Source organism: Rossellomorea aquimaris (genome assembly GCF_020172085.1).
GTDB lineage: Bacteria > Bacillota > Bacilli > Bacillales > Bacillaceae_B > Rossellomorea > Rossellomorea aquimaris_E.
In genome coordinates, this window is sequence record NZ_JAIVAT010000007.1 from 115344 (window position 1) to 230686 (window position 115343).

Below are 115343 nucleotides of genomic sequence, written 5' to 3' on the forward strand. Positions count from 1 at the left end.
GTTTAGTCCTGGCCGGCTTGATTATCGGGATGTTTTTTAGTGCCCTTGAACAAACGGTGGTCGGGACAGCGATGCCGACAATCATCGCCGAACTGAACGGCTTTTCCATTTTTGCATGGGTGACCACGGCTTATTTAATCACTTCCACAACGGTTACACCGATCGTGGGAAAACTATCGGATTTATATGGCAGACGATTATTGTATTTGATCGGCGTCATCATCTTTATCATCGGATCAGGCTTATGCGCCACGGCCACTTCCATGGAGCAGCTCGTTCTTTACCGCGGCCTTCAGGGAATTGGCGGAGGAATGATCATGCCATTATCCCAAACCATCATCGGGGATATCTTCACGGCTGAACAGCGCGCGAAGTGGCAGGGAGTATTCGGAGCATTATTCGGATTGAGCTCTGTCATCGGACCGTTCATCGGCGGTTTCATCGTCGATACGATCAGCTGGCACTGGATTTTCCTGATCAACGTACCATTTGGTATATTATCGGCCCTATTATTATTCATCGGTTTGAAATATGAAAATGTCGGACGCCCGACGGATAAAGTAAGCATTGATTATCTTGGAATCATTACCCTGATTCCGGCGTTGGTCCTTTTATTAATTGGATTGAACTTCGGAGGGGACAAATTTGAGTGGACTTCAGCAACAAGCTTCATGCTCTTTGGCGGATCCATCGTATTACTTCTAGTCTTTGGAGTTATTGAAAATAAAGCGAAGGAACCGATCCTTGATTTAAGCCTGTTTAAAAATCGGGTATTTGCCACAACGAATGCACTAGGATTCCTTCTTGGATTAGGGATGTTCGGAGCGATCATGTTCGTGCCGATGTTCATGCAGGGAATACTCGGGGTGACACCGACTCAGGCAGGATCTACCATGACGCCAATGATGATTTCGCTTATTGTGGCCAGTATCATCGGAGGTAGATTATTATTAAGACTAAGATACCGTACCGTTTTGACGGCAGGTATGCTGATCACCGTAGTAGGATTCTTCTTGATGAGTACGATGGGGCCATCGTCTAAAGAATACACGGCCTACATGTTCATGATCGTGATGGGATTCGGTATGGGTCTTGTCATGCCGACACTCATGATCGCGGTTCAGAATGAATTTCCTAAATCAAGACTCGGAGCCGTCACATCATCGGCCACCTTCTTCCGTTCCATCGGAGGGACGATCGGGATCACCGTTCTAAACGCTGTGATGAATCAATCCCTACAGGAAAATATGAAGGACGTCGCCGCACAGGCGAAAAATCCTGCTGCCGGTCAGATTCTTACAGGATTAAGTGAAAAGACCGATGCCCTTTTCGGTTTACTTGTCACACCTGGCCTATTGGAAGTGCCAAAAGAAATCGGCAGCATCGTGATCACTGCAATTGAAACCGCGTGGTCCGATGCATTTACAACTGTCTTCCTGACCGGTCTAATCTTCATCGCCATCGGTGTAGGAGTGGCCTTATCGGTTGGAAACGGCAAGATTAAACGTGATAAAGAGTTACAGGAAGAGGCGGAAAAACCAGTGCTTAAACCTGCTACTGAATAATACGGAAAAAAGCCTGCTTTGGATGAGTTCAAAGCAGGCTTTTTGTTATGTGTTTTTACGTGAGGGCGCTGTAGATTTGATAGGGGTTATAGTGGATCTCTGTTTTATGAGCGGAAATTTTATTTTAACGGCGGAATTTGGGATATATCGGCGAAATCGTTATTTTAACGGCGAAACAAAAAATATAACGGCGAAATCTTCATTTTATCGGCGATACACAAAATATATCGGCGAAATTTTCATTTTAACGGCGAAACAAAAAATATAACGGCGAAATCTTCATTTTAACGGCGAAACACAAAATATATCAGCGAAATCTTCATTTTATCAGCGAACACAAAATATATCAGCGAACTCCCCAAATGGCCCCCACCCCCCAAACATTTAACCCAACCCATCTCCCTCCGCAGTAAATATTAAATTTTCTGAAAATATATTGACAATTTTCAGCAGACACGTTATCTTTTGAGTAGTTAAATATAACACATATTTTTGTATACGAATAAATAACGTTATATAAATATATTTTTATATGAAGACAGGGAGGCCGATACATTGATTTTGCATGAGATTGAAACGGCAGGTCGATCGCAAATGGAACGCCTTCAACTAGAGAGACTTCAACAGGTTGCCCGGAATGTGTATGAACGTGTTCCTTTTTACAGGGAGCAGTTTGACAGGAGAGGTTTGAAGCCTGAGGATATAAAGTCTTTATCAGACTTAAAATTGTTACCGCTTACAATAAAGAAGGATCTTCGAGATCATTACCCGTTTGGACTGTTTGCAGTAAAGCGTGAGGAAATGGTGAGGGTGCATGCATCTTCAGGCACGAGCGGGAAGCCGACGGTTGTAGGCTATACGCAAAATGATGTCGATATGTGGGGCGGGATCGTCGCCAGGGCGATTGCCATGGCTGGCGGTAAACCTGGGGATGTCCTGCATAATGCATACGGATATGGACTTTTTACAGGTGGTCTCGGTCTTCATTATGGAAGTGAGAAGCTCGGGATGATCACGGTTCCAGTGTCGGGCGGGAATATGTCCAGACAGATAACGTTATTAGAAGATTTTCAGCCGACGGTTATCTGTGGAACACCGTCCTATGTTCTTAATTTAGCAGAATCCATGGAGGCAGAGGGAAAAGATCCCGCCTCTCTATCCTTACAATACGGAATATTCGGAGCGGAACCATGGTCTGATTCGATGAGAAAGACGCTGGAGAGAAAGCTGGATATTAAAGCATGCGACATCTATGGATTGAGTGAGGTCATTGGTCCGGGGGTAGCCATGGAATGTCATGAGGCACAGGATGGCCTTCACGTTGCGGAAGACCATTTCCTTGTGGAAGTCATCAATCCCGATACGTTAGAGCCCCTGCCGGAGGGGGAAGTCGGAGAGCTCGTGTTTACGAGTTTAACGAAGGAAGCCTTTCCGATCATTCGATACAGAACCGGGGATATCGCTTCGATCCAGCAAGGAACATGCTCATGTGGACGTACAACAGTGAAGATGTCCAGGGTGAAAGGAAGAGTGGATGACATGCTCATCATCAGGGGAGTAAATGTGTTTCCATCTGAAATGGAGCATTTTCTTCTTCAGGTTAATGAACTGGCACCGCACTATCAGGTTCATCTCAAGAAAAGGGGTGCCCTTGATTTAGTGGAACTACAGGTAGAGGTCACGGATGAATGCTTTGAGGGAATGTCCCGGGATTTGAATCATGTAGAGATGAATCAATTGGAAGCGAAAGTGAAAAGCCTGATGAAAGATCGATGTTACGTTTCCATGGATGTGAAGATCAGAGGACCGAGAGAGATCCCCCGATCAGAAGGAAAAGCCATCCGGATAGTGGATCTTAGAGGAGAGGCCATGCTTCAATAAATTTTTTTGAGAAAAATAACTATCACACAATTGGTTAACCCCGTATTAACAATGTGATAGAGGAGGGCTACGATGAGTGACGTACTATCAAATCAACGATTGACGGAAGAAGAGCGTATGGCTCATTTTATGAAAAAAATTGAAAACAACGAAAAGATCGAAGCCGATGATTGGATGCCGGATGAATACCGGAATGCGCTGATCAAGCTGATATCCATGCATGGAATCAGTGAAATCATGGGGGCGCTTCCTGAGAAGGAATGGGTCCCGAAAGCACCGACTCTTAGAAGAAAGCTCGGGATCATGGCAAAGGTTCAGGATGAAATGGGCCATGGGCAGCTTCTGCTTCGTGTGGCGGAAGATTTAATGAAGCCATATGGAAAAACGAGAGAGCATATCATGAGGGATTTGTTTTCAGGGGATTTAAAGTTTCATAACGTGTTCCACATGGAAGCACCGACCTGGGGAGATGCGGGTCTGATCGGCTGGCTCGTAGATGGGGCAGCGATCATCACTCAAACGAATATGCTCCATGCCTCTTATGGACCTTATGCCCGGGCGTTGAAGCGGATTTGTGCGGAAGAAGTGTTCCACGCACAGCATGGTGAAGCGATTATCATGGCTCTCACAGAAGGAACACCGGAACAGAAAGCACTGGTCCAGGACGCGGTGGACCGTTGGTGGGAGTCGCTGCTTATGTTCTTTGGACCGGGGGATGCGAAGACAACCGGTTCTTCCAAGCAGGATATCACCATTAAGTACAACATTCGAACGAAAACGAATGAGCAGCTGCGTCAGGACTTTTTCACGAAATATGTACCGAGAATCCTGTCGTTGGGTCTGACCCTGCCGGATGAAACGATGTACTTTGATGAAGAAAACGATGTATGGATCTATAAGCAGCCAGATTGGAGCCGATTTAAGGAAATCATCCGAAATAACGGGCCGAAATCGAAGGAACGCCTTCGCTTGAGGGAGTTATCCTACGACAACAATGCGTGGGTACGGGAAGCATTAAGCCCTAGTGACCAAGTAAGTTAGAAGGGAATGAGACAGGATGTCAGATAAGGGGCAGAACTTTTATCAGGAATTTGAAGTGTTCAGTAAAAGGTCCGACGGGGCACAGATGCAGCATCAATTCAGTTTGCTTGCCCCCAATCATGAGCTTGCCATGGTGATGGCTCAGGAGAATTTCATGAGAAGGGAGCCTGTTTCGGATATATGGGTCGTGAAGCGTTCGGATGTACGGATGATGACGCCCGAAGAAAGGGAGAGTGTCTCTCGCCTTGATAATAAAGACTACCGAAACGCTAAAGGCTACGGTTATTTGAAAAAGAAGTGGAGACAGTACGAACAGGAAATGCTTGATGAGAAGGAAATTATGTCATGGGGAGAGTTGGTGAAGAAGAAATGAATGTGAAGAGTCCGAATGACATCCCGAATGCAGATTACAAGGAAGCCCTTTTGAGCCTCCTTTATCAGCTGGCGGACGATGATTTCATCCTTGCTTACCGGGGATCTGAATGGCTCGGCCTCGCTCCCCATATCGAGGAGGATGTTGCGTTTTCGTCCATCAACCAAGACACGATGGGCCATGCGACAATGTTTTATCAGCTCCTTGAAGAATTGGGAGAAGGAGATCAAGACCATCTCGCTCATGGCCGGAAGGCAGATGAAAGAAGAAATGCGATCCTGCTTGAAGAAGTGAACGGTCCCGGCAACTATATGGAGGAACCACGTTACGATTGGGCTTTCGCCGTTGTGAGACATTATTTCTACAGCGTGGCGAAAAAGGTGCGGATTGACTCATTAAAGAATTCCTCCTATGAACCACTTGCCGAAATGGCCATCAAGATCAACACGGAATTATATTATCACCTGCTTCACTGGAAAACCTGGTTCATTCAATTATTGAATTCAGGCGGAGAAGCAAGGGAGCGCATGAATAAGGCAATTGAACGTGTACTGGATGAGTTCCAGGGAGTCCTGACCCTGGGGCCAAAGGGGAAAGAGATGTCCTTCATGGCTTTGATCGAAGGGGAAGAAAGCTTGGTGAAACGATGGGAGCTTGCCCTCGAGCCGGTTTTCATGTCCACACAGCTATCATTTCCGCCGAGAGTGGACATGAAAAAAGGGAATGGACGCGTAGGAGAACATACTCATGAATTAGATGCAGCCTTATCAACACTAAGCGAAGTCTATCAAACCAATCCCGCAGCAACCTGGTAAAGGATGAGGAGAAATGACGGCAACCGTATTAGATGTTCTTCAAACAGTGAAAGATCCTGAAATTGATTCTATCAGCATTGTGGACCTTGGTATGGTGAATCGGGTCCATCATCAGGAGGAAACCCTGGTAATTGAACTGCTTCCCACTTTTGTCGGCTGTCCTGCACTGGACATCATTAAAGGAAATGTGGAGAAAGCGTGCAGGGAGAACCTTGACGTACAATCCATACAGGTGGAGTTCGTCTATTCTCCGCCATGGACATCGGATCGACTGACGGTGAATGGACGGGAGCGGCTGAAGGAATTTGGCATCGCGCCCCCGCCTGAACATTTCACAGGGGAGGAAGATTGGGAGATTCATTGCCCTTACTGCGATTCCCCCTATACGTCAATGGAGAATCTGTTTGGGCCGACCGCCTGCAGAAGCATCCTCTACTGTAAACAATGCCGTAACCCGTTTGAAGCCATGAAGCCTATATCCACGATGATGTAAAAATCTATTAAACTATTGAAAATCAAAGGAGAGATTCCATTATGGTAAAACTGATTGCATTATATAAGCACCCTGAAAACAAAGAGCAATTCGATGAGCACTACTTCAATACCCATGGTCCGATCACGGCGAAAATCCCTGGTCTTAAGAAGATGGATGTTACTCGCATCGTCGGTTCTCCAATGGGTGGGGAAGGCAAGTATTACTTAATGTGTGAAATGTACTACGAGAGCCATGAAGCACTGAAGGCAGCGATGAAATCCGATGAAGGAAAAGCTTCAGGGAAGGACCTTATGGGCTTTGCAGCAGATCTTGTCACCCTTATGATCGGCGAAGAAGTGAATGAGTAAAGAGTACGAATATATCGTAGTAACCGAGAGGGACGGACTTGGTTTTATCGAATTGAACAGACCGAAAGTCTTGAACGCCATCAATCGTCCCATGGTATCGGAGCTGGTCCATGCTTTCGAGGCGTTTGATCGGAATGACAGTGTGAAAGTCATCGTGCTGTCCGGAAAAGGAAGGGCGTTCGCTGCAGGCGCAGACATCGATGAAATGGCAGAGGACGGCGCCATTGATCTTGAGCTACTGAATCAATTCACCGAATGGGACCGCCTTGCCTGGATCAAGAAACCGATCATCGGTGCGGTTCAAGGGTTTGCGTTAGGCGGAGGATTCGAACTTGCCCTTTGTTGTGACCTTCTATTTGCGTCTGAGGATGCAAGCTTCGGTTTTCCGGAAGTGAATCTGGGGGTCATGCCAGGAGCCGGTGGAACCCAGAGACTTACGAAGCTGATTGGGAAATCCCGTGCCATGGAGTGGCTGTTATCAGGAGACATGTTTACAGCCACTCAAGCTCTCGAATGGGGAGTCATCAACCGGTCAATCCCGAAAGAACTTTTAATAGAAGAAACAGAGAGATTTGCAAGGAAACTGGCGACAAAGCCACCGCTTTCCCTTCGGTTGATCAAGGAGTCTGTCCATAAAGCCGTGGATTCCTCTATTTATGAAGGAATGCAATATGAGCGTAAGAACTTCTATCTGCTTTTTGCCTCAGAAGATCAGAAAGAAGGCATGAACGCTTTCGTGGAAAAACGGAAACCGGATTTTAAAGGGAAATAGGGAGGCTGCCACATGTACGAAACGATTAAGTATGAAGTGAAAAATAACGTAGCATGGATCACCATGAATCGACCGGATAAGCTGAATGCCTTTATCCGGCAGCTCAACCTGGAGATCCAGAAAGCCGTGAAGGATTCTTCACGGAATGAAGACGTGAGAGCCATCGTCATCACGGGGGAAGGGAGAGCCTTCTGTTCAGGTCAGGATTTAAGTGAAGTCGATGAAAGCATGGATCACGGTGAAGTGCTCCGACATAACTACGGACCGATGGTGAAAGAGATCGAGCAGTGTGAAAAGCCGGTTATCGCTGCTGTCAACGGCGTAGCGGCCGGTGCGGGATTCAGTCTGGCCCTTGCGTGTGACTTCAGACTGGTATCAGAGAAAGCGAGCTTCGTACAGGCATTTGTGCATGTCGGACTCGTTCCGGATTCAGGGAACCTCTACTATTTATCAAAGATTGTCGGCTACGCAAAAGCGTTGGAGCTGGCGGTGTTTGGAGAGAAGATCAAGGCAATCGATGCAGAAAAACTTGGTCTCGTAACGAAAATCATTCCACTCGATGAGTGGCAGGAAGAAACGGCTGCCTTTGCCGAGAGGATTGCCTCTATGCCAACGAAGGCAATCGGTTTGATGAAGCGCTTATTAAAGGGCAGTGCAGATTTATCCTTCAACGAATACTTAGAAAAAGAAGCCTGTGCCCAGCGGATCGCAGGTATGACAGAAGATCATCGCGAAGGTGTGACAGCCTTTATAGAAAAAAGAAAGCCAGCCTTTCACGGAAAATAATTCAATCAAAGAGGAGATGGAGTTATGTCTACAGTAAAAGAGCAAAGCTTTGAAGTCCTTGAAATGAAAAGAGAACATTATTCATTGGTGATTAACGGTCAACGCATGGAAAGCACGTCTGGAGAAACGTTCACAACGTACAATCCGGCAACAGGTGAAGCGATCGCTACCGTATCACTTGCATCAGTGGAAGATGCTGAAAAAGCGGTTGAAGCAGCCAGAAACGCATTTGATCACGGAAAATGGAAGAAGTTCCCGATCAACAAGCGTTCCCGTGTACTTAACAAAATTGCAGGCATTATGAGATCTCGTTTCAATGAGCTTGTTTCACTGGAAATCATGGACAGCGGGAAATCATTATCCGCGGCACAAGGTCAAGTGATGCAAGCGATTGAAGACTTTGAATTCTATGCAGGTGCAATCGTGGGTCATCGCGGAACGGTCAATAACGTACCAGGTCAATTCACAAACGTTGCCGAGAAAGAACCGGTCGGAGTATGTGCCCAGATCATCCCTTGGAATTATCCATTGATGATGGCTGCATGGAAAATCGCGCCGGCCATCGCTGCAGGCTGCTCGGTTGTCGTGAAACCAGCGACCCTTACACCGCTGACGGCCATCGTCCTCGGGGAAATCTGTATTGAAGCGGGAGTTCCTGAAGGGGTTGTCAACATCATACCGGGTGCAGGTTCTTCTGTCGGTAATTACTTAGTGGAGCATGAAAAAGTGGATAAAGTGGCCTTCACCGGTTCCACTCCGATCGGTAAAAACATCATGGAAAAAGCATCCCAAACATTAAAAAGGGTCACGCTCGAATTAGGCGGAAAATCCCCAAATATCGTGTTTGAAGACGCTGATGTGGATGCAGCTGTGGATGGTTCCCTATTCGGAATCTTCTATAATACAGGTCAATCCTGTGAAGCGCGCTCCAGATTATATGTCCATGAAGATATCTATGATGAATTCATGGAGAAGTTCGTTGAAAAAACGAAGAAGCTGAAGCTTGCCGACCCACATGATAAAGGCACCCATATCGGAGCCATCATCAATCAGGGTCAGCTGGATACAATCGATGGGTATGTACAGTCTGCCAAAGAAGAAGGAGCGACGATCTTAGCCGGAGGAAGTCCTGCGAAGGTAGAAGGCTTTGAAAATGGCTACTGGTATGAGCCTACCATCATCACCGATGTAAACCACGATATGAAGGTAGTGAAAGAAGAAATCTTCGGACCGGTTGTGGTGGTAATGAAATTCAAAGATGAAAAAGAAGCGATCAGAATGGCCAACGACAGCGAATATGGACTCGGTTCCGCGGTATGGACTCAGAATCATGGCCGTGCCACAAGAGTATCCAAAGCGATCCAGGCCGGAATTGTCATGGTGAACTGCCCGTTCTCCGCATTCCCGGGCACACCATTTGGAGGCTATAAGCAGTCCGGATTCGGCCGTGAGCTTTGCGTGGAAACGCTCGACCTTTATACAGAAACAAAGAGCATCATTTCTTATTTCGGGAACCGTCCATTAAATCCATTTGGCGTATAAGAAATTATCATCAAGGAGGGGTTGTCCTACAAGGCAACCCCTTATTGCTAGAAAGGGGAATGTAACATGACACAGCATATCGTCGTTGTCGGCTCAGGTGTAATGGGAAGAGGAATTGCCTACGTCAGTGCAACAGGAGGCTTCCGGACAACACTTGTGGATATAAAACAAGAACAATTGGATCATGCGCGGGATGAGATTGGGCACATCTTCCAAAAAGGAATCGAGCGGAAAAAGCTGACGCAGCAGGAGTATGTAGAAGCGAAAGAACTTATGAGCTATTCAACGAATCTGTCCATTGCCGTGAGGGATGCCGATGTCGTCATCGAAGCCGTTCCTGAGAAAACAGATATCAAACGAGGCGTATTCGAAGTACTGGATGCCCATGCCCCGGAGCATTGCTATCTGGCAACCAATACTTCCACCATGAGCCCGACCGAAATCGGCTCCTTTACGAAACGTCCTGACAAAGTGATTGCCATGCACTTTTTCAATCCCGTACATAAGATGCCGCTGGTTGAAATCGTGAAGGGATTGGAAACAAGCGAGGAAACGGTGGAGGTCATCGGGCAGGTTGCCCGCCTGATGGGAAAAGAAACGGTGGTTATCAATGAGTTCCCCGGTTTCGTCACAAGCAGAATCTCGGCACTTGTCGGGAATGAAGCCTTTTATATGCTTCAGGAAGGACTCGGATCTCCTGAGGAAATCGATAAGGCGATCAAGCTCGGGCTTAATTATCCGATGGGTCCCTTTGAGCTCGGTGATTTAGTCGGGTTGGATACGCGTTTGAACAATCTCAAGTACCTCCACGAAAAGCTTGGGGAAAAGTATCGTCCTGCGCCTTTATTAGAGAAATACGTGAAGGCCGGCCGCCTTGGGCGAAAAACGGGCAAAGGGGTCTATGATTACTCAGAAACGAAGGAAAAGGAGCATCAATCATGAGAGAAGTGATCATAGTCGATGCCGTCCGTACTCCGATCGGAAGATACAAAGGCGCGTTGAAAGAGGTCCGCCCTGATGATTTAGGAGCTCATGTCATAAAAGCTCTTGTGGAACGGAATCCGCTCGTTCCGGTCAATACCATTGAAGAAGTGGTTCTTGGAAATGCAAACGGAGCCGGGGAGGATAACCGGAATGTCGCCAGGATGTCGACGCTCCTGGCGGGTCTCCCTGTTGAAGTCGGGGCGACGACCATCAACCGGCTATGCGGATCGGGACTGGATGCTGTGAACTATGCGGCAAGAGCCATTTTAGCAGGAGAAGGGGATGTCTTTATTGCAGGCGGCACCGAGAGTATGACCCGTGCCCCGTACGTAATGGCAAAGCCTTCAAAGGATTTCCCGAGAGGCAATATGGAAATGTTCGATACGACGATTGGCTGGCGCTTCGTCAATTCCCGCCTGAAAGCACAATACGGGACCGACTCCATGCCGGAAACGGCTGAGAACGTAGCGAAGCATTTTGGCATTTCCCGAGAAGAGCAGGATCACTTTGCCTATTGGAGCCAAATGAAAGCGAAACGTGCCATGGACGAAGAGCGCTTTAAAGAAGAGATCGTTCCAGTGGAATTAAAGGATCGAAAAGGAAACGTCTCTACTTTTATGATGGATGAACATCCAAGGCCCGAAACCAATAGTGAAAAGCTGCAGAAGCTTAAGCCACTGTTTGAGGGGGGGACCGTGACGGCGGGGAATGCTTCCGGCGTGAATGACGGAGCTTCGGCACTCTTACTTATGAGCAGGGAGAGAGCGGAGGAGTTAGGCGTCACCCCTCTTGCCCGCTATGTGACGTCCGCCACTGCTGGCCTTGAGCCATCCGTCATGGGTCTTGGTCCGATATATGCTACGCAGAAAGTGCTGAAGCGTTCCGGTCTCGCCCTTGATCAGATTGGCTTAGTCGAGCTGAACGAAGCCTTCGCGGCCCAGTCCCTCGCCTGTATCCGTGAACTCGGGTTGAATGAAGAAATCGTCAACGTCAACGGGGGAGCCATCGCTTTCGGTCATCCACTCGGAGCCAGCGGTGCCCGTATCCTCACCACCCTACTATATGAAATGAAGAAAAGGAAAGTACGCTACGGTCTCTCCACTATGTGTATCGGCGTCGGCCAGGGAATCGCGACCTTAGTGGAAAACATAGAATCGTAAGTGCCCTGTTTGACGCAGGGCTTTTTGTGATTAAGACGTATCTTTTTTAGAAAAGATAGACGTGAGGTGATACGAATGGAATTTGAAATCATGACAGTCGAAAGTGAGATCCCATGTCTTGTCGTCGCGGATGAGGATAACGGCCGCTATATGATCAGGAAGGCCGACACTAGCGGGGAAGTGTTCAACAGTCAGGAGGAGCTGGTGAATTGGATCGAGAATAACTGGTCCAAGGAAAAAGTCGTGAACACATATGATTTTGTGAAGATGCTGGAGATGTTGAGGGTGTATCATTGAGGGTCAGGCTCTTTGGGGAGCCTGACTTTTTTACATAACAACGAAATTCAAGAATATTCATTTATTTTCACAGAAAGTTTATGATATTATATTAACTAAACGTAAAATAAACGTCATGAAAGCATGCGGTCGTATAAAAGGAGAGGCAGCAATGAATACAAGATCAATGATCTTTACACTTTACGGGGACTATATCCGTCATTACGGGAATAAAATATGGATCGGGAGTTTGATTCGCCTCCTCAATGAATTTGGGCACAACGATCAAGCCGTCCGTGCCGCGATTTCCCGGATGAATAAGCAGGGATGGGTCCAGGCGGAGAAGCAGGGGAACAAAAGCTACTACTCGCTCACAGAGCGCGGTGTGATCCGGATGGAAGAGGCAGCAAACAGGATCTTCAAGCTGAAGCCCGAGCAATGGGACGGGAAATGGAGGATCCTGATGTACTCGATCCCTGAGGAAATCAGGAATATCCGGGATGAATTGAGAAAAGAACTCGTGTGGAGCGGATTCGGAACCCTATCGACGAGCACTTGGATTTCCCCTAACAACCTGGAGAAGCAGGTGCAGTCCCTGATCGGTAAATATGATATTAAAGAGTACGTCGATTTCTTCATCTCAGAGTATAAAGGTCCCAATGAGAATCAGCGGTTGATCGAAAAGAGCTGGGATCTCAAAGAGATTAATGACCGTTACCAGGAATTCATCTCACACTACAGTCAACAGTACATGATTGATAAGAGTAAGATCGGTAAAGGGCAAATGAGCGATGCCGAATGCTTTGTGGAAAGAACGAAGCTCGTCCACGAATATCGGAAATTCCTCTTCGTCGATCCGGGTCTGCCGGAAGAGCTTTTACCGGAAAAATGGCTCGGAGCCCACGCAGCCAATCTATTCGCTGATTACTACAAAGAGCTGGCCGAACCGGCATCCCGATTCTTCGAAAGTGTATTCGAAGACGGAAACGAACTGAAAAACAAAGACCGGAGCTATAATGTGATGACACATCCATTATTACTCGATTGATTAAACCCACCTTCCTGATATGGCAGGTGGGTTTTTTTTGAGGGACGGACCTTTATTTTTTTAGAAAATAAGAGAGTCCTAGAAGCAATGCTCCTGAAATAAGCGAAGCATACCAAGGAAACATGAATGAAGGCCCTATGTCAGGCAGGAAGTAGATACTGCAAATTATGATCCCCGTTGATATCATGCCCATTGTTCCGGCTTTGATGGAGTCTTTCATAGGGGTTTGTTTCTCCTTGAATAAGGAATTTTTAATAATTGAGAAGATAATCTTTACCCCCATTAAACTAGAGAAGAATATGAGCAATGCCAGGATGGAGTAAGTGACCGGATAAACTTCATTGCTTATTTCTTTAAACATTGGACCAATCAATAATAATAGTCCACGAATCAACAAGAAGTATCCGAATAAATTCAGAGCTAACGATGAGACGAATGTAACGATACTCCTCTTCTTTTCTAAAGGTAGCTGCTCAATAATATCGTCTGCGTAAGCCTTAGGATCATCTCCTAAAATCATTCTGGCTGTTTTCCCTTCACGCTGTCCATCAATGATATGATCCAGGATTTCCATCAATACCTCCTCTGTCTGCTGCTCTGATAATGTAAGTTGAAGGCGCATATAAATCAGAAAATCCGAATAGTACTTTTCATTTTCTTCCGACAAACCTGTTCGTTTCTGATTATTTAATTCGATCAATTGCTTTGCTTCAATCATTCTGATTCCCCCTTTTTAATAATGAAGTAACCGGTAATACGATTTGTTCCCATTCCCTTGATATATCAGACAGTGCCTGATGTCCTTCTTCTGTTAAATAATAGTACTTTCTGTTTGGTCCCGATTCTGAGGGCTGCATTTCCCCACGAATCAAATGGTTTTTCTGGAGCCGTAACAACACTGGATAAATTGTCCCTTCGCTTACATCCTGCAACCCTGAAGACTGCAGTTTTTTGGAAAGTTCATATCCGTAGACCGGCTCTTTTTCAATTACAGAAAGGACGCAACCATCTAAAATACCCTTTAATAGCTGACTGCGGATTGTCATATGTTTCCCCATTTCATGTATATTGCATTACAAGGTACTGACCAATTAAAAAGCTACCTTGTTTTACAAAGTAGCTGATTTGATTTAAGAATATATGTTTAGGAATAATTTGTCAACTATCGATTCAAATTAATGGAAAAAATCATTTATCCTTGTCGAACAATTCCAAAAAGTATAACATTAATTTAACGAAGGGGGATTTTTATGAATAACTTAACGAATCTATTACATATAAAATATCCTATCATTCAAGGTGGCATGGGTAATATCAGCAATGCTCAACTTACCGCGGCAATTTCGGAAGCGGGAGCCCTGGGTACGATCGGAGTCGGCACCATGGACGTGGAGGAAGTGGAAGGGATCATCCTTGAAACGAAAAAAAGAACGAGCAAGCCTTTCGCACTGAACATCCCGATTTCCATCACCCCACATTTGAAGAAGATGGTTCGACTAGTCGTGAAGCATGGGATCCCGGTCGTTTCCTTATCCGCAGGGAATCCATCCCCGCTCATTCCCTACTTTCACGAGCATAACGTAAAGGTGATATGCGTCGTCGCTTCGAAAAAACAGGGGAAGAAAGCGGAGGAGGCAGGGGCAGATATCATCGTAGCGGAAGGATACGAGGCGGCCGGGATCAATTCCAATCTTGAAACGACCACATTGGCTCTCATCCCTCAGCTCGTCGATACGGTGAAGATTCCCGTGGTGGCGGCAGGTGGGATCGGTGATGGAAGGGGACTTGCTTCCATGCTCTCCCTTGGCGCCAGTGGGGTTCAAATGGGAACACGGTTCATCGCGACACAGGAAGCACCTTTTCATGAAAACTATAAATCTACTCTTGTAGATGCAAAGGATGATAGTACAGTCATCGTAGGTCGCTCTGTCGGCAGGGTGAGACGGGTGATGAAGACGCCATACGCAGCAAACTTGATTCAAAAAGAGCAGGAGGGCGTCGCTCTTGATGAGTTCAGTTCCATGACTTCCGAGGATTTTCACCGAATAGGGGCACTTGAAGGGAAGCTCGACCAGGGCTTTATCAACGGCGGGCAGGTGTCTGGACTTGTATCCGATATTCCGACCGTAGCAGAGCTTTTAGAGAGAATGATGAGCGAGACACATGAGATTTTTAGAAACCTCTCCAGTAATGGAGTGCAATTTTAATAAAAAATGGTTCCTAAGCGCTGCTCCTTGTAGGGAGAGCGCTTTTTTTTTGGGGAAGTTTCCCATTTGGCACAAGTTTAGAAGGAAGTGGCACGAGTTTGGTCAAAAGTGGCACGAGTTTAGCCAAAAGTGGCACAAGTTCAACCAATCCCATCATAATTTTCTACGATTAAGCCAGAAAATTATAGTACAAAACTATTAAATAAGCTGGAACTGTAAATTCTCGCGGTTGCTGGGCTCATAAACAGGGCGACAATCCAGGCGAAATGATTACTAATCAAAGAAAGCCGAAGTCCACAAAGACCAACTAACCTCCATCCCACATCAAAAAAAATTCCTCAACTTCCTCTAGATATTCATCTCAAGACCGACTATACTAGTATTAATTTTTAAATTTTCGGAATATTATTGACTATTTTGTGACAGGAGTGATACTATAACGTTGTATTTACGTTAAGTGGTATTTTTATCATATTTGGATTTGCTAGTCTTGCAGACTACTGATCATATATCAGGAAGAGAAAAAGGGGGATTTCTGTGAAGAAGAAGAGTGTATTACTTGTTGTTATCTCTATGTTATTTGGAATGCTGATTCTATCAGGCTGTGGTAGTGATAAGAGCTCCGGTGATGGAGATGGTGAGAAGCAATATGTGATCGGGGTAACCCAGATCGTGGAACACCCATCATTGGATGCAGCGTTTGAAGGTTTTAAGAAGGCTTTGGATGAAAACGGTTTCAAAGAGGGCGAAAATGTTAAATATGATGTTCAAATTGCCCAAGGAGATCAAAGTAACTCACAAAGTATTGCGAAGAACTTTGTCGGAGATGGTGTAGACCTTATCTTCGCTAACTCGACCCCAAGTGCACAGACCGCTCTTAACGCAACGAAGGAAATTCCGATCGTTTTCACTTCTGTTACCGATCCTGTCGGGGCTGAACTGGTCAAGTCATTTGACGAGCCAGGTGAGAATATTACGGGAACGACGGATACTCATCCAGAAGCCATTTCAAAAACACTTCACTTTATTACAGATGAAATGAAAGCGAAGAAAATCGGGATTGTGTATAATTCCGGCGAACAAAATGCTGTCGTTCAAGTTGCTGAAGTGAATAAAATTGCAAAAGAAAAAGGTGTGGAAGTAGTAGAGGCTACGGTTTCAACGTCTGCTGATGTTAAACAAGCGACGGAATCCCTGGTGGGAAGAGTCGATGCCATTTACATTCCGAAAGATAATACAGTCGTTTCAGCTCTTGAGTCCGTCATCACTGTAGCGAATGAGAAGGATATTCCTCTATTTGTTGGGGAACTCGATTCATTGAAGAAAGGTGCAATTGCAGCGAGTGGATTCAACTATGAAGATCTTGGTTACCAAACGGGGTTAATGGCAGTGAAGATTTTGAAGGGTGAGAAAAAAACTTCTGAACTCCCTGTACAGGCTCCGGAAGAGTTTGAACTGATGTTCAATAAAGCAGCTGCTGAGGAACAAGGTGTGGAAGTACAAGAAGCATGGTCTGATCTAGGGAAGTTTATAGAAGAAAAATAGGAAGGGATGATGATTCGTGCCAACAGCAATATTTGCATCCTTTGAATCTGGAATCATTTACGCTATTATGGCCCTCGGAGTCTACCTGTCCTTTCGGATATTGGATTTTCCTGATTTAACAGTCGATGGCAGCTTCGTAACCGGAGCCGCTGTCGCTGCAACCATGATTGTCAGTGGCGTAAATCCCGTGATTGCAACGATTACAGCGATAGTGATTGGATTTGTAGCAGGATGTATAACAGGATTACTTCATACGTTTGGTAAAATCAATGCCTTATTATCAGGGATCTTGATGATGATCGCCCTGTACTCCATCAATCTCAGGATCATGGGTAGATCCAACGTCCCCTTGCTCAGTCAAGACACGGCGTTTACTGGAGTAGAAGGGTTTTGGTCCCCTCTCGGAATCGATGCCGCCCTTAATAAACTGTGGGTAGCAGTCGGCCTTGGAGAACCTGTTCCAGGAACGTGGAGCATTCTATTCATCATGACAATCATCACGCTTGTGATCAAATTTTTGACAGATGCATTCTTGAAAACGGAAATCGGATTGGCGTTGAGAGCTACCGGAGATAATCAACGGATGATCCGCAGCTTCTCTGCCAATACCAATCTCATGATCATCCTTGGGTTAGGGATATCGAATGGGATGGTCGCATTATCCGGAGCTTTAATTGCCCAGTACAGCCGATTTGCCGATGTCGGGATGGGGATCGGGATGATCATCATCGGTCTTGCTTCTGTTATCATCGGTGAGGCATTATTCGGAACGAAGACCATCGCCCGTACCACTTTAGCCGTCATCGGAGGGGCGATCATCTACCGGTTGGTCGTGTCCATGGCTCTACGGGTCGATTTCCTTGAAACAGGAGATATGAAGATGATCACGGCGACGATCGTGATTCTTGCCCTTGTCATGCCTAAAGTGATGGAGCGTTATAAGGATAAGAAACGCAAAGCACAGCGAATGGCAGAACGGATAAACAAAGCGGCGATAACAGAGAGAAAGGGTGAGAGCGGTGTTACAATTAAATCGAATTCATAAAGTATTTAATGAAGGCACACCCGATGAGAAAATCGCCCTTGATGATATTCAGCTCTCTTTAAAGCCAGGAGATTTCGTCACAGTCATCGGAAGTAACGGTGCCGGGAAATCGACACTTATGAATATTGTTTCAGGGGTCTTGTTGCCTGATGTCGGTAATGTGATGATTGATGACCATGATGTATCAAAAGTTTCTGAGTATAAACGGTCAAAGCTGATCGGGCGTGTATTCCAGGATCCCATGGCAGGCACGGCGCCATCCATGACCATCGAAGAAAACCTGGCTATGGCCTATTCACGGAATCGGACCCGAACCTTTAAAATGGGGGTCACCAAGAAGCGGAAGGTGTTCTTTAAGGAAGTACTAGAAAGCCTTCACCTTGGACTTGAGAACCGTTTGAACGCCAAGGTGGGATTGCTCTCAGGTGGTGAACGACAGGCCCTTTCCCTTTTAATGGCGACCTTCACCGAGCCGTCGATCCTCCTGCTGGATGAGCATACGGCTGCATTGGATCCTGCGCGGGCAGACCTGATTACAAATCTGACTAAAGAGATCGTCGAGAAGTATAATCTCACAACTCTGATGGTCACCCATAATATGCAGCAGGCACTGGATCTCGGGAACCGCTTGATCATGATGGATAAGGGACAGATCATATTGGAAGTCAATGAAGAAGAGAAGAAGCACCTTACCGTCGAAGGGCTGCTCCATGAATTCCAGCGGATCCGCGGCAGTAAGCTGGCAAGTGACCGTGCACTGCTTTCATAGAATTGGTAAAAAGAATAAACAACCTTCTGCAAAAGGCAACGGGATATTGTTCCCGTTGCCTTTTTTGCGTTAAAGGAGTGAGGGACGGACCTCCGGGGAAACCGGAAGTTCGTCTAGCTCCGGCGGCTAGCCCCTCGAGGTCATAAGTCATACAGGCCAAAAAGGCTAAGAACGCCTTTCCGGCCTGTTCGCCTTATACTTGTCGCCTCTGGGCGAGCCGCCTCCGCTTTTAGTATCATCTAGCTCCGGCGGCTAGCCCCTCGAGGTCATAAGCTAAATGAGCCAAGAAGGCAAAGGCCGCCTTCATGGCTCATTCATCTTATGCTTGTCGGGGCTGACCAAGCCGCCTCCGCTTTTGGGGTAGGTCCGTCCCTCTGCATAACTTATATTAATATAATATTTTAAATATTTTAACAATTCATTGACTATTTATAAAACAAAATGTTATTATATCGTTGAATTAACGTTATATAAAAATGTATTATTTGTTGGTTTAAAGGGGGAAAGCAATGAAGTCTGGATTAGCAGTAGGACATACCGCCGTCATATCGACCGAGGTCACCCCCGGCATGTATGCCCAGTTTGAAGGAGATGTGGTTCACCCCGTTTATTCAACAGTTTCGATGGTGTATCACATGGAATGGGCGTCCAGGAAGATCATTCTACCCTATTTGGAAGATCATGAAGAAGGGATGGGGGCAAAGGTGAATGTGGAGCATATGGCTCCGGCAAAATCAGGTTCCTTCCTTGAAATTAAAGCGAACGTCATTAAATATGAACGCAACGTCATCCTCACCGAAGTGACTGTCATAGATAAAGAGAGTGGCAGAATCGTTGGAAAAGGTGAAGTGAAACAAGTGGTACTCCCTAAAGAGAAGATTAAAGAAAGAATAGAAGGTAACTAGTATTGATCCACTTTTTGATTAAGTAGTAGAAGGAGGAAGATCAGTGACAAATGTATCGACAAAAGTGAAAGCGGTTACAAATAGAGAGCTTACAGGGGGAAATGACATGGATATGTTCCAAAAGATACAAAACCATGAGCAGGTCGTATTCTGCAACGATGAAGAGACCGGCCTCAAAGCCATCATCGCCATACATAATACCACTCTTGGACCAGCACTTGGCGGGTGTCGGATGAGACCGTATGCATCAGTGGATGAAGCACTTGAGGATGTCCTCCGTCTATCAAAGGGAATGACCTATAAATGTGCCGCAGCCGATGTGGACTTCGGCGGGGGGAAGGCAGTCATTATCGGGGATCCGGAAAAAGATAGACATCCTGAACTGTTCCGCGCCTTCGGTCAATTTGTTGAATCCCTTAACGGACGATTTTATACAGGGACAGACATGGGAACCACTCCTGAGGATTTTGTCTTCGCCTTGAAAGAAACCAATTGTATCGTAGGCGTCAATGAAGAGTACGGAGGTAGCGGGGATTCCTCCATTCCGACGGCTATGGGAGTGATCTACGGATTGCAGGCGACCAACCAAAATGTATGGGGTTCAAAGGACCTTCATGGAAAAAGCTACGCTATTCAAGGTCTCGGGAAAGTTGGATTCAAAGTGGCCGAGCGTCTGTTGGAAGAGGGAGCAGACCTGTATGTAACAGATATCAGTCAGAGATCCATCGACCAGTTGGTGGCGAAAGCGAAAAGCATGGGAGCTGCTCTCAAGGTCGTATCGGGTGAAGAGATCTACTCTGTCGATGCCGATGTTTTCGTTCCTTGTGCCATTGGTGGGATCATCAATGATCACACAGTCGATCAGTTGAAAGTGAAAGCGGTCGTCGGGTCTGCCAACAATCAATTATTAGATCTTTCCCATGGAATGAGGCTTCATGAAAAAGGGATCCTGTACGCACCGGATTACATCGTCAATGCGGGCGGGTTGATCCAGGTAGCCGACGAATTATACGAACCGAACAAAGAACGTGTCCTGCAGAAGACAAGTGCGATCTATAACAGCCTTCAAAATATCTATCTGCAATCAGAAAATGATCACATGACCACGGTGGAAGCGGCCAACCGATTCTGCGAAGACCGGATTCATGCACGCACGAGAAGAAACAGCTTCTTTTCCCATGCGAAGCGTCCGAAGTGGTCGGTTAGGACATAGAACTGTAGCAGGAAACAAACATTGTTCACAATTTGGCACAATAAATGGCGGAAGTGGCCCGATTATCTTTAAATGTGGCCCGATTAAGGACCGAAGTGGCCCAATTATCATCAAAAGTGGCCCAATAAACACAAGAAGCGGCCCAATAAGCACCCCAAAAAGGCATAATGGCCAATAATAGATTACGAGAAACAACCGCCATACTCAAAAATCAAATGTTCCACTATAAATGCACCAAAAGAGGTGATGAAATGATCGAGGAATTTCAACTGGTCCAGGTCATGGACCAAAAAGGCCAACTGATTCAAAGCGAGTATGAAAAGGACATTTCAGAAGATTTAGCCCGTACGTTTTACCGTCATCTCATCAGGATCCGTACCTTCGATCGCAAAGCGGTGAGCCTGCAGCGTCAGGGACGAATCGGAACGTATGCACCGTATGAAGGACAGGAGGCATCCCAGGTGGGCAGTGCACTTGCCCTTCAGGAAAAAGACTGGTTATTCCCGTCCTACCGGGATCATGGGGCTACCATGACATTCGGTCATTCTCTGCTTCATATCCTGCTCTTTTGGAAAGGGAGGAATGAAGGATGCGTGCCTCCGGAAGGGAAAAATATCTTCACTCCCGGAATCCCGATCGCCACCCAGCTACCCCATGCGGTAGGGGCGGCTTATGCCGAAAAGAGGAAGGGAACTAAGAATGCAGCCATTGTGTATTTTGGTGACGGTGCCACATCTGAAGGGGATTTTCATGAAGGATTGAACTTGGCAAGCGTTTGGGAGGCCCCAGTCGTCTTTTTTAATCAAAATAATCAATATGCCATTTCCGTTCCCATACACAAACAGATGAAAACGAAAACCATTGCCCAGAAAGCACTTGCTTACGACATTCCAAGCGTACGTATCGATGGCAATGATATTTTTGCTGTTTATTTTGAAACGCTGAAGGCACTGGAGAGAGCGCGAAACGGGGACGGACCTACGTTGATCGAGTCTGTGACGTGGAGGTATGGAGCTCATACGACAGCCGATGATCCGTCGAAATATCGTGATCAGCAGGAAAGCGAGAGCCGGCGCAAGGAGAATGATCCACTGGATCGGTTAACGAACTTTATGAAGCAAAGAGGCTGGCTTGATGCGGATTGGATGAATGCTGTTCAACAAGAGTATACGAAGGAAGTGGACCTGGCTGTCGAGGAGCTGGAAGCTTATCCGGCCGCAGATCCAAGTCTGATCTTCGATTATGTATTTGAGACACCAACGTGGACGATTCAGGAACAAAAAGAAAAGCTCCTTGAGCAATGGAGAGGTGAGTAGAGTGAGCACCTTAACGAAAATGAAGACATTGACGATGGTCCAGGCCATTACGGATGCAATGAGAGTGATGCTCCGGGAAAGTGAGGATGTCCTATTAATGGGGGAGGATATCGGGACGAACGGCGGAGTATTCCGGGCGACGGACGGCCTTCAACAGGAATTTGGTGAAGACCGGGTCCTGGATACGCCATTGAGTGAAGCAGGTTTTATCGGCGCAGCCATCGGAATGGGACTAAACGGATTCCGTCCTGTGGCGGAAGTTCAATTTTTAGGGTTCATCTATCCGGCGTACGAGCAGATCATGACCCATGCCTCCCGTCTCCGCTCCCGAACCCTTGGACATTTCACCTGTCCATTGGTCATCAGGGCTCCTTATGGGGCTGGAGTCCGGGCACCTGAAATTCATTCTGATAGTACTGAAGCCCTTTTCACCCATATGCCTGGGATCAAGGTAGTCTGCCCGTCGTCACCGTACGATGCGAAGGGGCTTTTGATTGCGGCCATTGAAGATCCAGACCCGGTTCTCTTCCTGGAGCCGATGAGGTGTTACCGTTCTTCCAAAGAAGAAGTGCCTGAGGAGAAGTATACGGTTGAAATCGGGAAAGGGAAGGTGGTTAAAGAGGGTGATGATGTCACGATCATTTCATGGGGAGCGATGGTGAAAGTCGCAGAGGATGCCGCTAAGGAAGCAGCCGATAAAGGCATCGACTGCGAGGTTCTCGATCTCAGAACACTCTATCCTCTTGATAAGGATCTCATTTCAAGCTCTGTTCAAAAGACGGGAAGAACGGTCATTGTCCATGAAGCCCATGCTACGGGCGGAGTCGGAAATGATGTACTGGCAATCATCAATGATACGTCCTTTTTATATCAAAAAGCGCCGACAGAACGGGTAACGGGATTCGATACCCCTGTTCCGTATTTCGGATTTGAAGATTTTTATTTGCCTGACAGTAAACGTGTCCTCACTGCAGTGGAAAAAGTGGCACGTTATTAGAAAGGAGGGAGTCCATGGAAGTCAAGCTTCATGATATTGGGGAAGGCATGACCGAAGCCAATATCAATCACTTTCTTGTGAAAGTGGGGGATGTCGTGAGAGCGGATCAACCACTTGTGGAAGTTCAGACAGATAAAATGACGGCGGAAATCCCGGCACCTTTTTCAGGTGTGATCAAGGAATTTACCGTAAGTGAAGGAGAAACAATCCCCGTCGGGTCGACGGTCCTGTTGATGGAAAAGGAATATAGTGGTGATAGCCGCCGTATCGTTCCCAAAACCTCGCAGGTCATGAAGAAAAAAAGGATCCTTGCTTCACCGTATACAAGAAAGATTGCGAGGGAAAATGGAGTCAACATTGAAGAAGTTGTTGGCTCCGGAGCGGGTGGACGAATCGTCGATGAGGATGTCATCCTTTACATGAAAGGAGAACGTGCGACAGCTCCCAAGCGGGTGGAAGAACGTAAACCGGTTGCCCCTGAAGCATCTGTGGAAACTGACGTGAAGACGATTCCTTTCCGGGGGAGACGCAAGCAGATTGCTTCCAAAATGTCACAGTCACTCAGGACGATCCCGCACTGTACCCATTTTGAAGAGATCGATGTGACGAATCTACTAATCTGGAAAGATACGATGAAATCGTATGGACAGTCCATTTCCATGGGGGCATATTTTATCAAAGCCCTTTCTGTATGTTTGAAAGAGTATCCGATTTTCAATGCACGCCTTCATGAAGAGGAAGAGTGTGTGGAGCTTCAGCCTCACCACAATATCGGAATCGCAGTCGATACCGACGAAGGCTTGATCGTACCTGTCATCAAGCAGGTGGAAGGAAAAACGATGAAAGAGATACAGGCAGAAATGAAGGATCTCACCGTCAAAGCACAAGAAGGCAGGCTCACCATGAACGAAATCAAGGGTGGTACGTTCACGGTCAGTAATGTAGGGCCGTTGAACGGTTCCATCGGCGCCACTCCGATCATTAACGAGCCGGAAGTTGCCTTAGTCGCTTTTCATAAAACGAAGAAGCGTCCGATGGTGAATGAGAAGGATGAAATCGTGGTCCGCTCCATGATGAATGTATCCATGTCCTTTGATCACAGAGTAGCGGATGGCGGAACGGCCGTGAAGTTTACGAATCGATTAAGAGATTTGATTGAAGAACCCCAATCCATGCTGTTGGAGTTGATGTAAATGGTTGTGGGAGAAATTACAGAAGAGAAGGACGTTGTTATCATCGGCGGTGGTCCCGGGGGTTATCACGCAGCTATCAGAGCGGCTGCCCTCGGTAGGCATGTAACGCTGATCGAACGGGAGGATCTGGGGGGAACCTGTTTAAATAAAGGGTGCATCCCATCCAAAGTATTTACCCATTTTGCCCAGGAATTCAAAAAGACGAAGCACCTGAAGGAAATGGGAATGGAGTTTGGAGAAGTGGAGGCGAACCTCTCTTCCCTTCAACACTATAAAAATAAAAAAATCACCCAGTTAAGAATGGGTGTAGAATCCCTATGCAAAGCGAATAAAGTGGAGGTCGTGAAAGGATCGGCTTCCTTTCTGTCAGAATCCCGTATCGGGGTAGAAAATGGTCATGAGTTTTCCCTCTTCAATTTTAAAGAGGCGATCGTGGCAACAGGCGGTGATTTTCACTATCCAGATGGAGTCCTGTTCAATTCGGGGTGTGTCCTGAAAGAAAGGGAGATTTTCAATCTGGAGGAAATTCCCGAGGAACTGATTGTGTATGGCGCAGATTATATTTCACTTGAAATCTCGTCGGTCTTTTCTCTATTGGGAAGCCGTGTCACTCTCGTCTTAAACGATGAACTTCCCTTTGACTCAGCCATCACAAAAGAACTGTTCAGACAGTTGAAAAAGCAGAAAATCAATGTCATCAAGAAATCCCAACTCCGAACGGCCAAAGAGAGGGACGGACACGTCATCGTTGAACTTGAAAAAGACAATGGAGAAACAGTCTCAATCGAAGGCTCTCACTTTGTTATCAGCGGCCAAGTCAAACCGAACCTGACTGATCTTGGACTCGACCGTCTCCGCATAGAGGTAACGGAGAATGGGTATATCCGGGCAGATCGGGAGGGACGGACCTCAATTCCACATATTTGGGCAATCGGGGACGTCACGGAAGGTCCGTCCCTCGCAGTGAAGGCGATCAAGCAGGGGAAGGTAGCGGCGGAGGCGATGGCTGGGCTGAAGGTGGAAGTGGATATGCAGTTTGTGCCGACGGTGGTGCAGATGAGTTCACCGATTGCATGTGTCGGTCTTACCGAAGAGGAAGCACGGGAAGAAGGTTATTCTGTCACAGTGAGTGAGAACCCTGTCAGGGGAAATGGGTACGCCCAGCTGACGGATGAAAAGGATGGATTCGTGAAAGTCGTGTCAGACAGTGAAACGGATGTGATCCTTGGTGTTCATATCATGGGTACGGGAGCGGTCGAGCTTATCACATCAGGTGTGCTTGGCCTTGAAATGGCAGCGAGGGATGAGGACTTTCGCTTTCCACTCTATCCCCATCCAAGTATGAATGAAAGTGTACTTGAAGCGATGGAAGGTTTAAAAGGGGACGCTGTACATATGCCTCCCAGAAAAAAGGAGCTTGCTAGGTAAATGAGGGACGGACTTCATCACAGAGAAGCGTTTAAGCTTTACCGGCCGCTCTTGAGAAGTTCGATTAAACCATTTACTATATATTCAGAATATGCAGATTAATGGAGGGGTTAGGATGCAAGAGAATGTAGCGAAAAAACAGGAAAAGGTAGAAGATATTTTTCCGGTAAGAGATGTTGACTACTTAGAATACTATACTGGAAATGCGAAACAGGCTGCTCATTTCTTCTGTACAGCATTCGGTTTTAAGACTGTTGCCTATTCAGGACTCGAAACAGGAAATCGTGACACAGTATCCTATGTACTGCAACAAAATAAAGTGCGATTGCTCATTACAGGAAGCCTGCACGAAGGCAGCCGAGTGTCCCAATTCGTGAAGCAGCACGGGGACGGTATCAAAGACATCGCTCTTGTTGTGGATGATGTTGAAAAGGCTTACAATGGAGCGGTTTCCCGAGGAGCCATCGAAATCATGCCTCCTTCCACACTGGAAGACGATCACGGACAAGTGAAGAAAGCCGTCATCGGTACATATGGGGACACGATCCATACACTTGTAGAGCGTAAAGATTACAAGGGGATCTTCATGCCAGGTTTTGAAAAGTATGATACTGCCCTGAAAAATGAAGATGCAGGTATCATCGCGGTCGATCATGTCGTCGGAAACGTGGAACGCATGGAAGAGTGGGTAGAATATTACGAAAAAGTAATGGGCTTCAAGGAAATGCGTCACTTCACGAATGAAGACATAACAACCGAATACTCAGCCCTGATGTCCAAGGTCATGCATAACGGCGGACGCATCAAGTTCCCGATCAATGAGCCTGCTGAAGGGAAACGTAAATCACAAATCCAGGAATATCTTGAGTTTTACGGCGGCCCGGGCGTGCAGCATATTGCCATCCTGACAGAAGATATCGTGAAGACTGTCGGCATTCTGAAAGAGAATGGCGTAGAGTTCCTAAACACGCCGGATTCTTATTACGAGATGCTTTCAGAGCGTGTGGGTGAAATCGATGAAGAGATTTCAAAAATCAAAGAGTTGAATATTTTAGTAGACCGTGATGACGAAGGCTACCTGCTTCAAATTTTCACGAAGCCGATCGTGGATCGTCCTACATTATTCATCGAAGTGATCCAGCGTAAAGGGGCAAGAGGATTCGGGGAAGGAAACTTCAAAGCACTTTTTGAATCCATCGAGCGCGAGCAGGAACGAAGAGGAAACTTATAAAAAATAGATAGATAGAGCATATATAACGGGGGTCAAAGGACCGGTCAGGGGGTTAACTCATGAAGAGATCAGCTACTTCAACCCTTCATCTCATACACATGACAGGTGAAGGGTTGAAGATAAGCTGACACATGAGTCAACCCCCTTCATCCATGAGGAAAGCGGGGATGCATGTATGTCATTGAAGTTCAAGACAAGGGAAGCCGTCACACATATTGCTCCATATGTGCTGGGGAAGACGCTTTTAGACTTACAAAAGGAGCATGGTCTGAATTCAATCAGGAAGCTGTCAGAAAATGAAAATATATACGGCTGCTCCCCGAAGGTGAAGCAGTGGTTTAAAGAGGATGGCAGCGATTTGTTTCTGTACCCGGACGGGGCAGCGGTCGATTTAAGTCAAAAGGTTTCGACATTTTTGGGAGTCCGGAAAGAGCAACTTGTATTCGGTAATGGCTCGGATGAAGTGATCCGGTTGTTGACAAGGGCCTATTTAAGCAGTGGGGACGAAGCCATCATGGCTGATGTGACGTTTCCAAGGTATCGAACCAATGTGCTTTTAGAAGGGGGTACTCCGGTTACGGTGCCACTCATTGACGGGACCCATGATTTAAAAGGGATGCATGATGCCATCACCTCAAACACGAAGCTGATCTTTGTATGTAATCCCAATAACCCGACCGGAACAATCGTCGGGAAGAAAGAACTCCTGGAATTTATCGGAAGCATCCCTTCGCACATTCTTGTCGTAGTGGATGAAGCCTATATGGAGTATGTGACAACAGATGATTATTTAGAAACCCTGCCGCTTTTATCGGCATTTGATAACCTGATCGTCCTCAGGACCTTTTCAAAGATATATGGTCTGGCGGGGTTAAGGGTCGGATTCGGGGTCATGAATGAAGAGATTGCAGAACAGCTCCGTAAAGTGAAGGACGTCTTCAATGTAAATACGGTTGCCCAGAAATCTGCAATCATTGCCCTGGAAGATCAGGCGTTCATTAGAGAGTGCACCCATAAGAATGAAAAGGGACGACTCTATATGGAAAGAGAATTCGACAGACTTGGAATCTCGTATTTTCCGTCTCAGTCGAACTTTATCATGGTCGATACGGGAATGAATGGAGACATCGTTTCTTATGAATTGGTGAAAAGAGGAATCGTCGTCCGTTCAGGAACACTTCTCGGCTATCCGACAACGGTTCGGGTCACGATCGGAACAGAAGAGGATAATAAGCGATTCATCCGTGCGATGGAAGACATTTTACAAAATGGAGGGGTGAAGTGAGTGGATATTAAACCCCAGACGCTCGAATGGCAGGCAGCTTATAAATTGATGATCGGTTCGATTCTGCCAAGGCCGATTGCCTTTGTTTCATCCCTTGATGAAAAAGGAAATGCGAACCTGGCACCATATAGCTTCTTTACGGCGATTTGTGCTGAACCCATGCTCGTATGCTTCTCCCCGATGAGAAGAGGGAAGGATGGCAGCAAAAAGGATACCCTTCAGAATATCGAGAACACGAAGGAATTCGTCATCAATATCGTCAGTGAAGAGTTTGTAGAGGAAATGAATAACTGTGCCATTGAATTTGAATCAGAAGTGGATGAATTCGAACAGGTCGGTCTGACGAAGAAGGAATCCGTCACGGTAAAGCCTCCGGGAGTCTTCGAGAGTAAGGTTCAATTGGAATGCGTTCTTCATGAAGTTCTTCACTTCGGTGACCACCCTGGAGCAGGGAGCCTGGTCATAGGGAAGGTAGAATGTGTGAGGGTCGATGATGAGCTCTATTATGATGGAAAAATAGATTCAGAGAAACTGAAACCTGTCGGCAGGCTTGCCGGTCAGATGTACACCAAACCATTATCCGATTCATTTGAATTGATACGAAAAAGGTGATGACACGTGAAGCTGGTCAGTTTTTTAATAGAAAGAGAAGTTAGGGCAGGGATCCTTCAGGATGATCTGGTCGTGGATATCCATGCTGTAAGTGAAGGTTCGCTCCCAAAAGACATGATATCAATCATTGAACTGGGGAATGAAGGCTTAAAACGGCTGAAAGAGCTTGGCACCTTTTCAGAGGGGGAAAAGGGAGTGCACCTACTAGGTGAGGTCACCCTGAAGTCGCCGATTCCAAGACCTGTCAGCATTCGCGATTTCTATGCTTTTGAAGAGCATGTGAAAACCGCCCGTAAAAGGAGAGGGCTTGATGTGGTGCCGGAATGGTATGACATCCCCGTCTTCTATTTCACGAATCATTTAGCGGCTAAAGGCCCTCTTGATCATATAGAAAAGCCGGCTGACTGTGAGTGGCTCGATTATGAACTGGAAATCGCCTGCGTCATCGGTAAGGAAGGCAGGAATATTCCCCGAGAGAGTGCGGAAGACCATATTTATGGGTACCTGATCATGAATGACTGGAGTGCAAGGGACATACAGAAGCGTGAAATGAAGGTCGGACTTGGTCCCGCGAAAGGAAAGGATTTCGCTACTTCCTTCGGTCCGTATTTGGTGACGAAGGATGAACTGGAGTCCTATCGAACGGGAGACCGGTTTGATCTTTCCATGACGGCAAAGGTAAATGGAACCCTCTTATCTGAGGGGAATTACCAGGATATTCATTACACATTTAGTGACATGATCGAGCGCGCATCGAAAGACGTCACTCTGTATCCTGGTGAGGTCATCGGGTCGGGTACGGTAGGAACAGGCTGCATCCTGGAACTTGGAACAGAAACACATCCGTGGTTGAAGGCCGGAGACGTGGTAGAGTTGGAGATTACGGGATTGGGAGTTTTACGGAACACGATTGCAGAGAGAAGAGAGGAGGATGAACATGTACTATCGTCAACTGGGGAACATACCTCATAAGCGTCATACGATGTTTAAAAAGGACGATGGCTCGCTTTACAGGGAGCAGGTCATGGGGACAAAGGGGTTCTCAGGGACACAGTCCATTTTGTATCATCATCATTTGCCTACGGCTGTGGCGAAAACAGAGTATTTAGGGAGCTATATGCCGGAGTTTGAGGAAGAGGGTGCCCTTCGCCATCGACATTTCTTTACCGACAAAGTCGAGAAGGAAGGCTGTGCTTTAAAGAGCCGTGAGTACTTACTCGGGAATTCGGATCTGCTGATCGGTACCGCTTATGTTACGGAGGAAATGACGAATTTCTACCGGAATGGTGACGGGGATGAAATACTGTATATCCATTTTGGTAAAGGGCAAGTGGAGACGATGTTCGGAACCATCACGTACGGGAAAGGTGACTATGTGGTGATCCCGATCGGAACCATCTACCGTGTCGTGCCTGAAGAAGACACGAAAATGCTGATCGTCGAGTCCTTCAGTCAGATCACGACTCCCCGGCGCTACCGTAATGAGTACGGCCAGCTATTGGAGCACAGTCCGTTTTGTGAACGGGATTTAAGAGGACCTGAGAAGCTCGAAACGAAGGATGAAGAGGGCGAATTCGAAGTGATCACGAAATCAAGAGGTGCCCTTCATTCACATGTATTAAATCATCATCCTTTGGATGTAGTAGGCTGGGATGGATATTTGTATCCATGGGTATTCAATATTGAGGATTTCGAGCCGATCACCGGTCGTGTCCATCAGCCGCCGCCTGTTCATCAAACGTTTGAAGGTCATAACTTTGTTGTGTGCTCATTTGTACCGAGATTATATGATTATCATCCGGAATCGATCCCGGCTCCTTATAATCACAGCAATGTGAACAGTGATGAGCTCCTGTACTATGTAGAAGGAAACTTCATGAGCAGAAAGGGGATCAAGGAAGGTTCTATCACCCTGCACCCGAGCGGGATTCCCCATGGACCACATCCTGGAACGACAGAGGCCAGTATTGGGAAAAAAGAAACACTCGAGCTTGCCGTCATGATCGATACGTTCAAGCCATTGAAGATTGTAAAAAAAGCACATGATGTCGAAGATCCCAATTATATGTTTACCTGGGTGTGAAAGTAGAATCAATCCAAAGGCCTGGCTGCCTGGATTGATTCTTTTTTATTTGTATAGAGTTTAAAGAAGGATTGGTCCCTTATTGGGAAAATATATTTTTTTTCGAGATATTATGCATCATCGTCGCCATGATGAACCCGGCATTTGAGTCGTGTATCCATTACAGAAAAGGGGAACAGGCTAGGTCGATTTCTTCTTGGTGACCAGACCTTTAGGTTGATAAAAATTCAAACAAGTATCTAAATCGAAAATAAGGTTCTCAATTATAAAAAATAAGTGAGAATAAATCAGTCATTTACACACAGGTCTAATTTCCCCTGAAGCCGCGCCACTACAGGATTTTGTCGAAAGATTTTCTGAAGGGCACCTCCCCCCATTCTGAACCACTATTCACCCCGAAAAATAAAAAAATCAAAAAAATATTTTCACTCCATAAAACTCCACTAGGACAAAGATGTAAGCGTTTACTTATAATCAGATTAATCTAAATAGTCAAATAATTTACAAAAAGCCTGTTGACCTTACCGGAAAACGGGAGTAATATTGTCCTCAATAAAAAAATCTTGAGCCACCGGGAAGCGGCAGTAACAACCAAAAACAAGCCGATTGCATCAGGCTCCGGGTCAGCGAACTATCGTTGTATAAATAAATTTCTGAATAATCAAATAAATCACAGACTGGAAAGGAATGATTAACATGAACGAACAGTGGATCTACTTAGACGGACAATACGTAAAAAAGGAAGAAGCCGTTGTATCAGTGTACGACCATGGTTTTCTATATGGAGATGGAGTGTTCGAAGGGATTCGAATGTACGACGGGAACGTATTCCGTTTAGAAGAACATGTTGATCGCCTTTATGATTCTGCCAAATCGATCATGCTGAATATCGAAATCTCGAAACAAGAGATGAGTGATATCATCGTCGATACATTGAAAAAAAATCAGCTGGAAAATGCCTACATACGTGTGGTCATTTCTAGAGGTGTTGGAAACTTGGGACTGGATCCATTTACTTGTAGAAAGCCACAAATCATTGTCATTGCGGAGCAACTGGCTTTGTTCCCTAAAAGCTTATATGAAACGGGCATCGATATCGTAACAGTGGCGAGCCGCCGAAATCGTGCGGATGTCCTTTCTCCAAAGGTTAAATCCTTAAACTATTTAAATAACATTCTCGTTAAAATCGAAGCAAATCTCGCTGGTGTAAGTGAAGCATTGATGTTGAATGATCAAGGGTATGTTGCGGAAGGATCAGCGGACAATATCTTCATTGTCAAAAAAGGAAAGATCCTGACACCGCCTGGATACGTTGGGGCACTTGAGGGCATCACCCGAAATGCCATCATCGAAATTGCCGAAAAATTAGGATTTGAAATGAAAGAAGAAGTCTTCACCCGTCATGATGTATACACAGCGGATGAGGTGTTCTTAACAGGAACCGCCGCCGAGGTCATTGCCGTTGTCAAAGTGGACGGACGAGTGATCGGGGATGGGAAACCTGGGGAATATACAAACCAATTATTGCAGGAGTTCAGAAATACTGTCACGCAGGATGGAAGAAAAGTTTACAAACAAAATGCACAAGTTGGTTAAGTGGGAGGTGATGACGTGCGAAGTGACATGATCAAGAAAGGAATCGACCGGGCTCCTCACCGCAGTTTACTATATGCGACAGGTGTGAAGCTCGAAGACCTGGAAAAACCATTCATCGGAGTATGTAACTCTTACATTGATATCATTCCAGGTCATATGCATTTAAACGGATTCGCTCAGGTTGTGAAAGAAGCGATCCGGGAAGCAGGCGGGATTCCATTCGAATTCAACACGATCGGTGTTGACGACGGAATTGCCATGGGGCATATCGGTATGAGGTACTCGTTGCCGAGCCGCGAATTGATCGCCGACTCAGCAGAAACCGTCATCAATGCTCACTGGTTCGACGGAGTATTCTACATCCCGAACTGTGACAAGATTACACCGGGAATGCTGATGGCATCAGTCAGAACCAATGTCCCTTCCGTTTTCGTATCGGGAGGCCCGATGGAAGCAGGAGTATCAAGTGAAGGGAAGCCATTATCACTTGTATCTGTTTTCGAAGGGGTCGGTGCCCATCAGTCAGGAAGGATGACGGCAGAGCAGCTTCTCGATATCGAAGCCAATGCCTGTCCGACATGCGGATCTTGCTCAGGGATGTTCACGGCGAATTCAATGAATTCCCTAATGGAGATGCTCGGAATGGCTCCACCGGGAAATGGAACGATTGTCGCTACTTCTGAAGAGCGGCATCAACTAATCAAGGACGCAGCGAAATACCTGGTTGAAATGGTGAAGAAAGACATCAAGCCGAGAGATATCATAACAGAAGACACCATCGATGATGCATTCGCTTTAGACATGGCGATGGGAGGCTCAACGAATACCGTCCTTCACACACTTGCGATTGCCAATGAGGCGGAGATCGATTATGACATCAACCGGATCAATAAAGTGGCTGAACGGGTCCCTTATCTGTCCAAGATAAGCCCGGCCTCCGATTACTCTATGCAGGATGTACACAATGCCGGAGGGGTCAGCGCCATCATTAAAGAGCTGTGCGAGATGGAAGCCGTACACAGGGATCGAATCACCGTTACCGGAAAATCACTTTATGAAAATGTAAAGGATGCTCACATTCAAAATGATGATGTTATCCGCCGGAGGGAAAGTGCACACAGTCCTGTCGGAGGGCTATCCGTCCTATTCGGGAATATCGCTCCGGATGGAGGCGTCATCAAGGTAGGAGCAGTCGATCCATCCATCAAAACATTCATGGGGGAAGCGATTGTTTACGAGTCCCAGGATGACGCGCTGGCCGGAATTGAAAGCGGGGAAGTGAAAGAAGGTCATGTCGTGGTCATCAGGTATGAAGGACCAAAGGGAGGTCCTGGAATGCCGGAAATGCTGGCCCCGACAGCAGCCATCGCAGGACGCGGCCTTGAGAAGAAGGTTGCACTGATGACCGACGGAAGGTTTTCTGGAGCATCCCGGGGCATATCGATCGGCCATGTCTCACCGGAAGCGGCTGAAGGCGGACCGATCGGGATCGTGGAAAATGGAGATCCCATCTTCATTGATCTGACGAATCGGACAATTTCCTTGATGGTATCAGTAGAAGAGTTGAAGTTCAGACAACAGGAGTGGGTACAGCCTCCTCCGAAAATCAAAAAAGGTTATCTGGCAAGATACGCAAAGCTTGTGACATCAGCAAGTACCGGTGGCATCTTGAAAACAGAATAGATAAGAAAGCGTTGAAGAGGTAAAAGGATTGGAAATCGTATTTTCAGAGAGCTGGTGGAGCTGCGAACCAGTAATACAACCAATACCGACATCCCCTCTGAGTATCGTTCTGAACCATGTAAGTAGGAACGATCGAGTAGATGATACTCGTTACAAAAACAAAGGCTGGTGAAACCGATCAGCCTGCAAAGGGAGATGCTTTTCGGCGTCTCTGAACTAGGGTGGTACCGTGGAAAGGATAAAGACCTTTTCGCCCCTGCGAAAGATGAACTCTGTCGTAGTGGGTGGGAAGGTCTTTTTTGTTTGAATTAAATGGATGAACAATGCTCAGGGCAAATATCAAACATAGCTTTTAAAAAAGGAGAGGAGAGATAGGCAATGAGGGCAAAAGTTGAGGCAGAACCGGCTTCACAGACACTGACAGAAAACGTCAATGGTGCTGATATGCTCATGAAGGCTTTGAAGGAGGAGAAAGTTGAGATTCTGTTTGGATACCCTGGGGGAGCGGTCTTGCCGATTTACGATGCTCTTTACAAAGCCCCGATCAAGCACGTACTCGCCCGTCATGAACAAGGGGCCATCCACGCAGCGGAAGGATATGCCAGGGTATCGGGTAAGCCAGGTGTCGTCATTGCCACGTCGGGACCGGGAGCGACCAACCTCGTGACAGGGATTGCAGATGCCATGATGGACTCACTGCCACTGGTGGTCTTTACTGGTCAGGTGGCTTCGGGGGTAATCGGCACAGATGCATTCCAGGAAGCAGACGTTGTCGGCATTACGATGCCAATCACAAAGCATAATTATCAGGTTCGGGATATTAAAGACTTACCGCGAATTGTGAAGGAAGCCTTTCATATCGCATCAACTGGAAGACCAGGGCCTGTACTCGTGGACATTCCGAAGGACTTGACCCTTCAACAGGCGTATCAGGTGCGAGAAGTAGAAATGGATTTACCAGGATATCAGCCTAACTTCTATCCCAACCCTCTTCAAATCAAGAAGCTGGTTGATGCAATCAAGGTGTCGAAGCAGCCCGTCATTTTAGCAGGAGCGGGAGTGCTTCACGGGAAGGCATCCGAGGAGCTGAAGGCGTTCGCTGAACAGTATGACATCCCTGTGATACACACCCTGCTCGGACTGGGGGGATTTCCGGCTGATCACTCGTTGTTTCTTGGAATGGCGGGCATGCACGGGTGTTATGCCAGTAATATGGCCATCCACGAATGTGATTTGCTCATCAATATCGGTGCCCGGTTTGATGACAGGCTGACAGGAAATCTTTCCACATTTGCACCACGGGCGAAGGTGGTTCACATCGACATCGATCCTGCTGAAATCGGGAAGAACGTTGAAACCCAGATCCCGATTGTAGCAGATGCGAAACAGGCTCTCGAAAAACTTCTGCAGCATGAAACTGAAAAACCTGATTTTGATGCCTGGCATCACCATCTGCGCTCTTACAAACGGGAATATCCTTTCTGGTATAACCAGGCTCACGATGTGCTTTCCCCTCAGCGCCTGATTGAGCAGGTATATGAAATGACGAACGGGGAAGCGGTCGTCACAACGGATGTCGGACAGCATCAAATGTGGGCGGCGCAATACTACTCTTTTAAAAAGCCGAATAACTGGGTCACATCCGGTGGACTCGGCACGATGGGATTCGGTTTCCCGGCCGCAATCGGTGCGCAATTAGCGAATCCTGACAGTACGGTGGTTGCTTTTGTAGGGGACGGGGGATTCCAGATGACTCTCCAGGAGCTTGTTCTCCTGAAAGAGCTGAACCTGCCCGTGAAAGTGGTCCTGCTCAATAACGGGACGCTAGGGATGGTAAGGCAGTGGCAGGAAACTTTCTTCGAAGAGAGATACTCACAATCAGTATTCTCCACTCAGCCTGATTTTGTAAAACTGGCTGAATCTTATGGAATCAAAGGGTATAAAGTGAAAACCCAGGAGGAAGTCGATTCCGTTCTGAAAGAGGCCTTGACGAGTGATGAACCGGTGCTCATCGACTGCTGGGTGAATCCGAAGGAAAACGTCTACCCGATGGTGGCTCCAGGAAAAGGATTACACGAAATGTTAGGAGTGAAACCATGAGGAAACGGATTGTAACGGCCCTTGTTCATAACCGGAGCGGCGTGTTGAACCGGGTGACCGGATTGTTTACGAAACGTCAGTTCAACATTGAAAGCATCTCGGTCGGGTACACGGAGACCGAGGGTATTTCAAGGATGACGTTCGTTGTCAACGTAGAAGACGACAGGAAAATCGAGCAGCTGTTAAAGCAGCTCCATAAACAAATCGATGTCCTCAAGGTTTCAGACATCACGGATCAAGGAGTGGTCGCCAGGGAACTGGCCCTCATCAAAGTGTTGAGTACAGGGCAGACCCGATCCGAAATCAATGGCATTGTCGAACCATTCAGAGCCGCCATCATTGATGTTGCCAGGGACAGCGTAACGGTTCAGGTGACGGGGGAGACATCCAAGATCGAAGCCATCATCGATCTGTTGAGACCCTACGGAATCAAGGAAATCGCCCGGACCGGCATCACGGCATTCGCAAGAGGTAACGGAAAATCCGTCACGGATCTGAAACAGTATTCAATTGTGAATTAATAGGAATCCAAAAAACGTATTATTCAAAAAAATGGAGAGGATGAGGGAAATGGTAAAGGTATATTATAACGGAGATGTAAATGAAGAGGTTTTAAAAGGGAAGAAAGTAGCGGTAGTCGGTTATGGTTCACAAGGTCACGCACACGCTCAGAACCTGAAGGAAAGCGGATTTGATGTTGTAGTGGGATTGAGAAAAGGAAAGTCGTGGGACCAGGCAGAAAAGGATGGTTTCGATGTCTACTCTGTCCGGGAAGCAAGTGAACAGGCAGATGTCATCATGGTTCTCTTGCCGGATGAGCATCAGCCGAAAGTGTATGAAGCGGAAATTAAGCCGGCACTCACCTCAGGAAAAGCATTGGCATTTGCACACGGATTCAATATCCATTTCCATCAAGTCGTTCCTCCGGAAGATGTGGACGTATTCCTTGTCGCACCGAAAGGGCCGGGACATCTTGTAAGACGTACATTTGAAGAAGGAGCAGGAGTACCCGCACTCTTCGGCGTTTATCAAGACGCATCAGGTCAAGCAAGTGAGCTTGCCCTAGCTTATGCAAAAGGTGTAGGGGCAGGGCGCGCGGGAATCCTTGAAACGTCCTTCCAGGAAGAAACGGAAACCGATCTATTCGGGGAGCAGGCAGTCCTATGTGGAGGTGTGACATCCCTTGTGAAAGCAGGATTCGAGACATTGGTCGAAGCCGGATATCAAAAAGAGGTCGCCTATTTCGAGTGTTTACATGAATTGAAGCTGATCGTTGATCTGATGTATGAGCAAGGACTGGAAGGAATGCGCTATTCGATTTCCGATACCGCTCAATGGGGGGATTTCGTTTCAGGACCACGGGTAGTGAACGAGGAAACCAAAGCCCGCATGAAGGAAGTACTGACGGATATCCAAACAGGAAAATTTGCGAAGGGATGGATCCTGGAGAATCAGGCAAATCGTCCGGAATTCAACGCCATCAATCAGCGTGAAAGCCAGCATCCGATTGAAGTGGTCGGGAGAGAGCTTCGCAAAATGATGCCTTTTGTACAGAAACCTTCGACTAAAGAAAAGGAAGTGGTAGCGAGTGCGAACCATTGAGATCTTTGACACAACTCTTCGGGATGGGGAACAGTCAGCCGGTGTGAATCTGAATACGATTGAGAAAATCGAGGTGGCGAAGCAGCTTGAAAGACTTGGTGTGGACGTCATTGAAGCTGGGTTTCCTGCAGCTTCAAAAGGAGACTTTGATGCCGTGCAGAGGATCGGCTCTACCATTAAGAACAGCTCCGTAACGGGGCTTGCGCGGGCCCAACAGCGTGACATCGATGCGGTATGGGAATCTCTTAAAGGAACAGCGGAACCAAGGCTGCATGTCTTCCTTGCAACTTCTCCCATCCACATGACTCATAAACTGAAGATGACACCGGATCAGGTCATCGATACAGCCGTCCAGGCCGTACAGTACGCGAAGAAATTTTTCCCGGTCGTTCAGTGGTCGGCAGAGGATGCTTGCAGGTCGGATCTCAACTTTTTAGTCAAGATTATGGAGAGGGTCATTGATGCAGGAGCTTCTGTTATCAATCTTCCTGATACGGTGGGGTACATCACCCCTCATAAATACGGCGAACTGTTTCGATACGTAAGGGAAAACGTCCCGAATATCGACGGGGTGAAGCTTTCGGCACATTGCCATGATGATCTTGGTATGGCGACTGCCAACTCCCTTACAGCCATTGAAAACGGAGCCGACCAAATTGAAGGGACCATTAACGGTATCGGTGAACGTGCCGGTAATGCAGCTCTGGAGGAAGTGGCGGTCGCTCTTCGTATCCGTGAAGATTTTTACGGAGCGACAACACGACTTAAATTGGATGAAATCAAGAAAACCAGTTCTCTTGTCAGCAAGCTGACTGGAATGAGGGTACCCGCCAATAAAGCGGTCGTCGGTGACAATGCCTTTGCCCATGAATCAGGAATCCATCAGGATGGCGTGTTGAAAGAAAAAACAACCTACGAAATCATCACACCTGAACTGATTGGAGTGAATTCCAACCGTCTCGTCCTTGGTAAACATTCCGGACGGCACGCGTTCAAAAACAAAGCGGTGGAACTCGGCTTTGAATTATCGGATGAAAAACTGAATGAAGCATTTCATACATTTAAAGATCTGGCAGACAAGAAGAAAGAAATCGTCGATGAAGATCTCTTCAGCATCCTGACGAATAAGCAGACGGAAATGACCGATGCCGTCGGGTTTACATTAGAACGAATGCAGGTTCAATACGGAATGGATAACATTCCAACGGCGACAATCGAATTGAAGTGCGAGGACGGAAACATGACCCGACTTGCTTCAACAGGATCAGGAAGCGTGGAAGCCATCTACAATACCATTGAAAAGATGCTGCCGGGTCCATCTAAGTTGCTGGATTATAAGATCAACTCAGTCGGGGGCGGTCGAGATGCACTTGCCGAGGTTTACGTAAGACTGGAGTATGACGGAGAAATGACAAGCGGACGGGGAACCGCACAGGATGTGTTGGAAGCGTCAGCTCGTGCTTACTTAAACGCTGTGAATCGTTCAGCTCAGCGATCAACATCCAGGGAAAAAGAAGCGGTGGAAGCAAGCTTATAAACGATAGGAGCCTTGTCATCCAAGGCTCCCCATACCACAAAAACAGGAGGTAATTCTAATGAAGAAGAAAATCGCTGTACTACCAGGAGACGGTATCGGTCAAGAGATCATGGACGGGGCATTAGAAGTGCTTAAGGCAGTGGGTGATTGGTTCGGCCATGAATTCGAAGTGGAGAAAGGATACATTGGCGGGGCAGCGGTCGATCGCTTCGGTACGCCATTACCTCCTGAAACGATCAAGCTTTGCAAAGAGAGCGATGCTGTTCTTTTAGGTGCAGTGGGAGGACCAAAATGGGAGCATCTGCCGAAGGAGCTCCGTCCTGAAAAAGGGCTCCTGGCCATCCGCAAAGAGTTCGACTTATTCGCGAACCTGCGCCCGGTGAAGGCATTTGAAAGTTTACTGGGGGCATCCCCGCTCAAACGGGAGATTGTCGAAGAAGTAGATTTGGTGATTGTCAGGGAACTGACAGGAGGATTGTACTTCGGTCAGCCGTCAGGTCGCCAGGGGAAGCGGGATGAAGTAGCGGTGGACACTCTGGTTTATGAAAAAAGTGAAATCGAACGAATCGTCCACAAAGCATTTAAGCTTGCTCAGAAGCGTAAGAAGAAATTAACCTCTGTCGACAAGGCAAATGTTCTGGAAACAAGCCGAATGTGGCGGGAAGTCGTGAATGAGGTGGCAGTCGAATATCCGGATGTGGAAGTGGAGCACATGCTGGTCGATGTTGCGGCCATGAAACTGATGTATCAGCCAAAACAATTCGATGTTCTGGTGACGGAGAATATGTTTGGGGATATCCTGAGCGATGAAGCTTCCATGATCACAGGATCACTGGGCATGCTGCCTTCCGCAAGTCTAAGGGGAGATTCCTTCGGCCTGTATGAACCGGTACATGGATCAGCTCCTGATATCGCCGGAAAAGGGAAAGCCAATCCCCTGGCCATGATCCTGTCGGTTGCGATGATGCTCCGCCATTCCTTTGGATTAAAAGAAGAAGCAGAAATGGTCGAAATGGCTGTACAGGAAGTTCTGAATGCAGGCTACCGGACAGGGGATCTTTGGACGATGGGCAGAGGAACCGTTGTAGGGACGGGTGCCATGAGCCAGATGGTGGTGGAGAGGCTGGAAGCCGATCACGCACTGTCTTCAATCCTCGCAGCATACTTGTAAAGACCTTATCGAAATAAAAATCATACCAGACCAGGAGGGAGTTCATGGCAAGGAAAAATATCATCGAAAAGATTTGGGATAAACATATAGTGCACAAAGAAGAGGGAAAACCGGATTTGCTTTACATTGATCTTCACCTTGTGCATGAAGTCACATCTCCCCAAGCATTTGAAGGGCTGCGCGTAAAGGACAGGAAAGTACGAAGGCCGGACTTAACATTCGCTACAATGGATCACAACGTACCGACCAGGGAACGACACGTCATCCGGGATGAAATCGCCCGTCTTCAAATGGATACATTGAAGAAAAACTGTACTGAATTCGGTGTCACCCTTGCCGATATCCATCACCCTGATCAAGGGATCGTCCATGTCATCGGCCCTGAACTGGGTCTGACCCAGCCGGGGAAAACGATTGTATGCGGGGACAGCCACACTTCCACCCACGGAGCATTCGGGGCACTTGCATTCGGAATCGGAACGAGTGAAGTGGAGCATGTGCTTGCGACCCAGACCCTTTGGCAATCGAAGCCTAAAACCCTCCAAGTGAAGGTGACGGGGGAGCTCGGTTTCGGTGTCACGGCCAAAGACGTGATACTGAATATCATCTCCACATATGGAGTCGGGTTCGGAACAGGATTCATCATAGAATTCACCGGTGATGTCATCCGGCATTTATCGATGGAAGAAAGGATGACCGTCTGCAATATGAGTATTGAAGCCGGCGCCAAGGCAGGGTTGATCAGTCCCGACGAAACGACCTTTGACTATTTAGAAGGAAGAAGGTATCTGCCTCAAGATCGATCGTACCAACAGTGCAAGGAAGAGTGGAAATCACTCTCAAGTGACAGTGACGCATCCTATGATCACACCATCGTGGTGAAAGGTGAAGAAATCGAGCCGCATGTGACCTGGGGAACGAATCCCGGGATGGGAGCGGGGATTTCGAGGTCCGTCCCTCATCCAGAGGAATATCTGGATCCTTCTGATAGAGAAGGGGTTGAGAGGGCTCTTCAATATATGGGGCTTGAGGCAGGTATGAGGATGGAAGATATCGAGGTTGATTATGTGTTTATCGGTTCGTGTACGAATTCGCGCTTGAGCGATCTGAGAGCTGCTGCGGAGGTGGTGAAGGGCCATACAGTGAAAGAAGGTGTCACCGCACTTGTCGTTCCTGGCTCTTATAAAGTGAAGCAAGAAGCAGAGGAAGAAGGATTGCATACCGTTTTTAAAGAAGCGGGATTTGAATGGCGGGAAGCGGGCTGCAGCATGTGCCTGGCCATGAATGATGATATCGTTCCGCCGGGCAAGCGCTGTGCATCGACATCCAACCGGAACTTTGAGGGGCGACAGGGAAATGGATCAAGAACTCATCTGCTGAGCCCATCCATGGCCGCTGCCGCCGCCGTGACAGGGAAATTGACTGATGTGCGAAAACTTGAGAAACTGCCGATTTCATAGGAGGTGAATCCATGGCAATCAACCATGTGGAAGGAAAGGTCTTTCCTCTCAGGAGAGACAACGTAGATACGGACCAAATCATCCCGAAGCAATTCCTAAAAAGGATCGAACGGAAAGGATTCGGTCAGTATTTGTTTTATCATTGGCGGTTTGAAGACGATGGGGAATCCCTAAGGAAAGACTTTTTATTAGATACACCCAAATATCAGGATGCCGAGATTCTCCTTGGAGCAAAGAACTTCGGCTGCGGCTCATCAAGGGAGCATGCACCATGGGCCCTTCAGGACTATGGGTTTAAAGTGATCATCGCAAAGAGCTTTGCTGATATCTTTTATAATAATTGTTTAAAAAATGGGATTCTGCCCATTCAACTGGATGAAGCAACAGTGGATGCCCTTTTGAAGAATGAGAGTCAGGTAGATTTGTATAAAATGGAAGTGTCCCTTGAACACCAGACCATTTGTGATTCAGAGGGACTTCGGGTCACGTTTGATATCGATCCTTACTGGAAGACGATGTTATTAAAGGGATTGGATGAAATCGATCTGACATTGCATTACGGAAAAAATATCGAAGACTACGAAAAAAAATATGAGGTGAGTGACTTGGGAATTTAATGGATAACACTGAAGTTGTAGAAGCGATGGAACGAATCAGTCACCAGGTGCATCGAACACCGTTAAAGCAATCTTCGACACTGAATGCCTACACAGGTGGAGAGGTCTATTTGAAAATGGAGAACCTGCAGCGCACAGGGTCATTCAAAGTAAGGGGTGCCATGAATAAAATCATGTCATTGTCTGAAGCGGAAGCGAGGAAGGGCATCATTGCCGCATCGGCAGGGAATCATGCCCAGGGAGTGGCACTCGCTGCGTCTAAGCGAGGGGTCCCGTCGAAAATCTTCATGCCGAAGCGGACGCCTTCTACTAAAGTTGCGGCAACGAAACATTACGGAGCTGAAATCGTCCTAACAGGGGACACCTATCAGGAGGCCTACGGGGCAGCACTTGAAGAGAAAGTGAAGAAAGGCTCAACGTATGTTCATGCATTTGATGATCATAAAGTGATGGCTGGACAAGGGACAGTCGCACTGGAAATGCTTCAGCAGCTCAGTGATCTGGACATGATCCTCGTCCCCGTCGGCGGAGGTGGTTTGCTGGCAGGGATGGCACTCGCCGTAAAGGCCTTTAACCCCCGGGTACAAATCGTGGGAGTGCAGGCACTAGGAGCACCGGCTACGTATAACTTTTTTACGGGAAGAAATAAAGGGACATTGGAGCATGTTCACACCATTGCAGACGGAATCCTCGTCAAGAAACCAGGAGAACTCACATTTCCGATCATCCAGAAATATGTAGATGATATGGTCACGGTGACAGATGAAGAAATCTCCTACAGCATCATGTTCATGCTGCAGCGGGAAAAGACCCTGGTCGAAGGAGCGGGGGCCGCTTCCCTGGCAGCAGCCATGTGCCAGAAGGTCAAGGTGAAGGGCAGGAAAGTGGGCTGCGTCATCAGTGGTGGGAATGCCGATCCGAGTAAGATCCCTGTGTACAGGGATTTATCCAAGATGGCCAGGCAGCTTCATCATATTGTGTAAAGGGGGGACGGCTCTTAACTATGGATGTAGTTGGGGGCGGTCCTCTGTTTTTAGCAACTTGGCACGAGTTTAGTAGAAAGTGGCACAAGTTGGGATTGGGAGTGCCGCAATAAAAGGGTGAAGTGCCGCAACAACCGGTGAAAGTACCGCAACAGCCATAGAATCTATCACAACAATTCTGAAAAAAATTCCAAAAAAGCACTGTACCCTATGAAAAGTACAAATCCAACAAAGTTTTCGTTGGATATAAGAAGAATCACCATAAAAAAACTCAATCTCACAATCAATTAATATTGAAAGCTCTTACATTCTAGAAATACACAAATACCTATTGTAATAGGTAATTTTTTCAACTATAATGTCCACTATACAAGAACAAATGTACACTAGAAATAAACAAACGGAGGTTTTCGGCTTATGGAATCAATTTCAATCGGACTTTTAGGACTCGGCACGGTGGGAGCTGGAGTGGTGAAAATTGTAGAGAATCATCAGGATAAACTGTCCCATCAAATCGGCTGCCCGGTGACGGTGAAGAAAGCCCTCGTACAGGATTTAGAGAAAGACAGGGGACTGGATATTGAAAACAGCATACTAACCTTAAATCCTGAGGAAGTCCTGTTTGATCCTGAAATTGATATTGTGGTCGAGGTCATGGGTGGAATCGAAGCAACAAAGGAGCATCTCCTTCATGCTTTAAACCAGAAGAAGCATGTCGTGACGGCAAATAAGGATCTCATGGCACTCCACGGACCGGAGTTATTAGCGGCTGCTTCGGAAAATGGCTGTGATTTATTCTACGAAGCAAGCGTCGCGGGAGGCATCCCGATTTTAAGAAGTTTAGTAGATGGCCTGGCCTCCGATCGCATCACCAAAATGATGGGGATCGTCAACGGTACGACCAACTTCATTTTGACTAAGATGACGAAAGAGGGACGGACCTTTGATGATGTCCTGAAAGAAGCCCAGGATCTCGGCTATGCGGAAGCAGATCCGACGGCGGATGTCGGTGGGCTTGATGCAGCAAGGAAAATGGCGATTCTGTCCACATTAGGATTCTCCATGAACGTGGACCTTGCCGACGTGAAAGTGAAGGGAATCACGGAAGTAACGGGTGATGACATTCAATATGCCGAGCAATTCGGTTATACGATGAAGCTTATAGGGTATGCCCACCGGGAAGGGGAGAAGGTTGAGGTAAGCGTGGAGCCGACTCTGCTGCAAAATGAACATCCCCTCGCTTCTGTCCACGATGAATATAATGCCGTGTATGTGTACGGGGAAGCGGTGGGAGAAACGATGTTTTACGGTCCAGGGGCCGGAAGCCTTCCAACGGCTACAGCTGTCGTATCCGACATGGTGGGAATTATGAAGAATATGAGATTGGGAGTCAACGGTAAGAGTGCGGTGAATCCTCAATTTCCTAAAAAGTTAAAAGAGAGGAATGAAATTCACTCAAAATACTTCCTTCGCCTGCACGTTCAGGACGAAGTAGGTGTACTGGCCAAACTGACGTCCATCTTCTCGAATCATGGAGTCAGCTTCGAGAAGATCCTGCAAAATCCGCTGGAAAGCGATGAGTTTGCTGAAATCGTCCTGGTGACCCATAAAGCCTCCCTCGATCATTACGAGGATATCTTGATGGAGTTGAAGGATTATGAAGCCGTTCATTCCATCGAAAGCTCATACCGCGTTGAAGGAGGAGAAAAAGGATGAGATGGAAAGGGTTGCTGGAACAGTATAAAGAACATCTTCCATTAAATGCAGATACTCCTCTTTTAAGCTTGAACGAAGGAAACACTCCGTTGATCGAGCTGAAGTCGCTGTCCAAGGAATGGGGCATTGAGCTTTATGTAAAAGTGGAGGGAGCAAATCCGACAGGCTCATTTAAGGACCGGGGAATGGTCCTCGCGGTTGCGAAAGCGGTGGAAACAGGAAGCACGACGGTCATTTGTGCTTCAACAGGTAATACAAGTGCTTCTGCAGCGGCATACGCTGCAAGGGCGGGAATCAACTGCATCGTCGTCATCCCTGAGGGGAAGATCGCTCAAGGGAAATTGGCACAGGCCGTCATGTATGGAGCTGAGATCATTTCCATCGAAGGGAATTTCGATGAAGCGCTGGAGATTGTTCGGGAGTTAAGCAAAACCGAATCGGTCACTCTCGTGAATTCAGTGAACCCGTATCGATTGGAAGGGCAGAAAACAGCGGCCTTCGAAGTAATAGAAGGATTAGGGGAAGCCCCAGATGTGCTGGCGATCCCCGTCGGCAATGCGGGCAATATTTCAGCATACTGGAAAGGATTTAAGGAATATTCTCACCAACACGCTTCCACACTGCCCCGGATGTTCGGTTTTGAAGCTTCTGGTGCTGCGGCCCTCGTCCATGACCGTGTATTTCCACAGCCCGAAACGGTTGCGACTGCGATCCGGATCGGAAACCCGGCAAGCTGGACATTGGCGGTCGATGCGTTGAAGGAATCAAACGGTCATATCGATGAAGTGACAGATGATGAAATCCTGGATGCCTATCAGCTGCTTGCAAGGAAAGAAGGGATATTTGCAGAGCCTGCTTCCTGTGCATCCATTGCAGGAATCAAGAAATCCTTGGAAAAAGGTCTCATTGAAAAAGGATCGAAGGTAGTCGCGGTGCTGACGGGTAACGGCCTGAAGGATCCGGTGACGGCCATGGAGTGTAGCCCGGTGACACCGGTGAAGCTACCGAATGACCGTGAAATGGTAAAAGATTACATTAAGGGAACGATCGGAGTATGAAGGGGGGGCGTTCTTGGAAAATCGTCGTCCCTGGAAGTACGGCAAATTTAGGTGCCGGATTTGATTCACTCGGTCTGGCTTTAGATGTGTACTTAACCGTTGAAGCACATGAGGCTGACGAATGGCAGGTGATTCCTCTGTCATCGGCCCTCGAGGTGTTTCCGGCTGATGAATCTCATTTCATTGTAGAAGTGGTCAAGGAAGTATGTCATGAATACGGAAAGAAGGTAACGCCGTGTCATCTGTACGTATCGAGTGATATTCCTTTGACGAGGGGTCTCGGCTCCAGCGCCGCTGCCGTCGTTGCCGGTATCGAGCTGGCAAATGCCCTGGGCGGCCTAAACCTGACCCTGGAAAGAAAACTTTTCCTAGCCAACCGATTTGAAGGTCATCCCGATAATGTCGGGGCTTCACTCTACGGAGGGTTTATCGTCAGCTGTCAGCATGAAAGGGGCGTAAACCTGATCACGGTAGCAGACCTTCCAATCGATGTGGTATGCGTCATCCCGAAGGTGGAACTGAAAACATCCGACTCAAGGAATGTCCTTCCGTCCACTCATTCATTTGCGGAATCAGTAGGGGCTGGAGCAATTTCCAATGTGCTTGTGGCGGCATTTTTGACAGGTGATTGGGAAATGGTTGGTAGGATGATGAAACGGGATCGATATCATCAGCCCCATCGACGCAAGCTTCTTCCACACTACGATGCAGTAGAAGAAGTGGCGGGCCGGTTCGGAGCTTTCGGTGTCGCCCTGAGCGGTGCAGGACCAACGATAGCCTGCTTCGTTGAGCGGGAAGCAAGTGATTGGCTCCACCGCCAACTCGAACAATCCTTCCCATCCATGGATGTCCGCAAACTATCCATCGCTCAAGAAGGAAGCAGCATCATCCTCCAACAACCAAAGGTCCGTCCCTCATCGCTTTAAACGAGTGAGGGACGGACCTTGTTTATTGATTAAAGCTTATGTGCTCAATCTATCCTGAAATTGAAAAAGCCTATTGAGAAAGGTTGTGGATTTACTGGATTCCTTTAGCTATCTTTCGTTCTCCCTGGTAATCATAAAGCAATTCTCTTTTTCCATGACATGCAGACAATAGGATGATTGTTCGTTCATCCCCATTTCCTCACGAAGTTCTTTAGGGATATGAACGGTCCCTTTTTCTGAGATGTAACGTTTATTATGAGTGGAATCTTTCACGGCTTTCTTAATATAAAGGCGTTTGTTTTGATAGAAGAGCTCCGCGAGCCGTCCCGGCAATAACCCAAACTGCTGTCTCCATTTGTGGGGAAGAGTAATTGTGCCGCTTTTACTGAATGGTTTGCTTCCATACATCAAGCCCACCATGATGGATCACCTGCTTTCACTATCTTTGATTCTCTTTTTACCTTTTTTATAAAAAATAAACACAATTTTGAAAAAATAGGAAGAAGGTTGGAGGGGGAATTTAGTAAAATGAAGTGAGAGGAATCGTAACGTTTATTTGGAGGTGTGAATCATCGAACCCATACAGATTTTGTTCTTACTTATGATTGGATACAGCGTATATACCTTTGATAAAAAGAAAAAAAACATACCCGTTCCTGTTGTATTACTCCTTATTGGGATGGGGCTTTCCTTTGTTCCTGCATTTTCTGACGTCACTCTTACAAAGGAAATCATCTTTCAGTGGTTCCTGCCAGTGCTCTTATTTATTTCTGCGTATCAATTTCCAACAAAGGCTTTAAAGAAGCATGCCGGGATCATTACGATCCTTAGTACGGTCGGTATCGTCGTCACAACAGTATTGATGAGCCTTCTCTTCTACTACGGCTTACATCCATGGGTTGCGATTACATATGGAGAAGCATTATTGATTGCGACGATTTTGACGCCAACGGATCCAATTTCAGTCGTTTCGGTTTTGAAGGAGTCTTCTAATCGACAGGACATAGCGGATATAGTGGAAGGAGAATCGATGATCAATGACGGCACAAGCATCGTACTCTTTACCGTTGTCGCTGGGATCTATTTCGGCGGGGAAACCTTTTCAGTTCCCTCTTTTCTAGGGGAATTCGTCCTGGTTTCTCTAGGGGGTGTCGTAATGGGTATTACACTTGGGTGGTTAGCGAGTAAGGCAATCCATTTCACGATAGATTCACGATATCAAATCATGCTCAGCATCATTCTTGCGTACGGAACGTTTTATATAGGGGAGGAATTGGGTGTTTCAGGCGTCCTTGCCACTGTATCTTCAGGGATCATGCTTTCCTATGAATACGGAAAAACGATAAAAGAAGATCACTTCAGGAAGGATCTGGATGGGTTTTGGACGGTTGTTGAACCAACGATTCTAACCTTTCTATTCTTATTGATCGGTATCCAAATGACACGATATTTATCATTCTCATTGACTGGATGGATCTTCTTCCTTTTTGTTCTCTCCTTATTCGTTCGCTATGTTATTATTATTGGTGTTGTAAAGATGAAAGAATCATGGAGAACGATATATGGATGGAAGGAAGTATTCATCTTGACCTGGTCTGGGATTAAGGGGACAATGTCGGTTGCCTTATTATTAGGTTTAGATGATCAAGGTCCCTTTCTTCTGCACTCTTTAACATTCGGAGTCATCCTGCTTTCACTTGTGATTCAAAGCGTAGGGATCTATCCTTTCTCCACCTTGTTCCTGAAGGGGGAAAATAAGGAGAAAGATTATTGATAAATTGGTAAGAACTGTGAAACCATAGGATAAAGACTATCTGAATGTAGGTGAACATTCCAGAATGAAACAAGCAAAAGAAATCGCCATTAAAATTACCATCACCTATGTATTGTTAGGGATCCTCTGGATAATGTTATCAGACTATTTTTTTATGACGCTTGCCCATGAAAACCTTGATATGTATATCTACTTTCAACGGTATAAGGGCTGGTTCTTCATGGTTGTGACGGGTACGATCCTCTTTTTAATGGTTTACCGGAGGACGCATGAACTCATCGTATCGAATGAAAAATTAACACATAAAGAGAGACAGCTACAAATAAAGAATCAACACTATCACTCTTTGTTCGAACAAAATCCGGATGCCGTCCTGGAGTTGAGTCTGGACGGTAATGTGGTATCTATCAATGGAGAGGCTGAAGGGTTACTGGAATCGACTTTTGAAGAGTTGAAAGAAGTGAATTTTAGAAAATTTTTGCATGACGAAGAAATGAAACGCGTGACAGACTTTTTCTTTGAATCCTTCAATGGTCTTGGTTCTTCGTTTGAAACCATCATTCATTTGCCCAATAACAAAAGGAAAATATTGCGATGCTCCCTCGTTCCGATCATCGTGAACAGGAAGGTAACGGGAATATTCGCCATTGCAAGGGATATTACTCACATTAAAGAAAATGAAGAAATGATTGTCGCATCTGAAAAACTCTCTGTCATAGGGCAATTAGCGGCCGCTGTTGCACATGAAATTCGCAACCCGCTTACATCGCTCAAGGGATTCATCCAGCTCATGCAGACCACCAACACGATCAACCACGACCATTTGGATATCATGCTCTCCGAAGTGGATCGTATTGATTTAATTTCAGGTGAGATGCTGATCCTGGGAAAACAACAAGATTTCCATTTTCACCATGAAAGACTGGATGATATCCTAAGACAAGTACTGGTGTTGATGCAAGCACAGGCTCATCTTGATAATGTGTCCATTTCATATGAAAACCTGGCTGTAAAACCATTGTACGTATTGGCAGAAGCAAATCAGCTGAAACAGGTTTTCATCAATATCATTAAAAATGCAGTGGAATCGATCCCTAAAGGTGAAAATGGAAGGGTCGCGATTACATTGAATCAGCATGGTCAGGACGTTCATGTCATCGTGAAGGATAATGGGGTGGGAATGGACCCGGAAAGAATCGAGCACCTGGGAGAACCATTTTACTCGACGAAAGAAAAAGGTACGGGTCTAGGTCTCGCTGTTTGCCAAAAAATTATTGAACGACATCAAGGACATATACACTTTAAAAGTGAAAAAGAAAAAGGAACGGCAGTGGAAATCAGTTTACCAATCAAGGAAGATGTCGACTCCCCTGCCGCAGAGTAAGAAAGGAAGAATCGAATGAACTCTATATCAACGATTATCAGTTCACAGGAAATACAGAAAAATTGGGAAGAATCAGGGTTTACTGCATTCACCCCTGTACAGGAAAAAGTTATGCCTATCATTATGGAGGGAAAGGACGTAGTTTGCGAATCGCCGACAGGAACTGGAAAGACCCTTGCGTATTTACTTCCAATCATCCAGGCCATCGATCCGTCTAGAAAACAGGCTCAGGCCGTCATCCTTGCTCCTTCAAGAGAGCTGGTCATGCAGATACAGCAGGAAATCCAGAAATGGGCGAAGGGAACCGATGTAACCAGTGCTGCCTTTATCGGAGGGGCGAACGTTAAAAAGCAAGTTGAGAAGCTAAAGAAAAAGCCGCATATCGTCGTCGGGACAACCGGCCGTCTGCTTGAACTGATGAAAATGAAAAAACTGAAGATGCATGAAGTGAAAACCATCGTGGTTGATGAGTTTGACTTAATGATTTCCCCAGAGCACATCCGTGAAGTGAAGGATATCATCAAATCAACTTTGAAAGAACGCCAGGTTCTGTTTTTCTCTGCTACGTTGTCAGATGAAACGGAACAGGTTGCCGAAACACTCCTGCAGGATCATCAAACCGTCAAAATGGAAGCCAATCTTGATAATCCCAAAGTAGACCACGTCTTTGTATATAGCGAGTTAAGGGATAAGATGGAAGCCCTAAGAAGCATCTCATACTTCAAAGAAATCAAGGCGCTTGTATTTTTTAATCAATTAGAGAAGCTTTCCGAAATGGAAGAAAAGCTAAAATATAAGGGCGTCGAGCTCGAAGTATTGGCAGGGGAATCGAATAAAATGGAGCGTAAACAGTCCCTTGACCGCTTCCGCTCAGGTAAAGTGTCCATGCTCCTCACAACAGATGTTGCGGCACGTGGCCTTGATATCACGGACGTTACACATGTGATCCATTTCGACTTCCCGAGTGATACGAAACAATATATTCACCGGTCAGGAAGAACAGGCCGCATGGGTGCGGAAGGAACCGTCATCTGCCTTGTATCGAAGCGTGAACTAAGCTTCCTTGAAAAACTAAGCAAAGAACTCAACCTCCCATTCCAGGAAAAAACCATCCGCGGCGGAGGACTACAAGACCCGCAAACCAAATAGTATTGCAATGTCAAAGGTCCGTCCCTCAAGTGTGAGGGACGGACCTTTATTCTATGCCGCCACTACTTTCCGAACACAATTTCACCATCCATCATGGTCATCCATACATCCGTCTCAAGGATTTCTTCTGCTCTGACTTCAAAGAGATTTCGGTCTAAAACCACTATATCAGCCTTCTTTCCCGCTTCAATCGTTCCCAATTCATGCTCTCTGAAATTCCCGTAAGCAGGTGATTTCGTGTAATGGATCAAAGCATGTGCCAATGATATTTTCTCTTCCGGATTCCATCCACCGTGAGGAGTACCGTCTTCGTGTTTTCGGGTGACAGCCCTGTATAGACCGAGCATTGGATTCAGGTCCACGATCGGAAAGTCCGTTCCAAATGCAATGCTAGCGTCATGCTGCTGCAAGGAACCAATCGGCCATGTGTACCTGGAACGTTCTGTGCCGAGTCGGTCCAAGTACGCATGGGTGTCCATTGATCCCGACGTCAGATGCTCAGGTTGGATGGATGCAATGACCCCGAGCTCCCGAAATCGATCGAAGTCTTGTGGACTGCATACTTCAATATGCTCGATGGTATGCCTGGAATCCCGGGGGCCATTCACATTCCGAGCATGCTCATACAGATCGAGTCCTACCCGCACTGCTGCATCCCCGCATGCATGAAGACGGATCCGGAATCCTTCACGGTCAGCATCCTCGATCCATTTTCGGTACACATGGGGCTCATAAATGATTCCACCCGTTTCGTTGGGGCGGTCAGCATATGGCTGCAATAAATACCCGGTATACGTGAGGGGAACCCCGTCCAGAAACTGCTTCAACCCAGAAAACTGAAGCTTGTCCGAGTGAAAATGATTTCGATGACGCTTGCTTCTCTCAAGGTCTCCGTCCAACACATCCAGGAAGTGGATACGTGTCGTGAGCTTTCCTTTCTCTTCAAATTCCCGATAAAAAGTGGGGTCGCCCAATGTATAACCCGGAAGAGGCAGCATGTCGGAAACGGAAGTGATCCCGAAGGAAGAGGCCTTCTTGAGCATCCCGTTCATCAATCTGTTTTTCACCTTCTCATCAAATGTGAAAGCTTTCACCACATATTGAACGGCAGTCTCATATAGAAAACCTGTTGGTTCTCCATTTTCATCTTTTTCAATTTTTCCGAAAGGGGGTTCAGGTGTGTTCCGGTGGATCCCCAACCTCTCAAGTGCAGCCGTATTCAACCATGCGCTATGAGCTTCTTCATTCAGGAGGACGACGGGGCGGTTAGGAATATATTGATCCAGTGAATGACGGGTGGGAAGAGTTTGACCTGGCCAGCGTACATGATGCCACCCGAACCCAAGTACCCATTCCTCGTCTGGATGTTTCCCGGCATATTCGGCTACCATCTTCGCCGTAGCTTCTTCTGTAGACCCGAAAGTCAATTGACAAAACCCTTCAAACATCGCTCCTAAAAACCAATGAAGATGAAAGTCATGAAACCCCGGCATCACCAGACGGCTTCCGACATCCCATACTTCAGTGCCCGGTCCCCTGAAACCTTCCATTTCCGAACGGGGGCCAACCCCGATGACCTCTGTATCTTTTACAGCTGCGAACCCGTCCATCGGAGAAGAGCTATTCCCCGTAAAAAGGGCAGTACTTACAATGATTTTATCGGCTTTCATCGCCATTCCCATCCTTTATCATCTGATATATCGATTGTAACCAGAATAAGGAAAGAACACAATTTATGAAAACTTTCCCTTTCAAGAAGGCATTGTAAAATCCCATGTTGAATACATAAGGAGAACAAGAAGAAAAGGAGAATGAGTATGCTGACAAGAACCTTCCCGGTAATGGAAACAGAAAGATTCCGTTTACGTCAGATGCAAGAAGGGGATGCCCCTTGTGTATTTCATTATTTCTCAAAAGATGAAGTCACCCGATATTATGATCTGGAATCATTTCAAGAGGAAAAGCAGGCCGTTGACATCATCAACAAATGGAACGAGAGGTTTCACGTAAATGAAGGAATCAGATGGGGGATTGCTTTAAAAGAATCCAATGAAATCATCGGAAGCTGCGGTTTTCATCAATGGGAAAAAGAGCACTTTAAAGCAGAAGTGGGGTTTGAAGTTCATCCTGCTTATTGGAGACAAGGGGTTATCACAGAAGTGTTGAAACCTATCCTCCGATACGGATTTGAAGAAATGGACCTTAATCGAATAGAAGCGTTTTATGATCCGGAAAATATCGCTTCAAAAAGAAGTCTTGAGAAGGCTGGTTTTACGTTTGAAGGTGTATTGAGAAAAGCGGCATTTGAAAAAGGTGTCTTCTGCGATGCGGCTGTCTGCTCTCTTTTAAAAGAAGAATTCTAACCACAAATTTAAGACGCTGCTTATGCCTATACCACATAAACAGCGCCTTAACTTAAGTAAACCTTATTCAATTAACTTTCCTATCCTTTCTTACTAATACACATACGTAGCATTCATTTAATTCATTTTAAATTAATGGTCTTGCATGTATTATTTAGTTTATTTTATCTTGCCGCTGATTTTCCCACACGCCCACATGTTACGAAGATAGTTTTCACGGGCTATCCTCTTGCGTATCATGATGTTAGCATGCTTCGCTTACACTCTTCATTGGAATCATCTCCTGAAATAAGATTGCGCATTCCCACATATCCACACATCATGAAATCAGTTTTCACGGGCCGATTTCAAAATCCAGATGTGATGCTGACATGTTTTGCTAACTCACTTCATTGGAATCACGCCTTCCTTTAAAGATGTTGTTTGTAAATCATTTATTAATTATATATTAACAAATTATAAAATTAATGCAAATGTTCAGAATAATCAATATAATGCGATTTGGGCTGATTTTTGAATTGAAATTGGTGGTTATCTTACTTTATCTCATTTTTTCTTGTTTTTTGAAAATCATTTTTATTAGCTATAAAACATTACGTGGTCCGTTCCTTTCCGCTGCAGGTGCTCGCTTTCCGCGGGGCGTGAGTTGAGCCTCCTCGGGCTAAAGCCCTGTGGGGTCTCAACTTTCACGCATTTCCCGCAGGAGTCGAGCACCTTCCGCTCCAATCCACTCTGTGCTTGTTCATTATTTGTCACTATAAAAAAATGAATAGATCAAGCCCAAAAACATTCTATTTAAGAAGAGCATATAACTCTTCTCCTGGTCAATTAAATCCATGAATTGTGAAAAAACAGTTGTTAATCTAATCTTCTATTAAGGTAATTCATTTCTAAATCCATTTCCCTGTTCACAAGTAGTTCCATTTCTTCAAGATGCCGTGTTTCTACGACGGGGTCGAGGTGGGACCAGTGGATTTTGTTGACGAAGTAGTAGTTTCTGATTTTCCTGAGGATGACCAAGGAATGGGGGAAGTGGTCAAATTCTGCTTTTATGCTGTTGAAGCGGGTAAAGCCCCATTTTGTCAGTTTCATCATTCATCACCTAATGTTCTATTACCATTTCTATTCGTTCCTAATCATCAGAGAGCATACTGAATTTAAACAAACGTTTGTTTAGTGATTCAAAATGTGTATTTTACTAGGGTTCAAGGCATTAAACAACTGTTTAACAGAATTTACATATCCCATGACGTCCTAAGATTGTCATTGCCATTCCCGAAGGGGTCTTGTTATGATGAGAAGGTTATGAATCGTAAAGAAAAGCTAGGAGAATGAGCTTTGAATAAAGTATTGACCAACTATTCTATTTACCCATATGAGTCAGAAAAGAAGGAAATCCCGATCGCGTCACTCCATAAGGGAGAGACTTCGAAGCAACTGATATCCTTCCATGATGAGGATGTTTTTTTCTTTCGGACGATGGAAGAGGCGGGCATCCACCTGAATGCTTCGCAGATTGAAGCGGTCCGTCATGTCGATGGTCCGTGCCTGACCCTTGCCGGTGCGGGTACGGGGAAGACGACGGTCCTTGTCTGCCGTGCAGGTTACTTGATGACGGTGAAGAATATTCAACCAAGGAATATTCTGCTTGTGACATTCACGAAGAAAGCGTCGGAAGAAATGAAGCAGCGGATCGCGAGGCTACCGGGTACTGAACATGGTGGACAGGTACATGCCAGCACGTTTCATGCCTTGTTCCTTTATTTATTGAGATCCCGCCATTATACACAGGAAGTCATTGGGAATGAGCGCTATAAACAGATTATTTTAAAGCAGATCCAGAGGGAAATGAATATTTATGACCCCTATGACGCAGAGACGCTCCTCGCCAAACTCTCTCATTATAAGTTAAATCAGAAAGATATCAGAGAGCTCCCTGAAAAATCTAAGTCAGAAAAAGAAGTGCGCAGCATTCTTTTAAAATATGAAGAGTGGAAACGTATGAATCACAAAATGGACTTCGATGATATTTTGACCGAGGCGTATCAACTATTATTGGGAAATCCGAATCTGTTGACGTCTCTTCAGCACCGTTTCCAATACGTAATGGTGGATGAGTTTCAGGATACGAATCTAGTTCAATACGAGCTTATCAAATTAATTGCCGCTCATCGCAATCTGTTCGTGGTAGGGGATGATGATCAAACGATCTATACCTTTAATGGAGCACGAAATGAATTTATTTTGGACTTTGATGAAGAATTTCCGGATGCAAAAGTCGTGACCCTGAAAGAAAACTATCGATCCGATGCCTATATCATCGGGCTCGGGAATGAAGTGATCGGGAAGAATGATCATCGGCGGAAAAAAGAGCTGATCGCCACTAAAGTGGAGGGACATAAGCCTCTTTATTCAAGACCCGCAACGGCAGATGAAGAAGCGGTCTGGATTACCGAGGAGATTCAAAGATTAATAGGGGAAGGCTATGGTTATGGGGACATAACGATTCTCCACCGTACCATGAGCAGCGGGCGTGCTGTGTTCGAGCAGCTTCTCTTAAAGGAAATTCCCTTCACGCCCTATAATCAGAAAGATTCCCTTTTCTATGAAAACTGGACGGTGAAACCGGTGGTTGATTACTTACGGTTATCGATTGTTCCAAGAAATTTCTCAGCCATGGAATCGGTCCTGCCCACCCTTTTCATCCGGAGAGACCGGGGGATGGCGCATATTCTGGAAGAGGAACAGAAAGAGAGAAAGAAGTATCCGCTCATTCACTTAACGACTTTACCAGGACTCAAGCCGTTTCAGGTGAAAAATATAAAAGAACGGATGAAATTTCTGAAGGGAATTGGAGATCAGTCACCGGAAACCGCGATTAAGCGTATCCGAAAGGAATTCTACCATCAATACATTGATGCCCAGGAATCACATGTGGTGACAGAGCAGAAAGAACTGATCAAAGAGATGCTGGATGAGCTGGAAGGCTCTGCGAAACGGTTTGATACCATCTCAAGTTTCATTACCTTCATAGATGATATGAAAGCAAAGTATGAGGAGATTTATTCGAATCAAAGAGGGAGCAAGGACACGAACAGCGTTTCCCTTATGACCATTCACCGATCAAAGGGTCTGGAGTTTCCCGTTGTGTTTCTGATCGGGGCCATCGAAGGGAATCTTCCTCACAGTTCTGCCCTCAATGCCAATAAGCTAGAAGATAAGGTGTACAAAGATCCGAATCAAAAGGAGAAGGCAACGGGAGCTGTGGAGGAAGAAAGGCGGTTGGCCTATGTGGCCATCACCAGGGCAAAAGAGAAATTATTTATTTCTTCTCCGGCCTATTACCAAGGGGAACAGCGGAAGTGTTCCCGGTTTATTGCAGATTTGTTCAGGCAGACTCCGCATGCTGAACAGCCGAATACGGATCAAAAGGCAAGAAGGGGAAAGGTGAGTAAGATTCTGGCATGGGTTTGTACGAGCCCCAAATGCATTGCATGGCAGAGGCCCGAAACCCATGAGGATACCGATTCCAAGGTTTGTCCCCTTTGTTCGGGTCCGATGAAGCTCGGTGAAAAGGAAATTACGGAATAAAAACAGCCCCGGTGTCCTGGAAAGACAGGATACCGGGGCTGTTTGCGGTTTATCGGCCGTTATACGGATATATCGACCTTTAGAGAAAAATATCAACCTTTAAACGGATTTATCAACCGTTCTTTCATTTTATCAACCGAAGTTTCAGGATATCGACCGTTCTACAAAATCAACATTTTCTGCACACATGTTCATCAAAAAGCTATAACATCATTGTGAAAAATGATCATCATGTGAATCAATCTTCTTTGCATCATTTGAATCCAAAGCCTGTCTTAAGAAATAAATCAGGATACTCATGATCATGCCCAGCATCACGATCAAGCCAATCGTTATCGTAATTCCCATCAGATGATGCCCTCCTTTTTTATCTAGCTATCGTCAAAATGTCATCATTTTAAACGTCTAGTATTAGTCTATGAAAAAGGAGGGGAGATATATTCGGCCTGAAGGACAAAATAATTCAATGAAAATTCTTGTTAAGTGCGTCGATCAATCAAAACGGCGCGAACCGGTGAGCCGTCCCCTTCTTGTAGGGGAAGGGGGAGAGCCACCAGTTCGTAAACCCCTGGATCTACATGGGAAAGATCGATCCCTTCCAAAATCCCGATATCATGTTCCCGGAGAGAATGGTGGGCGACTAATTCCTTGCTATCCAAAGGATCGACAGAAGGAAGGTCCACACCGATCAAATTAATGCCCTTTTCTTTCAAAAAAGCGGGCAGCTCTTTATGAACAGGAGGAATATTCTCAGGGAATTTGCCTGAAAGCTTCCATGCGTTGGTCTTGAATAGAACCTTATCTACACCAGTAAAATCAATCCCCATTACATGTTCAGGACTGATTTCCAGAGTTCCCTCTACCGATACCACGATTGCCCGTCCCATGAATCGCTCAAGGGGTATGTCGAGTATCCGTTTCCCGTCACTGTCAAAGTGGAAAGGAGCATCAACATGGGTGCCGGTGTGTGAGCTCATCGTCAGCTGCCCGACATTGACGGATCCTGTTTCCTCCTTCGTCCAGTTCAATGAGAAGGTAAAGGGAGTGTCTCCCGGCCAGATCGGTGTATCATTCTTAAGGGGTCTGGAAATATCAATGATCTTCAAGTGGTTTCATCCTTTCTATCAGATATTAGGCAACAACATTCCGCGTGTTTTCAAACTGCTTATATTCTTCATTTTCCATGATGTTCTTCAGGATTTGAATGGTCTCCCAGACATCTTCGTAGGAAGAATAAAGAGCCACTGGAGCCAATCGGATCACATTTGGTGAACGAAAGTCAGGTGTTACCTTGTTTGCTTTCAAGGCTTTGCAGATTCTTGCGGCTTCTTCATGCTTTAAGCTGATATGCCCGCCTCGGCGGTCGTCATCAAGTGGATTGCAGACGGTGAAACCATGACCAGAAAGTTCCTGGTTGATGAGGTCCATCATGAATCTTGTAAGGGAAAGGGACTTTCTTCTCAGATTCTCGATCCCTGCTTCCTCGAATAGCTCAAGGGAGCCGAGTAACGGTGCGCTGCTTAATATATGCGGAGTGCCAATTTGATAAGCTCCGGCAGAGTCAGCGTGAAGGAGCGTATGATCCATATCGAACTGCTTATCCTTACGGGAACTGAACCAGCCTGATAGACCAGGCTTTTTCCCTCTATGCCTGTTGTGAACGAATAGTCCACCTACACCACCCGGGCCGCTATTTAAGTATTTGTAATTGCACCAAACCGCAAAGTCTACCCCATCCTCGTGTAATTGGTGGGGAAGGGCGCCGATGGAATGGGCCAGGTCGAATCCAATCACAATACCACGTTTATGTGCTTCGTCCGTCAATTGTTTGATATTCAATAGCTGACCGCTTCGATAAAGAACAGAAGGTAATAGGATAAGGGCGATATCGTCTGTCATGTTCGCGATGATATCTTCTTCTCGTAATGTGTATCCGTCCGTGCTCTTTACTTGTATCAAATGTTCGTCTGGGGAGTAGCCTTTCAGCTCAAGCTGACTTTGAATCGCGTATATATCGGACGGGAATGTCAATTCATCCGCCAGGATCTTTGTACGTTTTTCACCAGGCTGATAGAAAGTGGCCAGTAATTGATGAAGATTCGTCGTAATGGAACCTGTGACGATGACTTCCTCTTTTTCTGCTCCGATTAAAGGGGCAGTCATCTCTCCAAGTTTCTCAGAATAATAGAACCATGGCTCCTGTCCGTCCATCCATCCATCGATTCCGTGTTCCTTCCAATCTTGCAGGGACGTCAGCAGTGAATTCTCCGCCCGTTTCGATAATAAGCCTAAAGAATTCCCATCCATATAATAGTGATCTTCTTTTATGTAAAATTCATTGCGGAAATGAGCCAGTGAGTCTTGTTTATCCCATTCCTTAGCATGTGCCAGTGTTAATTCTTCTGTATGTTTCATCCCAATCCCCCTTGTACAGTCTTACCAAAATCATAATCGAAATGATTTGAATAGTAAAATAATTATTTCGATTCACAAAAGAAAGTTATTTATTATTGAATAAATTATTCATAAATGTATAAATAATCAAAAAAGTCTGGTATAAATGGATTAATATAATAATTTTCACGAATATTATTCATTTTTGAATAATCTCGTGAGGATTGAAGGGGAGACTGTCGGTGACTGAATCGAAAAAAATCTGGAATGAAAATGAAGCTATTCTTCATTCGTTGCAGGATGATATTTTAGTAACAAATACAGATGGAATCATTTTGAAAGTCAGTGAGGCAACCGGTGAGATCTATAATGTGAAATCGGAGGATATGGTGGGGAAATCCGTCTATGATCTTGAGAAGGAAGGAATCTTCACTCCCTTATTAACACCCATCGTGTTAAAGGAAAAGAAAAAAATCACCCTTGTGCAAACGAGTAAGGAAGGTAAGAAACTACTGGTTACAGGAATCCCTGTCTTTCATGAAGATGGGGAACTTGTGCGGGTCGTAAGCTATTCACACGACGTCACGGAATTATTGAATATGAAAAAATACTTAGAGGATATGGAAGACGAGATGGAAAGGGTAAAGAGTGAACTTGAAATTCTCAGGAGCCGCCATCATTATTCAGAAGGAATCATCGCGACCAGTGATGAGATGAAAAGAGTATTGCAGGTTGCCCTCCAGGTATCGGAAGTGGATGTGAACGTTTTGTTGTTAGGGGAATCCGGTGTCGGTAAGTCCCATATCGCCAAATTCATTCATAACAAAAGTCAAAGAAACGGCGGGCCGTTCATCGAAGTCAATTGCGGGGCTATTCCAGAATCCTTATTTGAAGCAGAATTTTTCGGGTATGAGCCCGGATCGTTTACTGGAGCAGATCGTAAGGGGAAGGTAGGATTAGCTGAATTGGCAGAAGGTGGGACGCTTTTTCTTGATGAAATCGGGGAACTTTCACCATCAAATCAAGTGAAAATTCTAAAGTTCATTCAAGAGAAACAGTTTTATCGGGTGGGTGGAACGAAGCAAAGGAAAGTGGATTTTCGTGTCTTGGCTGCGACGAACAGGGACTTGGAGATGGCGGTAGAGAAGAGGGAGTTCAGGCAGGATTTGTTCTTTCGGTTAAATGTAGTGCCCATTACGATCCCGCCTCTAAGGGAGCGGACATCGGATATCATTACGATGATCGATTACTTTGTGAGTTATTTTTGTGACAAATATCAGCGTCAGAGAACCATGGATGAAGGAGTGATCCATCAGCTGCTGATTCAAGAATGGAAAGGGAATGTCAGGGAATTAATGAACTTGATCGAGAGATTGATTGTGACTTCTTCCAATCAGTTAATCGAAATGGAAAACCTTCCGGGACGATATATAAAACATATTGGTGACCTGTCGGAGCTTGGTCATGACGGGCAATCGTTGAAAGATATTCTTGAAGCGGTTGAGGAACAGGTGCTGAAGAAAGCGAGGGACAAGCATAAGACCACAACTCAGATGTCCCATAGTCTTGGTATCAGTCAACCTTCTGTAGTCAGAAAACTCAAAAAGTACAAAATAAAATAAAAATTGGCATGATACTTGCAAGTAAGTAGGTGAATAGAATCAAAATCGGAAGAAGGAGGAGCGGGGTCTGAATTTGAACGTCCAAGATCGAGAATTACATTTCAAAGGGGTGTTTAGCAATGGAAGTTGGAAAACAAAATGTCAGTGAGTTACAAAATCAGTCCGGTCGATCGGTAAAGGAAGCGATGAAGTTTATCCTTCCTTCCTTACTAGGGGTATTGTTGTTTTTGATTCCTATCACCTATGAAGGAAACATGACCATTGGGGTCGGGATATTTGCCTCTTATTTTCAAGGGATGCTCGAAGATATATTGCCATTATTCATGACCATCATCTTTGGCCTATCAGCTCTGATGGCCATTTATACGAAAGTGTTCAATCCCCAGTGGGTTATTAAACAATCATTCTTGAAAGGACTTTTTGATGTAGGATATTTTTGGATCGCCATCCGCGTCATCGGGACTGTTTTTGCAGTGATGACCGTTAATGGAATCGGTCCGGAATGGATCATATCCGACTTTACAGGTGGGACGGTTTTGTATTCGTTAGTTCCTGTCTTGACCACGTGGTTCTTGTTTGCAGGTTTATTAATGCCCCTCCTCCTGGATTTTGGACTGATGGATTTCTTCGGAACGCTACTTCAGAAAATCATGAAGCCCTTATTCCAGCTGCCGGGAAGATCGTCCATCGATGCCCTTGCTTCCTGGATGGGGAGTGGGACGGTAGGCGTTCTGATTACCACAAAACAATTTGAAGAAGGATATTACACCAAGCGTGAAGCCGCTGTGATTGCAACGAACTTCTCGGTTGCTTCCATCGCATTCAGTCTCGTGATTGTCAGTTTTATCGGTTTGGAATCAATGTTTGTCCAATTATACGGGACGGTCGTGATTGCAGGAATTGCTGCCGCAGTGATCTGCCCACGGATCCCGCCGCTTTCCCGAAAGAAAGACACCTATTATGAACCGGTCGGCATGCAAATTTCTGAAACGGTCCCTGAAAACGTATCTCGTCTTCAATGGGGATTCGAAAAAGCCGTAGAAAAGGCATCTGAAGTGAAAAGTGTAGGGGAAGTGACGAAAAAAGGACTGCAAAATGTATTGGATATCTGGTTCGGTCTCATTCCACTCGTCATGGCACTGGGGACACTGGCTTTAGTCGTCGCAGAATATACACCGGTGTTCGATGTATTGGCCTATCCGGTCGTACCATTCCTTGAGCTCCTTCAAATACCACAGGCAACAGATGCAGCACCTGCGATGATCGTCGGATTTGCTGATATGTTCCTGCCGGCGGTGGTTGGAAGTGGGATTGAGAGTGAGTTAACGAGATTTGTGATTGCTGCTATGTCTCTGACTCAATTAATCTACATGTCTGAGATCGGGATCCTTTTGATTAAATCCAAGATTCCCATTAGCTTTTTAGATCTGTTCATCATCTTTATCCAACGTACGATCATTACATTGCCGATCGTAGCGTTATTGGCGCACTTTTTCTTTATGTAGGACCTCGAAGATTTATACAAAAAGGATATGGGGGTTACAGAAATGGAACGAACGTTTGAACAGCTTATTGAGCGCATGCCGGATCGCCTAGCACCGAGTATGGCTAAAGACCATCCAAATTTACCGGTCGTGAAAGAAGAAGGATGTTATTACTATGGACTGGACGGAAAGAAGTACCTTGATTTCACTTCGGGGATTGCCGTGACGAATGTGGGGCATCGTCATCCGAAAATCGTGCAGGCCATCAAAGATGCAGCAGACGGGCTGATGCACGGTCCGTCAGGTGTCATCATGTATGAATCGATTCTTCGCCTGGCAGATGAACTGGCAGAGATACTTCCGGGTGACCTGGATAGTTTCTTCTTTGCCAACAGCGGAACGGAAGCGATCGAGGGGGCGATCAAGCTGGCTAAATATGTGAAGAAGCGCCCATATGTAGTTTCCTTTACTGGATGTTTTCATGGACGCTCCCTTGGTGCCTTAAGTGTCACAACTTCCAAGAGTAAGTATCGAAAGTTTATGCAGCCACCAGGATTAACGTATCAAATTCCTTATGCGAACGAACGGGAGTGCCCAGAGGGAGAGGATCCAGGCTCATATGTTGTCAGCAAGCTCGAAAAGGATTTTGAAACGCTTTTTAATCATCAGGTAACTCCTGAAGAAGTGGCATGTGTCATTTTGGAACCCGTACTTGGGGAAGGGGGGTATATCGTCCCTCCGAAGGCCTGGCTTAAAAAAGTGAGAGAAATTTGTGATCGCCACGATATTTTATTGATTTTTGATGAAGTGCAAACGGGGTTCGGGCGTACAGGAAATTGGTTTGCCGCGCAAACCTTTGATGTGACACCTGATATTATGGCGATTGCCAAAGGAATTGCTTCTGGACTTCCTCTGAGCGCGACGGTAGCATCCAATAAATTGATGAGGCAGTGGCCCCTTGGAAGTCATGGGACGACGTTCGGTGGAAACCCGATCGCTTGCTCTGTTGGTCTTGCTACCTTAGAAGTCATGAAAGAGGAACACCTTTTGGATAATACGAAGACGATGGGGGCCTATGCCGTTTCAAAGCTTGAAAAATTGCAGGAGAAACATTCTGTGATCGGAAGTATCAGGGCGGTAGGACTGATGATCGGGATTGAAATCGTTCATCCCCAATCGGGTAAACCGAATCAGGAAGGATTAATGGACATCCTCGATCGGGCATTGGAAAAAGGGGTCTTATTTTACCTATGTGGAAACCACTCTGAAGTGATCCGCATGATTCCTCCCCTTAGCGTGACAAAAGAACAAATCGATGAGGGACTGCGCATGTTAGATGAGGCACTTAGTGAATATGAGGCTACGTTGATGAGTCATTTCGATTAAAAGCAAAGGCTATCTTTGTAAACTATGTTGCTTTTGAAAAAGAGAGTAGTTGCGGATTTCCGCACAAGATGATCGCTTTCAGCGTGTCGTGAGCCATAGTCTTTTTGAGAGCTATGTGGGGTCTCTAACTTTCCAAGATGATGATAAACTCTTTTATTACCATGTCATTATGGATGGCTCTGTCACAAAAAACTTTTTAGATGGTGAGGGGAACTGCGTAGACTCCTACGGAAAACGGACGTGCCGAGACCCCGGAAGCGAAGTATGCTGAGGAGGCTCGGCCGAACGTCCGTGGAAAGCGAAGCGGTTCCCCTCACCATTCAGCACACACTCTTTGACAGAGCTTTCGAAACAGCCAAAGCAAAAGGCCGGACTCAAGTACAAAAACGTACCTGATTCCGGCCTTTTTATGATGATATTATGCCGTTTGCTGTAATTGAGCATCATTTTTGTTAGAAGTCATGAGAGTCACGACAATCAACACAATGATGGCTAACGGAACCGCAATGACGACACTGTTTAATTCAAACGGCTTCTGAAGGACAATCTCCCACACCAATGTGGAAATCACCCCGGCTACCATTGAAGAAACTCCTCCGGCAGCATTCACGCGTTTCCAGAAGAAAACGGCCAATACGGCAGGAGTAATGCCGGCGCCATATACAGTGTAGGCGTACATTTGGACATCCAACACACTTGGGAAGTAATTTATGATGATGAATGCTAAAGCACCGAGTACAACAATGAACATTTTGGTAATCTTCAATTGTTTATCATCAGAAGCATTTGGATTGATATACTTTCCGTAAATATCATAGGTCAGATTCGTAGCAGCAGACAGTAAATAAGAATTTCCTGTCGTAATGATAAAGGAAGCTGCTGCTGCCAGAAGGATTCCTCCGATTCCGATCGGCATTGCGATCGTTGTTGCCATTAACGCCATTCCTGGATCGATATCCGGGAATAAAGAACGGGATGCAAAGGCAATTAGAGAAATGGCAGGAGAAATGATGATCATGGCAATAAGCCAACCAATTTGTCCTTTTCTTGATGAAGAATCTCCTTTAGATGAAGCGAGCCTTTGATACATGTTCTGATCGCCCAATAACAAGAAAAGAGAAGGCAGTAAATAACCGATCAATTGGATGATGGATAAGTTTCCTGTTGCTGACATATGGGATGCAGGTACATTTTTAACAATTTCATCCCATCCTCCGGCAATGAAGAAAATGGTTGGAACGGTAATGATCAATCCACCGACCATTAGAAAACCACTTAGTGCATCTGTTTGAGATACAGAACGTAAGCCACCGATCATCGCTAGGAAAATGATCAGGACAGCACCAATGGTTGTACCAAGTCCAACAGACATGCCTGTTGTTAGATTAAGGATGAAACCGAAACCTTTCATCTGATAAGAAACGATTCCAACATAAGCTAAGATAATGATGATACTTGATAGATTTCGTGCAGTTGAACCATACTTCTCTTCGAGGATGGCTGAAACCGTATATTTACTGAATGCACGAATTTTAGGCGCTACAAGGTAAAGGATTCCGATCCCTACAAGGGTTGGGATCATGAGCATTAACGAAGGGATAATCCCGAAGCTGTAGGCTACAGACGTTTCTCCTCCTGATATACTTCCACTTCCAGTCCACGTTGCCAGTAATGTCCCCATTAAAACAAAGGGACCTAAACTTTTTCCAGCGAGAATAAAGTCATTGCTGCTGGATACTTTCTTGGACATATACGTACCAATCCCAATCATGAGTACGGCATAAATCCCTATAAACCATAATAAATGCGGGTTTTGTTGTAATTCCATAAAACGATCATCTCCTGAACAGTATTTGTTCACGCGAGAGAACGTTGATTCATTTCTTAATCACAATATAATCACCGGTGAAAAGATAAACACATTTTAGCCTGGATGAGGTAGAAAGGGTCTACCTGCCCATAAAACCATTGAAAAAAATTTAGAGGTAGTTAGAGGCTTTGAAAATGTCTTTCGTTGTGATGTTTTTCATGAATGCTTGTCTCACGTAAAAACATTTCTCCTTAACCTTAGCACATATTCTTTTCGATAAAAAATGCATAAAAAGCCTGATTTAATCAGATTTTTGGCTGGAAATGACACGAAGGGAAAAATTGGGATGAAGGCTAAGGCTATACAGGACAATTGGTAGGGAAATAGAAAAAATTATTCGAAATTTACAACAAATAGAGGTCTTTTGAAAAGGTAAAATGAAACTTTATTCCTATTTAATTTTGCTGAATATAAGTAAAAAGAATCATGTGTTTTGGAGGGGATATGATAAAAGGTCGATCAGTTGTTCACTGATCGACCCTTTAGAGTCTTTTAACCGAAATGGCTTTACGCATTTTTCTGAGGGCATCCTGTCCCTCCATTTCCCGCCTCATCATGAGATTCACATATAGAGCATCAATTAATGTCAATTGAGCAATACGGGAAGATAGTGCTTCTGAACGGTAGTCGGTTTCCTCCGATACAGTGAAAAGGGACGTATCGACTCTCTGACTCAAGGGTGATTTGGCAAAGTTGGTGATGCAGATGGTCTTTGCGCCGGTTTCTTTCACGATATCAAGGACCTGTAAGATGTCCTTCGTCGAACCGGAATGTGAAATGAACACAGCACAATCTTCATCCGTCATCTGAGAAGCGGTCATAAGCTGAATATGACTGTCGCTCGCTGCGTGCACCCGTAAGCCGGTCCGGATGAACTTATGATAGGCGTCAAGTGCGATGACCCCGGACCCGCCACTTCCGAAAAACTCGATGGAGCGGGAGTTGCTCATGATGTCCACGGCTTTCAACAGTTTTTTCTCATCTACCACCATCAATGTGTCTTCAATGGTTTTGATATTGGATCGGAATACTTTTGTGGCAATGGTTTGTGCCGAATCGCCTTCATCGATCCGCTCATGAATGTCCTTAAGACCTGTCACAATTTCAGAGGCAAGGGCAATTTTCATCGCCTGATATCCTTTAAAGCCGATTCGTTTACAGAAACGGAAGACAGTAGAGTCGGCAACTCCTAAATCTTCGGCCAGTCCATTGATGGTTGAATGAATGATTTCGGTCGGGTTTTCAAGAATATAGTCGGCAATTTTTTTCTCCGTCACACTGAACTGGGGATAGTGGGAACGGATGCTAGCTAAACAATGTTGATGTTGACTCATTAGACACCACTCCTGTAAGGGTTTTCATAATTACATTATACAAGATTTAAATAAAAATAAAAATAATTTCTGTAAACGGTTGCAAAAAGAAAAATATTTTTTATAATAGAGATAGTTAGAAAATAATTTTCCTGGTAGTTTTGTTCATTCGAAAAAAGCTCTCTTACTAAATTGAGAGAGTGGTAGTTACATAAAGTGTTTTGGAAACGCTTTACGATTCTGTCAGGATCATATGTTATAAAAAAATTGGCAGCGGGGCTGTCGTGACGAAAGAAAGGTAGGGATACACAATGTCAGATCAAATGCTTATTTTAGTGGCACTGGCCGGAATTTTTCTTCTATTATTTTTAGTAATTAAAACAAAGCTTCACGCTTTTGTTGCCCTATTATTAGTGAGTTTAATTGTAGGGATCGCCGCTGGAATGCCTTTGCAGGAAGTCGTTGCTTCGATACAAAGCGGAATGGGCGGGACCCTCGGGTTTGTCGCTGTCGTTGTTGGTTTAGGTGCGATGTTCGGTCGTATGCTTGAAGTATCAGGGGGGGCGGAACGCCTCGCTCAAACACTGATTAACAAATTCGGGGAAGATAAGGCCCAATGGTCACTTGGGATCACAGGTTTCCTGGTAGCCATTCCCGTATTCTTTGATGTAGGGTTTATCATTCTTGTACCAATCGTATATGGATTGGCACGTAAAACTGGAAAGTCACTGCTATACTATGGAATTCCATTACTTGCAGGTCTTGCCGTTACACACAGTTTCATCCCGCCGACTCCAGGACCGATTGCGGTTGCGGACTTAATCGGTGCAGACCTTGGATGGGTGATCCTGTTTGGTGCGATTGCAGGGGTTCCATCCATGATCATTGCAGGCCCACTCTTTGCGAAATGGATTTCAAAACGAATTCATGCAGTTGTGCCTGATTATATGCAGGCTGAAGAAATGGAATACGATAAAGAGCTGCCGAGTTTCGCTCTGATTGCTTCACTTATCTCGATTCCATTAGTATTGATCTTATTGAATACGCTTTCGGGTGTTATGTTAGATGAAGGAAACATCGTTCGCTCAATCTTGACGTTCTTGGGACATCCTTTCGTAGCGTTAACGATTGCAACGTTACTGACATTCATCTTCTTGGGAACAAAGCGTGGCTATTCGCGCCAGGATGTTCAGGATATTGCAACGAAGGCACTTGAGCCAGCTGGAATCATCATTCTTGTAACCGGTGCCGGCGGAGTATTCAAACAAGTCTTGATCGACTCTGGTGTAGGGGAAGTACTTGGTGAGATGATGGCCGGTTCAAGTCTGCCTCCGATCGCCCTTGCATTCTTGATTGCCATGGTCGTTCGTGTGGCTCAAGGTTCCGCGACCGTATCAATGGTTACAGCAGCAGGATTGATGAGCCCACTGATTGAAACGCTTGGTATGCAAGGTCCTGTCCTTGGTTTAATGGTTATCGCCATCGCATCAGGAGCAACGGTCTTCTCCCATGTGAATGACAGTGGATTCTGGTTAGTGAACCGTTACTTTGGATTAGACGTCAAAGATACGTTAAAATCTTGGACAGTGATGGAAACACTCATTGGATTTGTAGGATTCGGAGTAGCGTTCATTTTAGGGATATTCATTGGCTAAAATAGGATAGAATAATAGTAGAAGAGGGAAGAGCCATGTCGCTTCTTCCTTTTCTCTATTTATTTAGGAGGAAAGAAGATGTCAGAATTCATGATTGGTGTCGATATCGGGACCACAAGTACAAAAGCGGTACTATTCAATAAAGAAGGAAAAGCGATCGAGCGTCACGGGATCGAATATCCATTACATACACCAACGCCGGCGACGGCTGAACAGGATCCTGAAGAAATTTTTCAGGCTGTCATTAAGTGCATCAAGGAAGTGGCTTCAAGTACAAAAGAAACGATTGCGTTTGTGTCGTTCAGCTCTGCCATGCACAGTTTGATCCTTGTGGATGAGAAGGATCAGCCTTTGACCCCTTCCATTACATGGGCGGATAACCGAAGTGCTGCTTGGGCTGAGAAAATAAAGAAAGAAATGAACGGGATGGAGATTTATCGTAGAACCGGCACACCGATTCACCCGATGTCTCCCCTTGTGAAGCTTGCCTGGCTGAAGGATGAAAAACCGGAATTGTTCGGGAAAGCCGCAAAATTCATCTCGATCAAAGAATTTGTTTTCAAGCGTCTATTCGGAAAATATGTAGTGGATTATTCAATTGCCTCGGCAACCGGGATGTTCCATCTGGAAAATCTGGCATGGGATGAAGAAGCCATGAGAGTGGCGGGTGTATCAAAGGATCAGCTTTCGATTCCGGTTTCCACAACGGAAAGCCTGGTCGGATTAAAATCTGAATACACGGAAATGCTGGGCTTGCCAGCCGAAACGCCATTTGTTGTAGGTGCAAGTGACGGGGTTCTATCGAATCTTGGCGTAAATGCCATCGAACCTGGTGTAGTGGCTGTGACGATCGGAACGAGTGGGGCGATCCGTGCCGTCACCGACCGGCCTGTGACAGATCCGAAAGGCCGTATATTCTGCTATGCCTTGACGGAAAAGCATTGGGTGATCGGAGGACCTGTTAACAATGGAGGAATGATCTTCAGATGGGTCCGTGACGAACTCGCTTCAGGAGAAGTCGAAGTGGCAAAGCGATTAGGGAAGGATCCTTATGAAGTGCTCACGGATATTGCAGCTAAAGTGGAGGCCGGATCAGAGGGACTCCTGTTCCATCCGTATATGGCTGGGGAACGAGCTCCTTTATGGAACGCTAAAGCACGCGGCTCTTTCTTCGGACTGGGGATGCATCATAAAAAAGAGCATATGATCCGTGCGGTCTTAGAAGGAATTGTCATGAATCTTTACAGTGTTCTCCTTGCCCTCGAGGAACTGATCGGGACACCGAAACGGGTACAGGCTACCGGTGGATTCGCCCGTTCTGAACTGTGGCGACAAATGCTCTCCGACGTGTTCGATCAAGAAGTGGAAGTACCCGAGAGCTTCGAAAGTTCATGCCTTGGAGCCATCGTGCTCGGTATGTACGGCAGCGGAATGATCGACTCATTAGAGGCAGTTAGTGAAATGGTGGGCTCTGTTCATTCCCATCAGCCTGATCCGAAAGCGACAGAAGCTTACACCAGGCTGATGCCGATCTTCATCCGGGTTCCACGCTTGTTAGAGGAAGAATACGAAGCCATCAGTGCTTACCAGGAAGGAAGCTGACTCGATTGAGTCGGCTTTTTTTCTGGAAGTACGCCCGAAAGGAATCACTTAGCCAAAACATGTCCTTTTCATGTATAATAGAAACGAATATACCTTTTATTATCAGAGATTATCTATAGATAAATGTGAAAGAGAGTGAAACGAAAATGGGACGTAAATGGAATAATATTAAAGAAAAGAAAGCGTCTAAGGATGCAAATACAAGTCGTATATATGCAAAGTTCGGTCGCGAGATTTATGTGGCTGCGAAGCAGGGAGAGCCGGATCCTGAACTGAATCAGACGTTGAAGTTCGTTCTTGAGCGTGCGAAAACATACAGTGTACCGAAGCATATCGTGGACCGTGCCATTGAGAAGGCAAAGGGCGGTTCAGAAGAGAACTATGACGAATTACGCTATGAAGGCTTCGGACCGAATGGCTCCATGGTCATTGTGGATGCCCTGACAAATAACGTCAATCGTACAGCTTCAGAAGTACGTGCAGCATTCGGTAAGAATGGCGGAAACATGGGTGTGAGTGGATCGGTTGCCTACATGTTCGATGCGACAGCCGTGATCGGAATCGAAGGGAAATCCGAAGAAGAAGTCATGGAAATCCTGATGGAAGCAGACGTGGACGCGCGTGATATCATCGAAGAAGAGGATTCCGTGATCGTATATGCAGAGCCGGATCAATTCCACGCAGTTCAGGAAGCATTCAAAGGTGCCGGTATCACTGACTTTACAGTTGCTGAGCTAACGATGCTTGCTCAGAATGATGTTGAACTTTCTAGTGACGATCAAGCTCAATTCGAGAAAATGATTGATGCGATTGAAGACCTGGAGGATGTTCAACAGGTTTATCATAATGTCGATTTAGGTGAATAAACGTTGATGAAGCCCCTTGCGCTTAGTGCGCCAAGGGGCTTTCTTTATGAATGACGTAAGAAACTTCAGATAATCTCAATTAAAGTGGTAAAACTACTGATATCCATTTTAATAGAGGTGATCCAATGAAGAAAATGACGTTAAGATTTATGGTGGTAATGGTCTTCCTATACACGGGGTTCTACTCAATCGGATATGCCCATCCTGATCAGGATGGTGCCAAAGTCGACGTAAGCGATGTGACGTATATTCAGTCGGAAACGGTACCTGATCCAAAGTTAGAGGAAGCATTTAGTAAAGCTTTAAACTTGAAACGCGGTGAAGATCATGTCCAATATTATTATAATCATGTCGATTTGAATGATGATCAACAACCGGAAACATTTGTATATGTAGTTGGCTTCCCGGTGTGTGGAAGCGGGGGATGCAGCGGGGCGCTATTCACAAAGGAGAACAATGAGTATAAACTCATGACGGTATTCTCATTGGTCAGGAGTCCTATTATCATTCAAAACGAAAAAACAAACGGATGGAAAAATATCATCATGTATGTTTCCGGTGGAGGGATAAAAGGAGGCTATAAACAATTACTTTTCAATGGCAAAACCTATCCGTCCAATCCGTCGGTTCAACCGGATGTCCAACCAGGGAAGATCAGCGGACTGGGCATCATTAACGATGATATCTCAAAGAAAGAAGGCATTTCTTTTTAGTATTAATAAAAGGTTCTTTTTGCAAAGACTGTTGCTTTTGACTAAGCTAGTGGTGGTTGATTTCCGCTCCAGGTGCTCGCTTACCGCGGGGCTTGAGTTGAGCCTCCTCCGCATTTCATACCTTCCGCTACAATCAGCGGACAAAATTGAATTCTTTACCAGTGTTAAAAATAGTACTTTCTAATATAAAATTGTTTCTTGTTTCTGTTGATAAAGTAATCATTTCTCAACTGTCTTTATTTAGCTCTGTCACTTGAAGCTGGTTAAAAGGGTGAGGGGAACTGCGTAGACTCCTGCGGAAAACGGGCGTGCCGAGACCCCGGAAGCGAATTGTGCTGAGGAGGCTCGGCAGTACGTCCGCGGAAAGCGAAGTAGTTCCCCTCACCCTGTAGCACCTGCTTGTTGACAGAGCATGGAGATCAAAGTTTATAAAAATAGCATCAATTTTTACGAAAAGAGCCATATGAAAAAACAGGGCATATTCCTAAAAATGGGAGTATGCCTTTTACAATTACATGATGAATAAAAAATGTCGGGGAAGGTCGTATAAACACTTTATTTGTCGAATAGACTGAAAATTCAGCATAATACTTCATTCTCTCAGGGGGCTTTGTTATGCTAAAGATGAAATCTGAATAAATACGTGAAAGAGGGAGAGGAAAATATGGGACTAGATCAACTTGAATTGCAGCAAGCAAAACAAAATGTGAAGGATAAAACCAAACCCTATTTAACGGCACTGATTGGTTGGAGTCTGCCGGCCATCGAAGCGTGTGCAAAGTTAGAAAGGCCATTTGTCGTTGTTGGCCCGCCTGATTTTGAGGCTTATGCAGAAAAGCATGATATTGCTTTTGTCGGCTGGGATTTCGATCGGTTGAACGAAGGTTCAGATCATCTTTACAAACAGCTGAAGGCACTTGGTGCTGAAGTCGCCATTCCACTATATGAAGAATGTGTGGAATGGGCAGGGGCATTGAACTCCCGTTTTCGCAATGAGCCGCGCATCTTTAACCGTTCGCTCCTTTTAAGGGATAAAGGGATGATGAAGCGTAAAGCTCAAATTGCGGGAATCAAAGTAGGTGTATTTGAAGAAGCAAGGGATAAAGAGGATGTAAGGAGATTTTTGAAGCGTGTGAATGAAGCCCTCTTGAAAGTGGAAGGGGATAAGAACGACCCCATTCACGTCAAGCCTCTTGATAAAGCCGGTTCCGTCGGTCACCGGGCCATTGAAAATCCAGAAGATATCGATGCTCTCACTGAATCTGAATTCCCTCTCCTGATGGAAAGTCATCTTGATGGTCAGGAATTCTCGTGCGAAGCATTCATTCATAAAGGAAAGATCCAATTTTTAAATATAACGGAGTACGTACGATTGGGCTATTCCAATTTCGTACCGGCTTCTCCGACCCTTGAAGAAAAGCGTCCGATCATCCGTGAGGCTATTCAGCAGCTCATCGATGCATTCGAAATTGAATACGGTGTGATTCACCCTGAATATTTCATCACCTCTGATGGGACGCTTCATTTTGGTGAGGTCGCAGCCAGAGTACCGGGCGGACATATTTTTGATCTGATTGAGCGAGCCTACGGATTCAGTGCGTATCAAGCCCAGATCCTTTGCGGTGATCCAAATACGACAGAAGAAGAACTTAGAGAGTTCTTCCCATCGACAGGTGAGAAAGCAAAGGCTCATGCAGGCTGCCTGATGGTCCATCCTCATGTGAATTATGTGGAGAAGCTGGAGGTACCGGATGAACTGGAGAATCATCCATATTTCGAAAAGCATGATATGTTCAGTCCGGCTCAGGGGAAAGTCGCTCAGCGGATCGGTTTTGGGAATCATTACGGGACGATTTTCTTTTATGGGGAAGACAGTGAAGTTATGAGGGGTTTGTTAAAAGAATACGAACAATTTAATTTTTATATTTAAAGAACGATGATGATATCAGTCATCCTTTCAGAAACAGCCTATCCGATATTCTGATCGATAAAGGAGTTTTGAAATGGCATTTGAATTAACGTCTAAGTTGGAAGATCGATTTTTGCAAGCGCTGAATGAATTGGAGAGTGCAGCTTCCTTTGCGAAATCAATGTATCAGACAGACGTCTATCAGGAAGCTCAGAGATTACTGGATACAGATGAAGGGCTAGGGATCTTATATCAGAGCGCAGACCGTTTTGAACAGGCAGGGGTATTCCAGGACGGGCCATGGGAGAAAGCATCCAAGCTCCAACCACCTCTTGTTTCCGGATCACTGCAGGCGAAAGGGCTGCCTTCGATCATAGAAATCCTGAGCGAACTCAGGATGCTTTCAATCGCGGAAGATCAATATGATCATCCTGATGTTTCGGCCGAAATGGCGCAGGATTTCCTGAATGAGGTCATGGTCCTGAATCTAAACCTTCTTTTCCCGGAAGCGACAGAAGCGGCGCGCATTGAAGCTGGAGAACAAAGGGAAAGAGCAACGGACTTATTCAGGTTCCTATCGGATAAGCTTTCCTATCAAGCGCTGACCACGACACTCATCAAAGAAGTCGAACGATTGACTGCGCAGCGTCCGATCATGGTGAAGCGGACCGTTTCCATGATTGAAACGGCCAAAAAAATGCTTCATTCTGATCTTAGTGTAGCGGAGCGTCTGGTATTGGAGAAGTATGTCTCTGCCATCGAAGGTCCGTCCCCGTTGAGCAAGTCGATAACTCAGCCGGGTGAATATCGTAAAAAGCTGATGGATCTGTCTCACGAAGAGCTGGAGAAAGAAGCAGTCGCATGTGCCCAGTCCATGCGGGAAACCGGGTTGGTTGCCCCTCAGCATGCGATTCTTCTGAGGTACCTGTCCAGAAAGGTGCAGGAGCTTGTTCCGGCTGCACTTCAGTTAAATGATAAAGGGAAAGCAAACCTTGATGAACATGCTGAGCTTGTGTTTCAACTGATCAAGGTAGCAATCTATCCTGCCACTAAACAATCGGTATATGGGCTTGCCCTCATGCTTGAACGAGGGGTCCTTTCATCTTCCCCTGTGTCACCGGGATTGAAGAGGCTGATCGAGCTTGATATTAGACCGGAAGTAAGAAAAACCCTCCTTAATTCCTGCAAATCGGGAGACGGTATTACGGCAAACTCGGTTCTCCTTGCAGGTGTCATTAATGTCCTTGGGCAGCCAATCGGGATCGGACAAGGGTTGAATCCAACCTGTCAAACAGCACGTGGGATCAGCCTTTGGGCCCAACATGCTCCCGGGTATTTACTTGAACTGATTCCAAGGGCTGCAAGAGACGGGGATATTGATATCAAGTTTGAGGGCACACCGATTCATTCCAAGGATTTAAGCGGTGGGCTTGCACCTGAGCTTCATCAGGAGCTGGATCCCGTGTCCCTTGTCCTTGTCCCTCATCTTGACCGGATTTATAGTGAGATGATGAGGAGGGTATCCCTTAGAGGGGAAGATGGACATCGCTGGGTGAATCCTGAGTTCTATGGCGATTGGGTTCAAAAGGGATTCAGCACGGTGATCGATCCATTATCTGGGCTCATTTCCGACTATCCGGGCTTTGTAAGACTGTTCTATGCCACTCATCATCCAGAATATAATGATGATTACGGTTTGATTTATCCAAATCCAGTTGGGATTTTCATTACGAACGTGCATGGGAAACTTCTTGGATTTCACGCCGTGTCGATTTTGCGGATCACTCAAGATCCTAAAGGTGAGTATCGGATTTATTTCTACAACCCGAACAATGACGGCTCACAAAATTGGGGGCAGGGAATCGAACCTTCCGTTATGGATAATGGGGAAAGGGAAGGAGAATGCTCCCTCCCGTTTCATGAATTTGTCTCACGCTTGTATGCTTTCCATTATAATCCCTATGAACAGGGTGATGCCTTCGCGGTGGAAAATGACATTGTGGATGACATTAAAGACCTTGCCAGGGATAGTTGGGGAAAGGATTATACCTGGGTTTAAAGCTGACGTTGAGTAACTTTGGTTGCTCAACGTTTTTTTGTTGAATGAGAGTTTGGATGATTCTATTTATCTCTAGCCATACTAATGAGTGGAGGTGGATTCAATGAGGGATAAAAAAGAAACGGAAGAACTACGAATGGACACACCACTCAATCCGGAGTTTAAGCTAAATGAACGAATTCGTAATACCAGCCAGGTGTATGTACCGGGAGAATCGTTGGAGGAGCATCATGCGATAGAGGATGCGAACGAGTTCATCGCAGAAAAGATCATCGACCAAACGATTGAAAATGGATAGGAGATGAAGGAATGACTAAAAAAAATTTTCCATTTGCAAACTTGTCTGAAGATACTTTGGTGAAAGTAAGGAATATGGAAAACGAACTTCGTCAGGAAACGAATGTCGATATTGTGTTAATTGCCTATAAAAATACGAAACAACACCTTGAAGGAGGAAGATAAGATGGATAAAGGAAACAAAGATATGCCCGACTTCAAGCAATTAAATGATCGTGTCATAGCAGAAGAACCGAAGGGCCCTTTTTTCGCAATCAAAACAAATATGGATACGCAAGGAGTAAAAGATAACCCCTACGCGACAGAAAAAGCGAGTCCTGAACAAGAGGAAAAATTACAGCAATTCTTTGAAGATGAAGAGTTATAGAGGTAAGAATCAACTACATAAAGAAACGCCCATCTAAAAGATGATGGGCGTTTCTTTTGAATTTATTTCATTGAACGGAACTGTTCACCAAGTAATTCTTTAGACACTTTTGGCGCAAGCCACAGCATTGGGAGCAGAAGGATAGAGACGGGAACAGCCGTGACCACGATAAAGTTTTGGAGTGCACTGACACTACCATCACCTATATAAAGCAGGATCGCCGCGATGGATCCCATCAGGATTGCCCAGAATACACGCAAGGATACTTTGGGATCTCCTTCACCCGAAACCGCCATGGCAATCGTATAAGACATGGAATCCCCTGTCGTGACAACGAAAAGAATCGTCAATAATAAAAATAACGGTGAAATAATCCATGAGAGTGGAAGCTGATTGGTGATCGCAATCATGGCGGCAGGCATTCCGCCACTCGTTAATTCCTGTGAAACACTTCCTGGATTCTGCAGTTCATAAAATATCCCTGACCCCCCCACAACGGTAAACCAGAATGTGGTGACAATGGGAGCGATAATCGCAATAGCCAGTATGATTTGACGGATTGTCCTGCCACGGGATATGCGGCTGACGAGAATGGCCATCATCGGTCCATACCCTATGAACCATCCCCAGAAAAACACGGTCCAACTTCCCAGCCAGCTCTTATCTGAACGGAATGTGCTGAGCTGAACAAAGTGATCTGCATAAAATCCAAAAGAAGACACAAAGGAATCAATGATGAATCCTCCAGGACCGAAGAATAAAACAAATAGAATCAATCCAAAGGCCAATCGTACATTCACATTACTCAGGATTTGAATCCCCTTATGAAGGCCGGTGGCAGCAGATACGGTCGATACGATCACTAAACAAATGATAATCGCAAGCTGAGTCGAGAACCGGTCTGGTATACCGAATAAAGCGGATAGTCCGTAACTTGCCTGTAAACCAAGGAAGCCAATCGGTCCGATTGTACCTGCAGCCACGGCAATGATGGCAAATGCATCGATAAGGGTTCCGAGGACACTCTTTTTAAGTTTTTCCCCGAAGATCGGATACAGAAGGGTCCGGGGTTTCATCGGCATCCCTCTGTGGTAGTGCCCGTACATCATAACGACGGCACTCAAAGTCCCTAAGATGGCCCATGCGAGAAAGCCCCAGTGCATATAGCTTTGCGCCAGGGCCGGCATGATGGCTCCCGGGGTCAAGGCATTGATTCCTTCATGCATGGGTGGGACGGTCATAAAGTGATACATAGGCTCAGCTGCCGCCCAGAACACCCCTCCGCCGGCAAGTAAAGTGGCCATGATGATCGATAACCACTTAAACGTTCCTATTTCCGGTTTTTCCATATAACCTAATCGGACACCTCCGTATTTTGAGAATGCCAGATAAAGTGCTACAAGGAAATGTACCAGCATTAGTACTTGCCAGAAAGCTCCAAAGTACTTTGAAGACCAGGTGAAACCTTTATTAACAAATGCAGTGACGCTGTCCAAACTGATGAAAGCGGCGATGACGAAAAGAATGAGCAATCCGCCACTGATAGCAAAGACAGGCCAATCAATTTTTGATGTGTGATGCGTTTTAGACATATATTAAATACTCCTTTATTTTTTCATTGAAAAACACAAGTTCCAACTATCTCACAGGTGAAAAAGAGTTGTAAAGGATATGGAAAGAATTCAAAAAAGGCAATTTCTGTCACATGATAATTTTGAAAATTACATCTTTTCACCGGTGAAAAAAGGACTATACTAAAGAGGAAGGATAAAAAAATAACTGAAAAAGGCAAACTTGTTGAAAAGCAAGGACGCAAAGCTATGGGCCTAATCGATTTGAATGGTCGCCAAGCTGCCAGGCTCCTCAAAAGAGCCAAGGCTCAGGAAGAGGAGAATGAAAGATGAGTAGATGTTTGAAATGGGTTTGTATTTGTTTAATCATGATGAGTATGATTTCTTACCCATCTACTGAAAAGGCAGCTGGTGTAGACATGAGAGGGAAAAGTACGTGGCTTTGGAATACTGTGGAGATCGTCACACAGAGGGAAGAAATCATTGACTTTTTTAGATCTCATCATGTAGATGAAGTATACTTGCAAGTGAATCCGGCAGTGGAAAAGGAATACTATCAGCAATTTATCGAAATGGCGAGTGTTGAAAATATACACGTATATGCATTGGACGGAGCACCGAAATGGGCAACCATAAAAGGACAAACATCCCTTAATGCCTTTTTTGATTGGCTCTATGCGTACCAGCTTGAAGCAAGTGAGGCTCAACGATTTACAGGGGTTCATTTGGATGTGGAGCCATATCTTTTACCCGGGTGGACAACCGCCTACGGGAAGACGGTGTTGAATTATCAAAAGATGGTAAAGGTAGCGGTAAATCGTTCGAATTCTCTTCAACTGCCATTAGGGATGGACATTCCATTTTGGTTTGATGGGAAAACATACAATAATGAATTTGGAATAGGGAATCTTGCTCAGTGGGTCATTGGGCAGACAGAAGAAGTTGGTATCATGGCATATCGGGATCTGGCCATTGGAGAGAACGGGATCATAGAACTTGTCAGAAATGAAATGGATTTCGCCCAGTCTGCAGGAAAAAAAGTGAAGGTTGGAGTGGAGACAGCTCCATCTGCTGAGGGGAATTTCCTGACCTTTCACGAAGAAGGGGCGGCTACCATGCTTGATGAGCTTGCGCTGGTTGATGCGGAGTATGAAACCCATTCTTCCTACAAAGGAATCGCCGTCCATCATTACGGGAGCTGGAAGGATTTATCGGAATAAGAGAGGAGGATTGAATGATGTCGAAAGTAGCATTGGTTGCAGGGGGAACCGGCCTGGTCGGTTCCCATCTGACGGATATCCTGCTAAAGAGTCCGGAGTATACAAAAGTGATTTCCTTTGTTCGAAGGGCTAGCGGTTTGAAGCATGAAAAGCTGGATGAACGAATCATTTCGTTTGATGGGATGAAGCTTTTGCCTCATGAAGAAGTGGATGATGTATTCTGTTGCCTCGGTACTACGATTAAAAAAGCGAAGACGAAAGAAGCATTTAAGAAAGTGGACTATGAATATCCCATTCAACTCGGTAAGCTTGGAAAAGAACATGGAGCAAAACAATACCTCGTCATATCTTCCATTGGTGCAAGCACGGGTTCTTCATTCTTTTATAGTCAGGTGAAAGGGAAATTGGAAGAAGGCTTAAGGGAACTTCATTATCCCTCCCTTCACATTTTCAGACCCTCCCTTTTATTGGGGGAGAGACAGGAATTCCGTCTTGGAGAAAAAGCGGGTGAACTTTTCTCCAGGGCCGTCCGTCCGGTCATGGTTGGCAGGTTGAAGCGGTACAGAAGTATTTCAGGCAAGCAGGTTGCGTATGGGATGTACCGCGCAGCCATAAGCTCAACCAGTGAGAAAGTAACCATCCATGAATCAGATCAAATTCAACAGCTTTAAAAAAGGGGGATACCATGAAGAGAATACTGAGAGGACATCATCTTCTGTGTACTCACGGATTTAAAGGCATGGGGTACAGTCCTGAATTTGTTCAGAAGATGGCTGAGATAGTGGAAGACATACGCAACGACAACATGGACTTTCCCATCCAGGTCGTTCAAGCTTTCGATGATGCCTGTGGCGCCTGCCCTCATAAAGGGGAATCAGCATGTGAAAAAAGTGTCGCCTCCAATGACCATGTCCTTGCATTAGACAGCAGGGTGCTGAACCACTTAGGAGTGAAGCACGGTGAAGTTTATTTGAAATCCGAATTGATCAACGCAACGGCCCAAAAGGTCAAACCTGAAGATCTTGACCATCTATGTAAAGGCTGCTCCTGGCTGGAGTATGGAGTATGCAAGGAAGGGATCGGGGCATTGCGGGAGAAAATGTTGGCGTGAGTTCTTATAAGAATGTAGTTTTAACAGAGATAGGCTGGGACAGAAATACCTTAGTCATAGAAAAATCCGAACGATCATTCGAAATCGTTCGGATTTTATATTGTTGTTGAAAAAGCATAAGTCATTAATAAAGCAGGTTCTAGCTGTTGATTGGAGTGCAAGACGAAGACTCCTTCCGCCCGAGGAAAGCGAAGTCTTGCACGGAAATCGGGCGGCGGTGTTACAAGAGACCCAACACGGTCATTAGATTTTATAAAAATGTCTTAAAGCATTCATCAGATGCTTCAGCGCAGGATCCTCATCCAGATTCACCAGCATCCCTCTGATGACGACAGGACGGGTTTCGTCCTTTTGTATTTCTTCTTTTATGACTTCCAGTGAAATCCGGATATTTTCATCCTCAGCCACTTCAAGCGCATCTTCGACCATATGAATGAGGGTCGACTCGTTCATTCGGGCAGAAGACGTGAAGTCATTGACGAGATCGTCCAGCTTTTCGAATGAAAGAACAGGTTCATCCCCACTCTTCAATAATCCTTCCACCAAGTCATCCGTACGTTTCAATATGAAATGGGATAAGTAGGAAAAGTCCAAATCGATTTTATCAAGCATGACCAATTCTAAATAAGAATGGAAAAATCCTTGAATCATCATCGTGATATCCCAGAAATACGGCTCAATCTTTTTTCCGTAGATCCCAAATAACCTTCTTTTATAATACCGATGGGTGTTCATTTTCATCTCGCTGAGAAGATCGTGGATTTCATCGTTGAACGGCATGGCGTTCTCACGAATCTGCATAATGATGAATTCTTTATGTTTGCATATTTCAATGAGCTGACATTCTAATTGTTTTTGGAATTTCTCGTAAGGAGGTATATCCTCGTTTTCGATTTCATTCACTTTGTCCGTGATCATTTTAAAATAGTAATTCATGATGGCCAGCAGCAGTGCTTCTTTTGATTTGAAATAAAGATAGAAGGCACCTTTTGATATATCACATTCGCTCACGATTTCTTGAACGGAGGTAGCGTTGAATCCCTTCGTGGCAAAGAGCTTTATGGATGTCTCGATAATCAATTTTTCTTTTTCTTTCATACTTTCCTCTCCTTGATAAACTCCTTACGTATATTATGACCGATTGGTCACAAAAAATAAACCTTTTCTTTTGTAAGTATATTGACTTATGACTGAGTGGTCAGTTATATTAAAATATGTTATGACTAGTCGGTCAGGAATGAAGAGAAGGGATGAATACACGTGAACAGTATTATTAATTTTGTGCTTAAGAATAAGTTTGCTGTTTGGCTAATGACGATCATTGTCATTGTGGCAGGCTTATATTCAGGATTTAATATGAAGCTGGAAACTTTACCTAACATCAACACACCGATTGTCAGTGTGACAACCGTGTATCCTGGCGCTACGCCGGAAGATGTTGCGGACAAGGTTTCTGAGCCGATTGAAAAACGTTTGAAGAATTTAGATGGAGTGAATGTAGTCAGTTCCACCTCTTACCAGAATGCTTCAGCCGTCCAAATAGAATACAAGTTTTCAAAGGATATGGATGAAGCCAAGACCGAAGTGGAAGAGGCTCTTTCCGATCTACCATTTCCAGATGGAGTTAATGAGCCGGAAGTTTCAAGACTTAACTTCAACGCCTTTCCGGTCATCGCCCTTAGTGTAGCAAATGAAGAACAGTCATTGGCGCAATTAACGTCTACAGTAGAAGACACAATTGTTCCGGAACTTGAAGGAGTGGACGGGGTAGCTTCTGTACAGGCATCAGGTCAGCAGGTACAAGAGGCTCAGCTTGTATTTGATGAAGAAAAACTTGCGAAGTACGGTCTGACAGAAGAGACGGTCCAAAATATGATTAAAGGCTCGGACGTTACGGCTCCATTAGGGCTTTATACGTTCAAAGACAGTCAGAAATCCGTTGTGGTCGACGGAAATATTACGACGATTGAAGATTTGAAAGAAATGAAGATCCCTGTAACTCCAAATACCGGTGGAGCTACGGCGCAAGGACAGCAGCCGTCCGCGCAGGGACAAACACCGCAAGCACCTGCGGGCATGAAGATCCCTACCATTCAACTTTCAGATATTGCTGATATTGAATTGATTGGGAAAGCAGAATCCATTTCAAGAACAAACGGAAAAGAATCCATCGGCCTTCAAGTGGTGAAAACAGCAGATGCCAATACGGTGGATGTTGTCAATGCGGTCAAAGAAAAAATCAAAACATTTGAAGAAGACATTGATGGTGTAGAAATCATTTCTACTTTTGACCAGGGGGAACCGATCGAAGAATCTGTCAGCACCATGCTGAATAAAGCCTTATTCGGTGCTGTATTCGCGGTCATCATCATCCTTCTGTTCTTACGGGATATCAAATCGACGCTCATTTCAGTCGTATCGATTCCACTGTCTCTATTAATCGCAATTTTACTTCTGAAACAGATGGACATTACGTTAAATATCATGACCCTTGGGGCAATGACGGTCGCCATCGGGCGGGTAATCGATGATTCCATTGTCGTGGTAGAAAATATCTATCGAAGAATGTCACTGAAAGGTGAGATTCTGAAAGGAAAAGACCTGATCCGTGAAGCAACGAAAGAAATGTTCGTTCCGATCGCGTCTTCCACAATTGTCACGATTGCTGTGTTCCTTCCGCTAGGACTTGTTCAAGGAATGATCGGGGAACTATTCCTTCCATTCGCCTTAACGATCGTGTTTGCACTACTGGCTTCCCTTCTTGTAGCCGTTACGATCGTACCGATGCTTGCCCACTCCATGTTTAAAAAGGGTGTAGGCAAGAAGCACGTAGAGAAGAAAAGCCGTTTAGCGACTTGGTATAAGGGCGTATTGAACTGGACTCTGAATCATAAAATCATCACGTCGATCCTTGCAATCGCTATGTTGGTGGGGAGCTTATTCCTAGTACCATTGATTGGCGTCAGCTTCCTTCCATCCGATGAAGAAAAGATGATCATGGCAACGTATAAACCAGAACCTGGTCAAACAGAAGATGATGTCCAAAAAATCGCACAGGATGCAGAGGAGTATTTCCAGGACCGTAAAGGGGCTGAAACCATTCAGTACTCTGTCGGCGGTGAAAATCCGATGAGTCCGGGAAGCAATAATAATGCCATCTTCTACGTTCAATATAACGACGACACAGAGAATTTCTCAGAAGAAAAAGAAAAGGTCATCAAAGATCTGCAGAAAGCAACAGACAAAGGGGAATGGGCTTCACAGGACTTCTCTGCAAGTGCCGGCAGCAATGAAATTGTCGTGTATGTGTACGGGGAAACCCTGAAAGACATCGAACCGGTTGTCAACGATATTCAAGACATGATGAAAGACAAGAAAGATTTCAAAAAAGTCGGATCAAGCATTTCTGAATCCTATGATGAGTATTCGTTCGTCGCAGACCAGGAAAAGCTGAGCGAATTTGGTCTGACAGCAGGTCAAATTGCCATGGAGCTTGGTCAGACACGTCAGCGTCCGGTCCTTACGACGATTGAAAAAGACGGCGAAGAAGTGAATGTCTACCTGGATGTTGAGAAAGAAAAGTATGAAAGCATCAACGACTTGACGGATAAAACCATCCAGTCACCACTGGGTGTGGAAGTTCCAATTAAAGACGTTGTCGAAGTTCAAGAAGGGAAGACGTCTGATACCGTTTCGCGACGGGACGGAAAAGTCTTTGCTCAAGTGAGTGGAGAACTGAAAACCGACGATGTGTCGAAAGCATCTCAAGATATCCAGAAAGAAATCAAGGATATGGATATTCCATCCGGCATCGATGTGAACATGGGCGGGGTAACAGAAGATATCAAGGAATCCTTCACACAATTAGGTTTAGCGATGCTTGCAGCGATCGCGATTGTCTACTTGATTCTTGTCATCACATTCGGCGGCGGTCTAGCACCATTTGCCATCCTGTTCTCACTACCATTCACGATTATCGGAGCATTGGTAGCATTATTGATTGCAGGAGAAACGATCAGTATTTCGTCTATGATCGGAGCACTTATGCTGATCGGTATCGTGGTCACCAATGCAATCGTGTTAGTCGATCGTGTGATTCACAAAGAAAACGAAGGACTATCCACAAGGGAAGCCTTGCTGGAAGCCGGATCCACCCGACTTCGTCCAATTCTCATGACAGCCATTGCCACAATCGGAGCCCTGTTCCCATTGGCACTCGGTCTTGAAGGAAGCGGATTGATCTCGAAAGGGCTCGGTGTAACCGTTATTGGCGGATTGACCAGCTCGACGCTCTTAACGCTTGTCGTTGTGCCGATCGTGTATGAAACTTTGATGAAAATCAAAGGGAAGATTGGTGGTAGAAAGCGTAAAGTAGTGAAAGAATAGTTTTAGAGAAAAGCAGTCCTGTAGTGGGGCTGCTTTTTTTATTAGGGGGGCGAGGGTTCTTTATGGGAATTTTCTTTCAGTTGGACAAGTTTTGTTTGGGCTGGCACGAGGAGGACTGGGTTGATGTACCAATATATGGGTAAGGTTTCGGCTGGATTCCGTCTACTATGGGGTCTGCCAAAAAAGAAGATGGCCCAATAAGCGCATATGTACCTGAAAAATTCCAGTGTTGCTCTCGTACAAGTGAGGAATTCTCTAAGGAATGGCAAAAAAGAAACCGTCAAAAAATAAAAGTTTTCTAAAAATTATATTGATTCCCTCAAAAGTCTGGACTATAATAACAATTAACGAAAGCGCTTTCGATGAAGAGGAGACAGTAATGGTTACAATCTATGACTTAGCAAAACGAACTGGTTTTTCCAGTACGACAGTATCTAAGGCTCTTAATAATTATTCCGACGTGAGCCAGAAAACAAAGCAAAAAATTCTTGATGCGGCGGCAGAAATGGGCTATTTACCTAACGCTCATGCTCAGTCCTTGTCGACGAAGAAGTCCTGGACGATCGGAGTCATGTTCGCAGAGGACAATGAGGTCGGCTTGAAGCATCCGTTCTTCAGCGCCCTTATTGAAAGTTTCCGCAAATTTGTGGAGCGGGAAGGGTATGATTTAATCTTTGCTTCTCGTAATCTTAGAAATCGGGATACGAGTTATCTGGAGCATTTCTTATATCGTGCTGTGGATGGGATCGTCGTGATTTGCTCGGATCCAAGCGATCCTCAGGTTCAGGACATGATCAATAGTCATGTGCCGATCGTTGTGATCGATATGAGCAACCAGAACTGCAGTGTAGTCTACTCGGATAATATTGAGGGTGGAAGGTTGGCTGTTGAGTACCTTCATTCACTGGGGCATACAAGAATCGCCCATATTTCGGGCGATCCTTCAATCGATGCCGGTGCACAGCGAATCAAAGGGTTCACGAAAGGGATGGAAGAGTCGGGATTGCCTATACAAGAAGGTTATCTTGTGAACGGTGGCATGTTCTCCATCGAGGAAGGAAAAACGGCGATGGAAAAGCTTCTCTCGCTTGAAACAGTACCTACCGCAGTCTTTGTAGCTGGTGACCATATGGCGATCGGTGCCATGGAAGCCATCAAACAGAATGGCTTAAGCATTCCTGAGGATATTTCCATCATCGGATATGATGACATCGAAATGGCTGCCTACCTCACGCCAAAGCTGACTACGGTCAAACAGGACACGGACCGAATCGGTATCCGTGCCGGACAATTACTGATGAACCAGATCATCCAGAAGAAAAAGCTGCTTACGACCGAGGTCATTCCGGTTGAACTTATCATCAGAGAATCTTGTGCACGACTAAAAGAAGAAAAAAAGATATAATCTTATATTTTTTTAAGATAGTTCGAAACCGGTTTCGGACTTTTCGAGTGAAAGTGAACGAAACCGATTTCGTATCAATATTTTCAAATGAAAAAAGGGGGATTATGATGAAGAAAGTTCTAGCATTATTCATGACGTTTGTACTAGTGGCTGGAGTGCTTTCCGCTTGTTCGGGAGATTCCAAGTCATCCGGCAGTTCCAAGTCGGATAAAGATGTAGATTTGAAGGTATGGTCATTCACGGATGAACTGAAGAAACCCATCACGAAGTTTGAAGAGAAAAACGGTGTAAAAGTAGAATTGACGATCGTTCCGATTGCCGACTACCCGACGAAATTAAAGCCGGTTCTTGAAAGTGGCGTAGGAGCACCGGACGTATTCACGGGAGAAATCGCGTTCCTTAAACAATGGGTGGACGCAGGTTACTGGGAAAACTTATCAGAAAAACCATACAACGTAGATGAAATCAAAGATAAATATGTACCTTATGTATTTGACTTAGGTAAAGATAAAGACGGAAATGTAAGGGCTTTATCATGGCAGACAACACCGGGCGGAATCTATTACAAGAGAAGTATCGCGAAAGAAGTGCTTGGTACTGACGATCCAACCGAAGTAGGTAACATGATGAATTCAATGGACAACGTTTTTAAAGTAGCGGAAAAGATGAAAGAGAAAGGCTACAGCATGTTCCCTGATGAAGGATCCATCCGTTGGTTCGCTCAGGGAGATAACCCGCAACCATGGGTGAACGATAAGAATGAATTGCAGTTAACAGATCAAAAGATCGAATATATGGACTCTGCTAAGAAATTACGTGAAAACAGCTACACAGCGCTTGCAGCTGAGTGGTCTCCATCATGGTTCGAGGCGATGGATAAACCGATCAAAATGAAAGAAAACGGCAAGGAAAAAGAAACACAAGTATTCTCTTATGTTCTTCCGACTTGGGGACTTCACAGTGTTCTTAAAACGAACGTCAAGGAATCTGCAGGTGATTGGGCAGTGACGAGTGGACCAAGCCCATACTTCTGGGGTGGCACATGGTTAGGAGTTTACAATAAATCTGAAAACAAAGAACTTGCGTATGACTTTGTGAAAATGATGACACAGGATGATGAATTCCTGACAGATTGGGCGAAGGAAACTGGGGATGTACTTTCTTACCTGCCTGTAACGAACAAAATCAAAGATGATTTCAGTGACGAATTCCTTGGTGGTCAAAACAACTATCAATTCTTCCTGGAGCAGGCGAAAGATATCGAACCTGGTATCGTAACGAAATACGACCAGCAGCTTGACACGTTCTATGGAAACGCTGTTCAGCAATACGTGGACGGTAAAAAATCCAAAGAAGATGCAATTAAAGAGTTCTATAAAAAAGCACAAAACGCATATCCAGACTTGAAAGTACCAAAAAACTAAGTAGTAAAATTTAAGGGCAGGCGGCATGGATTCACGCTGCCTGCCAAATCTAACAACTAGGGGGGCTGGGGAATGAAAAAAGTAGATCGCTATGGTTATCTATTTATTGCCCCATTTTGGATCATCTTTTTAATATTCAGTATTTATCCCGTTGCACTCACATTTTATTACAGCTTTACAAACTATTCCGGGAGCGGGACCGCAGAAGTGGTCGGTCTTGCGAACTATACCCGATTACTCACAGACAGCTACTTTGTAGAAGCGTTTTTTAACACCTGGAAAATCTGGGGTGTCAATTTTGCCCTGCAAATCGGTCTTGCCCTTATACTCGCATTAATCTTCTCTGATATGAGAATGAAGTTAAAAGGTTTGGCATTTTTCAGATCGATTTTTTATTTACCTAATTTAATCACCATTAGTTCTGTTGCCCTTCTGTTTGGGATTCTACTGGACTGGCAGCACGGATCATTAAATATGATTCTATTAAATATAGGTCTTATATCAGAACCGATTAATTGGCTGAACGAGCCCGCGACTGCACAGCTTTCCGTTTCCCTGATCCTCACCTGGATGTGGTTCGGCCATTCGTTCATCGTCGTCATGGCGGGTGTTTCCGGAATCTCTAAGGACTACTATGAAGCTGCATTGATTGATGGGGCAAACAGGTGGCAAACCTTTACGAAAATCACGATTCCTTTATTAAAACCGATTTTACTTTATATCATGATCACATCCTTGATCGGAGGCCTTCAGCTGTTTGATCTGCCGATGCTCCTGACAGATGGAATCGGTTCTCCAGATGGATCATTGAATACCATGGTTCTGTATCTATACAATCAGGCATTCAAGTTTAACAATTACGGATATGCATCAGCTGTCGCATATGGATTGTTTGTCATTACCTTGATCTTCTCGGCGATTGTCTTCAAAGGGATGTATGGAAATGAACGCAAACAAGCAAGGAAGGTGTAAAGCATGTTGGGAAAAACAGCCGTTGAAAAAGATGTACCGACCCAGAAGGTAGAGAAGTCAAAGCCCGAACTTCTTCCACATGAGTCGAAACTAAAGACCAGAAATACCATTGTGAAGAGCATCATCTATATCCTGCTTGTCTTGATGGCGATTGTCTGCTTCATTCCATTCCTTATGATGCTTGTGAACGCCACAAGGTCAAATGAAGCGATCCTGTCAGGTTTCACCCTGATCCCAGGCAGTGCCTTAATGGAAAACTATTCGACGATGATGGAATACGTCAACATTTGGTCGGGGTTCAAGAATAGTCTGATCATCTCTGTCCTCACGACTGTTTTATCAGGATATTTTTCCGCTTTGACTGCTTATGGATTTGCGTTTTACACATTCCGGGGGAAGAATTTCTTATTCGTTTTCATGCTTGTGATGATGATGGTCCCAGGACAGTTGGGACTGATCGGCTTTTACGAACTGAGTAAGAATCTGGGGATCCTGGATTCCTTCATTCCACTGATCGTTCCGGCGATTGCCAGTCCGTTTGTCGTCTTTTTTCTCAGACAATATATCCAGACTACCCTTCATCCAAGTTTAATAGAAGCAGCACGTATTGATGGGGCGAGTGAGTTCAAGATTTTCCATACAGTGGCGATTCCGATTATGATGCCGGCAGTCGCGACGATGTCGATTTTCACATTCATCGGATCATGGAATAACTACATCATGCCGCTCGTCATCCTATTCTCGCCTGAGAAATATACGCTGCCGGTCTTAATGGGATTCTTAAAAGGGTCTCAAGTAGCACAAAATTTAGGATCAATGTATTTAGGGATTGCGATTTCCGTTGTGCCAATCATGATTGCCTTCCTATTCCTATCAAAATATATCGTAAACAGTATTTCAGCAGGATCAATCAAAGAATAGAGGAGAGAATGACCTATGCAATTTGATAAAACATTTACGTTTGGAACCGCAACATCGTCGTATCAAATAGAGGGAGCACATAATGAAGGGGGAAGAACACCGTCCATCTGGGATATGTTCTGTGACATTCCGGGGAAGGTCTATAAGCAGCATAATGGGGACGTTGCCTGTGATCACTACCACCGATTTGAAGAAGACATCCAGCATATCAAGCGCCTTGGCGTGGATACGTATCGTTTCTCCATTGCCTGGCCGCGCATCTTTCCTGAAAAGGGTAAGTATAATCAGGAAGGAATGGACTTTTATAAAAAATTGGCGACAAGACTTCAAGAAGAAGGAATCAAGCCTGCTGTAACGTTGTATCACTGGGATCTTCCGTTGTGGGCACATGAGGAAGGCGGATGGGTTAATCGTGAATCCGTACAATGGTTCCTGGATTATGCAGAAGCCTGCTTCAAGGAGCTTGATTCCATCGTTGATTCATGGATCACTCACAATGAGCCCTGGTGTGCAGGGTTCCTCGGTTACCATCAGGGTGTTCATGCACCGGGTCATACCAATATGGATGAAGCAGTAAGAGCCGTTCATCACATGCTGTTGTCACACGGAAAAGCAGTGGAAATGCTTAAGAAGGAATTCCAGTCCGAGACGGAGATCGGCATCACGTTGAACCTCTCACCCGTTTATCCAAACACGGATTCAGTGAACGACGCACTTGCTGCCAACAACGCGGACGGATATTCCAATCGCTGGTTCCTTGATCCCGTATTCAAAGGGGAATACCCGAAAGATATGATGAACTTATTCTCAAAATACGTTCATACGTATGACTTCATTAAAGAAGGGGATATGGAACTGATCTCAACGGAATGTGATTTCTTCGGTATCAACTATTACAGCCGCGGGATCGTCGAGTTCAGTGCAGCCAATGATTTCCTTCATAAAGGAGCTTACTCGGATTATGAGAAAACAGGCATGGGCTGGGATATCGCCCCTAATGAGTTCAAGGACCTCATCCGCCGTCTAAGGCAGGAATATACGGATCTGCCGATCTACATCACTGAAAACGGGGCGGCATATGACGATGTGCTGGAAAACGGACGCGTACATGACCATGATCGTGTGAACTACTTGAATCTGCATCTTCAGGCCGTTTCCGACCTGAATGAAGAAGGCATGAACATTCAAGGATACTATTTATGGTCACTGATGGATAATTTTGAGTGGAGCTTCGGATATGACAAGCGCTTCGGTATCCTGTATGTCGATTTCGATACACAGGAGCGGATCTGGAAAGACAGCGCCTTCCGCTACGCTGAAATCATCCGGGATCATAAAGTGAAGCATAACCTTCATACTGAGGAAATCGCGCAATGAATATGAAGATGATTCTGACAGCCAAAGAAACAGGAGATCGGTTCTCTGAAAAAGAACCGGTTTCTTTTTCAGAAGGTCGTGCCAATACCCACATTCAGCTTGATCCAGAGCGTAAATATCAGGAAATGCTTGGGTTCGGCGGTGCGTTCACTGAATCGGCGGCTCACAGCCTCTCCCTCATCAGCCCGGAGAAGCGGGAAGAAATCATTCGCAGGTATTTTGATCCGGTAGAGGGACTTGGGTATCGGTTTGGTCGGACCCATATCAACAGCTGTGATTTTTCGTTAGAAAACTATACATATGTGGAGGATGGGGATGATTCGTTAGAAAGCTTCTCTATCGAGCGGGAGAAGAAACTGGTGATTCCTCTAATCCGGGAAGCGATGACAGTGGCCGGACGGGAACTTTCCATCGTTGCTTCCCCTTGGAGTCCACCTGCTTGGATGAAAACGAACGGAGAAATGAACAATGGCGGGAAACTGTTACCTCAATATGAATCCGTCTGGGCGGACTATTATTCAAAGTATATAGATGCGATGGAAAAAGAGAGGATTCCGATCTGGGGATTGACGATCCAGAATGAACCGGAAGCGAAGCAGGTTTGGGATTCATGCCTGTATACGGGGGAAGAAGAACGGGACTTTATTAAAAATCATTTAGGTCCGTCCCTCGAGAAACATGGCCATGAGGATGTGAAGGTCATTATTTGGGATCATAATCGTGATGTGATTTATGAGCGTGCAAAAGCTGTGTTGTCCGATCCCGAAGCGGCTAAGTATGTTTGGGGAACAGGGGTCCACTGGTATGTTTCCGAGGAGTTTGAAAACCTCTCAAAGGTACATGATGATTTTCCCGACAAGCATTTAATTTTCACAGAAGGGTGCATTGAGGGCGGGGTCAAGCCCGGTGCCTGGGATACAGGTGAACGCTATGGACGGAACATCATCGGTGACTTGAACAATTACCTTGAAGCGTGGATCGATTGGAACATGGTGCTGAATGAAGTGGGCGGTCCGAATCACGTCGGGAACTATTGCGATGCGCCGGTGATCGTCGATACTGTGAACGATGATGTCCGCTACAACAGCTCTTATTATTATATCGGGCATTTCAGTAAATACATTAAAAAAGGTGCAAGACGCATCGGGTGTGAGGTTTCCGGTGACGCTGTACTGGCCACTTCTTTTGAAAATGCAGACGGGGAGATTGTCGTGGTTGTGATGAATGCGGGTGACCGTGAGGAAGAGATTTCGTTAGAGTGCGGGGTTAATAACTTCAGCACGAGTCTTCCGTTGCATTCGATTGCTACTTTTATTATTCGGTAGTTGGAGAGCAGTCCTATTGGGGGCTGCTTTTTTTGTGTGTTTAAGTACCTAAATGGGTATTGGAGGGCAGTTTGGCACAAGTTTCGCCCAAGGTGGCACAAGTTTTTCTGAAAGTGGCACAAGCTTGCCGAACAATAGCCCATACTTTCTTAATATCTCCATAGTGCAATGCGATACGGCAACAAAAACATCCAATCTCACCCCATCACATATTCCCCGGACAACCATCATAGAATAGACCATATAAAACAAAGGCAGGGTACAAACATATGAGTTTGTTTCTAAGAGGTACATTGGTGTTGGTGGTGACGGCTTTCATAGGCGAATGTTTAGAATTTGTGATCAATATGATCCTGGCCCGGGAGCTTGGTGAAGCGGGGCTTGGTACATACATGTCGATTCTCCCTACAGTGTTTCTGATTGTGATTTTATCGAGCATGGAGCTGCCGATCAGTCTTTCCAAATTCTTTGCAGAGCGGGAAGAACGATATCATCGGGGGATGCTCCATTATGCTTTCAGATTTGCGGTGATCACGACATGCATCCTTCTGTTAGTCATGATGATGGTCTATGCCTGGACGCCGTTGTTTCAAGGTTATCATCCCGGCATCCGCTGGCTGATCTTGATTGTGATTCCCGTTGTGGCCTTCAGTTCCATCACAAGGGGATATTTCATGGGAATCCAGCAGATGGGGAAAATAGCGGCAGCGAATTTCCTTCGTAGAGGCATCCAATTAGGTTTATTGGTGTCGATCTATCAATTTTTGTCCTTCAGCATGGATACATCCATCTTTATTGCCCTCGGGACATTGATTGCGAGTGAAGCGGTCGTATTTGTTTATTTAATCCATGCTTACATTCTTGAAATTAAGGGTAAAAGAAAGAACAGCCATTCCGTATTACCAAAAGGTGATATGAGGAAATCAGTTTTATCGGTTTCGATTCCAACAACCGCCCTGCGCATCTTTCATGCCCTTACCCATGCGATTCAGCCCTTTTTGATAAAATGGGCTCTCGTTCTGTCAGGATTGGGGGCAGTAGAAGCGAATGAGCATTTTGGGATGCTTGCAGGTATTGCCCTTACCATCGGATTCTTTCCGTCATTCATTGCGTTTTCGATGCTGATCGTCCTGATCCCGACCGTATCGGAAAAAGTATCATCCAATGATTTTGAGGGTATCCTGTCACACCTTAAACAAGTGTTGTGGATCACATTGGGTTACGGTGTACCAGCAGTGTTTATTTATTATTCCCTTGGTGACTACATTACAGGAACGTTTTTTCACTCGGTTTCTTCAGCGTATTATTTGAAGCTCTTGTGGCCGTATTTCCTGTTTCATTTTCTGGTATTTCCCCTTCAGGCTTTTTTAATTGGATTGGGATTGGTGAAGGACGCCCTCCTGCATACCGTCTGGTCGAGCATCTTTTCATTTTCGCTCATATACTTGCTCGGATCCCGTTTCGGAATGGAAGGGGTCATCCTCGGCATGAATGCTGGAGCCGTTCTCATCACCATGCTCCATTACGTGACCATCTGTCGGGAACTGGAAACGACTCTTTGGTTAAAATCAGCCATAAAAATGTAAACTATATAAAACGGATGTGCAGATCGGAAGGCATTTGTTTTGCATAATGAGGGACGGACCTTTTATTCTAGTTGTATTCAACAACATGTACATACCATTCACTATTACAATGGATGATCAAACCCTCAAAGGAGAAGTCTATGATCGATTCTATTTTATTTAACATTATGTTAGTAGGAGTACTGGGGATTGCTTCCCAGTGGGTTGCATGGAGATTCAGGCTGCCTGCCATCGTCATCATGTCGATTGTCGGGTTGCTCGTAGGTCCCATCTTCGGCCTCATCAATCCAAAGGACGATTTCGGGGATGTATTTAAACCCATCATTTCGATGGCTGTTGCCATCATCCTATTTGAAGGAAGCCTGAACCTGGATTTCCGTGAAGTGAGGGGACTGGGGAAACCAGTCTTCAGGATCGTCACGATCGGTGCCCTTTTGGCGTGGCTTCTCGGTTCATTAGGGGCTCACTATGTAGCCGGCTTATCCTGGGCCGTGGCCTTTGTGATCGGTGGTTTATTCATCGTTACGGGGCCAACGGTCATCCTGCCGCTGCTCAGACAGGCGAAGCTTAAGCCGAGACCTGCTGCGATTCTGAAATGGGAAGGGATCGTCGTCGATCCATTCGGTGCATTGATTGCCGTATTTGCTTTTGAAATTATCAACTTTTTAATCAGTGATGATGTAACAGGATTATCTCTACTGCTGTTCTTTGCAGCTTCCCTGTTTGCTGTCGTGTTTGGATGGGCACTGGGGAAATTCACCGGATTCATATTTGAAAAAGGACATGTACCGGAGTTCCTGAAGTCACCGGTTGTATTTGCCCTTGTCCTGGCTTGTTTCACAATTTCAGATCATATCACACATGAAACGGGACTCCTTGCTGTTACAGCCATGGGGATGACGCTCGCGAATATGCATATATCATCGATTGATGATATGCGTCACTTTAAAGAGAACATTTCGGTTCTGCTAATATCGACCATATTCGTTATGCTGACAGCATCTTTAACCGTCGATACCCTATTCCAGATTTTCAACTGGAACATCGTGTCATTCGTCCTGCTCATGCTCTTCATCGTAAGGCCGATATCCATCTGGCTGTCTACGATAGGGACGGACCTCTCCGTCAGGGAAAAAATCCTAGTCGGATGGATCGCACCGAGAGGGATCGTTGCGTTGACCGTTTCGAGTTACTTTGCCTCTGTACTATTGGACAAGGGGTTTGAGGATGCAAGGATATTGACGTCCCTTACCTTTGCCCTGGTGTTCTCGACGGTGTGCGCACACGGATTTTCAATTAAATGGCTGGCGAAGAAACTTGATCTGGCCATCAGTGACCAGCCTGGGGTCGTCATCGTAGGGGGAAGTAAGTTCAGTACCGAATTTGCCAAGACCCTTCAGACCATGAAAATTCCCGTCCTGATCACGGATTCATCCTGGCAGCGGTTATTTTCGGTAAGGAAAGCAGGGATTCCATTTTACAGAGGGGAGATCCTGTCTGAACAAACCGAATATTATTTAGACATGACTCCGTATGAGTATATGATTGCGGCGACGGAGCTCGACTCCTATAACGCCCTTGTTTGTACGACCTTCGTGCCTGAGATCGGCAGGAATAACCTGTTTCAGCTGAGCCTGAGAAGCAAGAATGATGATGATCTCGAGGACATGGTCCATACGATCGGTGGCCGTATCCTATTTCAAAATCATGTGACGTGGGAAGAGCTGAATAAACGTGTCGAGCGGGGAGATGTATTCAGAAAGACGAATATCACGGAAAAATACACGTTTGAAGATTATCTGAAGGAACGGAATGAACATACCCTGTTGTTATTTGCTCATAAACCAACGGGAAGGATTGAATTCTTCACTGAAGGTTCATCTCCGAAGATCGAGGTGGGGGACGTCGTTGTCAGCCTGACTCAACCGTGTAAAGAGCTTAACAAGATCCAGGAAAAGCTGACTGTTCAGCGGGAAACAAAGGCAAAAGAAGACAAAAAGAAAGAAAGCGCCGACTGAGTCGACGCTTTCTTTTACTTTTTACCGGTGTATTGTTCTCCCAGCAGCTGCTTCACCTGGTTGTACGTCAGACCGGACTGTGCGTTCTGACGTTTGACCTCATCAATATCCGTCCCGGATTTCGTTACATTCCTCTTTGGCTGATTCATTCCAACACCCCCTATCACTTAATGTCAGTCATAGGGGTGAATTCTATACAGTGATAAAGGTCCGTCCCTCATCTACCGTGTCCGCTTGTATACGAGGTCAAAGGCAAGAATGATAATAGCAAGAGCATAGGCCGTGTACGAATAGGTGGAGTGCTCTGCCATGTTCTTCACCCCGATCCCGATGAAGGCCCAAACGAAGACCAGTGGATAGAGGAGATCATGCTGTGTGATACGGAACCAGTAGGCGAGTACGGTAGCGACAATCAATCCAAGGTACGCCCAAACGAGTTCGGAAATCCCAAATCCGTTCCAGCCGATATCCGTTAAATAATAAGTGATATTTACAATCGTCGCAATCGAAATCCAACCCAAATATATCGAGAACGGTGCTAAATCTAAGAGGGACGGACCTGTGCTTTTGATCCGTTTATATAGGGCGATCAGGGTAAGTAGAAGTCCGAGCATAATAAAGACTGATACAAGGAAATAGTTATAGTGCCACACAAGGATCCAAGTGGAGTTGAGCAGGCAGCTTAAGACGAATAATCCGCTTGTTTCCTGATAAAGAGGAAGATCCCGCCTGTCTTTAGGAAACTGCCTGATGATCCAAATCGCCAGTAAAAGATAAATCAGGCTCCAAATCGAAAAGACATACCCTGCCGGGGTGATCATGATATCGAGCCTGTCACTGATCTCCCTTGTTGATTGATTATTCAAAGGCAAGGTCACAGCGAGCGTATTCATGACAATCACCAAAACAAAAGCTACAAGATTCCATAATAATTTCATCGTCATTCCTCCTCTTAAAGTGTGGGGGATTCATGAGGTGCTGTGCTATATACTATTCCACTTTTCTCCATTTAAAAACCAAAGGAAGAGAGTTTAGGTAAAAGGAATCGTGAAAGATCAGGAAGGAATTAGAGGATTTATCGAGAATTTAAAAAGGATAGGGACAATTGACACAATACATATAGGGGGACATTATGGACCATACAACACATACATATTCAAATGTTTGGGATTTAGATGTTTTTTTCAAAGGTGGAAGTGAATCATCGGAGTTCAGGCAGCATCTGAACACGTTAGAGAAGAAGAAAAATGATTTCGCTGAAAACGCCCTTGCTTTCCATCCGCCTCAATCGGCGAATGATGCAGAACTCGTTTGGAAGCTGATTGAAGAAGCGAAGGAAGTCATTCTGTATCTTCGGCAGGCCGGTGCATTCGTCAGCTGTCTGGAAGCCCAGAACATGCATGACCGGAAGGCAGATTCCCTGCGCAGTGAAGTCACAACGCAGAGTGCCGACTTTTCATCGACCTTTACAAAGTTTCAGCAGCAGCTTTCTGATTGTACAGGAGAAGTATGGGAAGAGCTACTGAAGCATGAACGGCTAAATGAAATCAGTTTTGTGTTGAATGAGTGGAGACGGAAATCGAAAGACAAGCTATCAAGCACAGAAGAATCCTTGATCCAAGCGTTGGCCGTCGATGGTTATCACGGCTGGGGTCAGATGTACGACACAATTGTCGGAGCGATGGAAATCACTCACGACGGTAAAACTCTGTCAGTGGGGCAGGCAAATAATTTACTCTCGAGTCCTGATGCGAAGATCCGTAAAGAGGTATTCGATCAATTGGAGAAAGCATGGGAAACGAATGAAGAGCTATTTGCCCGTACACTCAATCACCTTGGCGGCTTCCGTTTGAATGTTTACAAGAAGCGGGGCTGGGATGAATTGATGAAAGAGCCCCTTGAATACAATCGAATGAAGCAGGAAACCCTTGATGCCATGTGGGGTGCCATCTCAAAACATAAAAAACCTTTCGTGAAGTACCTGGACAGGAAAGCGAAACTACTCGGTAAGGAGAAACTAGACTGGTTTGACCTGGACGCTCCGGTTGCAGAATCGACGGGCACCATGTCCTATGACGAAGGCGCGAAGTTTATTCTCAAGCAGTTCTCCCGTTTTGGCAGTGAAATGGCCGAGTTTGCAGAGAAAGCATTTGAGGATGAGTGGATTGAAGCGGAGGATCGTGCCGGAAAACGCCCAGGCGGCTTCTGTACATCTTTCCCTTTAAGTGATCAATCACGTATTTTTATGACGTACTCGGGATCGATGTCGAATGTATCGACGCTTGCCCATGAGTTGGGCCACGCCTTCCACTCGTATGCCCTTAAGCCGATGCACACACTGAATCGGAATTACGCCATGAATGTGGCGGAAACCGCTTCGACGTTTGCCGAAATGATCGTGGCAGATGCAGCTGTCAAGGAAGCCCAAACAAAAGAAGATAAGATCGCCCTCGTCGAAGATAAACTGCAGCGGAGTGTCGCTTTCTTCATGAATATCCATGCGCGTTTCTTATTCGAGACGCGTTTCTATGAATCGCGTAAAAAAGGGATTGTATCCGTCGATACCCTCAATGATTTGATGGTGGAAGCCCAGAAGGAAGCCTTCGCTGATTCCCTTGGCGAAGTCCACCCGCGTTTCTGGGCATCGAAGCTGCACTTCTATATTACAGGGGTGCCGTTCTATAACTTCCCATATACATTCGGCTACCTGTTCTCATTGAGCATTTACGCCAAGGCACTGAAGTCCGGAGAAAGCTATGAAGAGAAATATATGGCTCTGCTTCGCGACACCGCCGTCATGACCGTTGAAGACCTTGCCATGAAACACCTCGGCGAGGACATCACCAAAGAGGCATTCTGGGAAAAAGGAATCCACCTCTGCATCGCCGATGTGGAAGAATTCCTTGAACTGACAAACTAAATAAGCAGGAGGTCCGTCCCTGGAGTTGAGGGACGGACCTTTGTTTGGGTTATCGACCTTTCTCTCCGGTTATCGGCCCTTTACGGGAATTTATCAACCTTCATCCAGATTTATCAACCGTTTTTTCATTTTATCAACCTAATTTTCACTATATCGACCGTTCTCCCAAATACGACAAAATTCGCACTTGTCCCTCTCATCCCTCCCCAAAGAACCAAATCCCCTTCCAAACCGCATAGTCCTACCCCTTCTAAGCCTCAAGTCCGATACGAAAATAAAGCTCCGGCTCGTTATGGGAAATCCGCAAAATAGGTAGGATAGAGACATGAAGAAGAAAGGAGGCAACAAACATATGAAAAAATTCGGATTGATTTTAGCAGGAGGGGTTGCAGCCATTGTCCTGCTTGCCAATTTAGGACCGATCGTAGGGCTTGCGATCTCGTTATTGATCATGTATTACAGCTTCAAAGGTTTTATCAAAACAGATTCGACAGGCAAAAAGATTCTATGGGCATTGATCGGTCTTGCAGCATTCAGTGCAACCGTATCGAACTTCCCGGCCATCATCGGGCTTGTTGCTCTGTATGTCCTGTATGTCATCTATAAAAACTGGAAAAAAGAAGAAGTCATCATGGAAGAATCATCATCTGATCCTTTCACGAATTTCGAAAGAGAATGGTCACAATTAAAAAACTAAAGGAGCGATTTTACAATGGCAAACCTATTTCAACGATTAAAAAATACCGTCATGTCCGACCTTCACGAAGCAATAGATAAGAAAGAAAAGAAAAACCCGATCGCGGTCCTGAATCATTACTTAAGACAGTGTGAGCAGGAAGTGGAAAAAGTAAGAAAGCTGGTTGAAAGACAGTACCTTTTAAAAGAGGAATTCCAAAAAGAATATCAGCAGGCATCCGTTTTAGCTGATAAGAGAAAGCATCAGGCTGAGGTAGCATCCAAAGCGGGCGAAGAAGGCTTGTATGAATTTGCCCTGCAGGAACAGAAATACTACGAAGAGCGCGCTGAACGCATCAAGGAATCCAAGCTGCAAGCAACGAGAGAACTTGAAGAGCTTGAGCGGAAATATGAAGAGATGAAGCACAAGCTGAAGGATATGTACATCAAGCGCATGGAGCTGATGGGCAGGGAAAATATCGCACGTGCCCATAATAAAATGAATTCTGTCCTTGAATCTTCTTCCGGTTATAATAACCATGCGTTTTCTAAGTTTACTGAAATTGAAACCTACTTAGACCAGCTGGAGCATGGAGTGAATTCCTCTTACTACCGGAACACAATCGACGCAAAGATCGCCAAATTAGAAAAAGACATGAAAAATGAGGAAACAGAAGCCATTCCATCGTGAAACATGGTATTCTAAGTTAAGAAAAACATGATAATCAAAAAAAGGGGGAGCTCATCATGGGTTCACCCCGTTTTATCATAGGATATAAGCTTCTAATTAAGTCATATACATAACCAGAAAGGAGGAACCCCTCATGTTCAATCGCTTACGCTCAGACGGAATCAGTTGGATCATTTTAATCGGAACATTACTTATACTGCTGGAAGTCTCCTTTTATGATGGGGGGGTTCTGGTCTTTCTATCGATAGCGGCTTTTTGCATCTATATAGGACGCAAAAAGCTGCCCCGGACATCCGGGAAGATCCTGCTGTGGTTCGGGATCATCAGTCTGGCCATCAATATCTTCAATACGGTGGCATTTAAATTTTTGTTATTCGGCATTCTGCTCTTTGTGATAGTTAGATTTGCTGATTCCAAGAAACATCCTAAGTATATTTCTCCGACCATCAAGGAGACGTTCACTCAATCCCACGAACCACTCGTTATGAAGAGATCCGCTCTTCAGAATGAATGGTTCGGTCCAAAGCGGACGCCGGAGAACGTATATGAATGGAATGATATTAATATTCAGGGCGTGATCGGGGACTCGGTCATCGACGTCGGGAATACGGTGCTTCCTAAAGGTACTTCCGTTGTATCGATCCGGAATATATTGGGGAATATCGAGATTCTCATCCCGTATGACGTGGAAGTGAGTGTCCATCACTCTGTCCTGGCGGGATCCATTGAAATTTTTGATGAAGTCGAGCCGAAAGCGATCAATCAGTCCCTTTATTATCAAACACCGGGTTACGATGAGGCCGTGCAGCGGGTGAAGATCATCACTTCGATGTGGATCGGGGATTTAGAGGTGAAGAGGATATGAGTACGGTCAGTAAACAGGTCGTTGCGGGTATTCTCTTTTCCCTCATCATGGTGTTGTTTTTATCTCTATCCTATTTTTACTTATATCCGATAGAGGAATGGTCCTTATTATGGGAAGAAGAGATCATGGATATACCTGGTGCAGGGTTCATTCTGGTGGTCAGTATCCTGATCGGTATCGTTTTCGGTATCCGGACGGGATTAAAGGATAAGCGTCAGCTTCGGGAAATGGAGGATGCCCTCCACCATGCGGAACAGGGACGTGCCATCTCGATCCCTGATACGGCAACCTCTGAAGCGCAGCAGGTGTGGAAGAAGGTAGAGGCTTTAGGAAAGCACCTCACGGATCAAGCACGGTACTCTCAGAAGCTCGCCAATGAAAAAGCCGAGGAGCAGGAAAAGCGGATCCAGGAAATCGTCTCACAGGAGCGGAACCGATTGGCAAGGGAGTTGCATGACTCGGTCAGTCAGCAGTTGTTCGCCGCATCAATGCTCATGTCAGCGATCAAAGAAACTCCTTCCCCACAACGAACACCCCAAGAAGAGAAGCAGCTTGGAATGGTCGAGCAGATGATCCATCAGTCGCAGCTTGAAATGAGGGCGCTTCTACTCCATCTTCGCCCAGTGGCGTTAAAAGGAAAGAATCTTCAAGAAGGAATGAAGGAGCTCTTGGTCGAATTAGCACAGAAGGTACCCCTCGATATCGAGTGGAAAATCGAAGACATGAATCTTGATAAGGGGATTGAAGATCATCTGTTCAGAATACTGCAGGAGTCCGTATCGAATACGCTCCGGCATGCCAAAGCGACTTCCCTGGACATCCGCCTCATTAAAAGGGAATCCATCATCATATTGAGGGTGGTGGATGATGGCAAGGGATTTGATGTAAATGAATCGAAGGTAACCAGCTCGTATGGGCTTCAAAATATGAAAGAACGGGCCATCGAAATCGGTGGAACGTTTAAAATCATCAGTGTGCCAAATAAGGGGACCCGTCTGGAAGTGAAGGTTCCCGTTGTGGAGAATGAAGGTGAAAAGAATGATTAAAGTGGTATTTGTGGATGATCATGAAATGGTGAGAATCGGAGTCTCTTCTTATTTATCAGCCCAGGCGGATATTGATGTTGTCGGGGAAGCATCTGATGGCAAAGAAGGTGTTCAAATGGCTCTTGAACTGCGGCCTGACATCATCCTGATGGATCTTGTGATGAAAGAGATGGATGGCATTCAGGCGACAAAGGAAATCATCCAGGAATGGCCGGATGCAAAGATTATCATCGTCACCAGCTTCCTGGATGATGACAAGGTGTATCCCGCCCTCGAAGCAGGGGCTGTCAGTTATATGCTGAAAACATCTAAAGCAAGTGAGATTGCAGAGGCAGTGCGTAAAACTCATAATGGTCAATCCATCCTGGAACCCGAAGTGACGGGTAAGATGATGACGAGGATGAGGCAGAAGAGTGTCTCCCATCCCCATGAAGAGTTGACGAACCGAGAGCTTGAGATCCTCCTTCTCATGACTCAGGGTAAGACGAATCAGGAAATTGCCGATGAGTTGTTCATTGCATTGAAAACAGTGAAAACCCATGTGAGCAATATCCTCTCTAAGCTTGGTGTACAGGACAGAACGCAGGCCGTAATCTATGCCTTTAAACATGATCTAGCTAAATAATGTAAGAAAATGACCCGAAATGAAAACTTTTCGGGTCATTTTTTCGTATAGAAAGAAGAAGGCAATAAGACTTGCCACAAGCATCAAAAAACAATGGAGCAATATACATCTAAAGAGTCCTGATGCTGCAAGTGTTGAAAATGACAAATATTTCATCATCTGAGGGAGGAATAATGTTAAAATAAGCGATATATTGTAAAAATTTGAAAAAATATCGGTAGGGGGATCAAAACATGAACGTTCAATTCAGCAAACCAAAAAGATTCGGTGAAATTCTGGATCATACATTTCGATTAAGTAAGAACCATTTTAAAGATTTTTTCCTTATTTTTCTTATATTATTGGGTCCTGTTTATGTGCTGCAGGCACTCATTGAACTGGCGGCAGGTGTCGATTTCTTCCGGACGGTCGGATCTGGTGAAACCTGGTTTGACGGGATCGTCAACAGCTTTTCAGGAGAATTTTCAGCTGAAACCGGACAGGATGTGAATTTGGCGGAGGAAATGGGAGCAGGTCTTATAGGACTGATCACGATGATTCTAACCCCCATTGCCCAAGCTGCCATATTATTCACCCTGAATCATATGAGGAAAAATGAAGAGTACTCTGTGAAGCTTGTCCTTAAAGAAGCATTTTCCCGCTTTTGGCCAATCATCGGAAGCAGCATCCTATTCGTGCTGATTATTTTCGGATTGATATTCATTCCAATTGTCTCGGGTATTTTTGCAGGAGTATTTAGTGCTGCATTTCTTGACCCAGGTGTTGGAATTATCGTCACAGCGATTATCCTGTTTCTTGTCCTCGCCCTCGTTATCGCTTACCTATGTACACGCTGGAGCTTCTACCTGGGTGCTGCGGCCATCGAGCAGGACGCACCCGGTCTCGGCAGAAGCTGGAGATTGACGAAGAAGCGCGTCTTTACGATCATCGGATTATATATTGTGTTCGCCTTGATCATCGGAATCGTCAGTACGGCATTTGAGTTTACGTTTGGGTTGGTATTGGGGAACAGTGTTCTCTACAGAATGATTATCAATGTGGTAACCCTGTTTACGAGCATGCTTGGCGCTGTCGGATTCGGAGTCATCTTCTTTGACCTGAAAACAAGACATGACGCTGATGATCTAAATGAAATGATCGATGATTATCATCGGGTTTAAAATACGGAAGTATCCAGTCTGGCCCGGGGTTCCGGGCTTTGATCTGAAAGCTAGGTGAAGAAATTGTTGAATGAAAATAACGCAAGGGATGGAATCAAGGACATTCTGGAAGGGGAAGAATACCAGGCTTATCTCCAGAGTAATCAAGGATTGCTTGCTGGTTGGTGGGAAAAGGCAAAGGATTGGATCCGGGATCTTCTCGGGAACATTGATCCCGCTCTTGAACCGACAGGCGGGGCTGCATCGGGTATCCTGATTACCCTGCTGGTGATCGGTGTGGCCATTCTCCTATACTTCGCATTTATGGCGGTCCGCAATGGAGTGAGAAAGAGAAAATTCCGCTCAAATAAGCCCCTTCAATCCATGAACGAAATGGAATGGTCCTATTCGAGTCATTTGGAGGAAGCCCATGAGCAGGAGGCTTTGGGAAATTATTCGAAAGCGACCCGTCACATGTTCCTGGCACTGCTGCTTTATTTTCATGAAAAGGAATACCTTGAGGCCAGGGTATGGAAAACGAATTGGGAATACTACGACGAACTGCGTAAAGTAAATCAAAAGTGGGCGGATCGATTTTACATGCTTGCCCTCCTGTTCGACGAGGTGGCATATGGTGAACGTGAAGTGAGCGAAGACGAGTACATCCACTATAAACAGGAAGCTCATGGATGGCTAGAGAATGGATCTTCATAGATACATAGTTTCAGAGAAAGGAGGTAGGAATGAGCATTGAAGTCAACTATCAAAGCGTGGATCTGGCTCCTGGTGTTTCTTGGTTTATTCATCGGGGTCGGAATCTTTCTTTCACCGGAAAAGCTGAAGGAGTATCCGGCATACGTATCGGAGTCCCCTTCCCCTACGGGAATCAAGGCCCTGTACACGTACTTGGAGAAAGAAGGAGAAACGGTCCGACGCTGGACCCTGTCGCCCGATCGGTTAACCAAAAAAGAATCTGGTCAGCTTCTGATCATGGCAGGACCGTTTACGATACCGGCACAGGAAGAAATGGAAGAGTACGAGGATTTCATGAGGCGGGGCAACACGATTCTTCTTATGATGGACAATCCAAAAGGGATGTTCGGTACGAAAACAATCTCCGCAGGCGATGATACTGAGGTTCATCATTTAAGGGATGGCAAGGGAAATACATATCAGTCTACTGTATTATCAAATGTCCGCTTGGAAGTGGAGGAAGAGGATAAGGTCTTATTGGAGGATGTGGCAGGTACGATTGCCTATAGCTCGGAAGTGGGGAAAGGGAAACTGATCGTCTCCACCACCCCGGCATGGATGACAAATGGGAATATTCTCAAGAAAGACCATCTTTCTATGATTCTTCTCCTGTTACAAAACGGGGGAGCGGGTGACGGACCCATCCTGATTGATGAGTATCTCCATGGTGGAGAGAGTCAGGCTTCCCTGACGACCCTTTATCCTCAATGGCTATTGCTGCTGCTCCTTCAGCTGTCGATCTTGACCCTTCTGTGGCTCTGGATGAAGGGGAAACGGTTTGGAAGCATTCTTGTCCCCCGGGAGGAGATGGTCCGCTTCAGCGATGAGCGAATCAAGGCTCTCTCAGCCTGGTATTTGAAAGGAAAACAGTATAAGACCTCCCTTCATATCCAGTCCGATTATCTAAGGCTTCTCCTTCAGGAACGGTGGGGGATCCCGACAAGCAGGGAATGGACGGAACTGAAAGGACCGTTGGAACGAAGATTGGTCACTTTCTCAGTAGGGGAAATCAATTCCTTTGTAACCGGTTTGAATGCTGTGTTAAAGAAAGAACGAATCAATAAGCAAGAATATGTAGTGTGGTCGAAGAAAATCGAATTATTCAGGAAAGAGGTGGAGGATCATTGAAACCAGAAATCACATCCTTAATGGAGAAATTTGAAGAACGCATCGTAGGCCAGGGAACGAATCTGAAGCTCTTGTTGTCATCCGTTCTGGCAGGAGGACATGTATTGATCGAGGGAGTGCCAGGAACCGGGAAGACTCAAATGGTTAAAACGCTGTCCCGCTTACTTGGGGGAAGCTTTAACCGGATTCAATTCACACCTGACCTGCTGCCGAGCGACATAACGGGAAGTACAATCTATAACATGAAGGACAGCAGCTTCCAAACAATCAAGGGACCGATCTTCACCAATGTCCTGTTGGCGGATGAAATCAACCGGACACCGGCCAAGACCCAGGCTGCCCTGTTAGAAGCCATGGAAGAAAAGCAGGTCACCATCCAGGGGGAGACGTATCCCCTTGAAGATGTATTCTTTGTGGTGGCGACCCAGAACCCAATCGAGTTTGAAGGAACTTATCCGCTACCGGAAGCACAGCAGGACCGGTTCTTGTTCAAGCTTGATATTGACTTTCCTTCATTTGAAGAAGAGAAATCCGTTTTAAGGCAAGTGATCGAGAATCATGCTGACCGTAGTGATGTGGAGTCGGTCCTCGATATGGAAACGTTCTTAACGATCAGAAGGGAAATCGAAGAGGTCACACTGAGTGATTCGGTCTTGGATTATATTATGCAGATTGTCAGGAAGACCCGGGAAACGGAATCGATTCGCTTCGGAGCGAGTACAAGGGCGGCCATATCGATTGGGAAGGCAGGAAGGGCATGGGCGTATCTGTCCGGACGGGACTACGTCACACCGGATGATATTAAGATGGTGGCAAGACCCGCCCTCAGACATCGCGTCCAGTTATCCCCGCACGTAGAATTGGAGGGACTGACCATTGACCAAGTCATCCAGGAGCTTATTGGGTCGATTACTGTTCCAAGATAAGGGGATCTTGCCGACGGGTAGGCTACTGATTGGGTACCTGTGTTATTCCGGCCTCCTGTTGGTTGGTTCATTGTTCGGTTTATCATGGATGTGGATTATGATCCTGAATGGTCTGTTTATCGGATTGAGTCTCATTGATTTAACATTTTCCCCTTCGAATAAAGAAGTCGGGGTGAAGCGGAGTATTCCTGATCAAATGGAAAGGGGTCTTGAATACAAGGTGGACCTGACTATCAACAACACGTCTCATCGTGAGCTTACCTATCGCCTCCTGGACGGGACGCCGCAAAGCTTTCAGGCGTCCTTACCCCTTAACGGGACCCTAGCAGGTCATTCGTCCAGGAACCATTCCTACGGAGTGGTGACACCGGTTAGAGGAGACTATGTATTGACCAGATTGTACTTTCGCTATCGAAGCTCCCTCGGATTATGGGAGAAACAAGAGACGGTGAAGAGTCAGGATCATGTGAAAGTCATCCCAGACTTGACAGAGACGAGAAGGGTACTGGAAGACGCCCAGCGTTTTTTATTATATGAAGGGGTGAAAATCCGGAAACAGCAGAGTGGAGCAGGGGAGTTTTCGAAGATCAGGAATTACGTGGTCGGCGATGACCCGAGAAAGATCAATTGGCGTCAGACGGCAAAGCTCAGGGAAGTGATGACGAACGAATATGAACCTGAGCATGGAAAATATATTACGATCCTCATTGATTGCGGAAGAATGATGGGGGCAGAGCTAAAAAAAGGGAACCGCTTGGAAAAATCCCTTGAAGCAGCCATGACGGTTGCCGCCGCTGCTCTCCAAAACGGAGACTATGTGTCGGTCCTCGCCTTTAGTAAAAACGTGAAGGCCTACATTCCCCCGGCAAAAGGGATGGCCCATTTGCAGACCATTCTCCACCGTATCTACAATCTTGAGGTGGATGCGGCGGAATCCAATTATGCAGCGGTCCTCCATTATGTCCAGACGGTTCAGAAGAAACGGAGCCTGTTGCTATTATTCAGCGACATCCACACATTCCTTCATGAGGACAATGCTCTATACTATCTGCAGCGTTTGAGAAGACAGCATCTTTTTTTAATGATAGGAATAGAGGATGAGCTGTTGATGAAGCAAATCAAGGATGAGCCGGTTGATGACATCAAGGCCATGATGAAAAGCATGGCCCAGAAGCAGATGCTCGTCAAGAAGAGGGAGAAAGCCAAGTGGGAAAAACAAGGCCTCCTGATGGTGGAGGCCCGAGAAGAGAAACTGGCCACGACGGCCGTTTCGCATTATATCGATATGATGAACCGAGGTTTAGTGTAGGATCGCTTTGTTCAGGCGAAGCTTCCCGACAATCATATAGAGAATCAGACCGATGACCGTCAATAATGCGACCATATACTTCGCAGTAAGGGGGATCGCGGCAGGTGTGATGAAGCCTTCAATGGTCCCGGCGATGACAAACAGCGGAATCGTACCGAGGAGCAGCTGAACGGAACGCTTCGCCTGCTCCTTCAATTGATACCCCCTTGTGAAGCGACCGGGTACAAAGAGCTTATAGCCCATCAACAATCCGGCACCGCCTGCAATGAAGATGGCCGTCAGCTCGATCATCCCATGGGGGACGATATAAGCCCAGAATTCGTAGCTCATGCCCTGGTGCCAGAAAACGGCTGCAAGGGCCCCGACGATGATTCCGTTGTATATGAGCATATAGACTGTTAATAAACCAAATGTGACACCGCCTGCAAATGCCAGAAAGGCCACTTTGATATTATTGGTCATGATGCCAGCGGACATGATGGAGGATTCCACCTGTCCGTCGCTTTTACCCAGATTACCCGGATCCACTCCCTGGGACATTTCAGGCGGCAGGATCGAATAAAGATGAAGGGGATCATTCACCACCGAAAGAAAGGCACCAAGCGCACCGATCGTAAATAATGCCATCGCCAGGATGACGAATTTCCACTGCTCTAGAAGCAGTCCGATAAACGTAGTGGAGAAGAAATGACGGACCTGTTTTCCGCTGGAGACTTGATCTTTGTATAATAGATTATGAGACTTCGACACAAGGCCGTTTAAATAATCCGTCACTTCTTCATTGGGAAAATACGTCTGGCTGTACGATAGATTCTGGGCAGCCTTTTGATAGAGACGATTGAATTGATCTATGGAGCTCCCCGTTATGTTTTTCTTTTTGCGAAGGGTTCCAAGGAGATCTTCAAGCGCCTTCCAATCGCCCCGGTGCTGCTTGACAAACTGCTTTACGTTCATTGTGCCACCTACTCGTTCTTGTGATTTCTTATTTCCTATTATAGTAAGTTTAGAAAAAAATAGAAACTATTAAAGGTAAAATCAACCAAAAGGAGGGGAAGGACATGCTTGAAGAACAAGTCGATATCAGGACCCCTGAATATGTTTCCCTGCAATTTCAACCCGCCGGCCTAGGAAGCCGGGCCGCAGCCCTGATGATCGATCAGATCATTTTGGGCATCCTCAATATTCTGATCGTGGTCCTGTTGGTCTTCGCTACCACTGGTGGAAACAGTCCATTTGCTTGGTATCTGTTTGATGTTAATTCAACCCTTTGGGGAATCGCCATCATCGGCCTCTTTGTATTGAACTGGGGATATTTCTTTGCCCTTGAATACTTCTGGGGTGGAAAGACTGTGGGCAAGCGATTATTGGGGATACGAGTGATGCAAGAAAACGGTCATAGTGTGACCCTTCTATCCTGCTTCATCCGAAATCTATTAAGAATCATCGATTCGCTGCCGGCCGCTTATTTCCTCGGAATGATTATGATCTTCCTTCATTCCAAGCATAAACGGTTAGGCGATATTGTCTCAGGAACCATCGTCGTTCATGAACGTCGGGTGAAAGGGAAGCGAAAAGAAAAAACCATTGAAAAAGAAATACGTCAACGGGGGCTTCAAAAGGAAGACCTGTCAGTAGAGGAATGGACGTTAAAGCAGCTCGGTTCTAAAGAATGGAGCCTGATTAAAACGTACGCCAACAGATTCTCGCAGCTGCCACTGGCAAAACGGAATCACCTGAGCAAAAAATTGGCGGATATCTTATTTCCGAAACTGGGAATCGATATGGAAGGCAAGACGTATGAAGAATTGGAAAACACGCTTCTTCTTCTATATGTGGCATTAAGGGAAGAATGGGAAATCGAATTGTGAAAAAAGCAAAGTCTGAGGAAGACTTTGCTTTTTTGTGTGAGTCTTTATGCTTATAAAAGATTCATTCCTATTATCTAAAGGATTCTTTCCGAATAGTCTAAATAGATTAGTAAATATAGGGAAAATAGTAGGAGGATAGTGGCGTCGATTTACACTTTCTCTACAAAATTTACAAAATTATTAGAAAAATCATGTCCATTCTCCCCTTACATTACAAAATGCGACAAAATATACTTGAACTTGTAATCATTTTTATACATTTGTATTCGAAAGGGGAAAGGTATGAGGACAAAAAAAGTTTCATTATCGATTATCAGTATGCTGTTCTTACTGACTGGAGTGTTGGCTCAACCTCTAGGTATAAACAAAAGTGTGGAAGCAGCGACTCAGACAGCTGTCATCAATGAAGTGGCCTGGATGGGGACGACGGGTTCATATAATGATGAATGGATTGAACTGTACAATACTACATCAACAGATCTATCTTTGGATGGGTGGACCCTTGAAGCTCAGGACGGATCTCCGAGTATTGCTTTAAGTGGAACGGTCCCTGCACAGGATTATTTTTTACTGGAAAGAACAAGCGACAACACGATTTCAACGGTAGCAGCCGATCAGATTTATACAGGAAGCCTTGGGAATTCTAATGAAATCCTGTATTTAAAAGATGCAACAGGCGCTGTTATCGATGAAGTAGACAGCTGGTATGCAGGGGACAATACGACAAAAGCCACTATGGCACGAATTGATTCTTCTGTCAGCGGAACGGTTTCAACCAATTGGAGTACAGCAACGACTTCTTATGAAGGTGGTTTTGGAACACCTAAAGCTGCCAATTCTTCTGCTCCTTCTGGTGGCGGCACTGAATCCCTTACGAATGTGAGTGAGGAGCTTGGTGCGATCAACGTATATTTCAACAAAAGTGCATCGACGCAATATGCGATGCCTGGTAACGAAGCGAATTACAATGTCAATCTGGAGGATCGCTTGCTGAAACGTTTAAATGCTGCAACGACATCCATTGATTTAGCTACATATGAAATCAATTTGCCACGAGTGATTGATGCACTGATGAATAAAGCAGCCCAAGGGGTGGATGTGAGAATTCTTGCGGATGCAAAGGACGCAACGGACCCACATTATACTGAACGTTATGAAACGATGCGCTTATATTTAGAAAAGCTCGTCCGCGGTCAGGATGGCGTAGTCGGAACAGGGGATGATGCCCATATCTTATCGGATTCTCCTATGTTTGTCGTAGAAGATGCAACGAAACGGGCGGCATACAATCTGCCGGCAAGCTTCTCAGACTTTCCACAACGAAATGTAACAGTCGGAAGCACAGCGACAACCGGCTATATGTTTGTGGAAGGAGAATATAAAGATACGGACAGCTACTATTCACCAGGCAATCAAATGCATAACAAATTTGCCGTGATCGATGGTGAATGGGTCTTCACAGGCAGCTGGAACTATACGGTGACAGGACTTTATGGCTCAGAAGAAAACATGAATCAAGGAATCCTGGATGGAAATCAACAGCATGTCGTAGAAGTTCACTCACCTGAACTTGCCTCAATTTATAAAACGGAATTTGAAGAAATGTGGGGAAGTGGGACAACGACGCCTGATAATACGGTGTCTAATTTCAGCACCCGCAAAATTGATAATACGCCTCATACCCTTACAATAGGAGGAGATACGGTCGAAATCTACTTCTCTTCAGGGGATGATGCCGTTGGACGCATGACAGAACTTGTCAAAACAGAAGCAGACGAGAATGCATACTTCACCATCTTTGCTTGGAGTGACCAGGCACTGGTGGACGAATTAAAGAACAAATGGGAAGGAAGCTATGTGGATAACCAGGGAACGCCGACTGGCTTTGACGTGAAAGGTGTTTTCGATCCAAGTTTCTGGAACCAATGGTGGTCGGCGAGTATCGAAATGACGGGAAGGACGGCTTCTCAGACGAGTACGAATAATCCTAACACTCGTTGGGCCAATCCGGCGCCTGTATACTCAGCCAATGAAAGCCGTAAGCTCCATGCCAAGACGATGCTGATCGACGCAGATACAAACAGTGATCCAACCGTGATCGTCGGATCGACCAACTGGAGTGAGAACGGAAATAATGTGAATGATGAGAACATGCTCATCATTCATGACGATGCTATCACGAACCAATTCCTGCAAGAATTCAACGCAAGATACGTGAATGCTGGCGGAGTGGTGCAATAAAAGAAAAAAGGGTGATCCTCAAAGTGAGGATCACCCTTTTTACCTTTTACTCCATCCCGGGGGCCTTCTGTATCTCGAAAATAAGTACAATTGCAGTGATCGCATGGGCAATCAATCGGATAATCGGGAAGAAGTTCAAGAAGGAAGCAAGAATCCCAAGAATGCTACCGAGAATCGGCTGATCTTCCGACCTGGAAATATACAATACACTGGCATGCCACAGAGCTATTAAACAGAGGAGAAAAGGAATTGCTTCTCCGGCGACATTACCGAAGATGGGAACAGCCAAAAATAATTCAATTGAAAACGACAACCATTTTATACGTGAAAGCACGGACACACACCTCCTTATCTCAGTGTATGAAGGGAAGGGGTGTGTGTGCCTGTATTGAGGAAATTGTTTTAGTGGGCTTTGAGAGAGGATGGGGGATGTGTCGATTTTTGTAGAATGGCAGGTATATTGGGGATTTGGCAGATAAAAGTAGAAACCGGCAGATAAAATGAACATAAGGCAGATAAATCCGAAAAATGGCACGTAAATCCCCAATACGGCAGATATTCTCCAAACAAAAAAACACCGCCTAGACGAAAGGCGGTGGACACGATGATTATGCCAGCAGTTTCTCTATCACTTTATGCTCATTCTCATTCAACAAGTTTTTCCCGATGATTTCATGAACGTTTTTATTCATGCTTTCTTCCAATACAGCGGCTTCTTCTTTATCACCGACGAGGACGATTCGCTCCCAGTTCTCATCCGCTGCCTTTTTATCAAGGATGCTGCCGAGACTTTTCCACCAACGCTGTTGATTGGCCTTCAAGCGGCTTTCGAATTCCTCCTGCTGATTGGCCTTTCCGCCTCCGCTCCCCATGCTGACATCTGCATGATGAGGTCCTTCATGTTTTCGCCAGTCATCGGTTTCCAGGTCGAATTCCATGAATTCACTGGACTGAATTTCACCAAATACCGAAGTGAGGATTTTGATTTGATTTTGCTGAAGAAGCACGAGGCCCGTATAAGGAAATTCTTCATGCAGGGACTTCAATTGATCGAGATGGGGGTTTTCCTCCCAATAAAAATTCGTTTTCACGGGAACCTGCAGTTCGAACGTCTCCCAGATGCCGCTGTCTGCTGAAGCGAAGATGATGAAGCTCCGTGGCAGTTCGCGTTCCAGGCTGTGCAAATAGTTTTCCACTTTAGGACGGATCGTTTGAAGCCGTTTTTTTTCCTCAGGTGCGCTTTCCAGATATTCTTCGAGTCGATTGAACCCGTTCTTAAGAGCGATCTTCCATTCGCCTCCCTGCTGATCAGGGTCGCTCCGGTCCGTATTCAAATAGACGGTCAGCAGTTTATCGGGTTTCTGCAAGTACAAATGTTCAAGAACATGTAAGGTTTTGTTTAAAGACATGTAACTCCTCCTTATCGAATCCTTACTTTTCATATAAACGGTTGAGGAGGGGTTTAAACATGATTTTGTAAAAAAGGGAATTGACTGGTAATCTTCTTTGAGGAAGAATAGAGTGATAGAGGAGGAATGAGGATGGAGATCAAGAAACAGTGGGTTCAGGAAGATAGTGATTACATACGTCAAAAGTTGATCGAGTACAATGTGTCTCAGATCGATGAAGAGACGAAAACGCAGCTTGAGAAGATCAGTTTCATCATGAGGAATGACGAAGGTGAAATCGTCGGCGGTGTGACTGGTCAGATGTTCTGGCATCATCTGCACGTGGATTTTCTTTGGGTGGCAGAGGAATACCGGAGTGGTGGCTACGGGGCAAAATTAATTCACCAGGCAGAAGAGTATGCAAGGGAGAAAGGCTGTCATCTTGTGATGCTGGACACGTTCAGCTTTCAGGCGCCGGCATTTTATAAAAAATTGGGGTATAAAGAGTTTGGGGTCCTTAAGGATTTTCCGAAGGGACAGAGTCAGCATTTTATGGAGAAGAGATTGTAACAACCAGCCGTGGCTGGTTGTTTTTAATTCCCTGAATCAAGGGACATTTCTTCTGGAGTCGATTTGGTTACATACGTTCCGGCCATAAAGTCATGAATCGCACGTTTATCATCCCGGAATATAACGAAAAAGACACTCATGAGGGCACCAAAGCCAAAGGTGATCAAATAGAATATTCCCGCAACCACATTCCTCATCAACATATTCCCTATATGTACATTGCTTCCATCTTTCTTTACAATTCGTATGCCCATCGTCTTTTTCCCGACGTCGTATCCCTTCCAGAAAACGGGCGTTAATAGTAAGTAGAGAAACATGATGAACGAAACACCTGGGTCGTCGGGATTGAATTCATCCGTCACAATCGCAAAAAGAACAATCAATGGGAGGTTTATAAAAATCCCATTGGCAATGCCTGCACCGAATCGAATCCAAAAACCTGCTGGTTGATTGATCATGTCGCAGCCTCCTGTCAATATGGTCCTGGGATCATTGTAGCATAGAGGAGGCTTGCAGTATCATTTTCTCCAAGAAATCAGATAAATCATGTTTTATGTTCTTTACACCGGGTAAATATGTACTAAATAACATTCGACGGGAGAGAATAGGATGAGATATATTAACCAGGGAAGAGAGCGAATTCAATTTGATCGCAAGGGAAAGAAAAAGGATCTACATATACTGGAATGTACGCGCTGTGAGAAAGAATTTAGGTCGACGA

The 115343-nt window shown here is 45.5% G+C and carries 104 protein-coding genes and 1 riboswitch (2 of these 105 cut by a window edge); of the genes, 86 read left to right on the plus strand and 18 right to left on the minus strand.

Translation table 11 applies throughout. The features are described 5' to 3' along the window. The 14 genes from LCL96_RS13190 to paaX all read left to right on the plus strand — a co-directional run. Nucleotides 1-1565 carry the 3' portion of an MDR family MFS transporter gene (locus LCL96_RS13190; RefSeq protein WP_224941918.1) on the plus strand. 28 nt of this gene lie to the left of the window's left edge, so the window shows 1565 of its 1593 coding nt (coding positions 29-1593); its start codon lies beyond the left edge, outside the window; the stop codon is at nucleotides 1563-1565. 555 nt (nucleotides 1566-2120) lie between these two features. Further along, the gene (locus LCL96_RS13195) at nucleotides 2121-3446 is read left to right on the plus strand and encodes a phenylacetate--CoA ligase family protein (protein ID WP_224941919.1); all 1326 of its coding nucleotides are present in this window, start codon (nucleotides 2121-2123) and stop codon (nucleotides 3444-3446) included. A gap of 72 nt (nucleotides 3447-3518) precedes the next feature. Next, on the plus strand, nucleotides 3519-4487 hold the full coding sequence (gene paaA, locus LCL96_RS13200) for a 1,2-phenylacetyl-CoA epoxidase subunit PaaA (protein WP_224941920.1): 969 nt from the start codon (nucleotides 3519-3521) through the stop codon (nucleotides 4485-4487). A gap of 16 nt (nucleotides 4488-4503) precedes the next feature. Then, on the plus strand, nucleotides 4504-4860 hold the full coding sequence (gene paaB, locus LCL96_RS13205; RefSeq protein WP_034760966.1) for a 1,2-phenylacetyl-CoA epoxidase subunit PaaB: 357 nt from the start codon (nucleotides 4504-4506) through the stop codon (nucleotides 4858-4860). Beyond that, entirely contained in the window at nucleotides 4833-5675 is an 843-nt protein-coding gene (paaC, locus tag LCL96_RS13210; protein ID WP_397548373.1) for a 1,2-phenylacetyl-CoA epoxidase subunit PaaC, read from the plus strand. Before paaB ends, paaC begins: the two co-directional genes overlap by 28 nt. 13 nt (nucleotides 5676-5688) lie before the next feature. Beyond that, on the plus strand, nucleotides 5689-6168 hold the full coding sequence (paaD, locus tag LCL96_RS13215) for a 1,2-phenylacetyl-CoA epoxidase subunit PaaD (protein ID WP_224941921.1): 480 nt from the start codon (nucleotides 5689-5691) through the stop codon (nucleotides 6166-6168). A 41-nt stretch (nucleotides 6169-6209) separates the two neighbouring features. Beyond that, on the plus strand, nucleotides 6210-6518 hold the full coding sequence (locus LCL96_RS13220) for an EthD family reductase (protein ID WP_224941922.1): 309 nt from the start codon (nucleotides 6210-6212) through the stop codon (nucleotides 6516-6518). Then, entirely contained in the window at nucleotides 6511-7290 is a 780-nt protein-coding gene (locus LCL96_RS13225) for an enoyl-CoA hydratase/isomerase family protein (RefSeq protein WP_224941923.1), read from the plus strand. Before LCL96_RS13220 ends, LCL96_RS13225 begins: the two co-directional genes overlap by 8 nt. 12 nt (nucleotides 7291-7302) lie before the next feature. After that, nucleotides 7303-8076: an enoyl-CoA hydratase-related protein gene (locus tag LCL96_RS13230; RefSeq protein WP_224941924.1), complete on the plus strand. Its 774-nt coding sequence runs from the start codon at nucleotides 7303-7305 to the stop codon at nucleotides 8074-8076. Between the two features lie 24 nt (nucleotides 8077-8100). Next, nucleotides 8101-9618 (plus strand): aldehyde dehydrogenase family protein, encoded by a 1518-nt coding sequence (locus LCL96_RS13235; protein WP_224941925.1) that lies wholly within the window; start codon nucleotides 8101-8103, stop codon nucleotides 9616-9618. A gap of 66 nt (nucleotides 9619-9684) precedes the next feature. After that, complete coding sequence (locus tag LCL96_RS13240) at nucleotides 9685-10560, plus strand: 3-hydroxyacyl-CoA dehydrogenase (protein WP_224941926.1); 876 nt, start codon at nucleotides 9685-9687, stop codon at nucleotides 10558-10560. Then, nucleotides 10557-11762 carry a thiolase family protein gene (locus tag LCL96_RS13245; protein WP_224941927.1) on the plus strand — a complete coding sequence of 402 codons (1206 nt, stop codon included), beginning with the start codon at nucleotides 10557-10559 and terminating at the stop codon, nucleotides 11760-11762. Before LCL96_RS13240 ends, LCL96_RS13245 begins: the two co-directional genes overlap by 4 nt. 75 nt (nucleotides 11763-11837) lie before the next feature. Continuing rightward, entirely contained in the window at nucleotides 11838-12059 is a 222-nt protein-coding gene (locus tag LCL96_RS13250) for a hypothetical protein (RefSeq protein ID WP_224941928.1), read from the plus strand. A 151-nt stretch (nucleotides 12060-12210) separates the two neighbouring features. Then, a complete protein-coding gene (gene paaX / locus LCL96_RS13255) occupies nucleotides 12211-13086 on the plus strand; it encodes a phenylacetic acid degradation operon negative regulatory protein PaaX (RefSeq protein WP_224941929.1) in 876 nt (291 codons plus the stop codon). Between the two features lie 52 nt (nucleotides 13087-13138). On the opposite strand, the gene LCL96_RS13260 is transcribed toward paaX, so the two are convergent. Together LCL96_RS13260 and LCL96_RS13265 are read right to left on the minus strand one after the other, a co-directional pair. Beyond that, nucleotides 13139-13804: a DUF1129 family protein gene (locus LCL96_RS13260; protein WP_224941930.1), complete on the minus strand. Its 666-nt coding sequence runs from the start codon at nucleotides 13802-13804 to the stop codon at nucleotides 13139-13141. Next, nucleotides 13797-14132 (minus strand): PadR family transcriptional regulator, encoded by a 336-nt coding sequence (locus LCL96_RS13265; RefSeq protein WP_224941931.1) that lies wholly within the window; start codon nucleotides 14130-14132, stop codon nucleotides 13797-13799. The genes LCL96_RS13260 and LCL96_RS13265 overlap by 8 nt, the downstream gene beginning before the upstream one ends. A gap of 204 nt (nucleotides 14133-14336) precedes the next feature. Here LCL96_RS13265 and LCL96_RS13270 point away from each other — a divergent pair, with 204 nt between their 5' ends. The 28 genes from LCL96_RS13270 to thrB all read left to right on the plus strand — a co-directional run bounded on the left by LCL96_RS13270 (nucleotide 14337) and on the right by thrB (nucleotide 47364). Then, complete coding sequence (locus LCL96_RS13270) at nucleotides 14337-15293, plus strand: NAD(P)H-dependent flavin oxidoreductase (RefSeq protein ID WP_224941932.1); 957 nt, start codon at nucleotides 14337-14339, stop codon at nucleotides 15291-15293. Nucleotides 15294-15866: 573 nt separating this feature from the next. Next, on the plus strand, nucleotides 15867-16838 hold the full coding sequence (locus LCL96_RS13275; protein ID WP_224943432.1) for an ABC transporter substrate-binding protein: 972 nt from the start codon (nucleotides 15867-15869) through the stop codon (nucleotides 16836-16838). A gap of 16 nt (nucleotides 16839-16854) precedes the next feature. After that, on the plus strand, nucleotides 16855-17883 hold the full coding sequence (locus tag LCL96_RS13280; protein ID WP_224941933.1) for an ABC transporter permease: 1029 nt from the start codon (nucleotides 16855-16857) through the stop codon (nucleotides 17881-17883). Next, nucleotides 17858-18652 carry an ABC transporter ATP-binding protein gene (locus LCL96_RS13285; RefSeq protein ID WP_224941934.1) on the plus strand — a complete coding sequence of 265 codons (795 nt, stop codon included), beginning with the start codon at nucleotides 17858-17860 and terminating at the stop codon, nucleotides 18650-18652. The genes LCL96_RS13280 and LCL96_RS13285 overlap by 26 nt, the downstream gene beginning before the upstream one ends. 509 nt (nucleotides 18653-19161) lie before the next feature. Next, a complete protein-coding gene (locus LCL96_RS13290; RefSeq protein WP_224941935.1) occupies nucleotides 19162-19557 on the plus strand; it encodes a thioesterase family protein in 396 nt (131 codons plus the stop codon). A 106-nt stretch (nucleotides 19558-19663) separates the two neighbouring features. Then, the gene (locus tag LCL96_RS13295; RefSeq protein WP_224943435.1) at nucleotides 19664-20770 is read left to right on the plus strand and encodes a Leu/Phe/Val dehydrogenase; all 1107 of its coding nucleotides are present in this window, start codon (nucleotides 19664-19666) and stop codon (nucleotides 20768-20770) included. A gap of 251 nt (nucleotides 20771-21021) precedes the next feature. After that, entirely contained in the window at nucleotides 21022-22086 is a 1065-nt protein-coding gene (gene pdhA, locus LCL96_RS13300; protein WP_224941936.1) for a pyruvate dehydrogenase (acetyl-transferring) E1 component subunit alpha, read from the plus strand. A gap of 19 nt (nucleotides 22087-22105) precedes the next feature. Further along, a complete protein-coding gene (locus LCL96_RS13305) occupies nucleotides 22106-23083 on the plus strand; it encodes an alpha-ketoacid dehydrogenase subunit beta (protein WP_224943438.1) in 978 nt (325 codons plus the stop codon). A gap of 14 nt (nucleotides 23084-23097) precedes the next feature. Next, entirely contained in the window at nucleotides 23098-24276 is a 1179-nt protein-coding gene (locus tag LCL96_RS13310; protein ID WP_224941937.1) for a dihydrolipoamide acetyltransferase family protein, read from the plus strand. Next, complete coding sequence (lpdA, locus tag LCL96_RS13315) at nucleotides 24277-25704, plus strand: dihydrolipoyl dehydrogenase (RefSeq protein WP_224941938.1); 1428 nt, start codon at nucleotides 24277-24279, stop codon at nucleotides 25702-25704. Nucleotides 25705-25819: 115 nt separating this feature from the next. Continuing rightward, nucleotides 25820-26935, plus strand: a complete 1116-nt coding sequence (gene hppD, locus LCL96_RS13320) for a 4-hydroxyphenylpyruvate dioxygenase (RefSeq protein ID WP_224941939.1) — start codon at nucleotides 25820-25822, stop codon at nucleotides 26933-26935. A 175-nt stretch (nucleotides 26936-27110) separates the two neighbouring features. Next, nucleotides 27111-28220 (plus strand): histidinol-phosphate transaminase, encoded by a 1110-nt coding sequence (gene hisC / locus LCL96_RS13325; protein ID WP_224941940.1) that lies wholly within the window; start codon nucleotides 27111-27113, stop codon nucleotides 28218-28220. After that, nucleotides 28221-28832: a flavin reductase family protein gene (locus LCL96_RS13330; protein ID WP_224941941.1), complete on the plus strand. Its 612-nt coding sequence runs from the start codon at nucleotides 28221-28223 to the stop codon at nucleotides 28830-28832. It begins immediately after the preceding gene. Nucleotides 28833-28838: 6 nt separating this feature from the next. Further along, the gene (locus LCL96_RS13335; RefSeq protein WP_224941942.1) at nucleotides 28839-29804 is read left to right on the plus strand and encodes a fumarylacetoacetate hydrolase family protein; all 966 of its coding nucleotides are present in this window, start codon (nucleotides 28839-28841) and stop codon (nucleotides 29802-29804) included. Next, entirely contained in the window at nucleotides 29764-30915 is a 1152-nt protein-coding gene (locus tag LCL96_RS13340) for a homogentisate 1,2-dioxygenase (protein WP_224941943.1), read from the plus strand. Before LCL96_RS13335 ends, LCL96_RS13340 begins: the two co-directional genes overlap by 41 nt. A gap of 696 nt (nucleotides 30916-31611) precedes the next feature. Beyond that, a complete protein-coding gene (ilvE, locus tag LCL96_RS13345; protein ID WP_224941944.1) occupies nucleotides 31612-32511 on the plus strand; it encodes a branched-chain-amino-acid transaminase in 900 nt (299 codons plus the stop codon). 15 nt (nucleotides 32512-32526) lie between these two features. Beyond that, nucleotides 32527-34194 carry a dihydroxy-acid dehydratase gene (ilvD, locus tag LCL96_RS13350; protein WP_224941945.1) on the plus strand — a complete coding sequence of 556 codons (1668 nt, stop codon included), beginning with the start codon at nucleotides 32527-32529 and terminating at the stop codon, nucleotides 34192-34194. A gap of 378 nt (nucleotides 34195-34572) precedes the next feature. After that, nucleotides 34573-36294 (plus strand): acetolactate synthase large subunit, encoded by a 1722-nt coding sequence (ilvB, locus tag LCL96_RS13355; protein WP_224941946.1) that lies wholly within the window; start codon nucleotides 34573-34575, stop codon nucleotides 36292-36294. Continuing rightward, nucleotides 36291-36815 (plus strand): acetolactate synthase small subunit, encoded by a 525-nt coding sequence (ilvN, locus tag LCL96_RS13360; RefSeq protein ID WP_034761039.1) that lies wholly within the window; start codon nucleotides 36291-36293, stop codon nucleotides 36813-36815. Before ilvB ends, ilvN begins: the two co-directional genes overlap by 4 nt. 49 nt (nucleotides 36816-36864) lie before the next feature. After that, nucleotides 36865-37896, plus strand: a complete 1032-nt coding sequence (gene ilvC / locus LCL96_RS13365) for a ketol-acid reductoisomerase (RefSeq protein WP_224941947.1) — start codon at nucleotides 36865-36867, stop codon at nucleotides 37894-37896. Then, the gene (locus tag LCL96_RS13370) at nucleotides 37883-39433 is read left to right on the plus strand and encodes a 2-isopropylmalate synthase (RefSeq protein WP_224941948.1); all 1551 of its coding nucleotides are present in this window, start codon (nucleotides 37883-37885) and stop codon (nucleotides 39431-39433) included. Before ilvC ends, LCL96_RS13370 begins: the two co-directional genes overlap by 14 nt. Nucleotides 39434-39491: 58 nt before the next feature. Continuing rightward, nucleotides 39492-40604 carry a 3-isopropylmalate dehydrogenase gene (gene leuB, locus LCL96_RS13375; protein WP_224941949.1) on the plus strand — a complete coding sequence of 371 codons (1113 nt, stop codon included), beginning with the start codon at nucleotides 39492-39494 and terminating at the stop codon, nucleotides 40602-40604. A 44-nt stretch (nucleotides 40605-40648) separates the two neighbouring features. Then, nucleotides 40649-42064 carry a 3-isopropylmalate dehydratase large subunit gene (gene leuC / locus LCL96_RS13380; protein ID WP_224941950.1) on the plus strand — a complete coding sequence of 472 codons (1416 nt, stop codon included), beginning with the start codon at nucleotides 40649-40651 and terminating at the stop codon, nucleotides 42062-42064. A gap of 11 nt (nucleotides 42065-42075) precedes the next feature. Continuing rightward, entirely contained in the window at nucleotides 42076-42681 is a 606-nt protein-coding gene (gene leuD / locus LCL96_RS13385) for a 3-isopropylmalate dehydratase small subunit (RefSeq protein ID WP_224941951.1), read from the plus strand. After that, entirely contained in the window at nucleotides 42681-43664 is a 984-nt protein-coding gene (gene ilvA, locus LCL96_RS13390) for a threonine ammonia-lyase (protein WP_224941952.1), read from the plus strand. The genes leuD and ilvA overlap by 1 nt, the downstream gene beginning before the upstream one ends. A gap of 417 nt (nucleotides 43665-44081) precedes the next feature. Further along, on the plus strand, nucleotides 44082-45380 hold the full coding sequence (locus LCL96_RS13395) for a homoserine dehydrogenase (RefSeq protein WP_224941953.1): 1299 nt from the start codon (nucleotides 44082-44084) through the stop codon (nucleotides 45378-45380). Continuing rightward, complete coding sequence (gene thrC / locus LCL96_RS13400; RefSeq protein ID WP_224941954.1) at nucleotides 45377-46438, plus strand: threonine synthase; 1062 nt, start codon at nucleotides 45377-45379, stop codon at nucleotides 46436-46438. Before LCL96_RS13395 ends, thrC begins: the two co-directional genes overlap by 4 nt. Continuing rightward, nucleotides 46435-47364, plus strand: coding sequence for a homoserine kinase (thrB, locus tag LCL96_RS13405; RefSeq protein WP_224941955.1), 930 nt, complete (start codon nucleotides 46435-46437; stop codon nucleotides 47362-47364). Before thrC ends, thrB begins: the two co-directional genes overlap by 4 nt. 108 nt (nucleotides 47365-47472) lie before the next feature. On the opposite strand, the gene LCL96_RS13410 is transcribed toward thrB, so the two are convergent. Then, a complete protein-coding gene (locus LCL96_RS13410; protein WP_224941956.1) occupies nucleotides 47473-47784 on the minus strand; it encodes an AbrB/MazE/SpoVT family DNA-binding domain-containing protein in 312 nt (103 codons plus the stop codon). Between the two features lie 181 nt (nucleotides 47785-47965). On the opposite strand from LCL96_RS13410, the gene LCL96_RS13415 reads away from it, so the two are divergent. From LCL96_RS13415 to LCL96_RS13425, 3 genes are all read left to right on the plus strand, one after another. Next, nucleotides 47966-49138 (plus strand): cation:proton antiporter, encoded by a 1173-nt coding sequence (locus tag LCL96_RS13415; RefSeq protein WP_224941957.1) that lies wholly within the window; start codon nucleotides 47966-47968, stop codon nucleotides 49136-49138. A 64-nt stretch (nucleotides 49139-49202) separates the two neighbouring features. After that, entirely contained in the window at nucleotides 49203-50522 is a 1320-nt protein-coding gene (locus LCL96_RS13420; RefSeq protein ID WP_224941958.1) for an ATP-binding protein, read from the plus strand. Nucleotides 50523-50537: 15 nt separating this feature from the next. Continuing rightward, a complete protein-coding gene (locus tag LCL96_RS13425; RefSeq protein WP_224941959.1) occupies nucleotides 50538-51671 on the plus strand; it encodes a DEAD/DEAH box helicase in 1134 nt (377 codons plus the stop codon). A 62-nt stretch (nucleotides 51672-51733) separates the two neighbouring features. Here the strand turns inward: LCL96_RS13425 and LCL96_RS13430 are convergent, their stop codons facing one another. Continuing rightward, a complete protein-coding gene (locus LCL96_RS13430; RefSeq protein WP_224941960.1) occupies nucleotides 51734-53341 on the minus strand; it encodes an amidohydrolase in 1608 nt (535 codons plus the stop codon). A gap of 147 nt (nucleotides 53342-53488) precedes the next feature. Here LCL96_RS13430 and LCL96_RS13435 point away from each other — a divergent pair, with 147 nt between their 5' ends. Next, the gene (locus LCL96_RS13435; RefSeq protein ID WP_224941961.1) at nucleotides 53489-54034 is read left to right on the plus strand and encodes a GNAT family N-acetyltransferase; all 546 of its coding nucleotides are present in this window, start codon (nucleotides 53489-53491) and stop codon (nucleotides 54032-54034) included. Nucleotides 54035-54892: 858 nt separating this feature from the next. On the opposite strand, the gene LCL96_RS13440 is transcribed toward LCL96_RS13435, so the two are convergent. After that, complete coding sequence (locus LCL96_RS13440) at nucleotides 54893-55129, minus strand: hypothetical protein (RefSeq protein ID WP_224941962.1); 237 nt, start codon at nucleotides 55127-55129, stop codon at nucleotides 54893-54895. A gap of 243 nt (nucleotides 55130-55372) precedes the next feature. Here LCL96_RS13440 and LCL96_RS13445 point away from each other — a divergent pair, with 243 nt between their 5' ends. After that, the gene (locus LCL96_RS13445; protein WP_224941963.1) at nucleotides 55373-57625 is read left to right on the plus strand and encodes a UvrD-helicase domain-containing protein; all 2253 of its coding nucleotides are present in this window, start codon (nucleotides 55373-55375) and stop codon (nucleotides 57623-57625) included. A gap of 210 nt (nucleotides 57626-57835) precedes the next feature. Here the strand turns inward: LCL96_RS13445 and LCL96_RS13450 are convergent, their stop codons facing one another. The 3 genes from LCL96_RS13450 to kynU all read right to left on the minus strand — a co-directional run bounded on the left by LCL96_RS13450 (nucleotide 57836) and on the right by kynU (nucleotide 60040). Beyond that, nucleotides 57836-57973 carry a hypothetical protein gene (locus tag LCL96_RS13450; RefSeq protein WP_224941964.1) on the minus strand — a complete coding sequence of 46 codons (138 nt, stop codon included), beginning with the start codon at nucleotides 57971-57973 and terminating at the stop codon, nucleotides 57836-57838. A gap of 131 nt (nucleotides 57974-58104) precedes the next feature. Further along, the gene (kynB, locus tag LCL96_RS13455) at nucleotides 58105-58731 is read right to left on the minus strand and encodes an arylformamidase (RefSeq protein WP_224941965.1); all 627 of its coding nucleotides are present in this window, start codon (nucleotides 58729-58731) and stop codon (nucleotides 58105-58107) included. Nucleotides 58732-58756: 25 nt separating this feature from the next. Beyond that, on the minus strand, nucleotides 58757-60040 hold the full coding sequence (gene kynU / locus LCL96_RS13460; protein WP_224941966.1) for a kynureninase: 1284 nt from the start codon (nucleotides 60038-60040) through the stop codon (nucleotides 58757-58759). Nucleotides 60041-60261: 221 nt separating this feature from the next. Here kynU and LCL96_RS13465 point away from each other — a divergent pair, with 221 nt between their 5' ends. From LCL96_RS13465 to LCL96_RS13475, 3 genes are all read left to right on the plus strand, one after another. Next, nucleotides 60262-61641 carry a sigma-54 interaction domain-containing protein gene (locus tag LCL96_RS13465; protein WP_224941967.1) on the plus strand — a complete coding sequence of 460 codons (1380 nt, stop codon included), beginning with the start codon at nucleotides 60262-60264 and terminating at the stop codon, nucleotides 61639-61641. 119 nt (nucleotides 61642-61760) lie between these two features. Continuing rightward, entirely contained in the window at nucleotides 61761-63146 is a 1386-nt protein-coding gene (locus LCL96_RS13470) for a YjiH family protein (protein ID WP_224941968.1), read from the plus strand. A 42-nt stretch (nucleotides 63147-63188) separates the two neighbouring features. After that, complete coding sequence (locus tag LCL96_RS13475; protein ID WP_224941969.1) at nucleotides 63189-64511, plus strand: aspartate aminotransferase family protein; 1323 nt, start codon at nucleotides 63189-63191, stop codon at nucleotides 64509-64511. 418 nt (nucleotides 64512-64929) lie between these two features. On the opposite strand, the gene LCL96_RS13480 is transcribed toward LCL96_RS13475, so the two are convergent. Continuing rightward, nucleotides 64930-66339: a sodium:solute symporter family protein gene (locus tag LCL96_RS13480; RefSeq protein ID WP_224941970.1), complete on the minus strand. Its 1410-nt coding sequence runs from the start codon at nucleotides 66337-66339 to the stop codon at nucleotides 64930-64932. Nucleotides 66340-66863: 524 nt separating this feature from the next. Further along, nucleotides 66864-67715, minus strand: a complete 852-nt coding sequence (locus LCL96_RS13485; protein WP_224941971.1) for a MurR/RpiR family transcriptional regulator — start codon at nucleotides 67713-67715, stop codon at nucleotides 66864-66866. Between the two features lie 290 nt (nucleotides 67716-68005). On the opposite strand from LCL96_RS13485, the gene LCL96_RS13490 reads away from it, so the two are divergent. The 9 genes from LCL96_RS13490 to LCL96_RS13530 all read left to right on the plus strand — a co-directional run bounded on the left by LCL96_RS13490 (nucleotide 68006) and on the right by LCL96_RS13530 (nucleotide 77162). Then, on the plus strand, nucleotides 68006-69349 hold the full coding sequence (locus LCL96_RS13490; protein WP_224941972.1) for a GntP family permease: 1344 nt from the start codon (nucleotides 68006-68008) through the stop codon (nucleotides 69347-69349). A gap of 90 nt (nucleotides 69350-69439) precedes the next feature. Then, nucleotides 69440-70951: a gluconokinase gene (gene gntK / locus LCL96_RS13495; protein ID WP_224943441.1), complete on the plus strand. Its 1512-nt coding sequence runs from the start codon at nucleotides 69440-69442 to the stop codon at nucleotides 70949-70951. 146 nt (nucleotides 70952-71097) lie between these two features. Beyond that, complete coding sequence (locus LCL96_RS13500) at nucleotides 71098-71817, plus strand: YebC/PmpR family DNA-binding transcriptional regulator (RefSeq protein WP_224941973.1); 720 nt, start codon at nucleotides 71098-71100, stop codon at nucleotides 71815-71817. A 125-nt stretch (nucleotides 71818-71942) separates the two neighbouring features. Beyond that, nucleotides 71943-72530: a hypothetical protein gene (locus tag LCL96_RS13505; protein WP_224941974.1), complete on the plus strand. Its 588-nt coding sequence runs from the start codon at nucleotides 71943-71945 to the stop codon at nucleotides 72528-72530. Between the two features lie 664 nt (nucleotides 72531-73194). Next, the gene (locus tag LCL96_RS13510; RefSeq protein WP_224941975.1) at nucleotides 73195-74460 is read left to right on the plus strand and encodes an ATP-grasp domain-containing protein; all 1266 of its coding nucleotides are present in this window, start codon (nucleotides 73195-73197) and stop codon (nucleotides 74458-74460) included. 73 nt (nucleotides 74461-74533) lie between these two features. Then, entirely contained in the window at nucleotides 74534-76498 is a 1965-nt protein-coding gene (locus LCL96_RS13515; RefSeq protein ID WP_224941976.1) for a hypothetical protein, read from the plus strand. A 103-nt stretch (nucleotides 76499-76601) separates the two neighbouring features. Further along, on the plus strand, nucleotides 76602-76796 hold the full coding sequence (locus LCL96_RS13520; protein WP_224941977.1) for a hypothetical protein: 195 nt from the start codon (nucleotides 76602-76604) through the stop codon (nucleotides 76794-76796). A gap of 11 nt (nucleotides 76797-76807) precedes the next feature. Next, nucleotides 76808-76960: a hypothetical protein gene (locus LCL96_RS13525; RefSeq protein WP_224941978.1), complete on the plus strand. Its 153-nt coding sequence runs from the start codon at nucleotides 76808-76810 to the stop codon at nucleotides 76958-76960. Between the two features lies 1 nt (nucleotide 76961). Then, nucleotides 76962-77162 carry a hypothetical protein gene (locus tag LCL96_RS13530; RefSeq protein ID WP_224941979.1) on the plus strand — a complete coding sequence of 67 codons (201 nt, stop codon included), beginning with the start codon at nucleotides 76962-76964 and terminating at the stop codon, nucleotides 77160-77162. Nucleotides 77163-77224: 62 nt separating this feature from the next. Here the strand turns inward: LCL96_RS13530 and LCL96_RS13535 are convergent, their stop codons facing one another. Next, on the minus strand, nucleotides 77225-78754 hold the full coding sequence (locus LCL96_RS13535; protein ID WP_318246428.1) for a BCCT family transporter: 1530 nt from the start codon (nucleotides 78752-78754) through the stop codon (nucleotides 77225-77227). A gap of 185 nt (nucleotides 78755-78939) precedes the next feature. Then, nucleotides 78940-79021: riboswitch (cyclic di-GMP riboswitch) on the plus strand. 41 nt (nucleotides 79022-79062) lie between these two features. On the opposite strand from LCL96_RS13535, the gene LCL96_RS13540 reads away from it, so the two are divergent. The 3 genes from LCL96_RS13540 to LCL96_RS13550 are packed head-to-tail and all read left to right on the plus strand — an operon-like array spanning nucleotide 79063 to nucleotide 81064. Beyond that, nucleotides 79063-79953: an amidase gene (locus LCL96_RS13540; protein ID WP_224941980.1), complete on the plus strand. Its 891-nt coding sequence runs from the start codon at nucleotides 79063-79065 to the stop codon at nucleotides 79951-79953. Between the two features lie 14 nt (nucleotides 79954-79967). Then, complete coding sequence (locus tag LCL96_RS13545) at nucleotides 79968-80624, plus strand: oxidoreductase (RefSeq protein ID WP_224941981.1); 657 nt, start codon at nucleotides 79968-79970, stop codon at nucleotides 80622-80624. Nucleotides 80625-80638: 14 nt separating this feature from the next. After that, nucleotides 80639-81064 (plus strand): DUF1284 domain-containing protein, encoded by a 426-nt coding sequence (locus LCL96_RS13550; RefSeq protein ID WP_224941982.1) that lies wholly within the window; start codon nucleotides 80639-80641, stop codon nucleotides 81062-81064. A gap of 243 nt (nucleotides 81065-81307) precedes the next feature. On the opposite strand, the gene LCL96_RS13555 is transcribed toward LCL96_RS13550, so the two are convergent. Next, entirely contained in the window at nucleotides 81308-82162 is an 855-nt protein-coding gene (locus LCL96_RS13555; RefSeq protein ID WP_224941983.1) for a TetR/AcrR family transcriptional regulator, read from the minus strand. Nucleotides 82163-82324: 162 nt separating this feature from the next. Here LCL96_RS13555 and LCL96_RS13560 point away from each other — a divergent pair, with 162 nt between their 5' ends. The 9 genes from LCL96_RS13560 to LCL96_RS13600 all read left to right on the plus strand — a co-directional run bounded on the left by LCL96_RS13560 (nucleotide 82325) and on the right by LCL96_RS13600 (nucleotide 96478). Then, nucleotides 82325-85450 (plus strand): efflux RND transporter permease subunit, encoded by a 3126-nt coding sequence (locus LCL96_RS13560; protein ID WP_224941984.1) that lies wholly within the window; start codon nucleotides 82325-82327, stop codon nucleotides 85448-85450. A 379-nt stretch (nucleotides 85451-85829) separates the two neighbouring features. After that, nucleotides 85830-86855: a LacI family DNA-binding transcriptional regulator gene (locus tag LCL96_RS13565; RefSeq protein WP_224941985.1), complete on the plus strand. Its 1026-nt coding sequence runs from the start codon at nucleotides 85830-85832 to the stop codon at nucleotides 86853-86855. A gap of 107 nt (nucleotides 86856-86962) precedes the next feature. Beyond that, nucleotides 86963-88279, plus strand: coding sequence for an ABC transporter substrate-binding protein (locus LCL96_RS13570; RefSeq protein ID WP_224941986.1), 1317 nt, complete (start codon nucleotides 86963-86965; stop codon nucleotides 88277-88279). A 72-nt stretch (nucleotides 88280-88351) separates the two neighbouring features. Then, nucleotides 88352-89251: a carbohydrate ABC transporter permease gene (locus LCL96_RS13575; RefSeq protein WP_224941987.1), complete on the plus strand. Its 900-nt coding sequence runs from the start codon at nucleotides 88352-88354 to the stop codon at nucleotides 89249-89251. 144 nt (nucleotides 89252-89395) lie between these two features. Continuing rightward, entirely contained in the window at nucleotides 89396-90172 is a 777-nt protein-coding gene (locus tag LCL96_RS13580; RefSeq protein WP_224943443.1) for a carbohydrate ABC transporter permease, read from the plus strand. Between the two features lie 15 nt (nucleotides 90173-90187). Beyond that, on the plus strand, nucleotides 90188-91549 hold the full coding sequence (locus LCL96_RS13585; RefSeq protein ID WP_224941988.1) for a GH1 family beta-glucosidase: 1362 nt from the start codon (nucleotides 90188-90190) through the stop codon (nucleotides 91547-91549). After that, entirely contained in the window at nucleotides 91546-92874 is a 1329-nt protein-coding gene (locus LCL96_RS13590) for a glycoside hydrolase family 30 protein (RefSeq protein WP_224941989.1), read from the plus strand. The genes LCL96_RS13585 and LCL96_RS13590 overlap by 4 nt, the downstream gene beginning before the upstream one ends. 269 nt (nucleotides 92875-93143) lie before the next feature. Continuing rightward, the gene (locus LCL96_RS13595; protein WP_224941990.1) at nucleotides 93144-94460 is read left to right on the plus strand and encodes an oligosaccharide flippase family protein; all 1317 of its coding nucleotides are present in this window, start codon (nucleotides 93144-93146) and stop codon (nucleotides 94458-94460) included. Between the two features lie 140 nt (nucleotides 94461-94600). After that, nucleotides 94601-96478 carry a cation:proton antiporter gene (locus LCL96_RS13600; RefSeq protein ID WP_224941991.1) on the plus strand — a complete coding sequence of 626 codons (1878 nt, stop codon included), beginning with the start codon at nucleotides 94601-94603 and terminating at the stop codon, nucleotides 96476-96478. 14 nt (nucleotides 96479-96492) lie between these two features. Here the strand turns inward: LCL96_RS13600 and LCL96_RS23445 are convergent, their stop codons facing one another. Then, complete coding sequence (locus tag LCL96_RS23445; protein WP_263628184.1) at nucleotides 96493-96627, minus strand: hypothetical protein; 135 nt, start codon at nucleotides 96625-96627, stop codon at nucleotides 96493-96495. 72 nt (nucleotides 96628-96699) lie between these two features. Then, nucleotides 96700-97416, minus strand: coding sequence for a TspO/MBR family protein (locus tag LCL96_RS13605; RefSeq protein WP_224941992.1), 717 nt, complete (start codon nucleotides 97414-97416; stop codon nucleotides 96700-96702). 194 nt (nucleotides 97417-97610) lie between these two features. On the opposite strand from LCL96_RS13605, the gene LCL96_RS13610 reads away from it, so the two are divergent. From LCL96_RS13610 to LCL96_RS13660, 11 genes are all read left to right on the plus strand, one after another. Next, nucleotides 97611-99398, plus strand: coding sequence for a M3 family oligoendopeptidase (locus LCL96_RS13610; protein ID WP_224941993.1), 1788 nt, complete (start codon nucleotides 97611-97613; stop codon nucleotides 99396-99398). Nucleotides 99399-99750: 352 nt separating this feature from the next. Continuing rightward, entirely contained in the window at nucleotides 99751-100095 is a 345-nt protein-coding gene (locus tag LCL96_RS13615) for a flagellar basal body rod protein (protein ID WP_224941994.1), read from the plus strand. A gap of 15 nt (nucleotides 100096-100110) precedes the next feature. Beyond that, nucleotides 100111-100764 carry a PspA/IM30 family protein gene (locus LCL96_RS13620; protein WP_224941995.1) on the plus strand — a complete coding sequence of 218 codons (654 nt, stop codon included), beginning with the start codon at nucleotides 100111-100113 and terminating at the stop codon, nucleotides 100762-100764. A 133-nt stretch (nucleotides 100765-100897) separates the two neighbouring features. Further along, entirely contained in the window at nucleotides 100898-101629 is a 732-nt protein-coding gene (liaF, locus tag LCL96_RS13625; protein WP_224941996.1) for a cell wall-active antibiotics response protein LiaF, read from the plus strand. Beyond that, nucleotides 101626-102675: a sensor histidine kinase gene (locus LCL96_RS13630; protein ID WP_224941997.1), complete on the plus strand. Its 1050-nt coding sequence runs from the start codon at nucleotides 101626-101628 to the stop codon at nucleotides 102673-102675. Before liaF ends, LCL96_RS13630 begins: the two co-directional genes overlap by 4 nt. Further along, nucleotides 102668-103300, plus strand: coding sequence for a response regulator transcription factor (locus LCL96_RS13635; protein WP_224943446.1), 633 nt, complete (start codon nucleotides 102668-102670; stop codon nucleotides 103298-103300). Before LCL96_RS13630 ends, LCL96_RS13635 begins: the two co-directional genes overlap by 8 nt. Before the next feature lie 233 nt (nucleotides 103301-103533). Then, nucleotides 103534-104460: a hypothetical protein gene (locus LCL96_RS13640; RefSeq protein WP_224941998.1), complete on the plus strand. Its 927-nt coding sequence runs from the start codon at nucleotides 103534-103536 to the stop codon at nucleotides 104458-104460. Nucleotides 104461-104526: 66 nt separating this feature from the next. Beyond that, nucleotides 104527-105153 carry a DUF4129 domain-containing protein gene (locus tag LCL96_RS13645; RefSeq protein ID WP_224941999.1) on the plus strand — a complete coding sequence of 209 codons (627 nt, stop codon included), beginning with the start codon at nucleotides 104527-104529 and terminating at the stop codon, nucleotides 105151-105153. Between the two features lie 36 nt (nucleotides 105154-105189). Further along, nucleotides 105190-106320 (plus strand): DUF4350 domain-containing protein, encoded by a 1131-nt coding sequence (locus LCL96_RS13650; protein ID WP_224942000.1) that lies wholly within the window; start codon nucleotides 105190-105192, stop codon nucleotides 106318-106320. Continuing rightward, nucleotides 106317-107246, plus strand: a complete 930-nt coding sequence (locus tag LCL96_RS13655; RefSeq protein WP_224942001.1) for an AAA family ATPase — start codon at nucleotides 106317-106319, stop codon at nucleotides 107244-107246. The genes LCL96_RS13650 and LCL96_RS13655 overlap by 4 nt, the downstream gene beginning before the upstream one ends. Further along, the gene (locus tag LCL96_RS13660; protein ID WP_224942002.1) at nucleotides 107197-108555 is read left to right on the plus strand and encodes a DUF58 domain-containing protein; all 1359 of its coding nucleotides are present in this window, start codon (nucleotides 107197-107199) and stop codon (nucleotides 108553-108555) included. The genes LCL96_RS13655 and LCL96_RS13660 overlap by 50 nt, the downstream gene beginning before the upstream one ends. On the opposite strand, the gene LCL96_RS13665 is transcribed toward LCL96_RS13660, so the two are convergent. Further along, complete coding sequence (locus LCL96_RS13665) at nucleotides 108547-109509, minus strand: stage II sporulation protein M (protein ID WP_224942003.1); 963 nt, start codon at nucleotides 109507-109509, stop codon at nucleotides 108547-108549. The two genes, LCL96_RS13660 and LCL96_RS13665, sit on opposite strands and share 9 nt — an antisense overlap. Nucleotides 109510-109613: 104 nt before the next feature. On the opposite strand from LCL96_RS13665, the gene LCL96_RS13670 reads away from it, so the two are divergent. Next, nucleotides 109614-110423: an RDD family protein gene (locus tag LCL96_RS13670; RefSeq protein WP_224942004.1), complete on the plus strand. Its 810-nt coding sequence runs from the start codon at nucleotides 109614-109616 to the stop codon at nucleotides 110421-110423. 282 nt (nucleotides 110424-110705) lie between these two features. Further along, a complete protein-coding gene (locus LCL96_RS13675; RefSeq protein WP_224942005.1) occupies nucleotides 110706-112664 on the plus strand; it encodes a phospholipase D-like domain-containing protein in 1959 nt (652 codons plus the stop codon). A 46-nt stretch (nucleotides 112665-112710) separates the two neighbouring features. On the opposite strand, the gene LCL96_RS13680 is transcribed toward LCL96_RS13675, so the two are convergent. Both LCL96_RS13680 and LCL96_RS13685 read right to left on the minus strand, forming a co-directional pair. Then, complete coding sequence (locus tag LCL96_RS13680; RefSeq protein WP_224942006.1) at nucleotides 112711-112998, minus strand: hypothetical protein; 288 nt, start codon at nucleotides 112996-112998, stop codon at nucleotides 112711-112713. Nucleotides 112999-113272: 274 nt separating this feature from the next. After that, nucleotides 113273-114073: a VLRF1 family aeRF1-type release factor gene (locus tag LCL96_RS13685; protein WP_224942007.1), complete on the minus strand. Its 801-nt coding sequence runs from the start codon at nucleotides 114071-114073 to the stop codon at nucleotides 113273-113275. 132 nt (nucleotides 114074-114205) lie between these two features. On the opposite strand from LCL96_RS13685, the gene LCL96_RS13690 reads away from it, so the two are divergent. Then, the gene (locus tag LCL96_RS13690) at nucleotides 114206-114622 is read left to right on the plus strand and encodes a GNAT family N-acetyltransferase (RefSeq protein WP_224942008.1); all 417 of its coding nucleotides are present in this window, start codon (nucleotides 114206-114208) and stop codon (nucleotides 114620-114622) included. Nucleotides 114623-114645: 23 nt separating this feature from the next. Here the strand turns inward: LCL96_RS13690 and LCL96_RS13695 are convergent, their stop codons facing one another. Beyond that, a complete protein-coding gene (locus tag LCL96_RS13695) occupies nucleotides 114646-115080 on the minus strand; it encodes an RDD family protein (RefSeq protein WP_224942009.1) in 435 nt (144 codons plus the stop codon). A gap of 151 nt (nucleotides 115081-115231) precedes the next feature. Between LCL96_RS13695 and LCL96_RS13700 the strand changes: the two genes are divergently transcribed. Continuing rightward, nucleotides 115232-115343 carry the 5' end (the start) of a hypothetical protein gene (locus tag LCL96_RS13700; protein ID WP_224942010.1) on the plus strand. 122 nt of this gene lie beyond the right edge of the window, so the window shows 112 of its 234 coding nt (coding positions 1-112); its start codon is at nucleotides 115232-115234; its stop codon lies off the right edge, out of view.

What these genes read in the sequence shown, in the direction of transcription:
- paaA (WP_224941920.1), top strand. Translation starts at nt 3,519, where the DNA reads ATGAGTGACGTACTATCAAATCAACGATTGACGGAAGAAGAGCGTATG.
- paaB (WP_034760966.1), top strand. Translation starts at nt 4,504, where the DNA reads ATGTCAGATAAGGGGCAGAACTTTTATCAGGAATTTGAAGTGTTCAGT.
- paaC (WP_397548373.1), top strand. Translation starts at nt 4,833, where the DNA reads ATGGGGAGAGTTGGTGAAGAAGAAATGAATGTGAAGAGTCCGAATGAC.
- paaD (WP_224941921.1), top strand. Translation starts at nt 5,689, where the DNA reads ATGACGGCAACCGTATTAGATGTTCTTCAAACAGTGAAAGATCCTGAA.
- LCL96_RS13220 (WP_224941922.1), top strand. Translation starts at nt 6,210, where the DNA reads ATGGTAAAACTGATTGCATTATATAAGCACCCTGAAAACAAAGAGCAA.
- LCL96_RS13225 (WP_224941923.1), top strand. Translation starts at nt 6,511, where the DNA reads ATGAGTAAAGAGTACGAATATATCGTAGTAACCGAGAGGGACGGACTT.
- LCL96_RS13230 (WP_224941924.1), top strand. Translation starts at nt 7,303, where the DNA reads ATGTACGAAACGATTAAGTATGAAGTGAAAAATAACGTAGCATGGATC.
- LCL96_RS13235 (WP_224941925.1), top strand. Translation starts at nt 8,101, where the DNA reads ATGTCTACAGTAAAAGAGCAAAGCTTTGAAGTCCTTGAAATGAAAAGA.
- LCL96_RS13240 (WP_224941926.1), top strand. Translation starts at nt 9,685, where the DNA reads ATGACACAGCATATCGTCGTTGTCGGCTCAGGTGTAATGGGAAGAGGA.
- LCL96_RS13245 (WP_224941927.1), top strand. Translation starts at nt 10,557, where the DNA reads ATGAGAGAAGTGATCATAGTCGATGCCGTCCGTACTCCGATCGGAAGA.
- LCL96_RS13250 (WP_224941928.1), top strand. Translation starts at nt 11,838, where the DNA reads ATGGAATTTGAAATCATGACAGTCGAAAGTGAGATCCCATGTCTTGTC.
- paaX (WP_224941929.1), top strand. Translation starts at nt 12,211, where the DNA reads ATGAATACAAGATCAATGATCTTTACACTTTACGGGGACTATATCCGT.
- LCL96_RS13260 (WP_224941930.1), bottom strand. Translation starts at nt 13,804, where the DNA reads ATGATTGAAGCAAAGCAATTGATCGAATTAAATAATCAGAAACGAACA.
- LCL96_RS13265 (WP_224941931.1), bottom strand. Translation starts at nt 14,132, where the DNA reads ATGACAATCCGCAGTCAGCTATTAAAGGGTATTTTAGATGGTTGCGTC.
- LCL96_RS13270 (WP_224941932.1), top strand. Translation starts at nt 14,337, where the DNA reads ATGAATAACTTAACGAATCTATTACATATAAAATATCCTATCATTCAA.
- LCL96_RS13275 (WP_224943432.1), top strand. Translation starts at nt 15,867, where the DNA reads ATGTTATTTGGAATGCTGATTCTATCAGGCTGTGGTAGTGATAAGAGC.
- LCL96_RS13290 (WP_224941935.1), top strand. Translation starts at nt 19,162, where the DNA reads ATGAAGTCTGGATTAGCAGTAGGACATACCGCCGTCATATCGACCGAG.
- LCL96_RS13295 (WP_224943435.1), top strand. Translation starts at nt 19,664, where the DNA reads ATGGATATGTTCCAAAAGATACAAAACCATGAGCAGGTCGTATTCTGC.
- pdhA (WP_224941936.1), top strand. Translation starts at nt 21,022, where the DNA reads ATGATCGAGGAATTTCAACTGGTCCAGGTCATGGACCAAAAAGGCCAA.
- LCL96_RS13305 (WP_224943438.1), top strand. Translation starts at nt 22,106, where the DNA reads ATGAAGACATTGACGATGGTCCAGGCCATTACGGATGCAATGAGAGTG.
- LCL96_RS13310 (WP_224941937.1), top strand. Translation starts at nt 23,098, where the DNA reads ATGGAAGTCAAGCTTCATGATATTGGGGAAGGCATGACCGAAGCCAAT.
- lpdA (WP_224941938.1), top strand. Translation starts at nt 24,277, where the DNA reads ATGGTTGTGGGAGAAATTACAGAAGAGAAGGACGTTGTTATCATCGGC.
- hppD (WP_224941939.1), top strand. Translation starts at nt 25,820, where the DNA reads ATGCAAGAGAATGTAGCGAAAAAACAGGAAAAGGTAGAAGATATTTTT.
- hisC (WP_224941940.1), top strand. Translation starts at nt 27,111, where the DNA reads ATGTCATTGAAGTTCAAGACAAGGGAAGCCGTCACACATATTGCTCCA.
- LCL96_RS13340 (WP_224941943.1), top strand. Translation starts at nt 29,764, where the DNA reads ATGAACATGTACTATCGTCAACTGGGGAACATACCTCATAAGCGTCAT.
- ilvE (WP_224941944.1), top strand. Translation starts at nt 31,612, where the DNA reads ATGAACGAACAGTGGATCTACTTAGACGGACAATACGTAAAAAAGGAA.
- ilvB (WP_224941946.1), top strand. Translation starts at nt 34,573, where the DNA reads ATGAGGGCAAAAGTTGAGGCAGAACCGGCTTCACAGACACTGACAGAA.
- ilvN (WP_034761039.1), top strand. Translation starts at nt 36,291, where the DNA reads ATGAGGAAACGGATTGTAACGGCCCTTGTTCATAACCGGAGCGGCGTG.
- ilvC (WP_224941947.1), top strand. Translation starts at nt 36,865, where the DNA reads ATGGTAAAGGTATATTATAACGGAGATGTAAATGAAGAGGTTTTAAAA.
- leuB (WP_224941949.1), top strand. Translation starts at nt 39,492, where the DNA reads ATGAAGAAGAAAATCGCTGTACTACCAGGAGACGGTATCGGTCAAGAG.
- leuC (WP_224941950.1), top strand. Translation starts at nt 40,649, where the DNA reads ATGGCAAGGAAAAATATCATCGAAAAGATTTGGGATAAACATATAGTG.
- leuD (WP_224941951.1), top strand. Translation starts at nt 42,076, where the DNA reads ATGGCAATCAACCATGTGGAAGGAAAGGTCTTTCCTCTCAGGAGAGAC.
- ilvA (WP_224941952.1), top strand. Translation starts at nt 42,681, where the DNA reads ATGGATAACACTGAAGTTGTAGAAGCGATGGAACGAATCAGTCACCAG.
- LCL96_RS13395 (WP_224941953.1), top strand. Translation starts at nt 44,082, where the DNA reads ATGGAATCAATTTCAATCGGACTTTTAGGACTCGGCACGGTGGGAGCT.
- thrC (WP_224941954.1), top strand. Translation starts at nt 45,377, where the DNA reads ATGAGATGGAAAGGGTTGCTGGAACAGTATAAAGAACATCTTCCATTA.
- thrB (WP_224941955.1), top strand. Translation starts at nt 46,435, where the DNA reads ATGAAGGGGGGGCGTTCTTGGAAAATCGTCGTCCCTGGAAGTACGGCA.
- LCL96_RS13410 (WP_224941956.1), bottom strand. Translation starts at nt 47,784, where the DNA reads ATGGTGGGCTTGATGTATGGAAGCAAACCATTCAGTAAAAGCGGCACA.
- LCL96_RS13415 (WP_224941957.1), top strand. Translation starts at nt 47,966, where the DNA reads ATGATTGGATACAGCGTATATACCTTTGATAAAAAGAAAAAAAACATA.
- LCL96_RS13420 (WP_224941958.1), top strand. Translation starts at nt 49,203, where the DNA reads ATGAAACAAGCAAAAGAAATCGCCATTAAAATTACCATCACCTATGTA.
- LCL96_RS13425 (WP_224941959.1), top strand. Translation starts at nt 50,538, where the DNA reads ATGAACTCTATATCAACGATTATCAGTTCACAGGAAATACAGAAAAAT.
- LCL96_RS13430 (WP_224941960.1), bottom strand. Translation starts at nt 53,341, where the DNA reads ATGAAAGCCGATAAAATCATTGTAAGTACTGCCCTTTTTACGGGGAAT.
- LCL96_RS13435 (WP_224941961.1), top strand. Translation starts at nt 53,489, where the DNA reads ATGCTGACAAGAACCTTCCCGGTAATGGAAACAGAAAGATTCCGTTTA.
- LCL96_RS13440 (WP_224941962.1), bottom strand. Translation starts at nt 55,129, where the DNA reads ATGATGAAACTGACAAAATGGGGCTTTACCCGCTTCAACAGCATAAAA.
- LCL96_RS13450 (WP_224941964.1), bottom strand. Translation starts at nt 57,973, where the DNA reads ATGGGAATTACGATAACGATTGGCTTGATCGTGATGCTGGGCATGATC.
- kynU (WP_224941966.1), bottom strand. Translation starts at nt 60,040, where the DNA reads ATGAAACATACAGAAGAATTAACACTGGCACATGCTAAGGAATGGGAT.
- LCL96_RS13470 (WP_224941968.1), top strand. Translation starts at nt 61,761, where the DNA reads ATGGAAGTTGGAAAACAAAATGTCAGTGAGTTACAAAATCAGTCCGGT.
- LCL96_RS13475 (WP_224941969.1), top strand. Translation starts at nt 63,189, where the DNA reads ATGGAACGAACGTTTGAACAGCTTATTGAGCGCATGCCGGATCGCCTA.
- LCL96_RS13480 (WP_224941970.1), bottom strand. Translation starts at nt 66,339, where the DNA reads ATGGAATTACAACAAAACCCGCATTTATTATGGTTTATAGGGATTTAT.
- LCL96_RS13485 (WP_224941971.1), bottom strand. Translation starts at nt 67,715, where the DNA reads ATGAGTCAACATCAACATTGTTTAGCTAGCATCCGTTCCCACTATCCC.
- LCL96_RS13490 (WP_224941972.1), top strand. Translation starts at nt 68,006, where the DNA reads ATGTCAGATCAAATGCTTATTTTAGTGGCACTGGCCGGAATTTTTCTT.
- gntK (WP_224943441.1), top strand. Translation starts at nt 69,440, where the DNA reads ATGATTGGTGTCGATATCGGGACCACAAGTACAAAAGCGGTACTATTC.
- LCL96_RS13500 (WP_224941973.1), top strand. Translation starts at nt 71,098, where the DNA reads ATGGGACGTAAATGGAATAATATTAAAGAAAAGAAAGCGTCTAAGGAT.
- LCL96_RS13505 (WP_224941974.1), top strand. Translation starts at nt 71,943, where the DNA reads ATGAAGAAAATGACGTTAAGATTTATGGTGGTAATGGTCTTCCTATAC.
- LCL96_RS13510 (WP_224941975.1), top strand. Translation starts at nt 73,195, where the DNA reads ATGGGACTAGATCAACTTGAATTGCAGCAAGCAAAACAAAATGTGAAG.
- LCL96_RS13515 (WP_224941976.1), top strand. Translation starts at nt 74,534, where the DNA reads ATGGCATTTGAATTAACGTCTAAGTTGGAAGATCGATTTTTGCAAGCG.
- LCL96_RS13520 (WP_224941977.1), top strand. Translation starts at nt 76,602, where the DNA reads ATGAGGGATAAAAAAGAAACGGAAGAACTACGAATGGACACACCACTC.
- LCL96_RS13525 (WP_224941978.1), top strand. Translation starts at nt 76,808, where the DNA reads ATGACTAAAAAAAATTTTCCATTTGCAAACTTGTCTGAAGATACTTTG.
- LCL96_RS13530 (WP_224941979.1), top strand. Translation starts at nt 76,962, where the DNA reads ATGGATAAAGGAAACAAAGATATGCCCGACTTCAAGCAATTAAATGAT.
- LCL96_RS13535 (WP_318246428.1), bottom strand. Translation starts at nt 78,754, where the DNA reads ATGTCTAAAACGCATCACACATCAAAAATTGATTGGCCTGTCTTTGCT.
- LCL96_RS13540 (WP_224941980.1), top strand. Translation starts at nt 79,063, where the DNA reads ATGAGTAGATGTTTGAAATGGGTTTGTATTTGTTTAATCATGATGAGT.
- LCL96_RS13545 (WP_224941981.1), top strand. Translation starts at nt 79,968, where the DNA reads ATGATGTCGAAAGTAGCATTGGTTGCAGGGGGAACCGGCCTGGTCGGT.
- LCL96_RS13550 (WP_224941982.1), top strand. Translation starts at nt 80,639, where the DNA reads ATGAAGAGAATACTGAGAGGACATCATCTTCTGTGTACTCACGGATTT.
- LCL96_RS13555 (WP_224941983.1), bottom strand. Translation starts at nt 82,162, where the DNA reads ATGAAAGAAAAAGAAAAATTGATTATCGAGACATCCATAAAGCTCTTT.
- LCL96_RS13565 (WP_224941985.1), top strand. Translation starts at nt 85,830, where the DNA reads ATGGTTACAATCTATGACTTAGCAAAACGAACTGGTTTTTCCAGTACG.
- LCL96_RS13570 (WP_224941986.1), top strand. Translation starts at nt 86,963, where the DNA reads ATGAAGAAAGTTCTAGCATTATTCATGACGTTTGTACTAGTGGCTGGA.
- LCL96_RS13575 (WP_224941987.1), top strand. Translation starts at nt 88,352, where the DNA reads ATGAAAAAAGTAGATCGCTATGGTTATCTATTTATTGCCCCATTTTGG.
- LCL96_RS13580 (WP_224943443.1), top strand. Translation starts at nt 89,396, where the DNA reads ATGGCGATTGTCTGCTTCATTCCATTCCTTATGATGCTTGTGAACGCC.
- LCL96_RS13585 (WP_224941988.1), top strand. Translation starts at nt 90,188, where the DNA reads ATGCAATTTGATAAAACATTTACGTTTGGAACCGCAACATCGTCGTAT.
- LCL96_RS13590 (WP_224941989.1), top strand. Translation starts at nt 91,546, where the DNA reads ATGAATATGAAGATGATTCTGACAGCCAAAGAAACAGGAGATCGGTTC.
- LCL96_RS13595 (WP_224941990.1), top strand. Translation starts at nt 93,144, where the DNA reads ATGAGTTTGTTTCTAAGAGGTACATTGGTGTTGGTGGTGACGGCTTTC.
- LCL96_RS13600 (WP_224941991.1), top strand. Translation starts at nt 94,601, where the DNA reads ATGATCGATTCTATTTTATTTAACATTATGTTAGTAGGAGTACTGGGG.
- LCL96_RS23445 (WP_263628184.1), bottom strand. Translation starts at nt 96,627, where the DNA reads ATGAATCAGCCAAAGAGGAATGTAACGAAATCCGGGACGGATATTGAT.
- LCL96_RS13605 (WP_224941992.1), bottom strand. Translation starts at nt 97,416, where the DNA reads ATGAAATTATTATGGAATCTTGTAGCTTTTGTTTTGGTGATTGTCATG.
- LCL96_RS13610 (WP_224941993.1), top strand. Translation starts at nt 97,611, where the DNA reads ATGGACCATACAACACATACATATTCAAATGTTTGGGATTTAGATGTT.
- LCL96_RS13615 (WP_224941994.1), top strand. Translation starts at nt 99,751, where the DNA reads ATGAAAAAATTCGGATTGATTTTAGCAGGAGGGGTTGCAGCCATTGTC.
- LCL96_RS13620 (WP_224941995.1), top strand. Translation starts at nt 100,111, where the DNA reads ATGGCAAACCTATTTCAACGATTAAAAAATACCGTCATGTCCGACCTT.
- liaF (WP_224941996.1), top strand. Translation starts at nt 100,898, where the DNA reads ATGTTCAATCGCTTACGCTCAGACGGAATCAGTTGGATCATTTTAATC.
- LCL96_RS13630 (WP_224941997.1), top strand. Translation starts at nt 101,626, where the DNA reads ATGAGTACGGTCAGTAAACAGGTCGTTGCGGGTATTCTCTTTTCCCTC.
- LCL96_RS13635 (WP_224943446.1), top strand. Translation starts at nt 102,668, where the DNA reads ATGATTAAAGTGGTATTTGTGGATGATCATGAAATGGTGAGAATCGGA.
- LCL96_RS13640 (WP_224941998.1), top strand. Translation starts at nt 103,534, where the DNA reads ATGAACGTTCAATTCAGCAAACCAAAAAGATTCGGTGAAATTCTGGAT.
- LCL96_RS13665 (WP_224942003.1), bottom strand. Translation starts at nt 109,509, where the DNA reads ATGAACGTAAAGCAGTTTGTCAAGCAGCACCGGGGCGATTGGAAGGCG.
- LCL96_RS13670 (WP_224942004.1), top strand. Translation starts at nt 109,614, where the DNA reads ATGCTTGAAGAACAAGTCGATATCAGGACCCCTGAATATGTTTCCCTG.
- LCL96_RS13675 (WP_224942005.1), top strand. Translation starts at nt 110,706, where the DNA reads ATGAGGACAAAAAAAGTTTCATTATCGATTATCAGTATGCTGTTCTTA.
- LCL96_RS13685 (WP_224942007.1), bottom strand. Translation starts at nt 114,073, where the DNA reads ATGTCTTTAAACAAAACCTTACATGTTCTTGAACATTTGTACTTGCAG.
- LCL96_RS13690 (WP_224942008.1), top strand. Translation starts at nt 114,206, where the DNA reads ATGGAGATCAAGAAACAGTGGGTTCAGGAAGATAGTGATTACATACGT.
- LCL96_RS13695 (WP_224942009.1), bottom strand. Translation starts at nt 115,080, where the DNA reads ATGATCAATCAACCAGCAGGTTTTTGGATTCGATTCGGTGCAGGCATT.